We start from the raw sequence: 115,343 nt of genomic DNA, 5'->3' as shown, positions 1-115,343 counted from the left end.
GGAGGACGACGACGGTGAGGGCAGTGTCGGCGGGGGCCGGACGTTCTTCACCGAGCTGAAGGCGGACCCCGGCGCTTTGGGCCTGGACAGTCTGCTGACGGAGGTGAAACAAGCTCCAGCGGGTTCGTCAGTTGGAGCTGCCGCCGGAGCTTTTCACAGAGTTCTCGGAGAAGCTGGTGTCCGCGTGGCGGGCGCGGGCGGCCAAGGAATACCCGTCGGACCTCGTGGCCGCGCCCGCGCCGGCGAGGTACACGTCGCCGGCGGCGCTCTGCCATGTGCGGGAGACCGAGATCACGGACTCGCTGGTGGACCTGTTCATCCAGCTGGTGCAGAAGATCAACACGCGGGCGGAGAAGAAGGTCGAGGGCGAGTTCGTCAAGGAGCTGAAGAAGGTCCGCGGCAAGGAGGCGATGATGCTGCGGGTCGCGGAGGCGGCGCCGGCCGAGCCGTCGGGCACGGTCCGCAAGGTGATCTACCCGGTGGTCGGCGGGGAGAGAACGCTCAAGGCGCTGGAGCTGGCCCGCGAGGTGCTGCTCGCCCGGGACCCGGCCACGCCCGTAGCCGTCCGTCAGATGCGAGCGGCGGCCTTGCGCAGGGCGTAGGCGGCGGCGCCGGCTGCGATGGCGCATCGCCACATGCGGGCGTGCGCTGGTAGCTCCGGAATTCGGTGCTGTGCGCGGGCTGTCTTTTGCGCGCTCGGCCGTGCGGGTGGTGTTCTTGCCGGACTCCTTGCCACCCGCCTGCAGGGGGGTTCACCGTGGCAACGCAGCAGGCCGTTCACTCATGTGCCAAGAGTTGTGGTAGAGAGCCCGCACCGGCCGGCGGGCTGCGGGTGTGAGCGCCGACATGGTTCTGCCATCGGGCGGTCGTGACGGCCTGACGTGCCAAAAACGAGTCGGTGCTCCCTCGGGTGGGCACCGGCCCCACATCAATGTGGCCTTCGCCCGCCCATGCGGGGCTGCTTCACGGACTACAGCGGACTTGCGCGGTGATCTGGGGCCCAGCCTTTCGATCTCGCGCGTGCCCGCGGTCCCATGGCATCGCAGCCAGGAGGCTTCACCATGCCCATCTCCCCCGACCGTGGATCCACCAGCGGCGGCACCCATGTCACCGTCACCGGTACGAATCTCGCCGGGACCACCGCGGTGAAATTCGGTGCCCGACCGGCGACCGGCGTCACCCAGGTCTCGCCGACCCAGGTCACCGCGATCTCCCCGTCCGGCACTGGCACAGTGGAAGTGACCTTGACTACCTCGGCCGGAGTCAGCGGCCCGGTCTCGTTCTTCTACGTCGACCCACCGTACCTGTGCTCCTTGAGCGTGGCCTCCGGACCGCTGGCCGGCGGTAACACCATCACCGTCCACGGCACCGATCTCTCCACCGCCACGAGCGTGCGGTTCGGTACCAATGCCGCCGTCCCGACCGTTGTCTCCGATCGCCAACTCAGTGTTACCGTGCCGACGGGGGCTGCAGCAGCCGCGGCCGCGGTGAGCGTCATCACGGCGGGCGGCACCAGCAACAGCGTGACCTACACCTATGTAGGCGTGCCCGCCGCCACCACCCTCACCCCCACCTCCGGCACCGCCTCCGGCGGAACCTCCTTCACCCTCACGGGCACGAATCTGGCGGGCGCCGCCGTCACCTTCAACGCCGTCCCGGCCACCGCGATCACCGTGAACCCCGCAGGAACCTCCCTCACCGGAACCACCCCGCCCGGCACCGCCGGCGCCGCCACCGTCCAAGTCACCACCCCGGGCGGCACCACAACAGTCCCGGGCGGATACACCTATGTAGGCGTGCCCGCCGCCACCACCCTCACCCCCACCTCCGGCACCGCCTCCGGCGGAACCTCCTTCACCCTCACGGGCACGAATCTGGCGGGCGCCGCCGTCACCTTCAACGCCGTCCCGGCCACCGCGATCACCGTGAACCCCGCAGGAACCTCCCTCACCGGAACCACCCCGCCCGGCACTCCCGGCGCCGCCACCGTCCAAGTCACCACCCCGGGCGGCACCACAACAGTCCCGGGCGGATACACCTACATCCTGCGACGCGCCTATGTCACCAACGCTTTCTCGAACACGGTGTCGGTGATCAGCACGGCCACCAACGCCGTGCTCGCCAGCATCAATGTCGGTACCAACCCGAGCGGCATGGCGGTCACCCCCAGTAGCATCCGCGCCTACGTCGCCAACTCCGGGGCGAGCACAGTGACCGTGATCAACACAACCACCAACACCTCCACCGGAACCCCCATCACCGTCGGCACCAATCCCCGCGGTGTGGCGATCACCCCGGACGGCACCCGCGCCTACGTCACCAACAACGGGGCGACCACGATGTCGGTCATCGACACGGCCACCAACACCGTTCTGACAACCATCACCGTCGGTACCAACCCGTACGGTGTGGCGATCACCCCGGACGGCACCCGCGCCTACGTCACCAACTCCGGCACAACCACTGTGTCGGTGGTCAGCACAGCCACCAACACGGTCACCGGCACCATCACCGTCGGCACCAGCCCACGTGGTGTGGCCATCACCCCGGACGGCACCCGCGCCTACGTCACCAACAACGGCTCAGGCACCGTCTCAGTGATCAACACCACCACCAACACGGTCACCGGCACCCCCATCACCGTCGGCACCAACCCGTTCGGTGTGGCCATCACCCCGGACGGCACCCGCGCCTACGTCACCAACAACGGCTCAGGCACCGTCTCAGTGATCAACACCACCACCAACACGGTCACCGGCTCCCCCATCACCGTCGGACTCACCCCGTTCGGTGTGGGCATCACCCCGGACGGCACCCGCGCCTACGTCGCCAACCAAGGCGCCAACACTGTGTCGGTGATCGACACGGCCACCAACACCGCCAGCGCCATCACCGCCGGCACCGGGCCCTTTGGCGTGGCGATCGCCTGACCTCCATGACGCAACGCGTGAGGGCCGGGGGTGGGGGCGCGATCAGGTTGCCGCGCGCCCGCGTTGTGCCCCTCTCCGCCCCTCCCGCGTCGTACACCGCGGCGGTTGAGCGGTACCTCACCGGTGCGGGCATCGCGAAGTCCTCCGCGCGGATCTACCGGATCTCGCTGACGACGTGGGGGTGGATGCTCGCCGGCGAACCGGCGCCGACCGGGCCCGCCCGCCGGGGCGCGAAGCCGCCCGTCTTCCCCATCGCCGCGATCGATGACCCGGTCCTGCCGGAGGTACTGGCCGAGCCGGCGGCGGCGCGGGCGGACGAGATGGACGCCGACACCGTCAACCGGGAGTTGTCCATCGCGCGCAAGGCGATCGGCTGGTGGCAGCGCCAGGGCTGGATCGAATGCGATCCGACGATCGGGATCGAGCGGCGGCCGGCGCCACCGGACCGCACCAAGGCCCTGGCGGAGAACCAGATCGCCGCCCTGTGGCGCCTGGACGTCGGACTCCGAGAGAAGACGCAGTGGAAGATGCTCTACGAGTCCGCCGCACGGACCGATGAGGTGCTGTGCCTGAACGTGGAAGACCTGTACCCGGCGGACAAGCGCGGCAGGATCACCGCCAAGGGCGGGGCGACCGAGTGGATTCACTGGCAGTCCGGCACCGCCCAACTGCTGCCCCGCCTGATCGCCCGCCGAACCCGCGGCCCGCTGTTCCTCACCGGCCGCAAGGCCTCGGCCGGAACACCCACGCTCGACGTGTGCCCGGAGACCGGCCGGGCCCGGCTCTCCTACCGCCGGGCCGAGGAGATCTTCGAGGAGAACACCCGGCTGCTCGCCAACCCGCTCGCCACAGCCGAGGACATCGAGGACCTGGACGGCTTCACGCCGCACCGGCTGCGGCACTCCGCGCTCACCCACGACGCGGAGGGCGGTACCTCCACCCCGATGCTGCTGGCCCGCTCCCGCCACGCCTCGGTCCGCTCACTGGAGCGGTACGCCCGCCCCGGCGTCGACGCTGTCGCCCGGCACGTCGCGGCCCAGGACCCGGCCGCCCGCCGCCACTGAACAGCACTCAGCATCCGTCGCGAGACAAAAAGTTACAGAGAGCCACTTGTCACTTCGTCGTAGCTTCGGGAGCACAGGGCCGTGTTGACGAAGGTAGGTTCGGGTGCGAGCGTGGTCAATCCGCGCATCTCAGACGGCTCCGGCCACCCCCGACATCCTCACACCCTCAGATCACCCTCAGATCACCCTCAGAGCAGCTTCAGAACAGCTTCAGGGCGCCCTCAGAGTCATTCACAGTTCGTCACGGTTCGTCCTCTCAGGAAAGCGGACTCGCATTGCGAAACGGTTTCCCTCGAACGCCGCGCCCGGTGTCCGCGACCACCCTCCTCGTCCTGGACGCCGAGCCCCTCCCCCGCCTCGGCAAACTCACCGGCCGGGTGCGGATCGAGCACGCCGACGAGTCGACGCTGGCCGAGCGGCTGCCGCGCGCGGACGTGCTGCTGGTCTGGGACTTCGCCTCGCACGCGGTGCGCCGCGTCTGGCCCGGCGAGGGCCCCCGGCCGCGCTGGGTGCACACGGCGAGCGCGGGCGTCGACCATCTGATGTGCCCCGAACTCGCCGCGTCCGACACGGTGGTGACCAACGCGCGCGGCATCTTCGACCGGCCGATCGCCGAGTACGTCGCGGCGCTGGTCCTCGCGATGGCCAAGGACCTGCCGCGGACATGGGACCTGCAGCGGCAGCGCAAGTGGCGGCACCGGGAGTCGCAGCGGGTGGCGGGCACGCGCGCGTGCGTGGTCGGCTCCGGGCCGATCGGGCGGACGATCGTCAAGACGCTCAAGGCACTTGAGGTGACGACGGCCCTGGTGGGGCGCATCCCGCGCACCGGGATCCACGGCCCCGAGGAGCTCGACCGGCTGATGGCGCGCGCCGACTGGGTGATCTCGGCGGCGCCGCTCACCGAGGCCACGTACGGCATGTTCGACGCGCGGCGCTTCGGGATGATGCAGCCCTCGGCGCGCTTCATCAACGTCGGCCGGGGGCAGCTGGTCGTCGAGGACGCGCTCGCCGAGGCGCTGTCGAAGCGGTGGATCGCGGGCGCGGCCCTCGATGTCTTCGCGCACGAGCCGCTCGGTCCGGACAGCCCGCTGTGGGGGGTCCCCGGGCTGATCGTGTCGCCGCACATGAGCGGGGACACAGTGGGCTGGCGGGACGAGCTCGGGGCGCAGTTCGTGGAGATGTACGAGACCTGGGCGGCGGGCAGACCGCTGCCGAACGTGGTCGACAAGAAGCGCGGATACGTACCGGGACAGTCAACTTGACCCGGCCCTGAAGGACCGGGCTTGGAGGTAGTGCCCAGCTGGCTGCTGGGGTGGACTCCTCCGTCCAGCACCCCTATGGGGTGGCAGGGACGCGTGACTCACGCCCCGCGTTCCACACGCTCCCGCCACGGGCGGCGATGTTGTGGGAAGCATTCCGGTCGGCGTGGGCAACGACCCCGCACCCCCGGCAGATGAAAAGCCCCTGGTCGACACGGTTTCATGCTGAAGACTCCCTCTGGAGGGGCCCATGCCGGAACTCGTCGAGCTGACCGCGCTGCAACTCCTCGACGGCTACCGCAAGGGCGAATTCAGCCCGGTGGACGCCACGCGGGCGGCGCTGCGGAGGGCCGAGGAGATCCAGCCGGCCGTGAACGCGTTCGTACGCCTTGACGCGGACGCGGCCCTCGCGCGGGCGGCTCGGGCGGCGGACCGCTGGCGGCGGGGCGAGCCCGTGGGGCTGCTGGACGGCGTTCCGGTCTCCGTCAAGGACATCCTGCTGTTGCGCGGCGGCCCGACCCTGCGCGGCTCCAGGACCGTTGACCCGCAGGGGAGTTGGGACGAGGACGCGCCGTCCGTCGCCCGGCTGCGCGAGCACGGGGCGGTGTTCCTCGGCAAGACGACGACCCCGGAGTTCGGCTGGAAAGGGGTCACGGACGGTCCGCTGTCGGGGGTGACCCGCAATCCCTACGACGTCTCACGCACGGCGGGCGGCTCCAGCGGCGGCAGCGCGGCGGCCGTCGCGCTCGGTGCGGGGCCGCTGGCGCTGGGCACGGACGGCGGCGGCAGCATCCGTATCCCGGCCGCGTTCTGCGGGACCTTCGGGCTGAAGCCGACGTACGGGAGGGTGCCGCTGTATCCCGCAAGCGCGTTCGGGACGCTCTCGCACGTGGGGCCGATGACGCGGGACGCGGCCGACGCCGCGCTGATGATGGACGTGATCAGCGGGCCGGACGCGCGGGACTGGTCGGCGCTCGGGCCGATGACCGGCTCCTCCGTGGACGCGCTGGAGGGCGGGGTGCGCGGGCTGCGGGTCGCGTACTCGCCCTCGATCCGGAGCACGAGAGGACCCGAGAATTCCTCAGCGCGGTCCTGTGACTACAAGCAGTGAACGCAACAAGGTGGGAGGTCCGGCACGGGGGGGCATGCCCCCTGAGCCATGACCTCGGCATATGTCAGCGTGCCGCGCTCCTGCTGAGCGAACCGGAGCACGCCCACAATCTCGGCAACAGCCCCTCCCCACCGACCGTTTGACAGTTATCGTGGACAAGCTCAGCTGTCCGGATCGATGGCCCAAAAAGCGCAGGGGGAAACCGTGGCGCTGATGAACGAGCCGACCGCGCCGTACCACTCGGCCCAGGACGCCCTGCGCGTCCTGGAAATGGTGTCCCGGAACTCCACCGGCGTCACCGACGTCGAGCTGGCCCGCCGGACCGGCCTCGGCGCGGAGCGGCGGACCGCGCTGCTGCGGATGCTGCGCCGGGAGGGGTACGTCGAGCAGGTCACCGACGGCGCATACGTCGCCGGGGCCGCCCTCGGCCGGCTGGGCTCCGCCCACGGCCGCGACCAGGCGTTGCGCGAGAAACTCCAGCAGACCATCGACCGGCTGCGCGACTCGGTCGGCGCCGCGATCTACCTCAGCCGCTACATCGACGGCGAGGTGCATGTCACCCAGTGCGCCGAGGGCCCGGCGACCCCCGCGGTCAACGAATGGGTGGACTTCCGTTCCTCGGCGCACGCCAGCGCCGTCGGCAAGAGCCTGCTCGGACAGCTCGACCTGAACGCCCGCCGCGACCACCTCTCCCGTCACAAGATGGCCCGCCTCACCTCGCGGACCATCACCAGCGAGCGGCTGCTGCTGTCCCGGCTCGACGCCCAGCCGGCCACGGTGCCGGTGCTCGATCTCCAGGAGTACGCGATCGGCACGGTCTGCGCGGCCGTCCCCATCACCGCCGGTTCCTCCGTCGGCTGCCTCGCCCTCTCCCTCCCGGTCGAGCACGCCCACCGACTGCGCCGGGCCGCCGACACGCTCAACCGCGAGGCCGCCCCGGTCCTGCTCTCGCTCGCCATCTAGGCCACACCCAGGCCGCCATCCAGGTGGTCCGGAGCACCCGTCCGGACCAGGTAGTATTTCTTTTGTCGCCGAACGCGAGAGCGGGAGGCGGGAGTCATGCGCCGCTAGCTCAGTTGGTTAGAGCAGCTGACTCTTAATCAGCGGGTCCGGGGTTCGAGTCCCTGGCGGCGCACATGAGAAGGCCCTTCACCATGGTGGGGGGCCTTCAGCAGTTCCCCCTCCAGTAGTTCTCAGCGCCTCGGTGAGGCCCCGGATCGTCGGGGTGGTGTACAGCAGTCGCATCTGGAGCGGGGGCAGGCCGCGTTTCCGCAGGGCGGTGCCGACACGGATCGCGTGGAGGGAGTTCCCGCCGAGCTCGAAGAAGTTGTCGTCGAGGCCGACGGGGACACCGAGGATCTCCTCCCAGACTCCGGTGAGGGCCGTCACCAGGTCTCCGGTGGACGAGGGCGCGGGCGCGGGTGCGGGTGCGGGCGCGGGCGCGGGTGCCGAAACGGGCGTCGGTCCGGGCCTCGCGGGACCCGGCGCGGGCAGCTGGTCGCGGTCCAGCTTGCCGTTCGCGGTGAGCGGCAGCTCGGCTACGGCGGTGACGGTCGTCGGCAGCATGTGGTCGGGCAGCAACCGGGCGGCCCGGCTACGTACGGCGCCGGTGTCCGTGACCGTCACCACATACGCGTCGATCCGTAACCCCGCCGCGTCCTCGAAGGCATCTCCGCTCAGCACCACCGCCGCCGCCGTGACCACCGGGTCCTCCAGCAGCACCGCCCGGATCTCGTCCAGCTCGATCCGGAACCCGCGCACCTTCACCTGGGTGTCGATCCGGCCCAGATGCTCCAGCGCCCCGTCCGCGCGCAACCGCCCCAGATCGCCGCTGCGGTAGCAGCGCCGCCCGTCGTACGGATCGCGCACGAACCGCTCGGCCGTCAGCTCCGGCCGCCCCAGATACCCGAGCGCGAGCCCGGCCCCGCCCACCCAGATCTCCCCCACCGCGCCCGCAGGCAGCACCCGCCCCCGCTCGTCGCGCACCGACACCGACCAGCCGGGCAGCGGGTGGCCCACCGAACGGGAGGCGGCCAGGGCCGCGCGCCGGGTGACCGTGGCCGCGGTGACGTGGACCGTGGTCTCCGTGATCCCGTACATGTTGACCAGCCGGCAGCGGTCCTCCGGGTAGCGGTCGAACCAGCCGAGCAGCGGCCGGGTGTCCAGCGCCTCCCCGCCGAGCACCACCAGTCGCACCGGCAGCCGTTCCTTCGTGTTCCGGTCCACCGCCCGCAGCTGGCCGAAGGCCGACGGGGTCTGGCTGAGCACGGTCACCGACTCGCGCACCAGCAGTGCGTGGAAGTCCTCCGGCGCACGAGCCACCCAGTGGTCCACGATCACCAGCCGGCCGCCGGTCAGCAGGGCGCCCCAGATCTCCCACACCGAGAAGTCGAAGGCGCAGGAGTGGAAGAACGTCCAGGTGTCGGCGGGGGTGAGGGCGAAGTCGTCACGGGTGGCCGCGAGGAGGGCGAGGACATTGACGTGCGGGACGACGACCCCCTTGGGGCGGCCGGTCGACCCTGAGGTGTGAATGACATAGGCGGGGTCCTGCGGGCTTCCGCCGCACTGCTGCCCGACGGGGCGCGCGGCACCCAGGTAGGGCGCGATGTCCCGGACGACCAGGCGTACGTCCGCCTCGCGCGCCGTGCGGTCGAGACGCTCCTCGGGGTGCGCCGGGTCCATCGGCACATAGGCCGCGCCCGCCTTCAGCACCGCCAGCATGGTCGCCACCAGGTCGGCGCCCCGCTCCAGACGGATCCCGACGCGGTCGCCGCGGCGAACCCCGGCGGCGCGCAGCCCGGCGGCCAGCCGCTCGGCACGCCCGCGCAGTTCGCCGTACGTCGTCGTGGTGCCGTCGTGTGTGAGGGCGGGGGCGTCGGGGTGGCGGTCGGCGCGGGCGTCGAAGGCGGTGTCGATGCGGGCTCGGGCGTCGAGAGCGGTGTCGAGAGCGGTGTCGACACGGGTGGGGGCGCCGGGCCGGGGTTTCCCGGCGGAGGGAGCGAGCAGGCGCTCGGCGTCCTCGCGCGGGAGCAGTTCGATCTCCGCGAGGGGGCGGTGTCCCCACTGGCCGTGCACATGGGTGAGGTGGCGGGCGAAGGCGCGGGCGGAGGCCTCGTCGATGTGCCGGAGCTGGTGGTGCAGCTCGACGGTGTCCCCGCACGGGACGAGCGTCAGCGGGAAGGGGGCAATCTGGCAGAGGAGCCGGTGGCTGAGGGCGGGGTCCGGGGGCCCCGTGCCGTCGAGGACCGTGGCGTAGGGAGGCAGCCCGTCCGCCGGGTCGCGGTGCTCGTAGCGGGCGAGGACCAGCGCCGCGGCGGCGGCGGCCCCGGCCGGTACCGGGAGGGTGACCACACCGGTGCGGTCACCGGCACGCTCGTCGCCGGTCGCCCAGCCGATACGGGGTCCGCCGCGCGGGCCTTTCGGGGGCGCGGCCGCGCCGAGCGGCACCGTGAGGCCGTCGGCCGGGCGGTGGCCGAGCAGGACGTGGGCGATGTCCCGGAGCGCGGCGGGGGCGAGTACGGCGTGGTGGGCGACCAGGACCAGCTGGGCGCCCTCGTTCCCGTCCCCGTCATCGTTCCCGTCCTCGTACCGCAGCAGGACCGCCCGGAACGCCGGGCCCGACGGGTCGAGGGGCCGGTGGAGTTCGGCCCGCAGCCGGTGCTCGGCGAACCGTGCGGGGACGGTGTCACACCACAACACCGGCCACCGGTCCGGGTGTTCGGGCCACCAGCCGCGTACGGCCGCGTCGAGGACGGATGCGGGATCGGCGGCGGTGGGAAGGCGGGCGGCGAGGGCGTGGCACGTCACGTGTGGGGCTCCAACTGTCGTGTGCGCGGGTGCCGTGGGATCAGTGGGATCAGTGGGGTCAGTGGGCCGAGAAGCCGCCGTCGACCGTGAGGACGGTGCCGGTCACCTGGCGGGACTCGTCCGAGGCGAGCCAGAGGGCGGCGGTGGCGACGTCCTCCGGTTCGACGAGGGTGTTCATGGGCTGGGCGCGGACGAAGGTCTGTTCGTGCTCGGCGACCGGGACGTCCAGGGCGCGGGCGATCTCGGCGAGCATGCGGCCCTCCACGCACGGGTCGTCGCGGACCGAGCCGGGGCAGACGGCGTTCACACGGACCCGGCGGGGCGCGTAGTCCAGGGCGACCGCCTTGGTCAGGCCGATCAGACCGTGTTTGGCGGCGACGTACCCGGCGAAGTGGCGGTAGCCGACCAGACCGGCCGTGGAGGCGATGTTGATGATCGAGCCGCTGCCCCGCGCGGTCATCAGGGCGCCCGCCGCCCGGATCGTGCGCCAGGCCCCGGAGAGGTCCACGTCCAGCATCAGCTGCCACTCGTGCTCCTCGATCTCGTGTGCGACCCGGCCCGAGGGGGCGGCGATCCCGGCGTTGTTGACGAGGACGTCGAGCTGTCCGAAGCGGGCCGTCGTCTCCTTCACCGCCGTCTCCACGGCCGCCAGGTCCCGTACGTCGACCCGGGCCGTGCGCACGCCGGCCCCCGTCTCCCGGCACAGCTCCGCCGTGTGCGCCAACTGGCTCTCGGAGCCCAGCGGGTAGGGCACGCCCGGCAGGTCGGCCGCGATGTCCACGAGCATCAGGTCGGCGCCCTCCCGGGCGAAGGCGACGGCGGTCGCCCGGCCGATACCGCGCGCGGCACCGGTGACGAGGGCGACCTTGCCGGACAGCCGCGGTCGCGGTCGCGGGGGCACGGACCCGGACTGCCCGGACTGCCCCGACTGCCCCGACTGCCCCGACTGCCCCGACTGCCCCGGGGGCGTGTTCTCGGACGGTCCGGGGCTCATACGTTCCGTCCGGCGCGGAGTTCGGCGCCGATCAGGCGGAGCAGCGCGCCCGGGTTCTCCGTCAGGTACATGTGACCGCCGTCCAGTTCCGCCGTGATGAGCCTGCCGGTGGTGGCGCGGGACCACTCGGCGGCCTCGGCCGCGCTCACCAGTTCGTCGTCGCGGCCCCGCAGGGAGAGCACCGGGACGGCGAGCGGGCGCTCGCAGGCGGGCCGGTACGTCTCGTGCATCCGTACGTCGGCCCGCAGCAGCGGAAGCAGCAGCTCACGCATCTCCGGGTGTTCCAGGGCCGGGTGCGCGTAGCCCGCGAAGTCGCGCACCCGGGCCAGGAACTCCGTGTCGGGCAGACCGCTCGCCCGCTCCGCGCGACCGGTCCACGGACCCGGCGCACCGCTGACGACGAGGGCGTCGAGGCGGACGCCGGGCTCGTCCGCCAGCCGGTGCGCCAGTTCGTGGGCGAGCACCGCGCCGAGGCTGTGCCCGAACACCGCCACCCGCGCGCCCTCCGCCAGCTCCCGGGCGACCTGCGCGTATGCCTCGGCGGCCGCCCGTACCGCGTCCGGGCAGGGCTCCTCGACGAACCGCTCCTCACGGCCCGGGAGCTGCACCGGCAGGACCCGCAGGCCTGCCGGTGCCTGGTCCTGCCAGGGCCTGAAGAAGGACGCGCCCGCCCCGGCGAAGGGCAGACAGACGAGGTGGGTCTCTTCCACGGTCTTCACTCCCACTCTCTTCACTCCCACGGTCTTCACTCCCGCGGTCTTCACTCCCGCGGTCTTCACTCCCGCGGTCTTCACTCCCGCGGTCTTCACTCCCACGGGTGAGGTCGGTGGCGCTGCTTCCTCTGTGCTTACTCCGCGCTCACTCCGTCGTGACGAACTCGGTGAGCACCCGGGCCAGCAGCCCGGGGTCGCGTGCCCCGCACAGTTCCCGCGCCGAGTGCATCGACAGCCCCGGTACGCCCACGTCGACGGTGGCGATCCCCAGCCGTGCCGCCGTGATCGGACCGATCGAGGTCCCGCACGGCATGGCGTTGTGGGACACGAACGGCTGCCACGGCACCTCGGCGCGCTCGCAGGCCGCGGAGAAGGTGGCGACTCCGGTGCCGTCGGTGGCGTACCGCTGGTTGGCGTTGGTCTTGACGACGGGCCCGCCGTTCGGGAGGGGGTGGTGACTGGGGTCGTGGCGCTCGGCGTAGTTGGGGTGCACGGCGTGCGACATGTCGGCGGAGACGCAGTAGCCGCCGGCGAGGGCCCGGTTGAAGTCCTCCCCGCTGCCGCCGCGCGCGGCGACGGAGCGGCTCAGCACCCGCTCCAGCAGCGGCCCCTGCGCGCCGGCGTGCGAGCCGCTGCCGACCTCCTCGTGGTCGAAGGCGGCGAGTACGGCGACGTGGGCGGGGGGACGCGCGGCGCCCGCGGCGGCGACCAGCGCGGTGATGCCCGCGTGCACGGAGATCTGGTTGTCCAGGCGCGGCGAGACGAGGAACTCCTCGTCCGCGCCGAGGTAGCCGGGTGGCTGGATGTCGTGCAGCATCAGGTCCCAGCCGAGGATCTCGGAGACGTCGGTGTCGGCCTCGGCGGCGACCCGGCCGAGCAGGGCGCCGGGCCGGGCGGAGCCGAGCCCCCACAGCGGGGTCATGTGCCGCTGCGGGTCGAGCGCCACGCCTTCGTTGACCCCGCGGTCGAGGTGGATGGCGAGCTGGGGCACGCGCAGCAGCGGCCGGTCCACGCAGACGAGCCGGCTGGACCCGTCGCGCATCGTCAGCCGCCCGGAGATGCCGAGGTCGCGGTCGAGCCAGCTGTTGTACGGGACGCCGCCGTAGATCTCCACGGCGATCTGCCGCCAGCCCGCCGAGCCGGTGTCGGGCTCGGGCTTGATGCGCAGGTTCGGGGAGTCGGTGTGGGCTCCGATGATCCGGAACGGCAGGTGGGCCGGGGCATCCTCGGGGACGTACCAGGCGAGCAGCGCTCCGCCGCGGACGACGTACCGGCCGCCCTCGGCACCGGCCGTCCAGTCGTCGGTCTCGCGCAGCTCCTGGAAGCCCGCCTTCTCCAGGCGCTGGGCCGCGTTCGCGACGACGTGGTAGGGCGAGGGACTGGACCGGATGAAGGACAGCAGATCGTCGCTGTGACTGCGGTCATGTGTGGGGGACATGGGCGCTCAGGCCTTTCGGAGGGGCTGGAGAGGGTTGAGGAGCGGGGCGACGGGATCGTCCGGCCGAGTGCACAGTTCGGCGAGGACGGCGAGCCAGTCGTCGAGGAGCCGCCGGGCCGTGGCGGGGTTCCACAGGTCGGCGGAGTACTCAAGGAAGGTGCGGTAGCCCTTGGCCGGGTCGCGGCGCGGGGCGAGACCGAAGGAGAGGTCACCGCGTGACACGGGTGGGGCGAGGTCGTCGACCTCGACATCGAGTCCGGGGATGGGGATCTCGATGTCCGTGTCCAGGGAGTTCTGGAAGGCGATGGTCAGGGGGAAGCGCTCGGGCACCGCGCGGGCGCCGCTGTCGCGCAGCGCCCGTACGATCCGCGCCGTCGGCAGGACGTGCGCCGTCGCCTCCAGGGCTCCGGCGCCGGTGCGCTCCACAAGGGCGCCGCGTGTCTCGTCCGGGTCGGGGGTCACCCGGACGACCACACTGGTCGAGGTGCACGCGACCAGTGACTCGAACGCGCTGCGCTCCCGGTTCGCGTACGGCGTGCCCATCGCGATGTCCGGCACGCCCGACCGCCGGGCGAGCAGCACCCCGAGTGCCGCGACCGCGACCCCGAACGGCGTGGTGTGCCGCGCCGCCGCCAACTCCTCGACGGCTCGCCGGAGTTCGCCGGAGGCGGTGCCGCGCAGGGTGTCGCCGCGCCCGCTCGGCACGGCGGGCCGGGGCCGGTCGCCGGGGATGTCGACCGCGGCCGGGATCCCGTGCAGATACCGGGTCCAGTACGCCGCCCTGAGTGCCGCTTCCCGGGGCTCGGCGTGCTCGCGCTGCCAGCGCGCGTAGTCGGTGCACTGCGCCGCCGGTTCGGGCAGGCCGTGCGGGCGGCCCGCCGCGGCGGCCGTGTAGAGCGCGGCCAGCTCGTCCAGGAGGAGGGAGAGGGACCAGCCGTCGATGCAGATGTGGTGCACGACGAACATCAGCGTCCAGCGGTCGGGCGCGACGCGCAGCAGCCGCAGGACGGGCAGGACGGGGTCGGTCAGCGCGATGGGTGTGGCCGCGGCCTCGCGGCAGGACCGGTCGGCGCGGGCGTCGCGTTCGGACTGCTCCGGCAGCCGGGTGAGGTCCTCGACGGGAAGCGGCGGGGGCGGTATGTCGAGGACTTCCTGCCGCCAGCCGGTCCCGTCGTCCGGGGCGATCCCATGGTCCGGGGCGGTCCCATGGTCCGGGGCGGTCCCATGGTCCGGGGCGATCACGTCGTCCGGGGCGGTCGTGTCCGTGCCCGGTACGAAGCGGCAGCGCAGCCCGTGGTGGCGGCCGAGAAGCTGGGCCACCGCCGTGCGCAGGGCGGCCACGTCCAGGGGACCGGTGAAACGGATCCGGGTCGGGATGTTCCACACCTCGGGGCGGGGCATGCTCAGAACGCCCGCGATCATGCGGGCCTGCTGGTCGCTGACGGGCGCCGTGTCCACGACGGTCACGTCCCGGGGTGGCGCGAGCAGGGCGGCCATCGCCCCCAGCGTGGCGTCGGCGAAGAAGTCCGCCAACGGGTACTCCACGCCGAAGGCGTCCCGGACCCGGTTGACCAACTTGATCGCGGTGATCGAATTGCCGCCGAGCTCGAAGAAGTTGGCGGTGGGGGCGAGGTCGTCGGCGACGCCGAGGGTGTGGCTCCAGAGGGTACGGAGACGGTGGGCCGCATCGGCGTCGGCGTCGGCATCGGAGGGGGCGGGGGCGGACGCCGACTCCGGAGTCGGCGTCGGAGTCGGAGTCGGAGTCAAGTCGCCGACCCTCTCGGCGACGCCCGCCGCCATCCCGGCCAGCACCCCGTCCAAGCGGCCCAGAAACCCCCGTACGGTCGCCTCGTCGAAGAGGTCGGCGTCGTAACGGATGCGCAGGCCGAGGCCCCCGTCGGCGGCCCAGGTGGCCATCAGGGCGAGTTCGAGGGGCGCGGACTCGGTACCGCCGTCGAGGGGTTCGGCGCGCAGGCCCGGCAGGTCGAGGGCCGCCAGGGGCGCGGTGTCCAGGTCGGCGGAGACGGTGACGAGGGGGCGCGGACGGCCCGGGTCGGGGTGACAGGCCGTCACCAGGGCGTCCAGATCGATGTGTTGGTGGGCGTCGGCGGCGAAGAGCGTGTCCCGGGTGGCGCGTACGGCGTCGGTCAGCGTGGTGTCGTCCCCCAGCCGCCCGCGCAGGGGCAGCAGGGAGACATGGAAGCCGACGGTGTCCCGGCTCTCGGGGGTACGGCGGCCGAAGGTGGACCCGATGACGAAGTCGTCCTGCCCGGCGTACTGGCGCAGCACGATCCGCCAGGCGGTGAGCAGCGTCGCGAACAGCGTGACCCCCTGCCGCCCGCTCCACTCCCGCAGCCGCCCCGCCCGCTCCCGGCCGAGCCGGACGCCCACCGCGCCGCCGTGCCCGGCGACGGTACGGGCACGCGGCCGGTCCGTGGGCAGCGCGGGCGCGGCCGGCGCGGCACCGAGGTGCGTGCGCCACCAGACCAGGTCGTCCGCGTTGCCCGCCACCGGCACCGCGTGGAGCGTGCTCCCGGCGGCCCGCTCGAACCGGGGCGCGCGCCCCTCCACCGCCGCCCGGTAGAACTCGCCCAGATCGGCGGCGACCAGTCCGGCGGAGTGGCCGTCGGTGACGAGGTGGTGCATACCGAGGATCAGCACGTGGTCGTCGTCGGCGAGACGCAGCAGCCGGGGCGTGAACAGCGGCCCTTCGGCGAGGTCGTACGCCCGGGTGCTCTCCTCCCGCAGGACGGCGCGGATCACCTCGTCGGCGTGCTCGGCGCCATCGCGGTGCACGGCGCCCGCGGCGCTCCGGTCCCGGGTGTCGTCGACGATCAGGCGCGGACGGTGCCGATCCTCCTGTTGGGACCCCCGTACGGCCTCCCGTACGACCTGGAAGACCCCTTCTCCCTCGGCCCGGAACACCGTCCGCAATCCGTCGTGGCGTCGGACGAGACCGTCGACGGCGGTCCGCAGCGCCTCGACGTCCAGCGGACCGCGCAGCCGTACGCCCTGGATCTCGTTGTACGCGGCCGGGTCGGCGATGAGTCCGGCGGCGAGCCAGAGCCGGCGCTGGGCGGGGGTCGCGGGAGCCCGCCGTACCGGGGTGTCCGTCGGGGGCTCGTGGTAGCGGCGGCGCAGTACGTCCAGCTGTTCCAGGCCCGCTCTCATCTCCTCGGGCGGAAGCCCGAAGTCGACCAGGGCGGCGATCTCGTCGACGCCCGCCGCCCACAGCGCGTCGACGGTGGCCGCGCAGGTGTCCGGGGAGCCGATCAGGGCCCGTTGGTCGCAGTAACGGTCGTAGGCGCGGTCGAAGAGGTGGGCGAGGTCGGCCTCGCTCACGTCGGTCACGTCCTCGGGGCGGCCGGCGAGGGCGGTCGCGGCGGAGCGCATCTGGAGGGAGGAGCGCAGATAGCGGCTCATCGGCTCGCGCGCGGCGGCCCGGGCGGTGGCGTGGTCCACGGCGAGGTGGGTGTGGACCAGGACGGTGACGCGGCCCGCGGCGGGGTCGAGGCCGCTCTCGGCGCGGATCCGGCGGTAGTGACGGATGTTCGCCGCGAGCTGCTCGACCGTCTGGCGCACGAGGTTGGTGACGATCCCGAGGTCGCGGCGGGCCGCCTGCTCGTACGAGGCGCGCCGCCCGGACGTCGCCAGACACATGGGCGGCAGCTCCTGCACGGGCCGGGGATGCACGCGTACGTCGACGGGGTGCCCCTCTCCGGTGCGGCGCGGCACGCTCTCGCCGCGCCACAACCGCCGTACCTCCTCCAGGTGCTGGAAGGCGATCTCGGTGCGGTCGGGGAAACGGTCGGGGTGGAGCGCGAAGTCACTCGCGTGCCAGCCGGTCGCGCAGCCGATGCCGACCCGGCCGCCGGAGAGGTTGTCCGCCACCGCCCACTCCTCGGCGATCCGCACGGGGTCGTGCAGCGGCAGGACCACCGAGCCCGCGTGCAGACGGATGCGGTGGGTCTCGCGGGCCAGCGCGGCGGCGAGGACGGACGGGTTGGGGAAGAGGCCGCCGAAGGAGTGGAAGTGGCGTTCGGGGAGCCAGAGCGTGCTGAAGTCGTGGGTGTCGGCGAAGCGGGCGGTCTCGATCAGCCGTTCGTAGGCCTGCGCGTTGTTCCCGACGTTCCCGACGTTCCCGGTGTTCCCGTTGCTCCCGGTGTTCCCGGCGTCCGGGTAGTCGCCGAAGAAGTAGACGCCGAAGTCGGGGGCGGGCCGCTCGGTGCGGGCCGGGGCGGCCGGGCGGCGGGTGGTCGTCGGGAAGTAGCCGCCCGCGCGCAGCTCTCGGAGCGAGTCCTTCACCGCGTCCGCGATCCGCTCGGTGTCGGTGTCGGTGTGCGCGGTGGAGAGGTAGAAGGAGCGCCACTCCCAGACGTAGATCCCGCGCAGGAGCAGGTGGTGGTAGAGCAGCTCCATGTCGGCGCGGTGGGTGAAGCGGAACATGGACCCGAAGTGGGCTGTCTCCAGGGGGAATTCCTCGGCGCGGAAGAAGTCGTCGAGGTCTGCGGCGAGGGCGTCGGTGCGGGCGTTCAGGGCTTCCTGGAGGGCCGGCCCCGCCTCCTTGAGGTGGGTGAGGACCGCGCGGGCGGCGGCCATCGACAGGGGGTGCTGGATGTACGTACCGCCGAAGAAGGTCGTGTCGCGCGGCGGGCGGCTGTCGTCCCCGTACTGCCAGAAGCCGCCGTCGACACCGTCCATGAGGTCGGCGCGGCCCGCGATCGCGCCGATCCCGTCGACACCGTCCATGAGGTCGGCGCGGCCCGCGATCGCGCCGATGGGGTGGCCGCTGCCGAGGGCCTTGCCGTAGGTGGCGAGGTCGGGGATGACGCCGTAGTGGTGCTGGGCGCCGCGGGGGTGGGGGCGCAGCCCGGTGAGCATCTCGTCGAAGAGGAGGACGATCCCGCGCCGGGCCGTCAGCTCCCGGAGCGCACGCAGGAACGCGGTGGGTCGGAGGGCCGGGTCACGGCACTGGACCGGTTCGACGAGGACCGCGGCGAGGGTGTCGCCGAGTTCGTCGATGACGTCCAGGCTCTCCTGGCTGCCGTATTCGAGGACGAGGAGGTCACGGACGGCGCTCGCGGGGATGCCGCGTGAGACGGGGACGGCGTGGCGGCCGTCGGGGCCCGGGCGGCCGAGGACCGAGTCGATGTGGCCGTGGTAGGAGCCGCGGAACATGACCACGCGGTCGCGTCCGGTGGCGGCGCGGGCGAGGCGTACGGCGGCGGAGTTGGCCTCCGTGCCGGAGTTCGCGAACGCCACCCGCTCCATGCCGGTGAGTTCCGCCAGCAGTTCGGCGGCCACGCCCGTGTCCTCGGAGCGCGGGCCGAGGCGCAGGCCGTCGGCGAGGTGCCGGCGCACGGCCTGCGTCACCGGCTCGGGCTCGTGGCCGAGCAGCAGCGCGCCGAAGCCCATGGTGATGTCGGTGTAGTCGTTCCCGTCCACGTCCGTCAGCCGGGCGCCGTGCGCCGAGCGGGCCGCGATCGGGTACTGCATCTCCTTCGTCGCCCGCCGGAAGCCGACCACCGCCCGGCTGTCCGCCAGCACCCGGCGGTGCCGCTGGGCCAGCTCCTTCGATGTCCGGGTCCGCTCGGTGAAGCGCCGGACCAGGTCGTCGGCGTGGGCCCGCTGGGCCTCGGTCGCACCGGCCCCGGACATACCGGAGTCGGCCGGGAGGATGACGTGGGGGCCGTGGTGGAGGGCCGGGGGCACGGACGCGGGTGGAGCCGGGGGCACGGGGGCGACCGGGGGCGCGGATGCGGGTGGAGCCGGGGGCACAGGGGCGACCGGGGGCGCGGGGACGACCGGGGGCGCGGGGTGGCGGGTCGTCGCCAGCAGTGTGTCGAGCCGTCCGGAGAGGGCGACGGTGCGGGCGACGGCCGCGGCGCTCGCCGCCACCTCGGGCCTGGCGCCCGACGTGGTCATCGGTCGGTCACCTCGCCTCCGCGGTACCCGGTCAGCAGCGCCACGGCTTCGGTGAGCTGGGCGAGCATACGGGTCTGGGTCTCGGCCAGCTGACCTATCTGGCGGGCGAGTTCGGCGACCTCGGCACGGGTGGCGTAGACGGGTTCCTCGTCCGGTGTCGCGTGCACCGGCTCCTCGTCCAGCCCGGCGGGGGCCCGCCCCTGCCTCGCCCGCTCGGCGATCAGCCGCGCGGCGAGCCGTGGCGTGCCCGCCTCCTCCAGGATCTCCCGCATCCCGATCTCCACCCCGAACTCGGACTCCAACTGCCGGAGCATCCCTATCAGTTGTAAGGAGTCCGCGCCGAGTCCGACGAACGTCTGCTCGGCCGAGATCGCCTCCGGCGAGTAGCCGAGGTGACGCGCGCTGAGCTTCAGCACCCGCTCCAGTACGGACTGTTCGGTCATGCCATCCTCCATGCTGCGGCCGTGGTCGCCGCGATCGTCGCGGTCGTCGGGCAAGGGCGTGGGCGGCGGTCCGGTCCAGTGGGAACGGTGCTGGAAGGGGTACGGCGGCAGCGGGATCCGGCGGCCGCCGCAGCCGTCGAGCAGGGCCGCCCAGTCGAGGGGGTGGCCCGCGCAGTGCAGCCGGGCGACCGCCGCCCAGAGGGTGCCCAGGCCGCGGTCGGCGCGACGCTGGGTGGGTACGGCGGCGGCGTCCGGCCGGGCCCGGCGGACCAGGCCCGTGAGGGGTGCGTCGGGGCCCACCTCCACGAAGACCGACCGCTCGCCCGACCGCTCGCCCGATCGCTCGCCCGACCCCTCGCCCGGCCCCTCGCCCGACCCCTCGGGCGAGCGGTCCAGCGTGCGCAGTACGGCGGGGAAGTCCACCGGCCGCCGGGTCTGCCGTACGAGGTAGTCGGCGTCCGGCAGCCAGCCCGCCGGATGCCGGACACCGTCCGGGCCGCTCACGAACTCGACCCGGGTGGGCCGCAGTCGAACCTGTGCGCAGGCGTCCCTGAAGTCCTCCAGAACCGGATCGAGCAGGGCGGTGTGGAAGGCGCGGTCCACCGGCAGGGGGTGCGCGGGCGTACCGCGTTCCGCGAGCCGGGCGCGCGCGGCGGTCACCGCGCCGGGCGGCCCGCCCACGACGTACTGCGCGGGCCCGTTGAGGACGGCGAGTTCGAGCCCGTCGACCTCGGCGACCAGCCCGCGTACGACGTCCTCGGCGGCGAACACCACGAGCATGCCCCCGGCCGCCGTGCCGTCCCGCATCAGCCGCCCCCGTCTGCAGAGCAGCCGCAGCCCGTCCTCGGGCGTCAGTGCTCCGGCCGCGCACAGGGCCGCGTACTCCCCGACGCTGTGCCCGGCCACGGCGGCCGGCTCGACGCCGAAGCGCCGCCACAGCCGTGTCTGCGCGATCTGCAGGGCGAAGAGCGCGGGCTGCGCGAAGGCGGTGTCCCATTCCTCCGCCCCGGCCCGCGCCCCGGCCCGCGCCCCGCCTCGCGCAGGGCGGCCCAGCAGCCGGTCGAGGAACCCCTCCTCCCCCGTCTCGTCCCGGTGGATCCCCGCGCACTCCGCCAAGGTGCGGGCCACCACGGGGAACCGCTCGGCGAGCGCCGCGCCCATCCCGTCGTATCCGCTGCCCTGACCGGTGAAGAGGAACACCGGGCCCGCTCCCGCCCGCTCCCCCGCGGCACCGTGCGCGTACGCCCCCGGCGCGCCCCGCACGAAGGCGTCCAGCGCGGCCGCCGTGTCAGCGGCACCCGCCGCACCGGCCCCGGCGGTGACCACCAGCCGGTGCTCATGGTGCCGTCGCCCCAGCGCTGTGGTGAGGAGCAGGTCGGCGGGGTCGGTCCCGGGGTGCTCGGCGAGGTGGTCGCGGAAGGCCCGTGCCGAGGCGAGGAGCGCCTCGGGGGTGTGGCCGGAGAGCGGCAGCAGGGCGGGCGCGGGCGTGCGCTCCGGCGGTCGGGGGGCCGGTGCCGGCGCCTCCTCCAGGACGACGTGGGCGTTCGTCCCGCCCATGCCGATGGAGTGCACCCCGGCCCGCCTCGGGCGGCCTTCCTCGGTGGGCCAGGGCAGCGCGCGGGTGGGCAGGACGAAGGGGCTCCCGGTCACGTCCAGCGCCGGGTTGGGCCGGGCGTGGTGCACCAGCGGCGGTATCTCCCCGTGCCGCAGCACCAGCACCGCCTTGATCAGCCCCGCCAGCCCGGCCGCGCTGTCCAGGTGGCCGATGGCCGGTTTCGTGGAGCCGAGCGCGCAGAAGCCGGCCCGGTCGGTGTGCAGCCGGAACGCCTCGGTGAGGGCGGCGAACTCGATCGGGTCGCCCTTGAGCGTGCCGGTGCCGTGCGCCTCCAGGTAGCCGATGGAGTCGGCGGGCACCCCTGCCGTACGCAGGGCGCCGAGCACGGCGTCCCGCTGGCCGGTGCGGCCGGGCGCGGCGAACCCGCTGCGGTCCGCGCCGTCGTTGGTGACGGCGGATCCGGCGATGACCGCGTACACGGTGTCGCCGTCGGCGAGCGCCCGCTCCAGCGGCTTGAGGACGACGGCGGCGACGCCGTTGCCGCCGACGGTGCCGTCCGCGTCCGCGTCGAAGGCGCGCACGGTTCCGGAGCGGGAGATCGTCGAGCCCCGTACGTGCCGGTGCCCGGTGACCTGGGGCAGGTGCAGCGCGGCCGAGGCGACGACCATGAGGTCCGCGTCGCCGAAGTGCAGGGCCTGGCAAGCGAGATGGACACAGACCAGCGAGGACGAGCACGCCGTCGCGACGTTGAGGGCCGGTCCCGTCAGCCCGAGCCGGAACGCGGCCCGGGGCGCCGCGAAATCGGGGTAGGTGCCGACCTGGGCCTGCTTCAGCCGCTGCCAGTCCCCCGAACCCACCTCCTCCTCCAGGTTGTTGGCGAGGTAGCTGTGCAGCGAGTACAGCCGGTACCCGGTGCTCCCGCACACCCCGATCCGCACACCGGCCCGCGGCTGTGCGTATCCGGCGTCCTCCAGGGCGTGGTGGGCGCACTCCAGGAAGAGCCGCTGCTGCGGATCGGTGACGGCGGCCTCGCGGGCGCTCATCCCGAAGAAGGCCGCGTCGAAGCCGTCGACGCCCGGCAGCGGGGCGCTCGCGGCCACGAAGTCGGGCGCGCCGTACTCCTCGGGGGCGATTCCGGCCGCCGCCAGCTCGGCGTCGGTGAACCGCCGTACGTGCGTCACACCGGCCCGGATGTCCCGCCAGTACCCGGCGGGGGTGTCAGCTCCCGGAAACCTCAGCGCCATTCCGACGACTGCCGTACGCACCGCTCGTCCCCTCCTTGCCGGTGCCGTGGACCGCGTACAACCGAAGCAGGTAGATCCCCGCGACAACGATCGCGAGGCCGTGCGACCAGGCCACGACGGTGAACGCCGAGAACGATTCGAGGGCCGCCGACACACCGATCATGCCAAGCCCGAAGCCGAGATTCTCGACGGTCGCCGTGAGTCCGAAGGCGTGTCCCCGCAGGGTCTCCGGCAGGGTCTGCAGATGCGAGGTGTACGACACCTCGGTGAGCCCGTCCGCGGCGCCCGCGACCAGGGCGATCAACACGGTCGCCAGCAGCGGGAACCCGGCGAAGCCGAGGATGAACGCGGACGACATCACGATCGTGCCGATGCCGAAGCCGAGCGCCCCGACGGCCCGTCCGGTGCGCTTGGCCCAGCGCTGGATGACCTGCTGCGCGAGCACGTTGCCCAGCGCCCAGAACAGCCAGAAGCGGCTGACGAACGCGGCCGGGTCGTCGGGGTCGAGCGCGCTGGAGTAGACGGGCAGCGCCGCGTTGTGCGAGGAGGAACCGCAGGCGTCGACCGTACGCAGCCAGACCATCAGCCCGAGCGCCGGCACCGCGGCCAGCGCGGCCGCGGCGGCCAACACGCCCTGCTTCTCCGACGATTCACCCGAGCCCGAGCCCGAGACCGAGACCGCGACAGGGACCGGATCCGGGGTCGAACCCGAATCCGTACTCGAACCCGACGCCGCACCGGGGGCCGACGCCGTACCCGGAGTCGAGGCCGCACCCGGGCCCTCGGCCGAAGCCGGCGGCTCCCGTTCCCCGTCCGGCAGCCACGCCACCGCCCCCGCGCACACCACGAAACTCGCCGCGTCCACCAGGAACGCGGCGGTGAAGCCGAGCCAGGGCACCACCACGCCGGACGAGGCGAACCCGGCGACCATGGCCAGTGAACGCCCGCCCACCATCAGCGAGTTGGCCCAGCCGCGCCGGTCCGCGCCGACGAGGTCGGGGATGGAGCTGCGCAGCGCCACCATGAACACGGTGCTGCACGCCCCCACGACCGCGGACACCACGAACAGCACCCCGGTCCGTACCCCTCCCTCCGGCGCCACCACCAGCAGGAACATGACAATCGCCTGGGCGACATTGGCCCACAGCATGACCGGCTTGGCCCCGAACCGGGCCTGGACCCGCCCCGCGACCGTCCCGGCCAGGAACCCGGCGCCGAGCCGCACCGCCATGAACAGTCCGACGGCGAGGGCACTGTGCGTGGTGGCGTAGACGAACAGGTTGAGCGCCACCAGGTTGAGGAAGGTGCCGTACGAGGAGACGGAATAGCCGGCGACCAGGACGCGATAGCGCCCCACCGCTGTCACCGGTGCCGCGCCACGAGCCGTCCCGGGTCGGCCGGTCGTCCGCACGCGCCGCGCGGCGGTGCGGCACCGGCGATGTCCACGACCCGGATGAGGTGACGCATGTTCCCTCTTTTCTCGACGCGGGTGTCCGGGTGCATCCTCCCCCCATGGGGCGGAGGGGATTCCTTTGCCCCCCAAGACCTCGCCGAGAGCCCGACCGGCCCCGGTGACGCCCGGAACTACCGCGTCGTCGGCAGCAACTCCTCCCGCCCGCGCGCCCGGTACTCGACCAGCAGTTCCTCGACGTCCGTCTCCCGCAGCCTCCGGTACGCGGGCTCCCCGGTCGGCCGCCACCACACCGGGTCGGCGCAGCGGAAGCCCTCACGCCGCAGCCCCACCCGGTGGATCTTGTTGGTGGCGGTGACCGGCATCCGCTCCACGATCCGCACGAAACGGGGCGCCATCTTGGTCCCCAGGTCGGGCTGGGCGCGGAGGAAGGCGGCGAAGGCCGACGCGTCGAAGCCGGCCCCCTCGCGCGGTGCCACCGCCGCCATCACCTGGTCCCCGGCCACCGGGTCCGGTACCGCGTACACGGCCACCGCGGCGGCGTCCCGGTAGCGGGCGAGGATGTTCTCGATCATCGCGGCGGCGAGGTTCTCGCTGTCGACGCGCAGCCGGTCGTCGGTACGCCCGGCGAAGTAGAGGAAGCCCGCGGTGTCCCGGTAGAAGAGGTCACCGGTCCAGTACCAGCCCTCGCGGCGGCGGTCGGCGTCCGCGGCCGGGTTGCGCCAGTAGCCCTCGAAGGGATTACGGCCGCGGTTCACCAACTCCCCTATCGCCGCCGCCCCGTTGAGGAGCCGTCCGTCCTCGGCGAAGACGGCGGGCGGGCATTCGCTCCGCGTCCCCGGGTCGACCACCGCGAGGTCGTCGCCGGGTGCCGCCCGCCCGATCGCGCCCGTCGGGGTGCCGGGCGTCCGCTGAATGGCGGCGCCGCCCTCCGACGAGCCGTACCCCTCCACCAGCCGTACCCCGAAGCGCTCCTCGAAGGCGGCCGCGTCCACCGCCCCGGCCTCCGTCCCGAAGCCCATCCGCAGCGGGTTGTCGCGGTCGTCGGGGCGGGCGGGCGTGGCCAGCAGGTACTGCACGGCTCGGCCCACATAGGTGAAGTACGTCGCCCCGCAGGCCCGTACGTCCGCGAGGAACCCCGACGCCGAGAAGCGCCGCCGGAGCGCGATCCGGGCGCCCGCCGCCAGCGCGGGCGCCCAGTCGGCGATCACCGCGTTGCCGTGGAACATCGGCATGCAGATGTAGTGCGTGTCGTCCGGGCGCACCCCGAAGTGGTCGACCAGCGAGCGTCCGGCGGCGGCCAGCCGGCCCTGGGTGCAGATCGCGGCCTTGGGCGCGCCGGTCGAGCCGGAGGTGAAGTAGAGGAGAAGACGGGCGTCCGCCGACACGCAGGACGCCACGACCGGCTTCGCACCCTCGTACGGCGCGAGGAGGGTGCCGTACGCCTCCGTGTCGGTGACCAGGACGCGTACGCCCGGCAGTTCGAGGCCGTCGAGGAGGGGCAGGTGGACCCGCTCGGTGACCACGACGCGGCACCCGGTGTGCAGGATGTCGCGGGCCAGTTCGGGGCCGCGCCGGGTCGGGTTGATCCCGGCGACGGCGGCACCGGCGAGGGCCGCCGCGCTCAGCCACAGGGGATATTCCGGGGTGTTGTCCAGCAGCACGCCGATGTGCGGTTCGGCGCCCGGTGGCAGCAGGTCGGCGAGCAGCGCCGCCCGCGCCGCCGCGCCCGCGGCCACCCGGTGGTGGCTCAGCACCCGCCCCTCGAACCACAGTCCCGGCCGGTGGTCGCCCCACCGTTCCTGCACGAGCTCCGCGACGGTACGCCTCATGGACCCCATGGGGGCGCACGATAATTGACGTACCGTCAGATGACGAGCCGTGCGGGGGCTAAATCCCGCCGAAGAGGGCGTCGTTCGCCTGGAACACCTCGTGGTAGGTGACCATGAAGCCGATGCAGAAGGCCACGATCACCCCGAAGAACACCAGCATGCCGATCGTGCCCGCCGCCGCCTTGACCGGACTCGGCGCGTACGCCGTCGCCTTCTCCGGGCGCCCGGCGGTGTAGTGCACGGTGACGATGTCGCCCTCGACGGTCGTCGCGGGGCCGTTCGCCTCCTCGAAGCGGACGGACCTGCCCTCGCGGGTCGTGAACTCGTAGACGTGGTGCAGGGTCGTGCTCACGGAGGTGTCACCGGCACCGCCGCTGGTCGTCGTGTACGTCCGCAGACAGCGCGCCTCCGCGGTCAGCCCGCTGTTCCAGGCGCTCCTGAGCTCCAGCGAGCGGCGCACCACCCTGGCCGCGGCCAGCAGCACGACGACGATGATCAGACCCGGTACGGCATAGAAGAAGAAGTCCATGACGTTCCCCCGTTGTTCGGTTCAGCTCCACGCACGCCGTCACGGTCATGCCGACGTGCGTGGAACCTACCCGTGGGGGGTGGACGAGCGCCTCAAGGGAGGCTCAGAACATGTCCGGACGGAGCAAGGTCAGAACGTGACGTCCGCACAGGAGTAGAACGCGTTCGCCGTGTCGGCGATCGTCCACACGCCGAGGATGACGTGATGGCCGCTCAGACCGGAGGGCAGCGTGCCCGTGTGGCTGAGCGTGGACGGCGGACGCTGTCCGTTGTAGGGGACGGTCAGGAACGGTGTGGTGTTGAGGTCGGCCCTGGTCAGTGCGTGGTTCTGGTTCCAGCCGGGTTTGGTGACGAAGTACTTGAAGTCGGTCGTGGCGTGCACGGCCGTGAACTGCCAGCGGAAGGTGTAGCTCTGCCCGCCGGTGACCTTGGTCGTCGGCCAGGCCGCCCCCGAGGGGGTCTTGGGCTGGTCGAGCTGGCTGAAGTTGGTGTGGTTCGCGGAACAGATCCGGCCGTCCGCGGGACCGGCCGCCGGGAAGCCCTTCGGGCCCTCGACGCTCTGGGGCTCCCACTGGATGTCACCGCAGTTGGTGACGCTGCCGCCGCTCGCGGCACACAACTTCTGTCGGCTCAGGGGCTGGTCGGTGTAGCCGTGGGCGTCGGCTCCGCCGGTGGAGAGCACGAACGTGCCCACCGTGGCGAGGCCCACGACAGCGGCGTACAGCTTGGCTTTCCTGGTCGTGCGGATCTCGGTCGTCCGTATGCGCATGCTGCCGCTCCTGGAGGACGTGGGGGAGGTTCTCGTGAGCTGTGCGCGCGATTTTCAGGTCTAGACCAACTCTGAGATTATTGCCAGACGTTGAACATGTCCAGACCAATCGCCAAGCTGTCGGGGCCCGTCACGACGACGCCTCCCTACGACCCGTGCAGAACGCCACCGTCAAGTCCTTCACCAGCGCCTTGCGCTCGTAGTCGTCGAGTTCGACCAGCCCGCGCATGGTCAGCCGGGTCACCGTGTCCTCGACGGAGTCGACGACCGAGGTGAGCACGGTGTCCCGGTGCTGGGCGTCCAGCGCCGCGACCCGGCGGCGCTGCATCACGGCCGCGATCTCGGGGGTGTACTCGATCCGGGTCGGCTGCGCCGAGAACACCTCCAGACCCACCGGCGCCGTGTCCGCGGCGACCAGCCGGGTCAGCGCCTCGCCGACCGCGTCCGTGTTGCGCAGGGTCGCCGCGTCCTTGATGACCGCGGGCGGCGCCTCGGCCGGCAACTGCGAGAGCACCCGTGTCAGCGCCGCCTCCACACACTCCCGCAGATACGCCTCGTGGTCGTCGACCCCGAGCGCGGCGCGCACGGTGTCCTTCACCCGCCACACCACGAGCACCACCACCCGCAGCGCGGCCCCGTTCGCGTCGACCACGGACATCGGCTCACTGCGCCAGTGCCGCAGCCGTACGTCCACCCGGCGCCGCAGCGCCAGCGGGTTGATCCACATCAGCCCGGTGCGCCGGACCGTGCCCCGGTAGCGGCCGAAGAGGTCGAGCACCCAGGCCCGCCCGGTCCGGCCCCGGGCGAGCCCGCCGAACCCGAACAGACCGAGCGCGCCCGCACCGGCGTACGCGGCCCACTGCGGGGGCCCGAGTCCGGCGCCCGGGTGCCAGGACAGCCCCAGCGCCGCCCCCGCACTCGGCGGCAGCACACCCGACCACCACGAGGTGAGTACACATCCGGCCACCCCGCAGGCCCCGCCCAGCACACCCGCCACTGCGGGCAGCACCCGCGCGGGGCACTCCACCAGCTCGGGGTCGACCTCCGGCACCGGGCGCGGGGCCCGGCCGGGCACGGGCCGCCGGATCCGGGGCTGCTCGCCCGTACCGCGCCGCCGCCCCACCACGGCGGGCGCCAGCGGCACGGACACGGGCTCGGGATCGTCCCGGAAGAGCAGATGGACGGGGATCTCGGTGGTCACCTCGTTGTGGATGAGCCGGGCGGACCGGGCGGCGGTGCCGTCCGGTGTCCCGCCGGGCTCCGGGGTGGGTGGAGTCGTCGAACTCATGGCTGCCTCCATGCCTCCGCGCGTGGAAGTGTGATCCCGGCCGTGTGACGAGCCGCGTGTCGTGTCGCGTGCCGTGTCGCGTGTCGCGTGACGCGTGACGAGCCTTGCTGCGGGCCGGGCTGCGGGCCGGGCTGCGGGCCGGGTGACCAGCCCCGTTACGAGAAGAGCCGGCGCCAGGTCTCCGGCCCCGGGAAGCCGTCCGCCGCGCCACCGCGCCAGCCCTGCGCCCGCTGGAACGCCTCGACGCCCCGCCGGCCCTCCTCGCCCCACCGCGGTCCGGGCCCCGACGTGTAGAACGTGCCGAACCCCTTCTTCACCAGCCGCTCTCCGAGCCGGACGACGAATTCGTTCTCCGCCCCCGGCCGGAACATCCCGCGCCCCGGATAGCCGGGTACGGCCGGATAACCGGGTACGGAGGGAGCAGAAGAAACAGACGGGGCCGAGAAACCCTTCGCCCCCGGACCTCCCACTCCCGGACCTCCCACTCCTGAACCTCCCACTCCTGAACCTCCCGCCCCCGGACCTCCCGCCCCCGGGATGTCCCTCCCCTTCTTCCCCACCAGGTACGACCAGGTCCGCGGCCCCGGCAGCCCGTCCGCCTCCGCGCCCCACCAGCCCTGCGCCCGCTGGAACGCCTGGGTGGCCCTGCGGTCCGCGTCCGACCACCGCGGTCCCGGCCCGGTGGCGTAGAAACGCCCCGCACCCCGCTCCACGAGGAGCCGGCCCAGCCGGGTGACGTGTGCGCCCGTTCGCACCGGGACCGAAGGCGGGCCGCCCCGGGTAACGGCCGGCCCGCGCCCCCCGCTCCGTGCCGGTGGCGCCCGCGCCGCTCGCGCCCTCGGTCAGCCCCTTGTGGCGATAGGGCACATAGCGGTCCGCGTTGCTCCAGTAGGCGTATGGCGTGGACAGCCCGCGGGTGTGCGGGCGGGTCTGTTCGTAAGCGAGGTAATTCGTGTGGGTGTAGTCCGACCAGCCGCCGAAAAGGACGACGTGCGAGCCGTTCGCGGGATCCGCCGCATTGTGGAACAGAAGCATGTCGCCGGGCTGCAACTGGTCGCGGGAAATGCGCACGCCGAACGTGCCGAGACTGCCGGTCCATTCGTTTCCCCGCAGGCTCCAGGCCATCGAGACATAGCCCGAACAGTCCTGCCGGTAACCGTCCGACGAGTACGCGGTCATGCTGTACGGCACCTGGTCGGTGACCCATTTCTTGGCCCGGTTGATGATCGTCGCCCGGGTGGTCCTGGGCACCTCACCCCCGGTCCCCGGCCGCCTGGGGGAGCCCGGACCGCCTCCCGGACCGTGCAGCGGGGCCGTGCCGCCCTGCGGGCTGTCGGTGTCGTCACCTCTGGGGTCGCCCGGCCGGGCGGGTCCGTGCGCGGCGGCCACGGCCGGCACCGAAGGGCCCGCGGCGAGGACGGTGCCCGCCGCCGCGGCCAGCAGCAGCACGCCCCGTACCGCCGGATGGCCCACGGCCCCCGACACCGGGGAACAGGGGATGACCCGCCGCCAGTGTTCACATCCGGAGCAATCGCAGTCGCTCGCGGGATCGAATTCCTCGAATACCGGAGCCTTCATGAGATTCCCCTCACACCGCAGGTCCTTATCTCCGCGTTTCTGCACAGGCGTCAGTTTCGCAACTGTGCTCCCATGTCGCATGTTGACGGTCCGAATGATGTACAGGGCGCCCGCCGGCCGGGGCGAGCCGCCCCGCGGTCCGGGGCACCCTCCCAGGTCGGGTAGAGTTCTCGGGTCAGCAGGCGCCGCTAGCTCAGTTGGTTAGAGCAGCTGACTCTTAATCAGCGGGTCCGGGGTTCGAGTCCCTGGCGGCGCACCGACACCGAAGGGCCCCTCATCACCATGAGGGGCCCTTCGTCGTGCAGGCACGGGCATGGACGGGCATAGACGCGCATAGGCGCGCACGGACGGGTACACGGACAAGGGCACGAGCGCGGGGGCGCGGACACGGCATATGCGCCCGGCGTATGGGGGAGCGACCCCATCTTCGTACACGCGTCCCAATTAGCGCGTATGACCGGTTAACACCGCGTTTCGCATCTTGCGATCATGATGAACACCGTAGAACCCTGGGCGCCAAGGGACTGTCGATACATGACAGTTGGGGGCTTGACCGGTTGCGGCCATGGGGGGTTGGGGGCCCCGTTCATGAACCGATGCCGAGGGGGGCATCATGCAACCGGAAGGTCGCGTTTCTATGTCTCTGCTGTGTGGACGATGTGGCGACGCCGACCTGCCAGTATGCGTTCGCGATGGTCAAGGGGGACTTGAGCGGACGACAAGAACCGACTGACACGCACCTGACCGTGCGTGCGGGGGGATGACTCATGACGTCGACGCCGACGGGCGCCCGGCAGAACTTCGACCCGTCAGAGACGACCCAGCTCCGTGTGCCTTCGCACCGGACCGGCAGCTTCCGCAGAATCAAGAAGACCCTGCCGAGATACGACTACGAGCACTACAGCCGACTCGCGGGTCCCCTCACACAGCCCGATCCGAACAAGCCGTACAAGGTGCAGTACCGCTCGCTGCTGTCCCAGGAGCCGCACCGCATACGAGCCGCTCTGATGCTGGGCGCCGCGCCGCTGCTGTCGCTGATCCTGCTGGGCTGGCTGCTCCAGCCGGAGCACTGGACCGAGCGCGACTACCCGGCCTACGACTTCCTGCCGGCGCTCGACATCGTGATGCTGGTCTCGATCGGTCTGATCGAGTTCTTCCGCTGCATGAACGTGCTGTCGAACGCGCACGCGACCCTGGTCGCCCGCGACCCGATCCCGGTGGTTCCGGAGACCGGCACCAGAGTCGCCTTCCTCACCTCCTTCGTGCCCGGCAAGGAGCCCCTCGCCATGGTGACGAAGACCCTGGAGGCGGCCGTCAGGCTGCGCCACCGGGGCCTTCTGCACGTCTGGCTCCTCGACGAGGGCGACGACCCGGCGGTCAAGGAGGTCTGCAAGCGCCTGGGCGTGCAGCACTTCTCCCGCAAGGGGGTCGCGAAGTGGAACCAGGCCAAGGGCGCACACCGCGCCAAGACCAAGCACGGCAACTACAACGCCTGGCTGGAGGCGCACGGCGACGAGTACGACTTCTTCGCCTCCGTCGACACCGACCACGTGCCGCTGCCCAACTACCTGGAGCGGATGCTCGGCTTCTTCCGCGACCCGGACATCGGCTTCGTCATCGGCCCGCAGGTGTACGGCAACTACGACAACCCCATCACCAAGGCCGCCGAGTCCCAGCAGTTCCTCTTCCACGCGCTGATCCAGCGGGCCGGCAACCGCTACGGCTCGCCGATGTTCGTGGGCACCTCGAACGCCGTACGCATCAGGGCGCTCAAGCAGATCGGCGGACTGTACGACTCGATCACCGAGGACATGGCGACCGGCTTCGAGATGCACCGCGCGAAGAACCCGGCGACGGGGAAGAAGTGGCGCTCGGTCTACACCCCGGACGTCCTCGCGGTCGGTGAGGGCCCGAACGCCTGGACGGACTTCTTCACCCAGCAGCTGCGCTGGTCCCGGGGTACGTACGAGACGATCCTCAAGCAGTACTGGAAGGGCTTCTTCTCGCTGCCGCCGAGCAAGCTCTTCAACTACACCATGATGATCATCTTCTATCCGATGTCCGCCCTCAACTGGATCCTCGCGGCGCTGAGCTGCGCACTCTTCCTGGGCCTGGGCGCATCCGGTGTGAACATCGACCCGACGGTCTGGCTGATGCTGTACGGCAACGCCTCCGCGCTGCAGATCGGCCTGTACGTGTGGAACCGCCGGCACAACGTCTCCCCGCACGAGCCCGAGGGCTCCGGCGGCGTGGCGGGCATGATCATGTCGGCGCTCTCCGCGCCGATCTACGCCCGCTCGCTGATGGACACGGTGCTGCGCCGCAAGAGCAAGTTCGTGGTGACCCCCAAGGGTGACTCGGCGAGCCCCGACACACTGTTCGGGACCTTCCGGATCCACCTGTTCTTCATCCTGGTCTTCGCCGGCTCGATCGTCGCCGGACTCCTGCTCGGGCACTCCCACCCCGCGATGATCACCTGGGCCTCCTTCGCCCTGCTGATCACCGCCTCGCCGATCCTCGCCTGGCGCTGGTCGCTGCGCCAGGCGAAGAAGCCTCCGGCGCCGCCCGAGGAGACCGTGCCGCTTCCCGCACCGTCCTCGGTGCCCCAGCAGGAGCAGCACGCGACGCATGCCCCGCATGCCCCGCAGCACAAGCCCAGTTGGGCCGCGGCGCAGGGCGCCGGCAGCGGAGGCGGCAACGGCGGAGGCAACGAACAGACCATGCAGATTTCCCTTGGGGGACATAAGAAATGAAAGACGGTGCCCGTCGCCGCCGTGCTCGTCGTCTTGCGATAGGCGGGGCGGTGGTGCTCGCGCTGGCCGGGATGAACGGGCCGTGGGTGTACCGCTTCAGCACGGAGAAGTACCACGACTACACGATCAACAAGCCCGAGTACAAGGCCGAGAACGGGCACTGGGACATCATCCAGTTCCCCGAGGAGTACAGACAGAACACCATCCACGCGGCGCTGCTGCACACCGGCAAGATCCTGCTGATCGCGGGCTCGGGCAACAACCAGGACAACTTCGACGCGAAGAAGTTCGACACGCGGATCTGGGACCCGGTCAAGGGCACCATCAAGAGGATCCCGACGCCCGCCGACCTGTTCTGCACGGGTCACACCCAGCTCGCCAACGGCAATCTGCTGATCGCGGGCGGCACCAAGCGGTACGAGACGCTGAAGGGTGACGTCACCAAGGCCGGCGGTCTGATGGTCGTCCACAACGAGAACCCGGACAAGCCGATCACGCTGCCCGCGGGCACCAGGTTCACCGGCAAGGAGAACGGCAAGACGTTCGTCTCCAAGGACCCGGTGCTCGTCCCGCGCGCGAAGAAGGTCTTCGACAAGGCGACCGGCACGTTCCTGCGCAACGACCCGGGCCTCGGCCGTATCTACGTCGAGGCACAGCAGAGCGGCCAGAAGTACGAGACGGGCACCCAGGACAACTACCGCATCCAGGGCCTGACCGGCGCCGACGCCCGCAACACCTACGGCATCGCGCAGAAGCTCGCCCTGGACAAGAAGGACTTCCAGGGCATCCGGGACGCGTACGAGTTCGATCCGGTCGCCGAGAAGTACATCAAGGTCGACCCGATGAACGAGGCCCGCTGGTACCCGACGCTCACCACCCTGAGCGACGGCAAGATCCTCAGCCTCTCCGGTCTGGACGAGATCGGCCAGCTGGTCCCGGGCAAGAACGAGGTGTTCGACCCGAAGACCAAGAAGTGGACGTACACCAAGGGAATCCGCCAGTTCCCGACCTACCCGGCGATCTCCCTGATGCAGAACGGCGAGATGTTCTACTCGGGCGCGAACGCGGGCTACGGACCGGACAACGTGGGCCGCGACCCGGGCATCTGGGACGTGGCCACCAACAAGTTCACCAAGCTGCCGGGCCTGAGCGACCCCAACATGATGGAGACGGCCGGCACGGTGCTGCTGCCGCCCGCGCAGGACGAGAAGTACCTGGTGATCGGCGGCGGCGGGGTCGGCGAGTCCAAGCTGTCCAGCAAGAAGACCCGGCTGATCGACCTCAAGGACAAGAACCCGAGGTTCGTGGACGGGCCCGAGCTGGGGAAGGGCACCCGCTACCCGCAGTCCTCGATCCTGCCCGACGACAGCGTCCTGGTCTCCGGCGGCTCCGAGGACTATCGCGGGCGCAGCGACTCGAACATCCTCCAGGCGCGGATCTACGACACGAAGTCGAAGACCTTCGACCGGGTCGCCGATCCGTTGGTGGGCCGCAACTACCACTCGGGCTCGATCCTGCTGCCCGACGGCCGGGTGATGTTCTTCGGCTCCAACTCGCTCTACGCGGACAAGGCCAACACCAAACCGGCCACGTTCGAGCAGCGCATCGAGATCTACAGACCGCCGTACCTCTACCGGGACTCGCAGCCCGAGCTCTCCGGCGGCCCGAAGACGATCGCGCGCGGCGACTCGGCGACGTTCGCCTCGCGGCACGCGTCGGCCATCAAGACGGCCCGTCTGATCCGGCCGAGCGCGTCCACCCATGTCACCGATGTCGACCAGCGTTCCATCGCGCTGGACTTCAAGAAGGCGAAGAACGGGATCACGGTGACCGTGCCGAAGAACCGGAATCTCGTGGAGTCCGGCTGGTACATGCTGTTCGTGACGGACGACCAGGGGACGCCGAGCAAGGCGCAGTGGGTCAAGGTTCCCTGATTGCAGTGGATCAAGGTTCCCTGATCGCAGTGGGTCAGGGTTCCCTGATTTCCGAGAGGTGTACGTGACTGCGGGCGCCCTTCTCGCGAAGGGCGCCCGCAACGTGTTCAGGGGCGCGGGGCCGTGACGTACGGCCCCGGCCCCGAGCTCAGCCGCTGGCCTTTGCGAGCTTCAACGCGTACTCCGCCCACCACTCGCCCGCCTTCGGACCCCCCTTGCACTCCCCGTCCGACTCCCCCGGCCGCTTGACCCAGAGATACGCGTCGACGAGCGGGTCGGCGGTCTTGGTCGTCGGGGTCTCCCCCAGCGCCCGCCCCGGCGGATTGCACCAGTTCTCGTCCGCCTCGCCTGCCGTGTACGGGCCGTTGCCGTTGCGGCTGGTGTCGATGACGAAGTGCTTGCCGTCGACCTTCGCGGACAACTGCTTGCCGTAGGCGATGGAGTCCTCGGTCGAGTAGAAGTTGGAGACGTTCACCGCGAAGCCGTCGGCCTGGTCGATGCCCGCCTGCTTGAGCGGCTGGAAGATCTCGTCGGGATGGCCCCAGCCGGCGTTGCCCGCGTCCAGGTACACCTTGGTGTTCTTCAGGGACTTGAGCTTGGTGATCGCGGTCTTGAGCAGGAAGTAGCGCTCCTCCTGGAACTGCTCCGGAGTGCACTGGTTGACCAGGTGCAGGATCGCGTCCGGCTCCAGGATCACCGTGGCGGGCCGGTCCTCGATGCCACGGGCGACCCCGTCGATCCAGGCCTTGTAGGCGTCGCCGTCCGCCGCGCCGCCCTGTGAGAACTGGCCGCAGTCGCGGTGCGGGATGTTGTAGAGGACCAGGATGGCGGCCCGGTCGGCCTGCTGCGCCGCCTCGGTGAAGCCGCGCGCCTCCTGCTCCGGATTCTCGGTCCCGATCCACTCGCCGGTCGGCTGCTCCGCTATCTTGCGGATCTGCTCGGCGTCGTCCTTCTTGCCCGCCTTGACGTACGTGGCGACCTGCTCGGCCGCGTTGCCCGCCGGATTGACCCAGAACGGGTCGGAGTTCTTGGGCTGTTGTGTGATCTTGGAACCGGAACCGTCGCCCTTGTCCGCGCCGCCCCCGGAGGAACACCCCGCGAGCAGCAACAACGCCCCCACCACCGCAACGGACGCCCGTGCCCCGGCCCCCCTACTGCCGTACATGCAACTCCCCCTCGGGTGCACTGTCCTAAGGGTCAATCGTGACATAGGTGTCGCCTCGCCCACGAGATCGCCCAAACCTTGTCGGTGAGCTGTTACAGCCCAGGGCCTCCCGGCGGACCGGACGTCGGGGCCGTCCCGCACACCGTCCCGCGGGCCGCCCCGTCGACCGTCCGTGAACCGTCCGGTCACGTGTGAAGCGTCGCCCGGATCCCCCGCGGAAGCGGCCGTCACCTGCGCTGATCACACAGGGCCACGGGTTGTCGACTTGGCGTCAAACAGCCCCTAGGCCGGCGCGCTCATACGTTCTAGAGTTGCCTCGAACGGCCCCAGTACCTCCCGCGCCGGTCGCCGGGTTACTCCCGCAGCCCGTGCGCGCGCGGTCGAGGACCAGCCCGGTCGGCGGCCCCGGGGGGAGCGGGTCGCCGACTGGGCCAGGTGGAACCAAGTGGACCAGGTGGAACCAGGTGGAACGGGTGAGCTGCACCCGCCCGAGTCGCCCGCTCAGCGCCCGCGGCCGGTGAGGTACGCCGATACGACCACGTTCGCCGTGTAGGTGCGGCTCACCCGGTCGAAGGTGCCGCCGCAGGTGACGAGCCGCAGCTCGGGCCGCCCCGACTGCCGTGGCCCGTAGGCCTGTCGGGCGTCGAAGCGGTCGCGCGGGAAGACCTGGACGTCGTCCACGGTGAACTCGGCGACCGTGTCGTCGTCGCGGACCACCCGGACCGTCTGGCCCGGCTGTACCGCGCTGAGCTTGTAGAAGACCGCGGGCCGGGCCTCGGTGTCGACGTGCCCCACGAACAGCGCGGTCCCGGCCGCCCCCGGCCGCACCCCGGCGGCGTACCAGCCGACCACGCCCGGCTGGTCGAAGGGCGGCGGGTCGATGGCTCCCCGCGCGTCGAGCCCACGGCCCACGACCGGGGCCTGCACTCCCATCGACGGGATGTCGATGCGCTGCGGGGCGGCGTTCGCCATCGGCTTCAGCGCGGGCGGCAGCCGCACCTCCGGCGGCCGTCCGACCGCCGCGATGTCCCCCGTCGTCGGCGCCGATATCCCCTGCCGAACGTCGGTCACCTCACGGCCCCACAGCCACAGCCCGAGCAGCAGTGCCACCCAGGCGACGCCGGTCAGCAGCCGCCCGGTACCGGAGGAACGCTCGTGTTCCGAAAGGTCGTCGGGCATGTCAGTCGCGGGTGCCGCGGCCCCGGCGCGCGCTGCGGACCGCGACCGCCACCGCCGCGACGCTCGCGAGGACGAGGCCGATCACCGTCTGCTTGGTACCGGGACCGGCCGACCTGACGTCCACGGAGGCGAAGTGCGCGGTACCGCCGCCCCCCGCGTGCACGGGGGCGACGGGCGAGGCGGGGACGGCGGAGGCACCGGGGACGGTCGGGACACCAGGAATGGCCGAGACGCCGGGGATGCTGGAGACGCCAGAGACATTACGGATGCCGGGAACACTGGGGATGCTGCCGATCCCGGGAGAGACCGCGGCGGTCGGTCCGCCCGGAGCGGAGACCGTGAAGGTCCCCTTGACCTGGTCCTGGTCCTGGTCCTGGTCCTGGTCCTTGTCCTGGTCCTGGCCCCGGTCCCGGTCCTGGTGACCGTCGCAGCTGACCGTGACGTCGTACGCGCCGGACGTGGCCGACGAGCGGACGCGGGTCTCGCCGACCAGCACCCCGCCCTGGCCCGTGAGCCGCGCGTCCGAGACGAACGCCGTGGAGACCGCGGTACCGGTCGTCCCCGCGCAGCCGGCCGCCCGAAGTTGGATGTCGCTGCCGGCGGCCGGGGACGCGGGCACGACCGAGACGCCGCTGTCGGATGCGTACGCCGTGGAAGTGAACGCCGTCGCGAGCACCGCACCGGCACAGAGAGTGAGTCGCACACAGAGAGTGCGTCGCCATGAGCCCATCGTGAACCTCCAGATATCTGGAGACTCCCCCCGCGGGCCGCCCGTCGCATCCTCAGACGCCCCGGACTGCTCCGTACGGGTCCCAAAAGGGTCCCAAACGGTTTGACGCGTCCCGTAGAAGCCCTGGAAGCCCACGGAAGCCCTGGACTCGCGTCCCCTGAAATCCCGAGCCCTGGACCCGGTCGACGAGGTCCGCGATCGAGTCCACGATCCGGGAGGGCCGGAAGGGGTACTGCTCGATCTCGTCGCGCGTGGTCAGCCCGGTGAGAACCAGGTAGGTCTCCATGCCCGCCTCCAGCCCGGCCAGCACGTCCGTGTGGTTGCGGTGAAGTCCCTGGTCAAGCCAGCGGCCTTCGACCTGATGAATGAATACCATGGCCACTCCACAGGCCAACAGGGCAGGAGTCCGCACCCATGACAGAGCGCAAGCCCATCGAATCGTGGCTCACCGACATGGACGGCGTGCTCATGCACGAGGGGGTTCCGGTGCCCGGAGCCGACGCCTTCATCAAGAAGCTGCGCGAGTCCGGCAAGCCCTTCCTCGTACTCACCAACAACTCGATCTACACAGCGCGCGACCTACAAGCCCGGCTGAACCGGATCGGCCTCGACGTGCCGGTGCAGAACATCTGGACCTCCGCTCTGGCGACCGCCAAGTTCCTGGACACCCAACACCCCGGCGGCACCGCCTACGTCATCGGTGAAGCCGGGCTGACGACCGCACTGCACGACGTCGGCTACGTGCTGAGCGATGCGGACCCAGATTTCGTGATCTTGGGTGAAACTCGGACCTATTCATTCGAGGCGCTGACGAAGGCGATCCGGCTCATCAACGACGGCGCCCGGTTCATCGCCACCAACCCGGACAACACGGGACCCTCTCCCGAGGGCGCCCTGCCCGCGACCGGTTCCGTCGCCGCACTGATCACGAAGGCGACCGGCAAGGAGCCGTACTTCGTCGGCAAGCCGAACCCGCTGATGATGCGGACCGGGCTGAACGTCATCGGAGCACATTCCGAGACCTCCGCCATGATTGGTGACCGCATGGACACAGACGTGCTGGCGGGCCTGGAGGCCGGGATGGAGACGTTCCTGGTCCTCACCGGACTCACGGGCAAGGGCGACATCGACCGCTACCCGTACCGCCCGACCAAGGTCGTGGACTCCATCGCGGATCTTGTCGACCTTGTTTGATCGTGTGACCGTCTCGCACCACTGGCCCGGGTTCGCGGCCCGGGTCTCTGGTCTCAACGGCGCCTGAACCATGCCCGGCGGGACACCGCGAGCAGGGCCGCTCCCGCCGCGAACAGCACGGCGCCCGCCGCCACGCCGAGCCCGTGGGATGCGCCCTGCCCCGTCCTGGCCAACTCGTCCGCGGACTGCTCCCCTTCCCGTTCCTTGCCTACGACGTCACCGGCAGCAGTGGCGGTGGCGGTGGCGGTGGCGGTGCCACTGCGGTCGGGAGCCGGACTCGTACCGCCGTCGACTCCGCCGCCATCGCCGCCCCCGTCGCTCCCACCACCCCCGCCGCCCCCGTCGCCCCCGTCGCCCCCGTCGCTCGCTGTACTCTCGTCCTCGATCCGAAACCGGTACGCGTTCGACTCCCCCACCCAGTCCCCGTCGTCGTTGTGCCGCTGCACCACGGCCGCGTTGGCGACGACGTCGTTCGGCACGGCGGCGTCGGAGGTCACGGAGAGCCGGATCCTCACGGTGAGCGTCCGGCCCGGTCCGATCGTGAACCCCGGGAACCCGTCGTCGAACGCCCCGATGTTCTCCTCCTCGGCGCTCTTCTCGAACTCGACCGGATGCGCGCGCTCCCCCTCGTAGAACTCCAGCTGCGCCTGCTCCGGCCGCAACACCCGCTTGCTGTCCACAAGCACGACGATCGGGTGGATGTTGCCGCAGGTGTGCGCCGTGGTGTTGGTCAGGTCGAGGTACCAGGTCCCGAAGTCACCACCCACGTCGTACGCGTCGGGGCCCCCGTGGATCCGGGTCTTGATGGGAAAGGCCCGGGTATCGGGGGCGGTGCAGGTGGGCCGGGGGTTCGCGGCGGCTCCCAGGGGGGTGATCGCGTCCGCGGCGGCGGGCGCGGGCGCGGGACCGAACCCCAGGGCGGAGGCGGCGGCGGTCAGGGCGAAGGGGCGGGTCTTGCGCAGTCGCATGTGGGGCCTTCAGGCGGTACCGGGCAACGGCCACGTGACCCTTCCACCCGGGCAGGCCCCTACCGACCCGCCACGCCCGGATACAACCCACTCGGCCCCGGAAGTCCCCTCGTTCGGCCGAGCCGAGCCGAGCTGAGCCGAGCCGAGCCGAGCCGAGCCGCTCAGCCCATCCCCGTCCGGCAGGGGTCCCGCCTCATCCTTCCCCCCGCCCGAACAGCGGCGCCAACAGCAACTGAGCCGCTCCCTCCGCGACCCCTCGCGCCCCTCCCGGCGCGACCCGTACCGGAACCGCCCCGTCGTTCAGGCCCTCCCACCGGGCCCGCTCGTCGAGAACGGCACCGACGCCCCGTACGAACGCTTCCTGATGCGCCGCGACGGTACGCCCGCCGAGCAGCACGAGGTCGATGTCCAGCAGCCCCACCAGATTCGCGGCGCCCACCCCGAGTACGCGCGCCGCCTCCTGCACAGCGCCACGGGCCACCGCCGCGAGGCACAGCGCCTCGATGCAGCCGCGGTTGCCACAACCGCACGGGGGCCCGTCCAGCTGCACGACCTGGTGTCCGAACTCCCCCGCCCCGGTACGCGCCCCCCGATGCACGGCCCCACCGATCACGAGCCCGGCCCCCAGCCCCGTACCGAGATGCAGATAGGCGAAGGAGGCGGGAGAGGCAGCGGCTCCGCCCCAGGAGTCGGCCTCACCCCCGGGGTCAGCCGTACCCCCGGAGTCGGCCGTACTCACGGAATCAGCCACACCTCCGGAGTCAGCCGTACCCACGGAATCAGCCACACCTCCGGAGTCGACCTCACCCCCGGGGCCAGCCGTACCCACGGAGTCGGCCACACCTCCGGAGTCAGCCGTACCCCCGGAGTCGGCCACACCGCCGGAGTCGACCTCACCCCCGGAGTCAGCCACGCCCGCGAAATCTGCCGTACCCGCGGATTCGCCCACACCCCCGCGGCCACCCCAGCCCCCCGCCCGAACCCCATCCCCCACCACCGCGAGCCCCAACGCGGCCGCGTTCGTGTCCTTGTCCACCACCACCGGTACCCCCAGCCGCCCCGCCAGGGCGTCCCGCAGCGGAAACCCGTCCCACTCCGGGAACCCGGTGACCCGGTGCAGTACGCCCCGCACATGATCGAGCGGCCCCGGCAGCGCGACCCCCGCCCCCAGTACGGACACCCCGGCTCCCGCGAGCAGCGCCTCGACCTCTCCCGCCGCCGACTCGACGACCGCCTCCGCTCCGGCTCCCAGGTCGAGCGGAACCCTCCGCTCGGCGACCACCGTTCCGGTGAGATCGCAGAGCACGGCCGTCAGCTCGTCCCGGTCGAGGTGCAGCCCGACGGCGTGCCCGGCCTCCGGAACGAGCCGCAGCACGGTACGCGGCTTGCCGCCGGTCGACGCGCGGCGCCCCGCCTCCGCCGCCAGCCCGTCCGCCCGCAGCCGGGCAGTGATCTTGCTGACGGCCTGCGGGGTCAGCCCGGTGCGCTCGGCGAGTTCGAGACGGCTGATGCCGGCCGCCCCGGCGGTGCGCAGCAGATCGAGCACGAGCGCCGCGTTGTGACTGCGCAGGCCCAGCAGATTCACCCCCGCCCCCTCGCCCCGCCCCGGCAGGGCCACTCCCGACTCCGCATTGGTCCTGTTCACGCAGCCCATTGTCCCCCGCGCTTGCACTTTGGCAACAGCGTTGCGAAAGTGGAGGGCATGACTGGTACTCCCCTCCGTGTGGGCCTCATCGGCTACGGCCTCGCGGGCTCCGTGTTCCATGCCCCGCTGATCGCCACGACCGAGGGCCTGGCCCTGGACACGATCGTGACCTCGAACCCGGAGCGGCAGCAGCAGGCCCGCGCCGAGTTCGGCGACGGCGTGCGGTCCGCCGCCACGCCCGACGAACTCTGGGCGCGCGCCGACGAGCTGGACCTGATCGTCATCGCCTCCCCGAACAAGACCCACGTCCCGCTCGCGACCGCCGCGCTCAAGGCGGGCCTGCCGGTCGTCGTCGACAAGCCGCTGGCCGGCACGGCGGCCGAGGCGCGCGAGCTGGCGGCCCTGGCGGACGAGCGCGGCCTGCTCCTCTCCGTCTTCCAGAACCGCCGCTGGGACAACGACTTCCTGACCCTCCGCAAGCTGCTCGCCGAGGGCGAGCTGGGCGACGTATGGCGCTTCGAGTCCCGTTTCGAGCGCTGGCGTCCGCAGCCGAAGGGCGGCTGGCGCGAGTCCGGCGACCCGGCAGAGATCGGAGGTCTCCTCTACGACCTCGGCAGCCATGTCGTCGACCAGGCCCTCGTCCTCTTCGGCCCCGCGGCCTCGGTGTACACGGAGAGGGACATCCGGCGACCCGGCGCGCAGACCGACGACGACACCTTCATCGCGATCACACACACGAACGGCGTCCGCTCCCACCTGTACGCCTCCGCGACCACCGCGCAACTCGGCCCGCGCTTCCGCGTGCTGGGCTCGCGGGCGGGTTACGTGAAGTACGGCCTCGACCCGCAGGAGGCGGACCTGCGCGAGGGCAGGCGACCGGGCGCGACGGCCGACTGGGGAGTGGAACCCGAGTCCCTGTGGGGCCGCGTCGGCTCCGGGGAGTCCCCGCTCACGGATGGCGGCCGCCCCGAGCCCACGCTCCCCGGCGCGTACCCCGCGTACTACGCGGCCATCGCCGCCGCCCTGCGCGACGGCGGCCCGAACCCGGTCACCGCGCACGAGGCCGCGGCCGCCCTCGACGTCCTGGAGGCGGCCCGCCGCTCCGCCGCCGAGGCCACGGTGGTGTCCCTGTGAGCACCGCCCAGGACCCCCAGGAACTCGCCGACCTGATCGCCGAACTGGAGGCACAGGAGAGGCAACTGGTCCTCCCCCACTTCACGTACGACGACGCGTGGACCCTCGGCTCCCTGCTGGTGGAAGCGGCCCGTGCGCAGGCCGCCCCGGTCGCCATCGACATCCGCCGCGGCGGCCAGCAGCTCTTCCACGCGGCGCTGCCCGGCTCGACCCCGGACAACGACGCCTGGATCGACCGCAAGCGCCGCGTCGTCGAACGCTACGGCTGCTCGTCCCTCCTGGTCGGCACCCGCTTCCGCGCCAAGGGCACCACCTTCGAGACCTCCTCCCGCCTCGACCCCGACACCTACGCGGCCCACGGCGGCGCGTTCCCCCTCACGGTCGAGGGCGCCGGCGTCATCGGCACGGTGGTGGTCTCGGGCCTCCCCCAACTGGAAGACCACGCCATGGTCATCAAGTCGCTCCAAAAGTTCCTACAGTCCCTGAAAAGCTAGCCCCCACACCCGCGCCCCTGTTTCTTTTCGTCTTTCTTTTCGTCTTTTCAGGGGCGCGGGGAACGGCACTTGCGTTCTTCAGGGGCGCGGGCAACGGCGCATGTTTTCAGGGGCGCGGGGAACGGCGCATGTTTTCAGGGGCGCGGGGAACTGCGCATGTTTTCAGGGGCGCGGGGAACTGCGCATGTTTTTAGGGGCGCGGGGAACTGCGCAATGGCCCGCAACACCCTACGGAACCTCGCAAGCACGGGGCACCGCAAGCCTTCCAGGGGCGCGAGGAACTGCGCGACCAGCCACAACACACCCGCACCCGACAACGCACCCCCAGCCCACCCCCACCCCCTCCGCCCAACCCAGCAGAGCGGCTACGCCGGTTTGAACTCCTGCCGCTGCCGCCCCAACCCCCCAATCTCCAACTCCACAACATCCCCGGCCCGCAAATACGGCTTCGGCTCCGGCCGCCCCATGGCAACCCCCGCCGGCGTCCCCGTATTGATGACATCCCCGGGGTAAAGCGTCATGAACTGACTGACATACCGCACCACTTCCGCCACCGAGAAGATCTGCTCGGCCGTGGTCCCGTCCTGCTTCAGCTCACCGTTCACCCACAACTTCAGCGACAGGTCCTGCGGGTCGGCGACCTCGTCCGCCGTCACCAGCCACGGCCCCAGCGGATTGAACGTCTCGCAGTTCTTCCCCTTGTCCCACGTCCCCCCGCGCTCGATCTGGAACTCGCGCTCGGAGACGTCGTGCGCCACCGCGTACCCGGCGACATGCGCGAGCGCCTCCTCGTGCGACTCCAGATAGCGGGCGGTACGCCCGATGACGACCGCGAGCTCGACCTCCCAGTCGGTCTTGACCGACGCCCGCGGCACCAGCACGGTGTCGTACGGCCCGACCACCGTGTCCGCCGCCTTGAAGAAGATCACCGGCTCGGCGGGCGGCTCGGCCCCGGTCTCGCGAGCGTGGTCGTGGTAGTTGAGCCCAATGCAGACGATCTTGCCGATGCGGGCGAGCGGCGGCCCCACCCGCAGCCCGTCCGCGTCCAGCACGGGCAGTTCCCCCGACTCGGCGGCCGCACGGATCCGCCCGAGCGCCGCGTCGTCGGCGAGCAGCGCCCCGTCGATGTCGTGAACGACACCCGACAGGTCCCGCAGGGTTCCCTCGGCGTCGAGCAGCGCGGGCCGCTCCGATCCCGCCGTACCGACTCGCAGCAGCTTCATGATCACAATCTCCCTCACTCGCGGGCAGCCACCGATGGGTGCAGCCATCGGAGGACTGGTCGATCCTCCAAGCTGGACGTCCAGTCCGCAATACCTCGTTCACGGACTGGACCGTCGCCATGTGCCCTCAGGGATACAGGATCACTCGCTCCACGGCACTCCACGCCGTACTGCTCGCCACGTACAACGCGGCGGCCAACGGCACCACCGCCACGGTGAGCAGCGTGAAGAAGGACAGGAACGGCACAAACGCGCTCACCGCACCGAGGCCGGGCACCTCCGCCCCGCCGGCCGCCGGTACCGAGGCGGCCATCGTCCGCTTCGTACGCCGGTAGTTGAAGGCAGCTACCGCGCCGACCACCACGAACAGACCCAGGTAGACAAGCCCAGCGGCACCGAACACCCCACCGTCCCCGAGCGCGTCCCACCACCGGCTGCCGAGCGGCGCGGCGAACAACCGGTGGTCCAACAACTCATTGGCATCACCGCCGACGGTGGAGCTGGAGAACAGGTGGTAGAGAAGGAAGAAGGCCGGCAGCTGGAGGAGCCCGGGCAGAAACCCGGACAGCGGCGACACCTTCTCCTTCTCGTGCAGTTCCAGCACCGCCTTCCGCAACCTCTCCGGATCCTTCCGATGCTTCTTGCGCAGCTCGGCGATCCGCGGCTGCAGCGCGGCACGCGCCCGCTGTCCGCGCGCCGCCGCCCGGGACAGGGGGTGCACCAGCAGTCGTACGAGCGCGGTGAACAGGACGATCGCGGCGGCCGCCGCGGAGGCGTGGAACAGCGGCTCAAGCAGATCGGCGAGCCGCTCGACCAGCCCGGCGAAAGCGGACATGGGTGTGGACATGAAAGCTGACATGGAGGCGGACATGGATGAGCCCTCCGGGGGTCTCGTCGTGCCGGAATAAGAAATGACGCGTCGGCATGACGACCCGCGCGGGGTACGCAGACAGGGGTTGTACGACTGGCGAGTTCCTGTTGGGATCCCTACGCGGCGGCCGTCAGGAGGGCCCGTCCGGGCGCTCGGGGCCGTGTACGCCCCGAGGCGTCGGGATCGCGTTGGGGCAGGAACGCCGTACGGTGCTCACGGTCGCGGATGGCCGTACGGACACGCGTACGGGGGACGGCGGGCGCGCAGCGCGAGCCGATGAGGGCGCAGACGGCGAGCGCGGCCCCGGCGGCGGCGGTCGCGGTGAACGTCACGGCGAGAGCGGCGGAGAGGCTGCCGGTGGCCGGCACGGCGACCGCGAGAAGGAACAGGAGCAGCGCGCCCGCAGGCCGAACGTTCGCCCAGCCACGCATCATGTCCCCTCCCTTCCCGCGGCTTCTCGCGGCTCCCCACCGCTTGTCGCCGCTTCTCGTACGCGAACCCACATCCGCCGTATCGCTACACGCGACCGGTCTCGATCGGCTGCAGCAACCGCTTCGGCTTGAGCAGCGCCCGGCTGACCGGATCCGCCGGGTCCGGATCGAGTCGGGGACCCGGCACCATTTCGACGTCCGGGACGGGTACGACGGTTCCACGGGCGGCACATTCGCCGTACGGGCCGAGTTCGGGGTCGCCCTGCAGGCGCGGCGCCTCGCGGACGGGGGGGCGTCCGTGGTCAACGGGGTCGCATCGAGGTCAGTGTGCCCCACACCGCGAGCCGATACTTGGACGTGTACTCGGGGGTGCAGGTGGTGAGGGTGATGTAGTACCCCGGCTCGCTGTACCCATAAGCGGGCCGGACGCTACTGCGCGGCACCGCGCGTATGACCCCGCCGTCACTCGCGGAGGTCCGCGGAAGCGTCTTGTCGACGACGTACGTGTAGCGGGCGGCCGCGGTCTCGACGTCGATCTTGTCACCGCGGCGCAGCCGGTTGATGTACCGGAACGGCTCCCCATGGGTGTTGCGATGCCCCGCGAGCGCGAAGTTCCCGGCCTGTCCGGCCTGTTGGGTGTGCGGGTAGTGCCCGACGTACCCCTTGTTGAGAACGTCCCGCTTACTGACACCCTCCGCGACGGGCACACGAAGACCGAGCCGGGGAATGGAGAGAACGGCGTAGGCCTGGGACCCACGGGGCACGCTCGCCGCCCGCCCGCCCGAGGCAACCGGGGCGGACCGCCCGGAACCCGCGCCGGAAGGCGCACCACCGGCGCCCGAGGGCCCCGACGTGGGCGCCGTACTTGACGTGCCCCCTCCCTGTCCCCACTCCCTCTCCAGCGCCTGAACCTTCCTCTCGGCGCCCTCCCCGGCCTGCCGATTGGTCCACCAGAGCTGATGCACGACGAGAAGCAGCAGCACGACCCCGACGGTGACGAGCACCTCGCCCGCACCCCACACCACACGCCGGTACGCGGCCCCTCGCCGCCGAGTACCGTGATCCACCACGCCGCCCGTACCCCCCATGCGTACGCCTCCTTCGCCGGGCGCGCACCGTATTCGCCGGGCGCGCACCATAAGGGCTGCGCCCCGAACTCACCAGGCCCGACAACGAAGTGATCCACCCGACCTCACGAGATCTCTCCTGATCCCAGCCTCTGGCCTGCAGGTATCTCTCCCTGGTCAGGCAACGGCAGTACGGTGTCCCCCATGCGCCCCGACACGTCTGCCGAGCACGTCGACCACAACGCCGAAGCGGCACGCCTGGAGCGGACTGCCGGCCTCTACCCCGAGGACGCCGAACACCTGCTCGTGCAGGCCGCGGCCCACCTCGAACTGGCCGGCGACCGCCCCGGCTCCACCGCGCTCTACGACCGCCTGCTGTCGTCCTCGACGCCCCTGGAGCACCCCCACCTGGTCCGCGCCCTGAAGGCGGCGAACCTGTGGGAGTACGGCCACGAGGCCGAGGCCCGCGCCATCATCGACGGCGTCCGCGCCGCGTCCCCCCGGGACCCCGCCCCGTGGGTGATCGTGGCCGAGGCCCTGGAGTCACACGACGAGCTGGAAGCGGCCCAGGAGACGTTCACCCAGGCCGCCCAGCTACTCCTCACGGAGACGTCGGAGCCCCCGTACGCCACCCACCCCGTCCTCTTCGGCCGCCACCGCGTCCGCCGCATGCTGGGCGTCGCCCACGACGACTGGGACGTACTGGCCGACACCCTGCACTCCTCCCCCGTCTCCCTGGACGAACTCCACGACCCCAAGCGCGTCTGGTCCCTGGGCTCCGACAACCCGGCGGAGCTGGAGGCGGAGATCTCCCGCCTGCGAGCAGAGCTCGGCACGTACCGGGAGGCGTTGTCCCGCCCCTTCCCCGTAGCGGTCCTCCACTGGCCGACCACCGAACTGACGGAACTCCTCACGGCGTACCCCACCCTCTCCGCCGAGTACCCGTCCCACGACGAACACCTGGCGACCATAGAGGCGTCCCTACGAGAACTCGCCACCTCCGGCACCCCGAACCTGGGCATCGTGACGGGCACAGTCCCGTCGTACGAGGCTTTCGCCGCCTCGGAGGCGTCCTCCCCGTCCGACCCGTCCCTCCTCCCCCAGTACGCGACAACGTTGGCGGCCCGGGGTCGGGCTGAGGCTTGGCCGCCGCAGCGGGGGGTTGAGTGCTGGTGTGGGTCGGGCCGGCAGTACCAGGAATGCCACGGGATCCCGCAAGCTTGAGACCGGCGGCGTCACGCCTCCTGCGGTTCGCCCCTTGAACGCATCCAGGGACATCGAGCGCATTTGTTCTGATCCCGTTACTCCTTCACAACTCGCTCACGCTAACCTCACACGCGACAAGCTGAACTGGCATGCCCGCTCGCGCCCTGGACATGTCCCGGCCCGCGAGGAACACCTGTATGCCGCCCTACCAGCCGTCTTCGGACTGGCAATTCGACGTACCCACCAGCGGAAGCAAGCGGCTTCCCCCGGCGGCCAGGTCGTTCGAATCGCTCGCGCACCAGGGCTACGGCTTCGAGGCGGCCATCGCCGACCTGATCGACAACTCGATCGACGCAGGAGCCCACAACGTCGTCGTGAGCTTCCTGCGGGACACCGGTGAGCGCGGCGGACGGGACCGCCTCGTCGGCCTGCTCGTCATCGACGACGGCCAGGGCATGGACGAGGCGAGCCTGGACACGGCGATGACCGTCGGCGGGCGCGAGAAGTACGCCGCCGGCACCCTCGGACACTTCGGCGCCGGACTGAAGGCCGCCTCCCTCTCGCACGCCGATGCGCTCACCGTGATCAGCCGGACCAAGCGCAGCCCGTCGACCGGCCGCCGCTGGCTCACCGCCCGTGCACAGGCCGACTTCACCTGCGACATCGTCGATGCGACGTACTGCCAGAACCTGGTCGACCGCTACGACGGGATCATCGACTGGCACGGCACGATCGTGCGATGGGACCAGGTCCGCGCGTTCGAGACCATCACCACCGGTCAGACCGACCGCTACCTCAATGACGCGATCGAACGGCTCGAGACCCACCTCGGTCTCTACCTCCATCGCTTTCTCGCCCGCGACGGCTTCCACGTGGACATCGTCGTCGAGGACGTCCACACCCGGGAGGAACTCGACCACCGGAGCGTGGAGCACATCGACCCGTTCGGCTATCGGGTCCCGGGCCGCCCGGGTTATCCCCGTACGTACGTCGCGCCCGTCGAGGGCGTCGGCGACGTCGCGCTCACCGCGCACATATGGACGCCCAAATCTCCGCTGGTCGCCTACCGAGGCATCGGCCCGCTCGCCGAGCGCCAGGGCTTCTACCTCTACCGCAACGACCGGCTCGTCCAGGCCGGCGGCTGGAACGACACCCGCAGCCCGGAGGGCCACCTCGCCCTCGCCAGGATCGTCGTGGATCTGCCGCCCGAGCCCAACGACGTGTTCGCCCTGACCGTCAAGAAGGACGGCGTCCAGGTCACCCCGGCGTTCGCCCGGGGGCTGGAGAAGGCAGCAGCCCCCACCACTGGCCACACCTTCACCGAATACGTCCGTGAGGCCGAGGCGACCTACCGCGAAGCCGCCAAGCGGCGCACCGAGGTCAAGCGCATGGCCGTCATCCCGCCCGGCAAGGGCATCGACCCGAAGCTGAAGCGGACGCTGCGGGACGAACTGCCGCAGCTGGAGGGCGATGACCCCATCACCTTCACCTGGGCCAGGCTCGACGTGCCGCCCGGCGTCGACTCCGCCGAACTGCTCTTCACGATCGACCACAAGGAGCGCCTGGTCGTCCTGAACAAGGACTACCGGCATGCCTTCAACGGCGGTCGGCGCGGGGGCTCCAACGACGCTCCGGTCCTCAAGAGCCTTCTCTATCTGATGCTCAACGAGATCTTCCAGAAAGAGCGGGTCTGGGCCAATCAGACCGACAAGGTCGCCCTGTGGAACAGCGTGCTCGTCACCGCGGTACGGGCCGAACTCGCCCGCGACGAGGGTTAGTCCACCCCTCGCCCCCGCATCTTCCCGTACACAAGAGAGGCCACCCCGCCGCCGTGACCGCCGAGAACACGCCCGCTCCCGACCGCCTCACCGACCTCCACGGCGAGGTCCTCGACGCGATGAGCCGGCGCGGCCCCAAGCACTTCGCCAAGCTTGCCTTCGTGCTCGCCGACACCGACGAACCGGCGGACACGGACCTGACCGGCTTCCGCGACCGCATCCTGGCCGCGTCCCCCAGCGACGAGTTGCTCGTCCTCTGGCGCCGCAAGCTCACCGCATGGGACTTCGAACAATCCCCCACGTGGTCGGCCACCGCGCCTCGCACCCCGGAGCGCCGCGCCGAGGTCTACGACAAGCTCGTGTTCGGCGCGGATCTACGCAAAGCGCTCGACGCAGCCGTCCCGGTCCACGTAGAACCGGGTCCTGTCACCATCAGCCGCGAGTTCCAGCCCTGGTACACCCGGGAGCAGGCGGCGAACCGCTCCTTCTACTGGGCTTCGTACGAGCGACTGCTGCGCCGCAAGGGCTGGAGCGACACGGCGGTCTCGAGTCTGGACGAGGCCGCCCATGCGGTCGTGGAGCGGCTTGCCGACCCCACCCGTGACGACGCTTACGGCGCACGCGGACTCGTCGTCGGCTACGTACAGTCCGGCAAGACCGCCAACTTCACCGGCGTCACCGCCAAGGCCATCGACGCGGGCTACCGCCTGGTCATCGTCCTGGGCGGCACCCTGAACCTGCTGCGCGGCCAGACCCAGCGCCGTCTCGACATGGAACTGATCGGCCAGGAGAACATCCTGGGCGCCGCAGACCCGAACGACCTGGACGCCCTGGTCGGCATCGACTATCAGGACGATGAGGACTGGCCCGCGAAGTTCGTCTCGTTCGGTGCCCGCCCCTCCGTGCTCGGCGCCTTCGACATCGAGCGTCTGACCTCTCGCGACCGTGACTACATGACGCTGGAACGAGGCATCAGCGCCCTGGAGTTCGAGAAGCCGGACCGCACCCGTCCCCTGTACGACCCGGCGAACCTGCATACGGCCCGCGCCCGCGTCATGGTCGTGAAGAAGAACAAGTCGGTGCTGGAGAAGCTTGTCAAGGACCTCAAGAAGATAGGCCCGATCCTCGGCGAGATACCGACCCTGATCATCGACGACGAGTCCGACCAGGCCTCGGTGAACACGACCGACCCGAAGAAGTGGGAGGACGGCAAGGTCACCCGCACCGCGATCAACGGCCAGATCAGCAAGCTCCTCAAGCTCCTGCCTCGCGCCCAGTACGTGGGCTACACCGCGACTCCTTTCGCCAACGTATTCATCGACCCGGGTGACGGGGAGGACCTCTTCCCGCGCGACTTCCTGATTTCCCTCCCTCGCCCCACGGACTACATGGGCGTTCAGGACTTCCACGACTTGGACCCCGTCGACGACAGCGAAGGCGAGGCCGAAAAGACGCATGTCCGAGGCATCTACGACGCCACGGGCGACCGCCTCCAGGAAGCCCTGGACGCCTTCGTCCTCACGGGCGCTCTGAAGCTCTACCGGGAGGGACACGGCGTCCCCTCCGCCCCGTTCCGGCACCACACGATGCTCGTGCACGAATCGGTCCGCATGGCCGAACACACCGCGCTCGCCCTGCGCATCAACACCATGTGGCACAACGCCGCGTACACGGGTCCGGAGGGTCACACCCGCCTGGCGTCCCTCTTCGAGAGGGACTTCCACGCTTACGCGGACGGCTCCCTGCCTACTCCCACGACGTACGCGGAGCTCAAGCCGTACGTCTCTCAGGCCCGCCGCCTCATCAACCAGGGCGGCAGCCCCGTCATGGTCATCAACGGCGAGAGCGAGCGCGACTACGCCCAGCCCGACCTGGACTTCGACCGCACGCCGAACGTCTGGAAGATCCTTGTCGGCGGCACCAAACTGTCCCGTGGTTTCACGGTCGAAGGCCTGACGATCACGTACTACCGCCGCACGACGCAGCAGGCGGACACCCTGATGCAGATGGGCCGCTGGTTCGGCTTCCGGCCCGGGTACCGGGACCTCGTGCGCCTCTACATCGGCCGCGAGGAGGCCCTCGGCCGCAGCCGCAACGCCAAGACGGTCGACCTGTACGAGGCCTTCGAGGCGATCTGCCGAGACGAGGAACTCTTCCGCGCCGAACTGGCCCGCTACGCCCCCTTGGTGGACGGCCGCCCCCAGGTCACCCCCGCCCAGATCCCGCCACTGGTGGCCCAGCACCTGCCATGGGTGAAGCCGTCGGCCCGGAACAAGATGTTCAACGCGGAGTTGGTGGAGGTGCGGTCGCCCGGGACCTGGGTGGAGCCGACCGCCTACCCGGAGACCTCGGAGGGAATGGCCCACAACACCGAGTGCTGGGAGCCGGTGCTCGCCGCGCTGAGTCAGGACCCGGTGCGCCTGTCGGTCGGGGACGGCCCCGAGTACGAAGCGCGTGTGGGGACGGTCTCGCACGACACGCTGATGAAGGTCCTATGCGACCTGCGGTGGTCGATTCCGAGCCAGTTCTCGCCGCACCTGGAGTTCCTGCTGGAGACAGGGCAGCAGGAGACGACGATCGACGACTGGCTCGTGATCACTCCGTTGCAGACCTCCGCCAGGCGCGTGGAGGCTCGCATCCTGGGGCACGGCCCGTTCACCCCGGCCCGTCGTACTCGCAGGCGAGGCTCTCTCTTCGGCGCGCTGAGTGAGCCCAAGCACCGTGCCGCCGCCCTGCGCGTCGCGGGCGCCGTCGAGACGGCCGGGAACACGACGGTCGAGCAGCACGTCCGCCCGCGCCGCGGCGCGCTGCTGCTCTACCCGGTGATCGAGTCCGAGCCGCGACTCGCCTCCGACGGGGCGATTGCGCCTGGTGATCTGGTGATGGCCTTCTCTTTCGTCGCCCCGAAGTCGTCGGTGGGGTCCGAGCGCCCGCTGGTCCGGTTCCGTGCGATCGACTCGAGCCGGCAGGATGCAGTGGTCATCGACCGAGACGACGTACGTTCTTGAGGCTCGACAGCAGTGGACAACGTAAGGCCCTCCTCTCCCGGCGTCTCCGCACGCATGTCCCGACAGGCCAGCAAGGACACGAGCGCCGAACTGGCCGTGCGGCAATTGCTGCACGCGGCGGGCCTGCGCTATCGCGTGGAGTACCCCGTGCCGGGCATGGCGCGGCGGCGCATCGACGTGGCCTTCACCCGGGCCAAGGTGGCCGTTCTGATCGACGGGTGCTTCTGGCACGGCTGCCCCGAGCACGCGACGCAGCCGAAGTCGAACGCAGAGTGGTGGCGGCACAAGCTGGACCGCAACATGGCGCGTGACGCGGAGACCACCGAGCACCTCGTGGCCGCCGGGTGGGAGGTCCTGCGGTTCTGGGAGCATGAAGCGCCGGAGGATGTGGCCCTGCGCGTCGCGGCGGCGGTGACGCAACGCAGAGCCCAACGGGGACGGGGGACGAATCGATGAGCGGACTGACCTTTGTGGACGTGTGCTCCGGGGCGGGTGGACTGGCCCTGGGACTGGAGCAGGCCGGCTTCGAGCCGACACTGCTCCTGGACGAGGACGCTGATGCCTGCCGGACCCTACGGGCCAACCGACCGCACTGGAACGTGCTTCAAGGGGACCTTCTGGACCTCGACCCGAGCGAGCACCCGGAGAGCTATGACGTGGACCTGCTGTCCGCGGGACTGCCGCGGGTGAAGTCCAATGCCACTGCCGCACGGACCGAGTCGGGAGAGGAGGAGCGGCTGCTGAAGGCCGCCGTCTACCTCGCCCACGCGGTCAAGCCTCGGGCCATGGTCGTCGAGAACGTGCCCGCCCTCGCGGACTCCGACAGGTTCCACGACTTCCGCGAGTTCGCCCGCGCCGAACTGGACCATCTCGGTTACGAGTTCAGCTGGTTCGTCCTCAACGCCGCCGACTTCGGAGTGCCGCAGGACCGCAAGCAGGGAGTGCTGGTGGCGCTCAAGAAGCGGTGGTTCCCGGCCTTTCGGCCGCCCTCTCGGACCGTGACGGATCATGTGTCGGCCGGCGAAGCCCTGGCACCCTCCATGCGGTCGCGTGGCTGGAAAGACGCCGACCGATGGGCGGCCCAGGCGGCCACCGTGGCTCCGACGCTGGTCGGCGGGTCGAAGAATCGCGGTGGGGCCGACCTGGGCCCGGCCGGAACCAAGCGGAAGTGGGAGAAAATGGGGGTGAACGGCCACTCGCTGGGCGATGAGATCCCCGGACGGGACTTCACGTGGACGCCGGAACTCGGCAAGGACCACATGGTGCGGCTCACGGTGGACCAGACAGCCCTGCTCCAGAGCTTCCCGAAGGACTGGGAGATCACCGGAAAGAAGACGGCCCGCTACCGGCAGGTCGGCCACGCCTCCCCGCCGCCGGTGGGCGAGGCACTGGGCTTGGCCATAGCCCACGCGCTCCGTTCCTGAACGAAGATTTTCCTGGTCAGGGCAGAAATGGCGGGCGCCAGAAGGTCTGCCTGATACCCGCAAACGCAGGACGCCCGGCCGGCTACACTTGCACCCCATGACCCGAGCACCACATCCGGACGCGGACGCGTTCATGAACGCGAACCAGGATCCACCCGTGATCGTCGATCTCTTCGCGGGGCCGGGTGGCCTGGACATCGCAGCCGAGATGCTCGGAGTACGCGCTATCGGTGTGGAGTGGGAGAAATCGACCCGCGCGACCCGGCACGCCGCCGGTCTACGCACCACCGAGGTGGGCGACGTGGCGAAGCTGAACCCGCTCGACCCCGAGGTTCGCTCTGCCCGCGTCCTCACCGGAGGTCCGCCCTGCCAGACCTACTCGGTGGCGGGTAACCGGGAGGGACACAAAGCCCTCGACGAGGTGCTGGACCTGGCCCAGCTCGTGGGAGACAGCACGACCGTCGGGAAGCTGGAGAAGGCATGGGCGGAGGTGGAGCGGAGAGCCGTCGACCTGGAATGGGCCGACGAGCGCACCGGACTCGTGCTCCAACCGCTTCGGTGGATCGTCGAGAAGAAGCTCAAGTCCGATCCCTATGAGGTTGTGGTACTGGAGCAGGTCCCAACCGTCCTCCCCGTATGGAAGAAGTACCGCGAGATCCTTCGCGAGCTCGGGTACGACGCGGATTGCGAGATGCTGCACACCGAGGAATACGGGGTGCCACAGACACGTCGTCGCGCGGTGCTGATCGCCCGTTACCGGGGGGCTGGCAGAGGCCGCAGTGTCGAGTTCCCGCCGCTGACGCATCAGCGCTATCGCAAGGGGGCGAAGCGCCTCTCCGCGGTGGAGGAATCCGAGGTGCAGACACCTGCCCTCCAGCTGAGCCCGCTCTTCGGTGCCCCGGCCTCCCACTCGGTGAAGCCATGGGTCTCCATGGGCGACGCGCTCAAGGACTCGCGTTCAACGGACTTCGTCGTCCGCTCCAACTACGGGTCGGGGGGTGATCCCAAGAAGCGAGGACTCCGCGCCTCCGACGCACCGGCGGCCACGGTCACCGGCAAGGTGCGCCGAAACACGGTGCACGACCTCAAGGGCTACAACGCGGACGGTGAACCCGAACTGGGTCCGGAACAGGAGCGGTTCACGTTCCGCGAGGCCGGACTGCTGCAGACCTTTCCGGCCGAGTACCCCTGGCGAGGCACCGACGTCGCGCAGCAGATCGGCAACGCGATCCCGCCGCTCCTGGCCGTGCACGTCCTGTGCACGGCACTGGAGCTGGACGAGAGCCGCAAGGAACGAGCCATCGAGGCGCTGAAGTCCTGGCGCCCTCCCCACCTGTAGGACTAGGACGAAGGGCGGATCACTCCTCCTCCGGGCCCTCCTCGCTCTCTTCCTTCCTTCGTACGGGCGCGTCCGCGAACAGCTCCGCGAAATGGTCCGCCAGGCGCTCCACCGAATCCTCGGGGGCACGCTCCTCAGCAGGCCCGACGGGAAGAGGGCGGTATACGGCCAAGCCCCTCTCGCCTGGCCGGTGTACGTGCCGGCCCCGGACCGCCAGGGCGTCAGCGAGTGAAGAAGCCTGGCACTCGACCGTCCGGTGTCCCGACGAGGGCTGCCCGGTCGAGCAGGATGTTGTTGTTCTCGCAGCTCGTCTCGGGGAGCAGCAGACAGGCATGGCAGGCGGCCAAGTTCAGGCTGTCCGCGCCGCTCGCCTCGGACTCCATGCACAGGGGGTCGTTCGAGCACCAGCTCGCTCTGTGCAGGGCAGCCCGGAGTGAGGCTTCGAGACGGTCCGGTTCGCCCTGGGCGACGACGCCGCCGAGGCTGCCGGCGGAGTCGCTGGTGGCCGTGTAGACGAGTACGCCTGCCATGTCTTCCTCGCCGTAGATCCGCTCGCGAAGGGAAGCTGCCGGGTAACCGCCGTCCAGACTCCATTCGTTGATCAATATGTGTGCCAGGGCATGCAGAAGGAGAAAACGGGGCGTGGCGGGTGAGGGCGGAACCGGCTTGTCCGAGTCGCCGATACGTGCTGCGAGCAGCCTCTCGTGATTTTCCCGGATCAGGGTGGCGCGAGCGACTTGCCCCGGTTCCTGCTCCCAGACTCGCAGCCGCTCAGGGTCGAGACGAACGAACACCCCTTCACCGCTCACTTCGAAAGCCGGCAGCCAACTCGGCCGGTCCAGTGAGATCGCGGCCTCGCGCAGTGGGGAGTCCGCCGGACTCGGTTCCTCCACGCGCCGGAACGACTGCAGTGCCCTAACCTCGCGCAGTCGCTTGATCAGCATCACCTGAGCCAAGCCATGGGACGAGAGCAGAGCGCCGATCGGGGTGGTGGGGGGCTCGCAGACGAACTCCTGCTCCTGGTCCGCGACTTCGGGGTGCGGCGTGGACAGGCTCTGGTACTCGCCCTCGTAGATCTCCTGCCGGTAGTTGCGTGCGCGCTTGGCAATCTCCGTTCCATCGGCCGGCTCCGTCGCGGCGGCCTCGGCCGCGCGCCGCCGCTCGACCTCGGCCACCACGTCGTTGCCGGTGTACTCCGGGTGGTGACGCAGCAGTTTCTGCATGCGCACGTACGCCTGGATCGAGGCGGCATCCTCATGTTTGAAGACTTCGTAGTACGGCGCGACGAGCTTGGCGATGCCCTGGCTCCACGGGGGGATGGACAGAGCCGAGTACATGACCGGGAACCACACCGAGGAGGAACCGCGCTGGAGGGTGCGCGGTGGCTCCTGGCAGCTCACGGCTGGAGCGTCCTTGAGCCAGGGGCTACGGCCGGCGCACCGGATGCCGAGGTCCTTGAGGGCCTGCCGTCGGAACGACCCCTCCATGGACACCTCCTCCACCCCGCAACTGCAACCGATCAACACGGCACGCAGCGATGCGGTCGAGCCGTCGGCCCGGAACGTCAGTTGCCCCCCGCAGGCCCCGGATGTCGTCCGGTTGCCCCTATGGAGCCACTTCCAGTAGGGGAAGTCCTCCAGATGGCCGTGCGTGCACGCGATCACGAAGCGGGACGGGACCAGGTTCTCCTGACAGGTCGAGCACTCGGCCCGGCCGGCGGGCGAGTTGAACTTGCGGAAGGACTGCAGTTGATGGCAGTTGGGGCATGAGTACATCTCCGGGAAGCGCACTGCCCGTACGCCGTCCCGGGCCTTGTCGGGATCGGGAGCCGGTGGCATCCGGAAGCCGGAGACGCCCAACTGCCAGGCCAGACGGGGCTCCGAGATGACGGGAGCCTCGGAGATGTCCCACGAGTCGATACCGCGGACGAGGAAGGACTCGTTCTCCACCGCGATCATGGCTCCGACACCGTACGTCGTGATGAGCTGGGCCCGGCGGATCTCTCCGAGCTTGCGGGCGGTACGGGCCGGGGTCGACGGGAGGCCGCGGCGACGGGTGCGAGGCGGGGCGGGGCTCATGGTTCAGCGCTCCTCGAAGAAGGTGGACGAGGCGTCGACGTCGCGCAGACTCCACAGGGTCTTCCACGGCGAGGCATCGGGCGACTCGTCGTCGTAATTGGCCAACAGAGCGGGCACGCGGGAGCCACGCGGAGCCTCGTACACGAGGTTCGGGCTGGCCAGCGCCTCGTCCTCCCACCATCCGACGAAGTCCTCGAAGGCCGCTGTGGTGGACTCGAGCTCGGCCGGCTCGACCGCCGCCACCCGGTCGAGCAGGAGGGCACCGACGGTCTCGCGGAGGTCCATCACGAAGTCCTCTACGCGTGATGCGGCGTCGTTGTCCCGTGCGGCCGGCAGCATCAACCGGGCCAGAGCCACCACCACGGCGTGCAGTCCTCGGTCGCGGGCCCGGGCGGAGAAGGGGGTCACGCTGGTGGACTCCACCTCGCGGTACAGGGCTGAGTGGAAGCTCTGGAAGTCCTCGTAGTGCGAACGGTCCCGTGAGCGAGCGGAGTTGAGCATGATCGCGACGAGACCGGGATGTTGCCGGCCGACCCGGCTCGTCGCCTGGATGTACTCCGCAGTGGTCTGCGGTTGACCCATCACTGCCATCAGCCCCAGTCGGTCCACGTCGACTCCCACGGAGATCATGTTGGTGGCGAGCAGCACGTCGAGTACGTCCGGCATCGGGAGCTGTCGTTCCACGGCCTTGAGCCGGCGGGAGATGTCGCTGGAATTCGCCCGGCTGCTCAACTCCGTGAGGGCGTCGGCGCGGCGTACCTTGACTCCGTCACGCAGTGCGAGGTGTCCCAGACGCTCCTGGACATCGTCGAGGACCTGGAGCTCCGCCGCCGAAAGCAGTCGCAGGCTGTTGAAGTAGCCGATCAGGGTCCAATACGCGTCCTTCACCTCAGGCGGAGCATCATGGGTGTGAGCCCGATGGAGCAGCGACGCGTACACCCGGATCAGCAAGGTGGCCTGGCTGGTGCTGGAGGTCAGCAGGCCGACGTAGCGGCGGGCCGCCTTCCGCTCCCGTGGCGTCTCCACGGCGAACCAGGAATCCCGGGAGTCGAGGCCCGAGGGCGGAAACTGCTCCACCGAACGGGCGAACAGTCGGGTGCCCTGCTCGTCGGCGCGTCGAATGGTCGCAGTCGAGGCGACGACCTTGGGACGATCCGCCAAGGCGTCCACGGCCGTCTCGTACAGGCCGGTCAGCGTGCCGAGCGGGCCCGAGATCAGATGGAGCTCGTCCTGGACGATGAGCTCGGGCGGTCGCACTCCGTCCACGTCCCGGTTGAACAGGGCCGCCGACGCGGGTCGCCACGGCATCGAGGCGAACTTGTCGACCGTTGCGATGACCAAGGTCGGTCGATGGGCGTAGATGGCTTCGTCGATGAGGTGTACCGGCAGCCCTCCCCAGTGGAAGTCGCACGTGCCGGAGGGGCAGTTGACGGTCATGCGTACGGCGTCCTCATCGACCGAGTAGTCCGCCGCCCGCAACGATTCGCCGCACCAAGGGCAGTTGCGCAGTTGGACCGGGTTCTCGGTCTCCAACTGGAAATTTTCGTTGCGCACGAGATCGGCCAGCTTGCTCGTGGCGACGGCCAGCGTGTTGGGGGTCGCCGAACGACCCACCCACATGCCGATGGAGATCTCCTCGTGCCCCAGGCTCGCCGGATCGGCTGCCCGCAGTAGTTCCATCGCGCAGATGAGCGCCGCTGCGCGCTCGAACTGTTGGAGGGTAAGTAGTCGGAGCGTGTACCGCATGAGCACCGTGACGCCGGCCCCGTCCTCCCCGTCCCGCAGGCGCCTCAGGAAGGTGGTGAAGGCGATCAGGCCGAGGTACGCCTCCGTCTTGCCACCACCTGTGGGGAACCACAGCAGGTCGGAGACCTTTCGGTCGTCGTGGTCCGGAGCGACGATCCCGGCCAGGCAGAGCAGGATGAAGGAGATTTGGAAGGGCCGCCACCGCCCGGCCTGGCTATCCGGTTCGCCCGACCTGCCGCCCTTGATCCACGCGGTACGTGCCCGCTGGTCGGCCATCGCGAGGTTCGCCAGCCGGAACGCGCGCAGAATGTTCGGCTGCTCCGTGTCCTCCAGCAGATCCACGCCTTCGCGCATCCGGCGCAGTGCTCGCCGGCAGAGCTGGACCTGTTCGGCCGCGATTTTGCCGTTTTCCGTGTCGTGCAACAGGCGGGCCTGACCCTCTTGGGTCTCGATCCACCGCTCGTATCCGCTCAGCAAGGTGCGAAGGGCCGAGACGACCTCGTGGGTCGGGTCGGTTCCCAGCCGGTACATGGTCAGCGCCTTGTCGTCGATCTCCGGGTTGGAGTCCGTCAGCAACACCTCCTGGGAGGGGACGAACTCGGTCCGCAGGGTGGTGACGGCCGGAGGATCGATCGATACGGATCCCACCGGAGGTGGCGGCCAGTCCCAATGCGCCGCACAGCCATGGCCGGTGGCGAAGCTCGGCGCATGGCGGTACAGGAGGCGGCTCAGCGCATGTTCCGAGTCGACCGCGTCCAGAGCGGTCGGCCGTGCCACGAACACCGGGCTGCTGCCGTCCTCAGCGGTGACGATCAGCTCCGGTTGGTAGAAGCAGTGCGCGTCCCGGAGGTCGAACTGGCCGACCTTCAGACTGTTGACGACCGTGGCCGTCACGGTCACCGTCCGGTCCGACTCGGACCGGGGGCGGACCAGCACACGCAGTTCCAGCCCGGGATGGAGGTCGAAGGGCTTGAGCAGGCCGGGCTGTGTGACGTCCACGTCGACGGGCTCGATCCGCAGGGCGGAACGGCGCCAATGTTCCCGCTGGGCCTTCGTGCTTCGGGCCTCGGTCCGCTTCGCGGACACCGGATTCCCCTCGGAGTCCTCGGGAGCATAGACGGCAGCGTGTACGGTCAACCGAATCCGCGCGGACTCGGTCGGGTCCACGGCGAATGTCAAACCGATGGACGACGGCATCCGGACGTTTGCCAGCGAGACGCCCAGATCGCCGGGGCCTTCCTCGGGGTCCCGACGGGTGCCGAGTGGCACCGCGTCGGGCCCGTCCCGCTCGGACTCCAGATCCCCCTGTTCGGCCGGACCACTCTGGGGCGAGATACCGGACCGGTCCGCCTGCGAGCGCGGGAAGAGCACACCGACCGGGTACATGGTGATCGGCGCATCGTCCGTGAGAATCTCGTCCGGACCACCCACGGGGCCGAGCAGGTCTTGCCGCAGGGCGCCGACGAGCGAGTCGCGCACCTCGTAATGTGCTTGGTGAGTCGACCTGCTCATCCTTCGTTCCCTTCCCGTCCGTCCGCGTACCACTGGAAGCGCCCCAGACCGCACAACCGGGGTGCGACCCATGCGCCGTGTGTACCCAGCCCGGCGGCCTCGGTCGCCGCAGGAATGCCCGCCACGCTCTCCACGCATTCGACCCGGAGACCGGTGATCAGCGGCGGCCAGCGATCGACCTCAGAGTGCGCGGTGCGGCGCAGCATTCGGTGCAGGTCGGTGCGGAAGCGCTCCGACACCACCGCGATCTGTCGGCCACCGACCACCACCGCGTACGGTGGGGACTGGTCGGCGGCGACGGGGACGCCGTGCAGCAGCACGAGTTCCGCCTCGGCACCGGCGGTGACGTCGGCCAGGAGGTACCGCGACACCTCCGCAGCGTCCTGGTGAATTCCCTCCGTGCCCGGAGGCTGCTCGTGGGACACGTCCGAGCCGATCAGCTCGATGCCGTTGCGGGCCCAGGTGCTGCGACCACCCAGGTACCAGCGGTCGATCCTCTTGTCCTTGCGGAGGAGCCACGAGTTGGGGGCGTCCAGGACGTACAGATCATCCCGGGCCCGGGTCATGGCCACATACAGCAGCCGGGCTTCCGCCGCCGGGTCGTAGTCGTACTTCTTCTTCCGGACTTGGGTCGGCTCCTTCAGCACGCGTGGTTCGACGATCAGGACCCGGTCGAACTCCAGGCCCTTGGCACGGTGCACGGTCGAGATCACGAGCGAGGACGATTGTGCCGCGGTGAGCTCGTCGGGCAGCCGGCCCTCGGCGAGCGCCCGGTGCAGCCCGACGACATCGAGGGTGCCGCGACCGCTGCCCCGCGCCACCTTGCGCACCGACCTCCACAGCGCCTCCGGTGTGCTGCCGACGGGGATCTGCAGGTCGACCAACAATTCTTCGAAGCGCTCCCGGCTCAGAGTGGACGCGCCGGTCGAGGCGAGGAGTTCGGCTATCCATACGGGGGCCGAGCGCTCGCGCGCCGACCGCTGCAGTGTGTGGGGGACATCGGCGTCGGCCAACATGCCGGACAACGTCAATGCCTGGCCGTTGTCGCGGCACAGGATGGTGGTGGTGTCGGGATAGTCGCGCAGTGCCGCCCGCACGAACTCGTCCTCCAGGCCCCCGAAGTTCGGTGCCGAGAGCAGCAGGGCACGCAGGTCGCCGTGGATACGCTCGGCCTCGGCGGCGGCCTCGGCCCGATCGCGGGGCAGCCGCTGCAACTGGGCACCGTAGGGCAGGGCCATTCGGGCAACCTCGCTGCGGGCCCGGAAGTTGTCGCCCAGGTGGAGTTCCACCAGGTCCTCACCGAAGGTGGCACGCACCCAGGCCAGGAAGCGGTCGGTCTCCTCGGCCCGCTGATCCGGATCGGACACCTGGAATCCGTACACTGCCTGAGCCGAATCACCCACCACGGTGAAGCCGCTGTTCTCCTGGAATCGGTCGAGCAGTGCCTCGACCATCTCCCGACGGACACCGACGAGGTCCTGAACCTCGTCGATCACCACATGGGCCGGCAGGTACTCGCCGCCCTCGACCGCACCCTTGTCGATCGCCTCGGTGGCGGCCTCGATGCGCTCGTCGAAGGTGTACGTCCCCCAGTCCGCGTCCGGGTAGGCGCGGTTGAGCAGGGCTGCGGCCCAGGCGTCGAAGGTCTGCACGCGAATCCGCTGCGCGGCGGCGGCATGCCGCTCGATCCGCTCGGTGAGTTCGCGTACGGCGGCACGGGAGAAGCTGAGCACCAGGATCTCCCCGGCCTCCAGTTCCTCGCGCTCCACCAACACGTCGAGCCGCCGCACGAGGGTGTGCGTCTTGCCGGCGCCGGCTCCGGCCGTGACCAGCACCCGGGCGTCCCAGGGCTGGTCCACGACGGCCTGCTGCGCGGCGGTGAGTCGATGCTCGGGGAGCAGGGTGACGGTCACTGGCCCTCGCTCCACAGGTACTCGAACTCGGTGAACGCGAGTTCCTCACCGAAGTTCGTGATGTTGTCCCGCACGTTCAGGATCAGGCAGCTCTCCTTGCCACCGTTCTTCGGGCCGCGCAGACCACGTCCGATCATCTGCTGGTAGATGTTCGGGCTGTACGTCGGGCGGGCCACGACCACGACGCGGGTGGCCGGTGCGTCGAAGCCCTGAGTGAGCACGCCGTAGTTGGTCAGGACCTGGATCCTGCCCTTGCGAAAGTCGTCGATCCGCTTGCGTCGTTCGTTGGGGGGCGTGGTCGAGTCGATCGCGGAGGCATTGATGTCCCGGTCACCGAGCTTGGCGGCCAGAAGTTTGGCGTGGGCCACGGACGTGGCGAACACCAGCACCGGCCAGTCCGAGGGCATGGCGGCGATCTCGTCGACGATGCGCTGACTGCGCCCGTGGTCCTCGGCCAGCCGCTGCTCGGCGCCCTTGGGCAAGGTGGAGAATTTCTCGGACTGGGCACGCTCGTCCGCCGTCAGCGCGATGTCGGCGCCCACCAGTTCTCGGTGCTTGACCTGGGCCAGGACACCGATCTGTTGCAACCCCTTGATGGCGACGGACAGATCGCCGTCGAAGACGCCGGTGTCGAGGCGGCTTCCGAACCGCTGCACCAGCAGCCGGGTCAGTTCCTCGTTGTTCCGGTACGGGGTCGCGGTGAGGCCGATCAGGTGACGACTGGTGCGGCGGTGCGTGAGGTCGAGCTGTTCGAGCAGCCGTGTGTAGCGCGGGGACATCGCGGTGTGCGCCTCGTCGATGATGACGAGCTCGGCAGCCTCCCTCAGCCAGGCGTAGTCCTCCTTCTCCAGGCAGTTGTCCAGTTTGGCGTCGGTGGCCACGACCAGGTGCGGGCGCCCGTCGACGGGGGTCGCCTCGTTCGAGGCCCAGAGCCGGCTGATGACCAGGGGAAGCTCGGGACCCACCTTCGACCAGACGAATTTCCAGCTCTGCACGGCCTGCTCGCACAGCTCTTCGGTCTGGGCGATCCACAGGACCGGACCGGGCAGATCCTCCCGATCACGGATCCACCGGATCACTCCCTCCGCTGTGACACGTGTCTTGCCGGATCCGGTCGGCAGGCTGAGCATGCCGCGCTGGGGCATCGAGTTCTCCAGCAGAGCGAGCAGCGCCTGCGCGAGTTCCTCCTGGTAGGGGTGCAGGGAAGGGAACTCGGACGGACCGTCGACCTCGAGGCGGGGCTCCAGCGAGGGCACCTGGGCGCCCGCGAAGGAGTCCGGGAACCCGAGATCGGTGACGAAGCGCAAGGCCTTCGTGTTCCCGGTGAAGGAGCTGGGGGCGCGGGTGGGGAAGTCCAGAGCGAGATCCCGGGAGTGGACCCGAAGGATTGCTTCGCCGTGGGCGTTGAAGGCCATCTCGGCGATGCGCCGAGAGTTCGGTTCGGCGCCCTGCTCCTGGATCTCGCTCTCCATGAGGCCGGGCGGAAGTTCGCCGCGCAGGGCCTCCTCGCCGATCAACAGAGCGATCTTGTCGATGACGCTCTCGCTCTCCCGCACAGCGCGCAGTCGCCCCAGCAGGGCTTGGTCCTGCTCCTGCCTGTCCTGGAGAGCCAGGGCCTGGCTGCAACCGGCCACGCCGAAACCCCACTTGAACTCCTCATCGGCGGCTTGCAGCACCTGCAGCCGGTCGAGGGAGTCCAGCACGAAAAGAGTCTGGCCCTTCTTCGCGAACCTGAGCGGCTTCCGCTTGCTGCCCATGGGCGTGCGCACCACCTGCTCAAGCTCGGAGCAGCGCTGGATCTTGTAGCTGCTGCCGGCCTGGCCGAGGCGCGCCTTGACCGTCGTGAACTCCTCGAACAGGGACACGGCCCGGCCGGTCTTGACGGGCTCGATCTCTCTGCTGATGACGTCGGAGACCTTGAGCATCCCCCATTCCTCGATCATCACCTTCGCCGTGGCCACGTCCGCCTTGTCGGTGACCAGGAGGGCGGGGAGGCGCTCACGGACGAGTTCCTTGAACTCCACCGCGTTCAGCGCGACGGCGATCTCGTTGTCCGGGCGTCCTTCCCAGGAGGATCCCACCCGGCAGCGGGTGGGAACGTCTTCCGGGAACTCGAATCCGACCCTGTGCAGGAGGGCGTACGCGCGACCGATGAACGCGTCGTCCTCGCTCTCGAGCACGAGGTCCAACAGCTTGCCCCAGCGTCGGGTGGGCACCTCGTCGGAGGTTGTGGGCATGTTGAGCCTTCGCGCCGCCTCCTCCGCGATCTCGGCGACAGGGAGCACAGCACGGAAGGCCTTGAGCTGGGGACCGACGGCCTCGGACACTCGGGTCAGTCCCAAGGAGGTCTTCACGAGGCCGTGCTTGGAGATCATCCAACGCAGCGGGGACATGACGGCCTTGCGGGTGTTGGCAGTGGCTCCGTACTGCATCTGCCAGTGCTGCGAGATGTCGGATGCCGGCAGAGCCGCCACGAAGGCAGCACGGCCCTCCTCGGACAGCGCGGGCAGCAGGTGCAGCGGTCCCAACGTCGCAGCACCCTCGACGGAGAGGCGGGAGATGCTGGGTCGAGGGGCGGTGCTCGGCAGACTGCGGAGGTGCTGATCGTGAATGACCTGCCGGAATTCCTCGAACCACGTCTCCTCGTGGGGCCGGTATCCGCCGGTGGGACGGTCGAACAGCCCGAGGTCGCGGAAGATCGGTCTGTCGCTCTCGTGGAAATCCAGGTCGACGGCGATGGCCTTGTCGCGGCTTCCGTCGCGGGGCACCACCGGTCCGGGCAGGAGGCAGTCGCGCATCAGCCTGTAACGACCGTCCATGGTACGGACGCGCAGCGTCTTCAGCGGCCTGGGCACCTTGGCACGTATGCGGTCGACGTTCGCGCTGCCGCCGGCGCTGCGCAGCAGGATCCAGAAGTTCGACCATGCGTTGTTGTCGTAGTTGTCGAATCCCTGGTCGAGGACACCCTCGAACCGTCCCTGCGCATCGGCGACCCTGATGCCGATGTTGTGCAGATGCCGGGCCATTTCGGGGCGCTCGGAGATCGACGGGTGGACGTAGACCATGTCGTCGCGGAGCGTGTCGGCGGAGGTTCGGTGGAAGATCTCACCGGCTACGGGGGCGACGACGCCGTGCTCCTCGGTCAGCACGATCCGGGCCTTGCGGGCTTCGGCGGTGAGCGGGGAGTCCCCACGCAAGCCTCCGGCCTGATCCTTGAGCACCATCAGCGACAGGATCTCGATGGCGTGGCACGAGGCCTCCGCTGTGCCGTCAGCGACGAGCGCCTCGAGCCAGTCCTTGACGTTCTCTGGCACCTTCCCGGCCGCATCCAGGATGTGCATCATCTTGCCGCGGCGGAGGGCGGTGTCGGAGGCGTCGACGGATGCGTGCACCCAGTTGGTGGGGCGGCCGCTGTACTCCGACCAGATCCGGACCCATTCCTTGTCAAGATTCGACGGCGTGATCAACAGGTCGCGAGGAACCTGAAGTTCCCCGTTCTGGTCAGGCAGGGAGGGACGCTCGGCAGCCATCTCCCAGAACTGCCGGAGAAAATATTCGTCAGCCCAGTTGGCCTTCTCCTTGGTGCGGCCCGGCAGCAGGGGAAGGTAGGCTGCAGGGTCCTCGGCGGGCACAAGCTGGGGCAGGGTATCGACCACCAACCGGGCCGCGACCTGCAGCAGTTCCCAATTGAAGGGGCTGCCGTCGAGAAGGTGCTGGCGATCCTCGTTTGTCTTCCACGGGGCGTTCAGGATGCCGGTCAGCGACACCACGTACTTCGTCGGGAAGAACGCCCAGAACGACCCCCTGCCGACGGGTGTGGTGTATAGGCCGTTGCGGACCGTGTATTCGGGAACGGCCCAGGAGATCTCGAGCACCGGCCGGTTGTGCAGCTCGCCGGCGCTGTCCGAGACCTTGTCGGTGGGGGAATGGGCGACTGAGAACACCTTCCACTGCTCGGTGGTCTGCTTGGCGCCGCGTGCCACCTCCTTGAGCGTGCGGTGGATGCCCTTGGGTTCGACCGAGATCTCCCTGCGCGCGGGGGGCATGGTGCGCTCGTCGTGCAGGAGCACCTGGCCGACGTGGGAGGAGAACAACTGGAAGTGGGCAGGGAAGGCTTCGGTTTCCCGCCCACTGCGACTCCTGTACCCGCTGATGTCCCGTCCGAGACGCTCGGCGGCACCGCGCATCAGGGGCAGGCGGACGACGGTGGTGGCCCAGCGCAAGAGCTTGTCCAGTACGTTGTCGTCGGCACGCTCCTGTTCGACATCGAGGGGCCGGGCCATGCGGAGTACCGGGGTTTCCAGTTCGAGGTCGCCCTGCCGGCCGATGGCCTTGGCGATCTCGGCAGCGGACCAGTCCCGGTCGAAGCCGAAACCGAAGGCACCGTTCCCGCTGAAGAACTGGGGCGAGTCGCTCACGGAGAGCACGGACTTGACGCCGACGCCGAAGCGGCCGATCTGCCCGCCGCGCTTGCGCGAGACGCTCATGCGCAGGATCGTCTCGGCGCCCTCCGGCGTGACCGGGGTGCCTTCGTTCGCGCAGTAGAGGTGGTTTTCGGTCAGGACGACGTGCAGCTTGCCGCCGGGCGATGCCGCGATCTCGTCCGCCGCGTTCTGGACGAGTTCGAGCAACTGCCGTTCGCCGTAACCGCCCTGGGTGATACGACGCTCGCCGTTGGCATGCTCCTGTACCAGCCCCGGGTCGACCTGATACGTCTTCAGGACGGTCGAGGACTGTCGGATCACGGTGTCGATCACGGGCGGGAGCGAAGGGTCGGCGAGCTGCCGGTCGGCCATGAGGCACCTGTCTCGAATGAGAGAAAACGAACCGAGGACGCGCGGGGGGATACGGGGGTGCCGATGCATGACGCCGGCACCCCCGGTGAAGCAAATCAGGACAGCTTACGAGAAAAGCAGAGGGGGATCAGCTGTTGATGGTGGTGACCGTGGTGACGGTCGTGACCGTGGTGAAGGTCGTCGTCGTCACGGTCACAACGGTTGCGGTTCCCTTGGTCGTGCGGATCCTCTTGGTGCGGGTGACCTTGACCTGGTAGGTGCGGGGGCCCTCGGCGCGCCGAGGGGTGGTGGGGCGGCGGGTGGCACGGGACGTGCGGGGCACGGGCGGGACGAAGGGGGTGGTCGTCTGCCCCGTGGGCTGGCTCTGCGCGCGGCGGGCGAGACGCCGCCGCTCCGACGCCAGAATCTGGGGGTGGACACGGTGACAAATCAGAAGCTCGGCGCGGAGATCAGGGTCCTCCGTGTTGTCGTACTCCTTGATGAACCACGCCATCCAGGCCTCATCGTCGCTCATGTGGGTCCCCTCCCTGTGGGCGCGTCAGCGTACGCCCGTGCTGGATAACGCATGCAAAGAAAGCTGTGCAACTGGCCTGAGGACAGGGCTCCGCCCTCGGAAGCAGGCGCATCCCCAACGGCCTTGGCCAGGTAGGGAGTTGACCCTAGGAGAACCGTAGCATGCCGCTTGTCCGCCGATCGGAAGATCGGAAGAAAATTCAATCCACCCTGCTGGCGCTCGAATCGATCGCACATGTCTACTGAAATTTGACAGTGTCGGCGGCGTCAATCGGAGTGCTACCGTGGCGCTGCCCGGAACCGATGGGGAAGTGGGGGCTATGGAGGACACCGAGGACTTCGGCCTGTGGCTTGGGCGCCAGTTGCGCCGCAGCGGGATGTCGCAGGCGGAGTTCGCCCAGCAGCTGGGCTTGACGCGCGCGGCGGTGTCAGCGTGGGTCACCGGCAGGGCACAGCCACGGGCGGAGATGATGGTCAGGATCGCCGAGATCCTGGAGACGGACGTCGCCACCCTGGTCACCAGGGACGCCGACGCCGGATCGGCCCGACCGATCGGCTGGTATCACCGGATCGCCCACCACGACGGCGGTCGGGAGTACGGCAACGCGGCCGCCTTCGCCTTCGACGCGAACCTGGCCGTACTGGCCAGGGAGGTCACACAGAACTCCCTGGACGAGCGGTTGGACCCGCGACGCCCGGTGCGGGTGCGCTTCACCCTGCACGAGCTGACCGGTGAACACCTGCACTCCTTCCTCTCCGCGTTGAAGTGGGACGAGCTGGAGCCTCACTACACGGCGGCGGCACAGTCCCGGCAGAAGGTCGGCCGGGTCCTCGCCGAGGGGCTGCGGGCGTTGCGCGAAGACTCCTCTCTTCTGCTTCTCCGGGTGGACGACTACAACGCCTCGGGGCTGACTGGACCCGAGTACGGGGACGGCCGGTACGCCGCTGTGGTCCGCCGGCAGCTCGACAGTCACAAAAGCAACGACCGGGCCGGTGGTTCGTACGGGCTGGGGAAGGCCACCCTGTGGGCAGCCAGTCGGCTCGGTCTGGTGCTGATCAACAGCACCCTGTCCGAGGCGCATGAGGGGCGGACGGCCCGCCGGGTGGTCGGGCGTCTCGACCTTCCCTGGCGAGAGGTCGACGGAGTCGCCTACGCCGGACCTGCCTGGCTCGGTGAGCCGGACACGGAGAAAGAGCACGAAGGTGTCTCCCGCTCCTGGTGGGCGGACGAGCGAGTGGTCGCGGATCTGCGACTCGATCGAGACAGCGACGATCCGGGAACTTCCTTCCTCGTCGTCGGCGCTCACGACGCGGCCGGCAACAACGACACCCTGGAGGACCTGCACGAGGCCCTCAGCCGGGCACTGGCCGACAATTTCTGGGCCGCCATGACCTCCGGCCGTTCGACGTCGGCCATGCTGGAAGCATCGGTCCGCGCTCTTCGCAATGGTGACTTCGCGGTTCCGGAGAAGCGGGTCGATCCGCTCGATCGACACCCGGCGCTGGCCCACGCACTCCGGGCGTACATCGACGGCGAGACGGTCGACGAGCTCACGGCCACCGGACAGGTCGCCGCCGCGGAGGTCGCCCTTGTCGTCCCGCCGCTGCGGACCGCCGGGCGCAGGGCCGAAGGACACAGCCACCGTGCCGTACTCCTGGTCACTCCTGCCGCCGACAAGGACGAGGAGCACAGCCGCATCACCTGTATGCGCGGCACCCGGATGACTGTCACGGCCCGGCGTCCGCGCGGCCTGCGGCCGGGAGCGGACCCATTCCAGGCTGTCCTGCTCGCCGGTTTCGCCACTGGCGACGACGGCGCGGCGACGCATGCCGCCGAGGCGTTCCTACGAGCCGCCGAGCCCCCGGAGCACGACAGATGGGGAGCGACGGAGGAACTTACCGCCGCCTATGCCAACGCGCCTCGGCGATTGACCGAATTCAACGCGGCCATGGACTCGGCGCTGCGGGGCGTGATCGGTCGGCGGACTACCGGTCAGGGTTCGACCGGACCCGAGGTCCTCCGGAAGCTGCTGCGCCTTGATGCGCCCGCCGCGGTGAGTGGTCGTCGTGGCCAGGGACACCCGCTCGTGGACCGGGTCGTCGGGAAGGTGGACAGAGACGGGGCCTGGACCTTGGACGTGACGCTGACCGTCCCGCAGCGCGACGACCGCTGGCAGCTGCTGCCGGTGGTCAAGTTCGATGTGCGATCAGGGGGGCGTCCTTCATTGGAGTGGGCGGAGCTGTCCGCGAAGGAGAACTGCGAGATCGTGGACGGCAGGCTGCTCGTCGATCCGGACGTACGGTCGGCGCGCTTCGGTGGTGTCACGGCCGTCGGTAGTCACCCGGTGGCCGCCGCCATGGCCGGTGTGATCGTGGACATCCAACAGGCACGGGAGGCTTCGGCGTGAGCACCGTGTACGCGTACCCGACCTTGGTGGGGAAGATCGAGGTCACCGTCCGAGGGGCGAGCATAGACGGGAAGCCTTTGCAGCTCTCGCTGATCTCTCAACGCGATCAGGTCGTGGCTCTCCATCAGATCGAGCGTGACGACTGGACTGAAGGCGTCCTCGATCTCGAAGTCTCCCTACCCATGGACGAATTGGCCGACGGGCCCTGGTCCGGAGTCACCTGCGTCGCCGTACTGTCCGAGGGAGCCACCAACACCCGCAGGGTGAGTCGTCTGGAACGCCGTCGTGACGACACCCACTGGCGAGGCGAGGTCCGAGTGCGCCGCTCCACTCACGTGGCGCGCGCCGTCCTCGACGTGAGCGTCGTCGGCAGTCACGGTGGAGTCGACGGGCGTGTTCTCGGTACCACTAATACGCCCTGGATCGTGGACCTGCTTGCCCGTACTCCCACGAGGCAACGCGATCTGGAGATCCTGGAGGAGGATTTCCGAGACGGGCCGCAGGAGTGGCTGCGTCCGTTCATGGATGCGCCTTGGTTGATCGACACCACCGGAGACGTGCCGGCCGTCCTGCTCAACACGTCCTTCGAGGGTCTTCCCGAGCTGCTGGCCGGTGCTCGTGGCCCATTGGAGAAGGCAACCGCGGGACTGGTGGCCGCGCAGATCGCGGGAGAGGCCTGGGCGACGATGTTCCACTCCGCGCTGAGCGACCTCGAATTCGATGAGGACGGCACCCCGCGCTTTCCTGGTGGATGGCGGGAGTCAGTGCTGCGCTCCATGCTTCCGGAGGTGTTTCCCGGGCTGCCCCTCTCCGAGGCCTTGGGCGAGGCCCACAGCCGTCGAGGCGACGGCCGAGGATGGGCAGAGGTCCAGTCGCGGATTCAGTTTGCAGCCGGAAGGCGCGGCCAGGTGCCCAAGAACCTGACGGCGGCTATCCGCGCCGTAGCCCGTCCCCAGGAAGTGAGCCGATGAGCCGACACCGCATCGAGCCTCCCGAACGGCTCGCGCTGCTACCCGCCCACCTCGCCACGGCCTTCCTCACCCATGGGGTACGCGCGGGGCAGGACGGCCTGCCGCAGGTGGCGATCCTCCGGGCGAGCACGCCGATCGAGAGCGACTCCGTCCGGTGGAGCGCCGCCCCGGTGCGGGAGATCGTCGAGGAGGCGATGCACAGGTTCGATGCGGCGCGGACCGACGCCGATGCGTGGCTGGCGCCTCGGCTGCACGCGACCCTGCGGATGACCCGAGCCGAGGCGGCGAACCCCGGTCTGTGGAACTTCCTGGCCTTGGCCGTGGCGCCGGACTTTGTCTTGTGGCGGCACATGCCGTCCGGGGAGGCCGGCGACGGCGCGCCCAGGAAGGTCAACAGCGCCAGATTCGTAGGCCCTCACTACAGCCAGGCCTTCGCCCGACTGTGGTGGGCCGCCGAGATGTTCCGCGACGGGCCCGACTACACCCCCGCGGAGATCGCCTGCCGCAATCAGGACATGACCAACACAGCGCTCCGGCTCGCTGTCATCGACCACAAGCCCACCGCACTGGCCCTGGTGCGGGTCCTCAAAGGGCTGGCCGACGAGGGAGCCACACGACTCGGGGATCGGGTCAACGCGCTCTGTACGGCAGTCAATACGGCCGGCAGCACGCTCATGTACGAGGTGATCGCTCCGGACGAGGCGCCCGACCACCACGCACTCACCGACTGGATCGACGATGCGGAATCGGCCCCGGCTGTTCCGTGGGACCGGCTTCCCGGAGGGCCGGACGACGGCACTGCCCGGCGTTCCTCCTGCGAGGTCCTGTCGCGGATGTTCGAGCGATTCGCCGCAGAGGCACCGTTGCGTGACCGGGCTCGGTCCGGGGCGGCGCACGCTTAGAAGTTGTTGTCTTTCCGGACTTGAGGACCGCGTTTTCGCTGGTCGGGCATAGGGCGAACGTTTCCGTGGGAGTGGTGGCGTGTCGTGTCGTAGCTCCCGTGGAGGTCGTGGATGTCGTCGGTCGTGGGGCTGCTGGAACAGCGCGAGGTCGCCGCGCGCCGTCGCGTGGATGGGCTGAGGGAAGAAGCCGACCGCATCCAGGCCGAGTTGGCCGTGGCCGAGCGGGAATGGCGGGAGTGGGCCATCGCCCGCTCGCGGGTCGGCGAGGTACTGGCCCCCGTGGACGAGCCCGGGCAAAGCCACGCCCAGGCCGATGGGACAGCGCCGGCCAGGGGACAGGCCGAGAAGACACCGTCAGCGCCGACCGCGGCGAAGTCGCAGTCGCAGGTGCCGGTGTGGCATGAGGGGCTGGCCTGGTCGGTGCTGTCGGTGGACTACCAGCGCATTCTGCAGGCCCTCTCGGACCGGGCCCGGCTCCATCAAGGGCCGCTGACCTGCCAGGAGATGTAGAGCAGCGCGCCGCCGACCCGAGCAGGGTCCCGCCCTCCCCGGCCTCCCCCCGCATGGTTCTGCTCCACACCCTGGCCCATGTCCTCATCAACGAATGGAGCCTCGACGCCGGCTACCCCGCCGCCGCACTTCGCGAGCGTCTCTACGCCGACGACGACATGGCGGGGATACTCGTCTACACCGCGACGAGCGACTCCGCGGGCAGCCTCGGCGGGCTCGTCGCCCAAGGGGAACCGGACCGCCTCGCCTGGACGATCCGCTCGGCCGTGCGTCGCGCCGAGTGGTGCTCCTCCGACCCACTCTGCGTCGAGTCCGAGGCATCCGGCACCGACGGCACCAACCTCGCCGCCTGCCACGCCTGCGTGATGCTCCCGGAGACGAGCTGCGAGCACAACAACATCCTGTTGGACCGCGCGCTGCTCGTCGGTACCCCGGAAGATCCTCACCTGGGCTTCTTCGCGAACGTACTGGAGCAGTGACATCCAACTGACCGTGGGACACCGACACAGATCGGCGTCTTGTACCACGACGTCTCGGTAGGGCCGGGGACTGGCGCGGTAGCTGAAGCTCCCTTCCAGTCCCCGCCGCTTCCCACTGTGCACGCAGTTCTCTCGCTCGTGGCTTTCCGCCCAGTTCACCGGCTGGCATGCGCCGTTGGCCCGTTGACGTTTCCAGTGCCTGTCCGGCGTACACACACGCCTGCTCCGGATTCCCTGAAGCGGCCTCTACCGAGGCCAGGTCGCCGAACACGACGCTGCGCTGTGTGTCTTCGCCACCAGGAATGGCGTCCAGGACGCCGAGCAAGGTGTCACGGGCCAGGGAAAATGTCCAGCAATGAGTTAGTTGCCCGTTGCGCTTCCCGCCTCGAAGTGCATCTGGGCGCGATCCAGCGCCTCGTCCACGTCGTGACCGTGTGCCTGAAACCAGTGGAGGAGGTCGGCGATGACGTTGATCGCCGACTCCTGCGCTACAGCCGCGCTCAGCGCGCCTGGGCCCGGGTTGCCAGGCGGCTTCGCTGTGCCGTAGAGCCCTAGCATCGCCCCTGCTCTTGCCACGGACGCGCCCCCACTGTGGCCATCGGGCGAGTTCAGGCCGGTGGACAGCTCGCACCAGGTGATCTTTCGATCAGGGTGGAGCTGGACACCCCAGCGGTCGGCAGTGGCATCGACGAGAGCCATACCTCGCCCGCCTTCGGAGTCGACTCCCGCCTGAATGAGGGTGGGCAGGGCACGGGTGTCGGGGTCCTGGACCTCGATGCGCAGGTGGGTGCCGTTCATGGAGACGGCGAGCGCGGTCGGGGTACCGGCGCCCACGTGCGTGATGACGTTGGAAACCAGCTCGGTCACACACAGCTGTGCCGCCTCAGTGATCTCATGCAGGCCCCAGAGCCCCAGATGAAGCCGCATGATGCGACGCAGAGCTGCCACCTCCTGCGGTTCCGCGACGAAGGGAATGTCCCACGCCTTCCTCGGCATGCAACTCGTGCACTCCATGCCCAGCTCCTTCCTTCACACATCGAGTCGCCCTATGCACTCGACTCACCACTGAGAGTTGCATTGAAACTCCCAAAATGGAACTCTCATCTCGTGACTGCGGGGAACGATCAGGAGCACGACCGTGCGCCGCACGCCCCGGCGCACGCCACCTTGCCGTCACGCTCGGGCAAGCAGCACGATCTGAGAGATCAACACGAAGGGCCTCAGACATGGCAGTTGGACCAACCACTCGCAGGCGCCAACTGGGCGCCGACCTACGTCGCCTCCGCGAGCGCAAGGGCCTGACCTTGGAGGAAGCTGGCGCACGCGTCGGCATCTCGAAGGCGACACTCAGCCGCTACGAGACCAAGGAAGGTTCAGTCAAGTGGCCAGCCGTAGACGCTCTTTGCCGGGAGTACGGCACGTCCGACGAGGAGCGTCTCGCGCTCGTCGAACTCGCGAAGGGCGCCAAGATCCAAGGCTGGTGGAGGTCGCTCGCCGACCCCATCCCCGAGTCCATGAATCTCATGCTCACGCTTGAGGACGAGGTGGTGCGCGAAGACCACTACGCCTGCATGTACATCCCCGGCCTCCTCCAGACCCGCGCCTACGCCGAGGCCGTACACCGCGCCTCGGAAATGCAGTGCCCGGAGAGGGAGGTGCAGCACATGGTCGACATCCGCATGAAGCGACAGGAGCTCCTTCAGCGCGATGAACCGCCCCACATCTGGTGCGTGATCGATGAAGCCGCAATCCGCCGCGGCGTGGGCGGACGCAAGGTCATGCACGAGCAGCTTCAGCATCTCCTCGCCATGGCCGAACTGCCTCACATCACCGTCCAGGTACTCACCTTCTCAACAGGCGCCCACGCCGCAGCCGTTGGCAGCTTCGCCGTCCTGCGGGGCCCCACTCCTGAGCTGGACGTGGTGTACGTAGACATTCTCGGCGGTGGGCTCTTCATGGAGAAGCCGCAAGAACTGGAGCGGTATAGGTTGGCGTTCCAGTACCTCAGCGCACAGGCGCTCGATCTCGAGTCCTCTGCCAGGCTGATCCACCGCATAAGCGAGGAGTCCTGATGGCCGTCCGGTCCGAACCCCGCTGGTTCACGTCCTCGTACAGCGGCGGCAGCGGCACGGAGTGCGTCGAGTGTGCGCACACGAGTGGCAGCGCCCTTGTGCGAGATTCCAAGAATGCCGGAGGTCCTGTCGTCACCATCGGGCACCACGCTTGGCAGGCCTTGATACGGGCCTTGGATCAGGGAGAGCTGATGAAGTGACGCCGCCTGACCTCGCTATCCTGCTCTCGTGATTCGCGCAGCGGTCTTCGAGGTCGGTGAACTCCTCGTAGACAAAAGGGACTTGGGCCGACTGGCTAGGAGCGCCCCGGCACACCTTCCACGGTCGTGTCCCGTCGAGTCGTTGGATCGCCCTGGATCATGAAGGAGCAGCTCGATCGACTCCTTGAAGCGAACGAGTCTCCTCACATCACGCTCCAGGTGCCGCCCTTCTCCAAGGGGGCCCACTCCGCAGCTCTCGGCAGCTTCGTGATCATCGGAGGCACGGAGCCCGCCCTCGATGTCGTGTACGTCGACTTCCACACGGGCTCCCTCTTCCTGGAGAAGGACAAGGAACTGGACTGATACAGACTTGCGTTCGAGTACCTCCGGGCGCAAGCGTTGGACATGGAGGCCTCCTACGCCGTGATCCATCGTGCCCGCAAGGAGCTGTGAATGCCCGTCGCCCCTCAGTCTGTCTCCGAGCCCGTCTGGTTCAAGTCGTCATACAGCGGCGGCAACGCAACCGAGTGCGTAGAGGCGGCCTTCGTACCCGCCGGAGTTCTGCTACGGGACTCCAAGCGGCCCGAGGGTGCTCATGTCTCGGTGTCAGCCACGGTGTGGTGCAAGTTCTTGGCCGCTTCGGTGCAATGACTTACCCCTTGCTGGTCGGTCACCGAAGGGGAAGTCATCGCCACCGGCACGAGCTCAGTCGTCGAACTCCGTGACCCCACCGCCCACGCTGAAGTCATGGCCCTGCGCAACGCCGGTACCAAACTCGGGCGTCACCTCATGGAAGACGCCGTGATGTACGCGAGTAGCGAGCCCTGCCCCATGTGCCTGGTCGCCTGCTACTGGGCCCGCGTTCCTCGCCTTGTCTACGCTGCCACCAGCCATGACGTTGCCGTCAACGGATTCGAAGACCTCCAGTTCTACCGCCAGCTCGCCCTCCCCAACGCCGAACGGACCCTCCTCACGGAGACCGCTTCCGGCGACGAAACCCGTGAGCTCGCGACCATGGCTCTCGCGAGCTGGGCAAACAAGCTCCCCTCCCCCGTCGAGCCCAAACTCTGAGCAACCGACGCAGTTCTGTCACCCCGACGCACCGGAGTGGCGCTTTTCCTCGTCCCGCCTGAGGACAGGCGGGACTCCTCGCTTTCCCCTCGCCGTGGGTCGGTCCGCCGTCGCGCTGCTCGTCGGCCGCCCAGACGATCCTCACCTGGGGCTTCTTCGCCAACGTACTGAAGCACTGACATTCGTCGGAGACTGGCTCGGTAGCTGACGCTCCGTCTCCCGGCGCCGCAGCTTCCGACCGTTGACTCCGCAACTTCGCCCCTCCATGACAAACAGGTCGTTCAGGTCCCCTTATGCCAGAGCACGACGCCGAGGTGAGCGTGGTCCCCATGCCCGGCTTCAACATGTACGAAGACGCCAGAGTCCACTACGAACTCGTCTCCGCCGGCGTGGACGTCACCGAACCGGATGAACTCGTGCTCCACGACAAGGCCTTCAACGCCTTGAGCAGCGCCACCTGTTACGGCGACGCCGCCAAGGATTTGATCACTAAAGCCCTGGTGTTCTGGAGCAACGGCTGACTGACCCGTCGCCGCGGCGACGATCACGTCGGCTCACGTCACCGTTGGCATCAAGGCGCCCAAGGCCGCCCGGTTTTGCCGAGTGTGGCGGTTCCGGGGTGAGCGTCAAGAGCGCCCTTCGGGCGTCGGCTGCGCCGATTTCGCTTCGCTCCACTCTTGACCCTCACCCCTCCACCGCGGAGTGCTGTTGGCCGGGCGGCCCGGAAGGGGGAGGCGGGGGTAGGGGCAGGGGCGATGCGTTCTCAGGCTGTGAGCCGGAGCATGGCGGCCGCGTGCTGGGGGCGTGACCGGTAGTGATCGGCTGCGGCGGCGATGTTGGTCCAGCCTGCTTGGCGCATGAGTCCGATGGCAAGGTTGCGCAGGGTGGCCATGGCGCGGGGTGTGGCGCCGGTGCGTATTCGTGAGGCGTCCTCGTCGTAGGTGACGTCTCGGATGTGGTGCAGGGCCTCAACCGACCGGTGGTTCTGAGCGAGTTCGGCGAGTTGTGGCGGGCCGGCCTGTTCGGGCGGGAGGCTGGTAATCGCGTCGACGGTCTTCGTCTCGACCTTGCCGGTCTCGTGGTGGGTGCGGCGGCGCTTGATCTGCATGGCCTGGACAGCGTGCGGGAAGAGCAGGCCGGGACGGACGGTGCAGACCTTCAGACGGCGGATCTCACGGCGGCCGTGCCCGGACCCGGCGGGGATCGGGTATCCGGCCCAACACGTCCGCCAGGCAGGTGAGCTGTGACGGTTCCGGGCAGGTGGAATCGGTGTCCGTGCAGTGGCGTTGCAGGACACCGATTGGGGAGGATGGCACGCGAACGCGACCCCTGTTCGTGATCAAAGGCTTCGAGAAGCTTGATCATCAGGGGTCGCGTCTCTCGTTGCCGAACTGGGCGAACCGACCACGGCGGCGCGTACGCAGGCGATCAGCTCATCTCGCCGAATCAGAACGCATCAGCTCTGCCCCTCGACCGCTGCCATGCGGGCCGTCTGTAGGAAGATTGGCACAGCGCCCACATGAACCACGGCGACGTCCGTACGGAACACGAGCACCACAGGATGGCGTTGAAGCAATGAAGTGTGAGGGGATCGGAGAGTGATGCACAGTACTGGAGCGGAGGTCGACGGCGCGCGCGGGGTGTTATCAGTGGACTCGACCGCCCCGGGCGCCGCACCGCTGGGACTCGACGCCTTCCGGCGCGGGTGGGAGACGCAGATCGGCGACGATGTCTTCCAACTGCCGGCCTTCAGCCCGGACACGATCGGTGACTTCCGGGTCAAGGGCCGCGTGGCCAAGGTGCACGGCGCGGCGATCGCCGATCTTCACGCCGCGTCGGCAACCCGGACCGCGGACGTCCCGGGCGGCGATCAGGATCAGGTGGCGATGTACGTAGTGCGGCGCGGCGCCTGGACTCTGGGCGGCCCGCCCGGTGGCAGCGAGCAGACCGTATCGGCCGGGCAGTTCCTCGTCCGGCACGTCGGGCGCCTGTCGGCCTTCGAGACGTCGGCGCACCTCACGGCGAAGTTCTTCGTCCTGCCCCCCGGCGAGCTCAAACCCCTGCTCGGGAACCGGGTCATCACCGGGCCGGCGGACTCGGCCGAGATACGCCTCCTGACGGCTTTCACGGACATGATCCACATAACCGTGGCCGACCTCGGCCCGGCCGGTGTGGAAGCCGCCCACGCCGCCCTGATCGAGCTGGCCAAGGCGGTGACGAAGGGCCGGTTCGACGACGTAGAACCCCGGCTGGCTCCCGCGCTCACCCAGGCAGCCAAGGACCTCGCGGACCGCCGGCTCGCTGATCCCGAACTTTCTCCGGCGATGCTTGCGCGTGAACTCAACGTCTCCGTCCGTACGCTGCACCGGGCATTCGCCGCGGTGGGAGAGCAGATCACCGCCTACATCCGCCACCGGCGACTGCACGAGGCCCGGCTCGCCCTTACCGCGCCGTCCGGTCGCCTGAGTATCTCGGAACTCGCCGCACACTGGCAGTTCGCGGACGGCAGCCACTTCACCCGGGCCTTCAAGAAGCACTACGGTCAGACTCCCACCGAGTACGCCCGTTCGACCGGAGCAGCCTCGCTCTCGCCGAACCGGCACCCGCCGGGCCACGGGCCGGCCGAAAGCGCGTGACCAAAGGTACGACCGCAGTTCAGCGGATGCCGCCTACGCGTGTCCCAAGCAAGGCAGGGCGGCGCTGTGGGCGGCCTGGGCATGTGACCGCGGCGGGATGTTGTCGAATGAGGGCGCGGGTCTGGGTGACCTCGCCGGCGGTGCCCGCGGAGCCCTCGGTCTTTAGGAACTCGGCGGTTCCCGGGCACCGCCGGCGAGCTGAGAGGTGATCCACCGCCCCGTGGCTCACCATTGGGTGGTGTTTGCTGCCCGCCTTCCGCCGGCCGACCGACGGCGGACCGGCGTCGGCTCCCCCTCTTTCGCGCGTATGTGGCGGCCGTCCACACAGGGCCTCAACCCGTCGAGCTCGCCGGCCGTCTTGAGTTCGGCAAACAGGATGCCGGCAGCTGGTCGAAGACTCCGACCAGCTGCCGGCGGTCCAGGCGTCGGGGATGAGCGCGTTGTGGAAGCGCCGTGGGCGCTGAAGAAGGCTCAGTCGAGCAGTTCGGCGGCCCGTTCGGCGATGGCGTAGACGGTCGCGTTGGTGTTGGCCGAGGGGATGGACGGCATCACCGAGGCATCGGCGACCCGCAGTCCGGCTATTCCGTGCACGCGAAGGTTCGCAGGGTCGACGACGGCATCGGCGTCGGTGCCCATGCGGCAGGTGCCGGTGAAGTGGAAGTAGGGGCCGGTGGCCTTGCGGATGAACTCGTCCACGGATTCGCCACTCGTCCCGGAGCCCGGCACCGCTTCCTGCTTGCGCCAGTCGGCGAACGCGTCGGCCTCCCCGATGCGGCGTGCCAGGGCCAGGCCCTTGCGCATGACCTCCAGGTCACGGTCGTCGCTCAGGTAGCCGGGGTCGACGACGGGAGCGCTGCCGGGATGGGCGTCCGCCAGGCGCACGGTGCCGCTGCTGTGCGGAGCCATCGCGGAGAAAGCGATGGAGTAGCCGTTGGCCGGCGGCTGGCCCCATGCCGACGGGAGCGGTGCGGCGACGATGTAGACCTGAAGGTCCGGCCGGGCCGCGGCGGGGTCGCTGTACAGCAGGCCCATCATTTCGGCCGGCGGGTTGGCAGGAACGAACGGTACGGGCTGGATGGCCTCGTACACCACGCCCGCCATCGGATGGTCCTGCAGATGGGAGCCCACTCCCGGCAGGTCGGCGACGACGTCGATGCCGTGTTCCTCAAGGTGTTGTGCCGGGCCGATCCCTGACAGCATCAGGAGGTGTGCGGAACCGATGGCTCCCGCGGTCAGTACCACCTCGGCGCTGTCGACGGACAGGTGCTCGCCACCGATGGTGTACTCGACGCCGGTGCAGCGGCCCGCGGTGGTGCGCAGCCGCTGCACGGTCGCGTCCGTGACGACGTCCAGGTTCGGCCGGTCGAGGAACGGACGGATGTAGGCGTCGGCCGCGCTCTGGCGGGCGCCGCCGGGCAGATTCATGTCACTCCACCCGAACCCGGTCTCCAGCCCGCTGCCGATGTCATCGGCGCGTGCGAACCCAGCCTCCACCGCGGCGTCGACGCCCGCCGTGGCCAGGGGATGGGGTTCCGGGACCGGGGCGACCGCGACCGGCCCGTCCGTGCCCCGCACGGAGGCATTACGGCTGTGAGTGCTCTCGCTGCGGCGGAAATAGGGCAGCAGATCGTCGAAACCCCAGCCTGGAGCACCGAGGCCGGGCCATTCGTCGTAACCGGAGCGGTGCCCCCGCAGGTGGTAGAGGCCGTTGATGCTCGACGATCCGCCGAGGGCCTTGCCGCGCAGCACGTCAGCGGCCCTGCCTGTACCGGTCTGCACGGTCGAGGCGCCCAGCCAGAGGGATGACGGGTCGAACCCCAGGAAGCCCCAAGGAGATGCCATCGTCTCGGTTGCGTCCCGGGCTCCGGCCTCCAGCAGCAACACCCGCACGCCGGGGCGTTCCGAAAGCCGGGAGGCAATCACGCATCCCGCTGTTCCCGCTCCCACCACGACATAGTCATAAGGACTCTTGCCCATCATGTCTCCGCTTTCCACGGCAGCCTTGTCCGACCACCGGATTTCAGAAAATCAGCTCCTCGACGATCAAGGAGCTGATTATGCTTATGTACTAAAGGGGTCTAAAAGTGAGGATGGTTGTCTTCGCGTCAGCCCTGTGGGTCACCCAGCCGTGTCCGGGCTCGGCGCGCAGAAGGCGTGGAACCGGCTGATCAGCAGCGAGCGGGCTCCCGTGGAGCATGGCTGTCCGGATGGAGGCCCGCCACGCGCCCCTGCTGGTGTGGGCGTTGCTGGTGCTGACGGACACCGAGGCGACCCGGTGGCAAACGATCACCTTGATCGGCCTGGGCACATCCGATCCGCACGCTGCCGGTCACCCCGTTGGGGATGTCCATGTCGGCGCCGGTACCTGCGATGACGGCCACGCGGCCGGAATTCTCTTGGTTCACGAGTTTCTCGTCTTTGGTGTGTACCCGTCCAGGAACAGCCCGGGTGTTCCCTCTGCCGTCGAAGCTTAGGAAAACCGACACAGCACGCACTTGAACCACCGCGACGTCCGTTCAGAACCTGAGCGCCATAAGACAACGTTGGAGCACATGCTTCGGTTCGTTCACGGGCGGGCAGGGTGGCGAGACAGCCGGCGTCACACAGCACTGCGGCAGGCTGCTCGTACGCGCCGACCACGTTCTTGCCCTGCCACAGGTGACGGCCTCTTCCCACCGACGGCCGCGTCAACCTGGGCCGGCAGCGCGGACGGCAGGTGGACCACCAAGACGCTCACCGGTGACAGAACGCGGCAGGGAGCCCCGCACGGTCGGCGCCCGTAGCGTCGCCGCAAGCCCAGTCGCCGACAGTACGAGGCCACACCTGACACCCCATCGGAACGATGCCAAGCAGGCGCCGCATCTCCGCCTCGGCCTCCTCGTCCGAGGGCCCGAGGCGATCGGCCTGTTCGTGATCAGGCTTCGAGAACCCTGATCATCAGGGGCCGCATCTCTCGTTGCCGAACCGGCCGAACCGACCACGGCGGCGCGTACGCAGGCCAGCATCCGGATGACCCGCTTGACCAGGCCGAGCGCGGACCGCAGCCGCTTGTTGTAGCCGGGCTGCTGAGGGAGGTACGGGAACATCCCGGTGAGGTGCTTGCCGGCGTAGCGCAGCCAGTGCGTCTCGGACGTGAAGCCGAGCAGCGACTGGGCGAGCGCGAGGCACACGAGTTCGGAGTCGGTCAACACCGGGGGCCTGCCCAGCCGTCGTGGTCCCGCCAGCCCGTCGTCGATCTTCACGTACAGGGCGGTCAGAAGGGTCTCGATGTCGTTCGTCACGCAACGATCAACGAGACCCTTCTCCTTTGCGCCCGCAGGACTTCGGACCTACTCGTCCAGCCCTACCAACCGGGGTGGGGAGGGGCCGCTCAGCATTCGTTACGGCGCGGGAGCGGCCCCCGCTCACAACCGGCGGGTGAACTCCTGGCGGTCGGCGAAGTTCTCGTAGCCTGCCCGTTCGAAAGCCGTGATCATGGCGGTGTTGGCCGCGTCGCAGTCGCCGCGGATCTCCTCGGCGCCCGCTTCGACCAGCAGCCGCGTGCCGCGGGCCACCACCGCCGTCGCGTAGCCGTTGCCGCGGCAGGCGGGAGACACAGCCACCAGGCCGATCACCGCGGTCGAGGGGTTTCGGGCGGGGAGGCTGAGGGCAGCCGGCGTGCCGTCCGGAGCGTAGCCGAGTTCCCACCACGAGGGCTCGTACGAGAACTCCTCCATGTCCGCGAAGAGGCTCTCCGCGGCACGCCGGGCGCCATGCCGGGCGACCTTGGCGGCGAGTTGGGCGTCGGCGCTGGTCGGCAGCGCCTCGGCGAGGAGAGCGATGAACGGCTCACGGCCCAGACTGGGCAGGGAATGCCAGGTCAATCGGTCATCATGCGAGGTGAGTTCTACCCCGGAGCGGCGGCGGAAGCGGCGACCGTCACGGGCCCGCTCGAAGCCCGCCAGACGGAGAAGCTCGGCGCGCCGTTCCGGCTCCGCCTGGTACTGGGGCGGCTGCGTCGGCGAGTCGGTGACGTGCTCCAGCTCCGTGGCGCCGAGCGAATCGGCCAGGGCGACGGCCTCGGCCAGCAGCGCCTGGCCGGTGGCCAGGCCGGGTTCGTCCCACGGTGTCTCAAGGAGCACCAGGGCCATCGGGACGTCGTTCCCGGGGAGGGTCCATAGCGCGGTGGCCGCGGTGAGCCGACCGGCCTCGTCCTCCGCGACCATGCACCACTCCGGCCGGGTGCACTTCTTGGCAAGTAGGTCGGTGAGGTAGGCGGCCGTCCCGGCGTTGCGCTCGGGCTGGTCGGAGTGCTGGACGAGGGCAGGTAGTTCGTCTGGGCGCGCTATACGTATAGGCATGTACTGGGATCATCCTATCTCTCGATGACGTGGCTGGCTTTGCATGAAATCGCCACCCAGTGGCACCGGCAGGCCTGGCTGTTCCTGCCCTTGTCAGACCGACCATCAGACCCGGGCCTACGGACTGGATACTGTCGGCCTCCTGCCGCAGCGGTGGATCCCACGGCCGATCGGCGGTGGTCGTGGCCCGGCACAGGGCGGTGCGGCGTAGGCATCTCATTCCACCGGGTAGCGCACCACCAACACCCCCTCCACATCCCTCCCCACCGCCTCGTACTGATGCGGTACATCCGCCGCCCACCGGGCGTGGCCGCCCGGGCCCACCTCGAGCGGGGCGGAGGCGGGACCAACCCGCGCCGTGCCGCTGAAGACCAGCAAGTGCTCCTCCGTGCCCGGCACATGAGCGGCCGAGCGCTGCACCGCGCCGCTCTGAATGCGGATGCGATACACCTCCGACACCGCAGCCGCGTCCTGCACGCGGTCCGTCAGCACCGCGTGCACCGCCGCGCCCTGCACCGGGGCGGGGCCGACGACCGTGCTCAGCGGCGCCTCGAGGGCCGTGGTCAGCGCGTACAGCGTCTCCAGGGTCGGATTGCGCTGGCCGGTCTCCAGTTCCGAGAGCGTGCCCTTGCCGACGCCGGAGCGGCGGGCCAGTTCCGACAGCGACAGGCCGCCGTCCTGGCGCAGACGGCGCAGCCGCTCGCCCACCTCCTGGGCCAGTTCCATAGCTTTCCGCCCCTACCGCGCCGGTGATGCATCGTCGTGACGCGACCAGCGTTCCACAAACAGAACGTTCTGTAAACGGAACGATCGTGGCGATGCACACGCACCGCGGCTCAGGCGGGGTTCGGACTTACTCGTCCAGGGCGACTTGCTGCTCGCCGGGCCGCGATCGCGTCGAAGCAACGGTGATCGTGTGAGAGGTCTTGACAGGAGCTTGGGCGCGCGGCCACCTTTGGCAACGTTGTCAGACACTCTGGCAACGTTGTCACGCCAACGGCTCCGGCGCCTCCGCGTGTCCGCCGGCCGCGCTGTTTTCTGATGGGACTCACGTTCATGGCAGGTCAGTCACATGCGCCGCGGGATCCTTCCGGTCCTTCCCGGCGGTCGGTGGTCACTACGGGTTCGACTCTCCTCGCGGGATTCGGTCTGAACACTCTGTTCCCGGCGACGAGTTCGGCCGCCGGGCGCGGCGACGCGCTCACCGCGCCGGCGGCGTCGTCCGGTGAACTCGCCGGTTACCGCCCCGTCGAGGTCTCCTCGACGGACTACGCGGCGACTCCGGGCGAGTTCGTCGTCGACCGTCTCGCGTCGCCCGGGGTCCGGGGTCCGGGGAAGCGGATGGCGCGCCGCGGCGGGGGACGATCCGCAGTGGATCTCGGTCGATCTTCAGGCCGACTGCCAGGTCACGCGGGTCCGCCTCACCTTCGAGGCCGACGCGAGCGATCCGGTGTTCACGCCCCCCGCCACCGGCAACAAGGCCGAGGGCACCACCGGCAAGGAGATCCTGTCCAGTTACGCGCTCGCCTTCGTCGTCGAGACGTCCAGGGACGGCAGCTCCTGGACGGGCGTGTACCGCACGACCGCCGGTACGGGCGGGGTGGTGGACATCCAGCTGACCCGGCCCGTGACGGCACGGTGGGTGCGGGAGAGCGACCGGCGCACCACCCGCTTCGGCATCCGCCAGTTCGGCTACGAGTACGACGTGCCGCTGCCCTTCACCTCGTCCGGCGACGCCTGCGCCCAGTCGCTGGAGGTCGGAAGGCAGCAGGCCCGCTATGTCCGTGTCAGGTGCCTGACCAGGGCCACGGACTGGGGCAACTCCCTGTGGACCCTGTCCGTGACCGACAGCTCCCGTCCGGGCACCGACCTCGCCCTGCACGCGGGCGCCACCTCCTCCACGACGGACGGCGACGACCACGGCCCCGGCAACGCCACCGACGGTGATCCCGGCACCCGCTGGTCCTCGGCCTACCAGGACGATCAGTGGATCCGCGTGGACCTGGGCTCCCAGCAGTCCTTCGACGGCGTCGACCTCGTGTGGGAGCAGGCCTACGCCCGGACGTATGCGATCCAGGTGTCCACGGACGACTCGACCTGGGCGGACGTGAAGTCCGTGGACAACACCGCCGTACCGCTGCCGTTCAACACCGACCGGGCAAGCCTGCAGGTGGAGGACTTCACCGCCCGTACGGCCCGCTTCGTGCGGATCGACTGCGGGGTGCGTCATACCAGTTGGGGCAACTCCCTCTGGTCCCTTTCGGTGATCGACAGCTCCCGCCCGGGTACCGACCTGGCCCTGCACCAGTCGGCCACGGCCTCCACGGAGGAGTCCGACCATCCGGCCGCGGCCGCCACCGACGGCAGCCCCGACAGCCGGTGGTCGTCGCAGTACGAGGACCACCAGTGGATCCAGGTCGACCTCGGCTCCGCCCAGAGTTTCGACCGGGTGGCCATCCTGTGGGAGCAGGCCTACCCGAAGACGTACGTCATCCAGGTGTCGGCCGACGGTGACACCTGGACGGACGTGAAGTCCGTGGACAACACCCCGGCGCCGCTGAAGATCAGCGTGAACGGCGTACGGGTGCTGGCCCGGGGCGGCAACTGGGGCTGGGACGAACTGCTGCGGCGGATGCCGGCCGAGCGGATGGACGCGGCGGTGCGCATGCACCGCGACATGAACTTCACGATGATCCGCAACTGGGTCGGCAGCGTCAACCGCGAGGAGTTCTACGCCAGTTGCGACGAACACGGCATCCTGGTGTGGAACGACTTCCCCAATGCCTGGGCCATGGACCCGCCGGACCACGACGCGTTCAACGGGATCGCGCGCGACACCGTACTGCGCTACCGCATCCACCCCTGCGTGGTGGTGTGGTGCGGCGCCAACGAGGGCGATCCGCCGGCCGCCATCGACAAGGGCATGCGCGACGCCGTCGAGCAGCAGGCCCCCGGCATCCTCTACCAGAACAACTCCGCCGGAGGCATCATCACCGGCGGCGGCCCCTACAACTGGGTGGAGCCCGAGAAGTACTACGACCCGTCGACCTACGGCAGCAAGAGCTTCGGATTCCACACCGAGATCGGCATGCCGGTCGTCTCCACCGCCGAGAGCATGCGCAACCTGGTGGGCGACGAGAAGGAGTGGCCGATCGGCGGAGCGTGGTACTACCACGACTGGAGTGAACACGGGAATCAGGCTCCGCAGCAGTACCGGGCGGCGATCGAGGCGCGCCTGGGCACCGCGACGGGCCTCGACGACTTCGCCCGCAAGGCGCAGTTCGTCAACTTCGAGAACGCGCGCAGCATGTTCGAGGCGTGGAACGCCCACCTGTGGGACGACGCCAGCGGCCTCATGCTGTGGATGTCCCACCCCGCCTGGCACAGCACCGTCTGGCAGACGTACGACTACGACTTCGACGTCAACGGCACCTACTACGGTGCCCGCACCGCCTGCGAGCCCCTGCACATCCAGGCCGACCCGGTGAAATGGCAGCTCCTCGTGGTGAACCACACGCGCGGGGCGGTCGAGGGTGCGACGGTCACCGCCCGGCTGTACGACCTCACCGGTCACCGGATCGGCGGGACCAGGAAAGCCGTGCTCGATGTCGCGTCGGCCTCCACCGCGCGCGCCTTCGCCGTGGACTGGACCGACGACCTGCCCGATCTGCACCTGCTGCGCCTGACCCTTGAGGACCACGCGGGTCGTACGCTCTCGACCAACACCTACTGGCGCCATCGGACCCCGGCCGCGATGAAGGCACTCAACGACCTCCCGCGGGTCAGGCTCTCGGCCTCGATCACGCGCGTGTCGCACTCCGGTACCGGTACCCGACGTGAACTGACCGCTGTCGTCAAGAACCGTGGTTCGGCCCTCGCCCCGATGGTCCGGATGTCGCTGCTGGACGATCACAGCGGTGAGCGCGTCCTGCCGACGCTGTACAGCGACAACTACCTCTGGCTGCTGCCCGGCGAGTCGCGGACGGTCACCCTGTCCTGGCCCGCTCACGCACTGCCGTCGAACCGTCCGGCGCTCAGCGTGTCCGCCTACAACAGCTCCCGCACGGTCGCCCGGAGGTAGGGCGGAGGTAGGGCGGTCCTCGGGCTGCCGTTCGTACGCGTTAGCCTCGGTTTGTTCGACTGACGCAGGCAGGAGCGGGAGGCAGCGATGGCGAAGGTACCGGCCGCGGCGGTGGCCGCGGGTGGGCTCATCGGCGGGTACGGCGTGGCCCGGTGGACCAAGAAACGGCAGCTCGGCGGGGTCGTACTGGCCGCTGCCGGGGCCGCTGCCGCGCGGCAGTGGCGGCAGCAGGCCGGCGGGAGGGCCGCCGGGGCGCTGACCGTCGCGTACGTCGCCGCCTTCGCCGGGTCCCACCCGCTGGCCAAGAAGGTGGGCGCCTGGCCCTCCGTGTTCGGTGTCGCCGGGGCCCTGGCCCTCACCTCGTGGGTCGTGGCCGACCGACGGTCCTGAGCCCGTACGGAGGTTGTCGGCGGTCCTGAGCCCGTACGGAGGTTGTCGGCGGTCCTGAGCCCGTACGGAGGTTGTCGGCGGTCCTGAGCCCGTACGGAGGTTGTCGGCGGTCCTGAGCCCGTACGGAGGTTGTCGGCGGTCCTGAGCCCGTACGGAGGTTGTCGGCGGTCCTGAGCCCGTACGGAGGTTGTCGGCGGTCCTGAGCCCGTACGGAGGTTGTCGGCGGCCCCGGCTCAGACGACCTCCCCGCCCACCCCCGAACGCCCCGCCGGGACCCCCACGATCAGCACGGTCACGTGCTCCCGTACGGACTCGCCGAGGACCGCGGTCACCCCTTCCGTCAGGGACCTGATCAGGCGGGCGGACGCGTCGGGGATCCCGGGGTGGGTCAGGCCCCCTTCACGCATGGTGAGCGTGACGAGCGGTGCGGGCGCCTCGCCGGGTGTGCCGCCGGTGCCCCAGCGGTGCGCGGGAACGCCGAACAACTCCACGACGGCGACCGCGCGCGCCCACTCTCCGACCACCGCGGCCACCGCGTCCGTCAGTGCCCGGACGAGCTTCGGTTCGACGTCTCCGTCGAGGGTCTCCTCGCGGATCTGCACGGTGAGGTGGGGCATGAGGGATCTCCGTTCACGTCTACGGGCAGGACGGCTCATGTCTAAGGGCAGGACGGCTCATGTCCACGGGCAGTGCGGCGGGCAGGTTGGTAGCCTGACGACAATTCCCTTTGAGGGCAAAGCATCTTTACTCTCAAAGCTAATAAGAGGGATGGACGATGTCAACGAGCGTCGACGACGCCGTCAGGGCACTGCTGCTCCTCATGCCCCGCATGGTCGGGCGGGCCAAGCGCATTCCGGTGCCCGAGGAGCTGCGGTCGCTGGCGCTCGCTCCGCGGCACCTGTCGCTGCTGTCGTATCTGCTCTTCGACGGACCCCTGACCGTCAACGACCTGGCCACCCGCCTCGAAGTCGCGCCGACCACCGTCAGCCTCATGGTCGGCGAGCTGAGCGGCAAGGGAATCCTGGAGCGGCGGGAGGATCCGAGCGACCGGCGACGGCGCATCGTCAGCATCACCGATGCCCAACGGCCGTCCATCTCCGCGTGGTTGTCGCGCGGGGCCACCGCCTGGCGCCGCGCGCTGGAACCACTGACCCCCGATCAGCGGCAGTTGGTCGTCGACACCCTGCGCGCCTACGAGGCCGCGGCGGCGGACACTGACTCCGAGCCCGGGACCGGGACCGGGACCGGGACCGACGCCGGAACCGAGGCCGAGGCCGGGGCCGGGACCGACGCCGGAACCGGGGCCGAGGCCGAGGGGCCGGTCGTCTGAAACGCGCGGCGGTACGCGTACGGGCTCGTCCCCACCACGCGCTTGAACCGCTCCCGGAACGCCGTCGGTGAGCCGAACCCCGCCTGCGCCGCGACGCGTTCGACCGGGTACGTCGTCGTCTCCAGGAGGTACTGGGCACGGCGCACCCGTGCGCGGTGCAGCCACTGGAGCGGCGTGGTGCCCGTCTGCTCGCGGAAGCGGCGGTTGAGCGTACGGGTGCTCATGCCGGCGTGGGCGGCGATGTCCTCCAGGGTCAGGTCGCGGTCCGTGCTCTCCTCCAGCCAGGCGAGGAGGGGCTCCATCGTGGTGCCGGCCGGTACCGGCGGCTGGTCGTGGACGATGAACTGGGCCTGGCCGCCCTCCCGTTCGAGCGGCATGACCGACAGCCGGGCCGCGTGCGCGGCGACGGCCGAGCCGTGGTCCTTGCGGATCATGTGCAGACACATGTCGAGGGCGGCCGCCGCGCCCGCCGAGGTGAGGAACTGGCCGTTGTCGACGTACAGGACGTTCGGGTCGACGGTCACGGCGGGATACCTGGCCGCCAGGTTCCGGGCCGCGACCCAGTGGGTGGTCGCGCGCAGCCCGTCCAGCAGGCCGGTGGCGGCGAAGAGGAAGGCGCCGACGCAGATCGAGGCGATCCGGGTGCCGTTCGCGGCCGCCGCGCGCAGCGCCTCCGCCACCCCCGGCGGAAGGGAGGCGGCCGGGTCCGCGACGCCGGGCAGGATGATCGTGTCGGCCTCGGCCAGCGCCTCCAGGCCGTAGGGGGCGCGGACCGTGAACGGGCCCGCGTTCACCTCCTCGTCCGCCGTGGCCGAGCAGACCCGGATCCGGTAGGGCTGACGGCCGTCCGGCAGCCGCGCCCGGCCGAAGGTGTCGATCGGGGCGGAGAGGTCGAACGGGATGACCTGGTCGAGCGCCAGTACGGCCACGGTGTGCATGGCAAGAGCGTAGGCATACGGCGGATTGTGGCCAAGCGCCCCTGGTCGCGTACAGGCGCCCGTGGCCAGGTACGTACAGCGGTACGGGCGGCGAAGGTGGCGAGGGCGGCGAGAATCCGTCGGGTGGCGAGAATCTGTTGAGTACTGGCAGAAGTGCCACTTCTGCCAGATCGGGACCGCCCATAGCGTCAGCCCGTGACCAAGTTCCTTCTCGCCGTGCATGTGCTCGCCGCGATCGTCGCGATCGGGCCCGTCGCGGTCGCCGCCAGCATGTTCCCGCCCAGCGCGCGCAAGGCGCTCGCCGAGCCGACGGACGCCCGGGCCCTGTCCACCGTCCAGGTGCTGCACCGCATCTGCCAGGTGTACGCGACGGTCGGCGTCGTCGTTCCCGTGTTCGGGTTCGCCACGGCCCAGAACATGGGCGTGCTCGGCGACACCTGGCTGATCGTCTCGATCGCGCTGACGGCCCTCGCCGCCGTCGTCCTCGGCGCGCTGGTCCTGCCCCGGCAGGCCGCGCTCATGGAGGGCATCGTGGACACCAAAACCAAAACCGACACCGACACCGACACCGGTGCGGGCGGGACGGCTCGGCGGGCCACGGCCCGGCTCGCGATGGTCACCGGGCTCTTCAACCTGCTCTGGGCCACCGTCACGATCCTGATGATTGTCCGACCGGGGTCCACCACGGGCGCCTAGCCCTAGGATCCGGCTCATGCATGGACAGGTGTACGGACCACACGATCCGTCGACGCCATCGGCCCCGGCGGCCTACCTCGCCACGGTGGAGGGCCGGCTGACGGCCGACGGGTGCGCCATCCGGTGGGAGGACTGGGCCGGGGTGCCCGTGCTGGTGGGGCGGCGGGCGGACTTCCGGCTGCGCTGGATGGCGACGAAGCTGCATCTGTTCGTCGTGGCCGCGGCGGTTCCGGAGATCACCGTGCCCGTCGTCGAGGGCTTCACCGAACAGGTGATGAAGTACGCCAAGGACACCAAGGGCGGCCTGCCCGCCGGCCTGCAGAACGGGGTCGGTGCCTTCCCCGTCCTGGTCAGCGGCCGCGTCGATCCCGCCGCCGTGCGCTGGGCGGAGGAGCGCCAGCGCGTCCGGTTCGCCTGTACGGCACGGCCCGTCGTGGTCGACAGCGCCCGGCCGTACGTGGGCATGTACCGGGGCAGGCCGGCCCTCGGGCGTATCTACGCCGCGTACTTCATCGACAAGGAGCCTTTCCCAGTAATGGATCATGACGTTGTGTGATCGTTCAGATGGTGCGGTCGTACTCGAGCTGGAGCAGGACGAGGGCTGCGGCGGCGATCTTCGTGATGCGGCTGGGGTCGAGGCTGACTCTGCGCAGGGCCTTGAAGGTCGTCTTCAGCAGGGAGTTGGCGCGCTCGCAGACGCCGTGGATGCCGCGGATGACCTTGTTGTAGGTCTGCTGGGCCTCGGTCAGCTCGCCTCCGGCGGGCTTTTTGACGGGGTGGCGGAACCCGTCGCCGGCGTTCTCGTAGCCGAGGTCGACCAGGGTCGGCATGTCCAGCTCGGCGGCGATCCGGTTGAGGGCGTCGGTCAGGCCGTGGTGGCGGGCGCAGGTGGTGTCGTGCTCCCTGCCCGGGCGAACCGGTGAGACCCAGATCGGCCAGCCGTCCGGGGTGGAGATGACCTGCACGTTCCCACCATGGTGCTTGTGTTTTCCGGACCACCACAGGTCCGCGCCGTTGGGGCCGGGAGCGGCGACGCGGTCCGTGCGGATGACCGTTCCGTCGAGGTTCAGATGCGTCAGCCCGGCCGCCTTCGCACGCTCCAACGCGGTCGCGAGGTCCGGTGCCCCGGCCGCCAGAACGGTCAGCCCCTCGTGGAGGTAGCGGTATGCGGTCGAGGCCGACACCCGGTTGTCGCAAGCGAGTTGGGAAAGACGGGTGCCGTCGAGGAACCAGCGCAGCACGAGCACGGCCTGCTTGAAACAGCCCAGCGCACGCCGCCCCTTGCGGGTCCCGGCCACGATGCGGTGATCGCGCAGCAGCCGGGCCAGGTGCTCGGCGGTGGACCGCTTCACATCGAGCACGGCGGTGTATGTGACACTGATCGACACGTGAGGCCCCTCGGTCGGATCTTTCCTTCGCAAGATCGTTCCTACCAGGGGCCTTACGCCTGCCCGGACTTGGGGACCACACGGGCCGCAACTCCAGCATCGCGATCACAGCGAGCGACGAGCGCTTACTGGGAAAGACTCAAGGGCTCGCGGTACTTCTCGGTCCGCTGAGCCATCGCCGGACCGGCCGTGGCGGCTCCTCGTTCATTCACCGCCACCCATGCACCACCACCCCAAGCACCACCACCGCCCTCCACGGCTCCCGCGCTCACCACCACTGCGCGAGCGTCAGCTCCTCGTCCACCGCGTCGGGCGAGTCCGACGCCGTCCCCCGTCCCGCCCTGAACCGGCGCGCCACCATCGTCGCGATCAGCACCCCCGCCGCGACCACCAGCGTGAAGAACGCCCACGCCAGCGGCCAGACCGCCGCGTCCGGGGGCTCCGGATGGGTGTGGAAGGAGAGGTACATCAGCGCGGCCGGCGGCACCGCCACCAGCAGCAGGGGCCAGGCCATCGCGTCCCGGCGGCCGAAATAGGCGGCCAGGAGCAGCAGGACCACGGCGAGGAGAACGACACCGAGGACGGTCACCGAGGACGTCTCGGTGAGCTCCCCCGTCGTCCCGGGGCGGTTGCGCAGATCCCAGGGAACGCAGAGGAGGTACGCCGCACCGGAGAGGGCGGCGCCGAGCACGCGCGTCAGCCAGCGTTCCGGCCAGGGGCGCGTTCGCAGAGGGCCTAACAGCTTCTCGGTCATGTGTACGAGAGTCCCCGCCCGGGCGGCGGGCCGACAGAGTATGCGTACTCAGGTACGCCTACTCAGTTGCTCACCTGCTCACGCCACCACCACCCGCGACACCGTATAGATCAGCAGCCCCGCCAACGACCCGACCACCGTGCCGTTGATCCGGATGAACTGCAGATCGCGGCCGATGTGGGCCTCGATCTTCTTGGTCGTGTGCTCGGCGTCCCAGCCGGCCACCGTGTCGGTGATGAGGGAGGTGATCTCCTTCCGGTACGTCGTCACGACGTACACCGCCGCGCCCTCGACCCACCCGTCGACCTTGGCCTGGAGCTTGGGATCGGTGGCCATGCGGGCGCCCAGCGAGAGCAGGGAGGCCCGCACGCGCAGCCGCAGCTCGCTGCGCTCGTCCTCGGCGGCGGACACGATCATGGAGCGTACGGCCGTCCAGGCGGAGGCGATCAGGTCCTGGACCTCGCCGCGGCCGAGCACCTCGCCCTTGAGGCGCTCCACGCGCGCGCGGGTGTCGGCGTCGGACTGGAGGTCGGCGGCGAAGTCGGTGAGGAAGCGGTCGAGGGCACCGCGGGCCGGGTGGGAGGGGGCGTCGCGCATCTCGGTGACGAAGCGGAGCAGCTCCTTGTAGACCCGCTCGCCGACCTTCTTGTCGACGAAGCGCGGGGTCCAGCCGGGCGCGCCGCCCTGGACCGCGTCCATGACCTGCTCGTCGTGGAACACCAGCCAGTCGTGGGCGCGGATGCAGATCAGGTCCACAACCCGCTTGTGGCCGCCGTCCGCGACGATCTTCTCCAGCATCTTCCCTATGCCGGGCGCGATCTCCTGGGCGTCGGCGCGGCGCGTGATCGCCTCGCCGACCACCGCCTGCACGTCGGAGTCGCGCAGCACGGTCAGGGCCCCTCTGAGCGCGGTGGCGAGCTCGGCGGTCACCCGGTCGGCGTGCTCCGGTTCGGCGAGCCAGGCGCCGAGCCGGCTGCCGATGCCCACGGCCCGCAGCCGCTGTCGTACGACGTCGGAGGAGAGGAAGTTCTCCCCCACGAACTCGCCCAGCGACACACCCAGCTGGTCCTTCTTGGTGGGGATGATCGCGGTGTGCGGGATGGGCAGGCCGAGCGGGTGGCGGAAGAGGGCCGTGACCGCGAACCAGTCGGCAAGCGCGCCGACCATGCCGGCCTCGGCCGCCGCGGCGACATAGTCGGCCCAGGGGCCCGCGCCCGCGTGGGACGCCCACTTGGCCAGGACGTACACGAGGGCGACGAAGAGCAGCAGTCCGGTCGCCATCGCCTTCATACGGCGGACACCGCGGCGTTTCTCCTCGTCGGCGGGGCTGAACGAGGTCATGGCGCGGTTCGGCGGGACGGGGGCGGCCGACGCACGGTGACCGTCGCGACCGGGGGCGGCCGGCGCGCGGCCGGAGGAGGCCACGGCGGTCGGCGCACGGTCGGCCGGAGCGACGGCGGTCGGCGCGCGGTTCGTGGGGGCGCCCGGCCGGGCATGCTGCCCTACGGCGCCCGCTTGTTCCAATTCTGTTGATTCTGTTGGTTCTGTTGGTTCTGTTGGTTCTGTTGGTTCTGTTAGTTCCGTCGGTTCCGTCGGTTCCGTCGGTTCTGTCGGTTCCATTCACTCCACCCGTTCGCCGAGCCCGGTCGAGGGCCCCGTACATATTGTCCCTTCCTGGCCGACTCCTGGAACGGAACAGGAGTTCCCCACGTATGTACGGGCGGGGGAAACCCGGGGGAATTCCGGGACACCTCGGGGGTGTCTCGGGGGCATCTCGGGGTCGCCCCGAGAGGGGCCCGGCGTTCCCCCTACCCCACCCCATGCCACATCATGTGATCATCACTTCGGAGCCCCGGGCTCCCCTCTCCCGAGGAGACGCGCACCGCATGACCAAGCGCCACGGTTATGCCCTGCTGGCCGCGATCATCGCCGTCGTCGTAGCCATTTCCGGAGCCATATACGTGGGTGTCGCCGCCGACGACGGCACCCGTAACGCCCTCGCCGACCACCCCTCACGGAGCTCGGCCGCCCCCGCCACCACCGGCACCTGGGTCGGCGCCTGGTCGGCCGCCCCCTCCGGAGGCGAGCCCGGCACCGGGACGAACGGCATGGCGGGCCGCTCCGTGCGCAACGTCGTGCACGCGGACGTCGGCGGCACCAGGGCCCGCATCACCCTGTCCAACCTCTACGGACGCAAGCCGCTGACCATCACGCACGCCTCGATCGCCGTCGCCGAGAGCGACAACGACGCGGCGGCGGCCGCCGGCACCATGCGCCGCCTCACCTTCGGCGGCAGCACCACGGTGACCGTCCCGGCCGGGTGGCAGGTGACGAGCGACGCCGCGTCCGTCCGCATCCCCGACGACTCCGACCTCCTGGTGACCACGTACTCCCCGACCCCGTCCGGTCCGGTCACCTACCACCAGTTCGCGCGGCAGATCTCCTACGCCGCCACGGGCGACCTCACCGAGGACGTGACCGGCACCCCCTACACGGCGCAGACCCAGCACTGGCGCTATCTGACCGCCCTGGACGTACTGAGCGACGAGTCGGCCGGCACCGTCGCCGTCCTCGGCGACTCGATCACCGACGGCATCACATCCACGATCGGCGCCGACCGCCGCTGGACGGACGTCCTCGCGGACCGGCTGCGCGCGGCGGCCGGATCCGGCGACGCGCCCCGCTACAGCGTCGTCAACGAGGGAATCAGCGGCAACCGCGTACTGATCGACGGCATCGGCCCGAGCGGTCTGAAGCGCTTCGACCGTGACGTACTCGGCCGTACGAACGTGAAGGCCGTCGTCATCGACCTCGGCGTCAACGACATCCTGCGCGAGCCGCAGGTCGTCGATCCGCGGACCGTCACCGACGGCCTGCGGGAGCTGGTGCGACGGGCGCACGCGCGTGGGCTGCGGGTGGTCGGGACGACCCTGATGCCCTTCGGGGGGATCCGCGGCTACACGAACGGGCGCGAGGCGGTCCGGCAGGCCATCAACGCGGAGATCCGGGCGGGGAAGGTGTTCGACGCGGTCGTCGACTTCGACAAGGAGTTGCGGGACCCGTACGATCCGCGCCGACTGCGGTCGGACTACGACTCGGGGGACCATCTGCACCCCAGCGACAAGGGGTACCGGCAGATGGCGGAGGTGTTCGACCTGGGGGATCTGAAGGGCGCGGCGCGGGCGGCTCTGTAGTCGTCGTTTGACGGTCGGCGATCGCCGTTTGACGGTCGTCGGTTGGCGGTCGTCGGTTGGCGGTCGTCGGTTGGCGGTCGTCGGTTGGCGGTCGTCGGTCGGGGGCGGGGCCGTCGTGGCTTGTCTCGGCTAGTAGTCGCCGTGCCTTCGCCGGTGACGCTCCTCCCGGCGCTCCCGGTGGCGCTCGCGGCGCTCCTCCTGGCGCTCCCTGCGCTGCTCGTGGCGTTCGCGCATCAGGTCGTGGGCCTCGTCCAGGGCATCGAACATGTCCCCCAGCCCCTCGCGGCCGTCGCCGCGCGCCCCCTCCAGCCCCTTGCGGGCCGCCTTGCGCTCCAACTTCTCCTGCCGGCGCTCCTCCTTCAGGCGCAGCCGCTCGGCCCGGGTCAGCTTGCGCTCCACACCGACGCCGCCCCAGAAGGCGAAGCCCGTGACGATCACACGCGGGGCACCGGGGTCCCCGGGACGCCCCTCCTCGCGGTGGTCGAAACCGCCCATGATGCCGATACCGCGGACGACGACCTCGACGCCGGGCGGTACGACGACATTCATGCCGCCCATGATCGCGACGCAGTTGACCACGACCTCACGGTCCGCGAAGTTCGCCTCGCGCAGGTCGATCTCGCCGCCGCCCATGAAGGAGAAGGAGTTGAAGCGCCGCGGCACGGTCCAGCGGCCCTTGCGTTCGAAGCCCGACAGGATCGCCACACCCCACGAGGACGAGCCCTCGCCGCCGACGATCCGCCCCGCCCAAGCCCCGCTCTCCACGGGCTGCTTGACCATGGAGATCGGAGCCACGGCCTCCGCCCCCGGCAGATCGCGGGTGATCGGCGCCAGCTCCTTGTACGTACGCGCCTTGAACGTCGCCTCCAGCCGCTCCTCGAACTCCTCCATGTCGAGGCGGCCCTCCGCGAGGGCGTCCCGCAACTGTTCGGCGACTCGCTCACGGTCGGCGTCGGAGGCTCGGAGCTCCGGATCGGTGGGGCCGGGGGCCCGCGGCGTCAGCCGCTGATCGTCGCTTCCCCCGGAAAACTCAGCCTCGGTCATGGGACTCAGCCTACGAGAGAGCCTTCTCCTCGTACATGCGGCTGATGACCGCCTCGATGTCCGGCTCCCGCACCGAGAGGTCCACCAGGGGGTATTCGGCCGCGATCCGCGCCACCAGGGGCGCCGCCGACGCCGCCGCGGGAAAGGCCAGCCACTGCCGGGGCCCCTCCACCTTCACCACCCGCGCCGACTCCACCTCGATGGGCGGCAGCTCCCGCTCCAGGTCGACCACCAGGGTCCGCTCGCTCTCCCCCGCCTCGTGCAGCCCGGTCAGCGGACCGTCGTACATCAGCCGCCCGTGATCGATGACCATCACCCGTCGGCACAGTTGCTCGATGTCGGTGAGGTCGTGCGTGGTGAGCAGGACGGTGGTGCCGCGTTCGGCGTTCAGGTCCCGCAGGAACTCCCGGACCCTGGCCTTGCTGATCACGTCCAGGCCGATCGTCGGCTCGTCGAGGTAGAGGACCTCGGGGTCGTGCAGCAGCGCCGCCGCGATGTCACCGCGCATCCGCTGCCCCAGGGAGAGTTGCCGCACCGGGACGTCCAGCAGGGCACCCAGGTCGAGGAGTTCGACACAGCGGTCGAGGTTCTCGCGGTAACGGGCGTCAGGAATCCGGTACATGCGGTGCATCAGCCGATAGGAGTCGATCAGCGGGAGGTCCCACCACAGGGTCGTACGCTGCCCGAAGACGACCCCGATGCGCTGCGCGAGCCGGGTCCGTTCGCGGGACGGATCGATGCCCGCGACCCGCAGCCGGCCGCCGCTCGGGGTGAGGATGCCGGTCAGCATCTTGATGGTGGTCGACTTGCCCGCGCCGTTCGGTCCGATGTAGCCGACCATCTCACCGCGCGACACCCTGAAGGAGAGGGAGTCCACGGCCCGTACCTGGCGCCGCTCGCTGCGCAGGAAGCCGGTCTTCTTGCGTACGTCGAAGACCTTCTCGACACGGTCGAGTTCGATGAACCCGTCCACCGGATCCACCGGATCCACCGGACCCACCGGACTCACCGGACTCACCGGACTCACCGGACTCACCGAATCCATCGCCAGGCCTCTCTCCACGCCGGTTCCCGTGCCTTCCACCTCTGCGCCTTCCACCTCTGCGCCTTCCGCTTCCGTGCGTTCCACTTCAGTGCGTTCCACTTCCGTGCCTTCCACGTCGGCTCAGCTCCCCGTGCTGCGATACGAACGAAGCCCCGCCCGCCAGGCGACCCCCGCCAGCGCGCAGCAGCCCGCCGCGACCAGGGGCGGGGTGAAGGCGACCCAGGTCGGCAGGTCGAGCGGATAGGGCCGCCCCAGCACGTACAGCGCCGGCAGCCAGTTCACGAAGGCCAGCGGGAGGACGAAGGTCACCCCGCGCACCAGGTCCTTGGCGAAGACGGTCGGCGGGTACTGCAGGAGCGTGCTGCCGCCGTACGTGAAGGAGTTCTGCACCTCGGAGGCGTCCTGCGCGACGAACTGGAACGCCGCGCCCGCCACGAACACGGCCGAGAAGATCGCGCCGCCGCTCAGCAGCATCAACGGAAGCATGAGCAGCCGCAGCGGTGTCCAGTCGATGTCGAGCACGGCGACGGCGTACCCGAGGACCAGCAGCCCCTGGGTGATCCGGCCGAGCCGGCGCAGTGCGAAGCGGTCCGCGGCGACCTGGGCGAGCACGGGCACGGGGCGCACGAGAAGCGTGTCGAGTGTGCCGTCGCGCACCCGGCGCCCGAGCCGGTCCATCGAACCGAGCACGAGGTCCGTGAGCCCGAAGGCGGTGGCCGAGGCGCCGTACAGGAAGGCGACCTCGGGCAGGCTGTAGCCGCCGAGCCGATCGACCTGCGAGAACATCAGCAGGATCGCGACGAAGTCGAGGGCGGTCGCCGCGAAGTTGCCGAAGGTGGTCAGCGCGAAGGAGGCGCGATAGGCCATCGTGGAGCGGATCCACATGGCGGCGATCATGCGATAGGCGCGCACTCCGTCGCGTACGCGGGCGTACGCCCCTGCCTCCAGCTCCTGTAACACCTCTGAACCGTGCGTCGGCCGTTCGTCCACCGGGCTAGCCACCCTGCACCACCACCCTGCGTGTCGCCACCGACTGGATCAGCCGCCCGAGCGCCAGCAGCCCCAGCGCCCAGGCCCCCTGGAAGGCGTACGTGCCCAGCGGATCCGCCGTGCCCAGCAGGACGTCCACGGGTGCCTGGACCAGGGACGACCAGGGCAGGGCGCGTACGACCTCGCCCAGCACGCCCGGGAAGACGTTCAGCGGCAGCATCATCCCCGAGCAGAAGACACCCGCGATCATGGACATCTGCGCCGCGCCCGCCCCGTCGAGGAGCCAGAACGCGGACAACGCCACCAGATAGCGGATCGAGTAGCTGACGACCACCCCCAGCACGACCGCGACCAGGAACGCGATCCAGGTCAGCGGGCGGGCGGGCAACGCCAGTTCGAAGCAGAGCGCACCGAACACCAGCGGGACCACTCCACGCCCCAGCAGATGGAAGAGCGCCCGGCCCGCGTCCTGGGCCAGCCACCACAACTGGAGGTCGACGGGACGGTACAGGTCGATAGCGATGTCACCCGTACGGATGCGCTCGATCAACTCGTCCTCGAAGCCTCCACCCATCGTGGCCATCACCATGAGCAGCGCCTGGGAGAGCCACACATAGGTGAGTGCCTGGGCCTGGTCATACCCGCCGAGGTGCGGTTTCTCGTCCCACAGGGCGATGAAGACGTATGCCAGGATCAGCCCGAAGACGGTGTTGGTGAAGACACCGGCCGCGGTCGCCGTCCGATAGGTGGCGTAACGCCGGAACGCACCCACCGCGACGGCCGTGTACAACCGCCCTGTCCCCACGAGGAAGTCCTCCTTGCGCCCAGAGGGCTGTTTGGGCCGAAGCGCAGGAGCCTAGCCCCCTCAAGGCATCGGCTGCCAGGCATTTTCGGGCAGGACGCGCGCCGGGAACCGGGAACGGAACGCTTGGTGCGACAGTCTTCAAGAGGGGGCGCACAAGGCGTACGAGGGCGTACGGGAACGTACGATGCGAAACAGGAGTCCGGGAACAAATGAGCGACAAGCCGCAGCCGCAGCAGAGCAGCCAGGGCTGGGCACCGAGAGAACCGGAACCGGAGCCGGTTCCTCAGGCAGCACCGAGCGAGCCGGTCACGCCCGGCAAGGCGGGCAAGACGGGCCAGACGGGTAAGCCGAACGGCCCGAGCGGTCCGGGCAAGCCGAGCGACCCGAGCGGTCAGGTCGGTGCGGTCGGCACAGTCGGTGTGGTCGGCACAGTCGGTGTGGTCGATGCGGTCGATACGACCGACGTGGCCGCTGCGGTCGACGTGGCCGCTGCGGTCGACGTGGCCGATGCGGGCAAGCCCGGTAAGAAGCCCCGGCGGAAGCGGACCGGCTGGGGGCGGCTCATTCCGACCTGGCGGATGGTGCTCGGCACGTTCGTCGGCGCGCTCCTGCTCCTGATCAGCCTCTTCGCCCTCGGCTACTACATGGTCAAGATCCCGTCCGCGAACGCCGCCGCGACCAAGCAGAGCAACGTCTACCTGTACGCGGACGGCAGCCAGCTCGCCCGCGACGGCGAGGTCAACCGCGAGAACGTGACGCTCACCCAGATCTCCAAGGACGCCCAGCACGCCGCACTCGCCGCCGAGGACCGGGACTTCTACACCGAGTCCGCCGTCGACCCGAAGGCGATGATCCGCGCCGGCTGGAACACGGCCACCGGCAAGGGCAGGCAGTCCGGCTCCACCATCACCCAGCAGTACGTGAAGAACTACTACCTGGGCCAGGAGCAGACCGCCACACGGAAGGTGAAGGAGTTCTTCATCTCCATCAAGCTCGACCGCCAGAAGAGCAAGGACGACATCCTTGAGGGCTACCTCAACACCAGCTACTTCGGGCGCAACGCCTACGGCATCCAGGCCGCCGCGCAGGCGTACTACGGCGTCGACGCCCAGGACCTGACGGTCGGCCAGGGCGCCTACCTCGCCGCGCTCCTGAACGCGCCGAGCGAGTACGACGTCGTCGCGCACCCCGAGAACAAGGCGGCCGCCGAGGCCCGCTGGGGCTACGTCCTCGACGGCATGGTCAAGAAGAAGTGGCTGACCCAGGCGGCCCGGAACAAGGTCACGTTCCCGCAGCCCAAGCAGGAGGTCGTCGCGGCCGGCATGTCGGGCCAGCGCGGTTACCTGGTGCAGGCGGTCAAGGACTACCTCGTCTCGAACAAAATCATCGACGAGGACACCCTGATCACCGGCGGCTACCGCATCACGACCACCCTGCAGAAGTCCAGGCAGGACGCCTTCGTGAAGGCCGTCAACGACCAGGTGATGTCGAACCTCGACAAGAAGAACCGCAAGGTCGACCGGTACGTCCGGGCCGGCGGCGTCTCCATCGACCCGGCCACCGGCAAGGTCGTCGCGATGTACGGCGGCATCGACTACACCAAGCAGTACGTCAACAACGCGACGCGCCGTGACTACCAGGTCGGCTCCACCTTCAAGCCGCTCGTGTTCACCTCGGCCGTGGAGAACGACTCGCAGACCCAGGACGGCCGCACGATCACCCCGAACACCGTCTACGACGGCACCGACAGGCGCCCCGTGCAGGGCTGGAACGGCGGCTCGTACGCGCCCGAGAACGAGGACAACGTCTCGTACGGGCCCATCACGGTCCGCACCGCCACCGACAAGTCGGTGAACGCCGTGTACGCGCAGATGGCCGTCGACGTCGGCCCCGGCAAGGTCAAGCAGACCGCCGTCGACCTCGGCATCCCCTCCAGCACCCCCGACCTGACCGCCACCCCGTCCATCGCGCTCGGCCCGTCCACGGCCAGCGTCCTCGACATGGCGGAGGCGTACGCGACGCTCGCCAACCACGGCAAGCACGGCACGTACACGCTCGTCGAGGAGCTCACCAAGGACGGCATGTCGGACCTGAGCCTGCCCAAGCAGACCGCCAAGCAGGTGGTGAGCCGGGAGGCCGCCGACACGACCACCGCCATCCTGCGGAGCGTCGTCGAGGGCGGCACCGGAACCGCCGCGCTGGCCGCCGACCGGCCCGCCGCGGGCAAGACCGGCACGGCGGAGGAGGACCAGGCCGCCTGGTTCGCGGGCTACACCCCCGACCTCGCCACCGTCGTCTCCGTCATGGGCCAGGACCCCGACACCGGCGCCCACAAGTCCCTCTACGGCGCCCTCGGCCAGGCCCGCATCAACGGCGGCGGCTACCCGGCGCAGATCTGGGCCCAGTACACGAAGTCCGCGCTCAAGAACTCCGGCGCGAAGGACTTCGACCTCCAGCTCCAGCCGGGCGCGGAGGAACAGCAGCTGCCGAGCACCCAGCCCACCGATGAGTTCCCCGGCACCGTCGGCCAGGACGACGGGGACCAGAGCACCGGCGGCGAGAGCGCGCAGAGTCCGCCCGCGGACCAGACCGAGGGCCAGACGCAGGGCCAGACCGACGGGCAGACCACCGACGGCACCACCACGACGGGCGGCACCACCGACGGGACGACCACCGGCGGGACCACGGACGCGGGCACCACCACGGGCGGCACGACCGACGCGGGCACCACCACCGGCACCGGTGGCACGACGGACGCGGGCACCACGACGGACGGCACCACGGACGGCGGCACGACGGGAACGACCGCGGGGGCAGGACCGCTGAGCGGGCTCACGTCACGAAAACAGTGACCCCTGGGGACACGGAAACGGCCCGCACCGGATCACATCGAACCGGTGCGGGCCGTTCCGCGCCATGGAACACCCAGAAACGTCCCGGAACCCCCAGGAAGACTCAGATCCCCAGATCCTTGATGATCTTCGCCACATGGCCGGTCGCCTTCACGTTGTACAGCGCCCGCTCGACCTTGCCGTCCTCGTCCACGACCACCGTGGAGCGGATGACGCCGACGACCGTCTTGCCGTACAGCTTCTTCTCGCCGAAGGCGCCGTACGCCTCCAGGACGGTCTTGTCGGGGTCGCCGACGAGGGTGACCTTCAAGGACTCCTTCTCACGGAACTTGGCGAGCTTCTCGGGCTTGTCCGGGGAGACGCCGATGACGTCGTAGCCGGCGCCCGCCAGCAGATCGAGGTTGTCCGTGAAATCGCAGGCCTGCTTGGTACAGCCCGGGGTCAGCGCGGCCGGGTAGAAGTAGACGATGACCTTGCGGCCCTTGTGATCGGCGAGGGAGACCTCGTTGCCGTCGGCATCGGGCAGGGTGAAGGCGGGGGCGGTGTCGCCGGGCTGGAGTCGCTCGCTCATCGGTACCTCACGTGGCCGGGGAATGATCGGGGAAACGGGAACTGCGGTACTACGGGGACCGCGGTACTACGCAACGAGCGTAATGGGGGTGCCGAGGGGTGCGTCGCGACCCGAGCTGACAGACTGTCGAAAGCACGAGTCAGAACACGACCACGGAGGCAGCGCGGTGTCGGATACGTCGAGAACGTCGGATACCAGGACTCCGGCGCAGATCGAGGCGGACATCAAGCACCGCCGCGAAACACTCGCCGAGACGCTCGACGAGATCGGCGTGCGCGTGCACCCGAAGACGATCATCGGGGACGCCAAGGCCAAGGTCGCCTCCCAGATCGACCACACGCTCGGTCGTGCCTACGTCGGCGTCCACCGTGTCGTCGGCGATGTGAAGGGGCAGCTCGTCACCGAGGAGGGCGCGCCACGGCTTGAGCGCATCGTGCCCGTGGCGCTCGTCGCCGTCGGGGTCGCGGGGCTGCTCTTCGTGGGCTCGCGGCGCCGCAAGCGCTGACCCGGCTGCGTACGGACGGCTCAAAGGCAGGTAGGTTCGGGACGTGAGCGCCAATCGGGACAAGCAGAGCCCCCATCACGACAAGTTGCCCATCCGGATGCTGCACGACCGCGTGCTGGTGCGGCAGGACGCCGCCGAGGGCGAGCGGCGTTCCGGCGGCGGCATCCTGATCCCCGCGACGGCGGCCGTCGGCCGGCGCCTCGCCTGGGCCGAGGTCGTCGCGGTCGGGCAGAACGTACGGACGGTGGAACCGGGCGACCGGGTGCTGTACGACCCGGAGGACCGGGCCGAGGTGGAGGTGCGGGGCACCGCCTACGTGCTGATGCGGGAGCGCGATCTGCACGCGGTGGCCGCGGACCGCTTCGAGGGCTCCGAGGACTCCACCGGCTTGTATTTGTAGGGCGTAGTCGGCGTGAGGGGGCTGGTGACCATGGTCACCAGCCCCTTTCGCCTTCCCTTTCGCCTTCCCTTTCGCCTTCCCTTTCGCCCGGGCTTTGCTACCTTGTGCGCCCACCGCAGCCGCGTCAGAACGAGATCCACACGTCGGGCGGCAGATCCGGCCGACCCGGTACCGGCCTGCGCTCCTCCGTCCACGCGTCACCCGCGATCTCGGCGGCGACGCGGCGCCAGAAGCACACGGCGCCCGGGTTGTCGTCCTGAAAGGCGACCTCCCACGGCCCCGGGTGCCGGGTGACGACCTCACGGACGGCCCGCAGCCCGATGCCCGACCGGCGCGCCCCGCGCACCACGAAGAAGCTGCTGAGCACGCGTGTCGGACCGTCCAGACCACGCACGAAGGCGAACCCGACAGGGTGCTCCCCGCTCGTCACCAGATACGGCGCCCGGTCGGCATCCGTGAACGCCGCCTCCAGCCGCTCGCTCCGGAACGACCCGTCCGGGTGGGGCAACACTCCCCTGAACCCGGACAGATCGTGCTGGAACAGCGGCCAGAGACGGTCGAGTACGGGACGGTCGGTGGCGTCGGCGAGGCGCACGGTCGTGTCGGACATGGTCCTCCTCCAAGGATCTCCAGGCATGAAAAAAGCCTCCCGGGCGGACATGCGTCCGAGCCCGAAAGGCCTGAGTACTGGTCAGCAGACTATCAAGCCACGTGACCATCCGATCAACGGTTCGTTACTCCGTACGAGGTCACGAACATGTGGCCGGAACGGAGGGGAATCATGCCGGTCAGCCCGTACACCAAGGAGCGCTTGGAGGAGGCGGCCCGTTCTACGCGGACGTTGTCGGAGGCGTTGGGGAGGTTGGGGGTGGATCCGAAGAGTTCGACGCGGCGGTACGTACACGAGCGCATGAAGAAGCTCGGGGTGGACATCTCACACTTCGAGCGCGAGGGGGTGCGGTGGACGAGAGAAGTCCTTGGGGCAGCGGTTGCGGCCTCGACGAACATGTGCGAGGTGCTCTGCCGACTCGGACTTGAGATCGTCGGTGGACATCACACGCACATCAGCCGTCGAATCAAGGCATACGGCATCGACACCTCGCACTTCCAGGTGCCGACCAGACGAGGGAAGCCCAAGCAACCTCGGACACCGGAGGCCGTGCTCGTCGAGCAGACGGCTGGTCATGCCCGGCGCATCCCGAGCGACCGACTCAAATGGGCTATGACAGCCCTGGGCGTGCCCGAACGTTGCGCGCGCTGTGGCACGGAGCCGACCTGGGGAGGTCACCCACTCCCCCTGGAGATCGACCACATCGATGGCAACTGGCGTGACAGCCGCATCGAGAACCTCCGGTTCCTGTGTCCCAACTGCCACTCAGCGACGGACAGTTACCGAGGTCGCGCCAAGGGACGCACCAGGAGCGGCGCCTCATGAGCAGTGGCGTGCAGTACACCCGCGAGCGGATGACGCAAGCCGCCGAACAGTGCTCCGACATCGACGGGGTCATCGCCTTCTTCGGCACCCAGCCATACGGCTACCTCCGGCGCTACCTGACGAGACGCTTCGCTCACTTCGGGATCGACATCTCGCACTTCCGCCACTGCGGCAGCCACACCAAACAGACTCGGCCCACGTCTGACGAACTGCGCGTGGCGGTGGCAGAGTCACTCTCCATCGCCGAAGCGCTTCGCCACCTCGGCCGCCCGGACAACGGCAGCCAACGCGCGTTGTTTCGCCAGTGGATCACCGAAGAATGCCTCCCGACCACTCACTTCCTGGGGCAGGCACACCAGCGGGGAAGGCCAGGTACGTCGCCTGCCAAACGACCGGAAGACATTCTGATCCAGCACAGCGGGAAGCGCCGGACAAGGACTTCGCAGTTACGCCGAGCACTCCGCCAAATCGGCATACCCGAACAATGTGCCGAGTGCGGCACTGGACCTGCGTGGCTCGGAAAACCCATGACGCTGGAAGTCGACCACATCAACGGCGACTGGAGCGACGACCGCCCGGAGAACCTCCGTTTGCTGTGCCCCAACTGTCATGCGATCACCAGCACCTGGTGCCGAGGAGGTCGTCGACACGCCAGATAGGAAATCGCCACGGGACCGGTAGCATGGCGGGGTACGCGGCCGTGGCGAAATTTGGTAGCACGCGCGGGCCTTAGGAGCCCGTGGGCGAAAGCCCGTGTGGGTTCGAGTCCCACCGGCCGCACACACAGAGGGGCCGTCCAGCAAGGCGGCCCCTCTCCGTGTCTCAGCCCAACAACTCCCGAACCACCGGCACCAGCCCCCTGAACGCCTTCCCCCGGTGGCTGATCGCGTTCTTCTCCTCGGGGGAGAGTTCGGCGCAGGTGCGGGTCTCGCCCTCCGGCTGGAGGATCGGGTCGTAGCCGAAGCCGTTGGTGCCGGTCGGGGTGTGGCGCAGGGTGCCCCGCAGTTGCCCCTCGACCACCCGCTCCGTGCCGTCCGGCAGGGCCAGCGCCGCCGCGCAGGCGAAGTGGGCGCCCCGGTGTTCGTCGGAGATGTCGGACAGCTGGGCGAGGAGGAGGTCGAGGTTCGCGCGGTCGTCGCCGTGGTGGCCGGACCAGCGGGCGGAGAAGATGCCGGGGGCGCCGTTGAGGACGTCCACGCAGAGGCCGGAGTCGTCGGCGACGGCCGGGAGGCCGGTTGCCCGAGCCAGGGCGTGGGCCTTCAGCAGGGCGTTCTCGGCGAAGGTGACGCCGGTTTCCTTGACGTCGGGGATGTGCGGGTAGGCGTCCGCGCCGACGAGGTCATGGGCGAGACCTGCGTCGGCGAGGATCGCGTTCAGCTCGGTGATCTTTCCGGCGTTGCGGGTGGCGAGGATCAGGCGGGTCATGGCCATCAGTATCCAAGGGCCCGGGGCGCCGGCGCGCCGGGGTTACGGTGTGCAGACCTTCGTCAGTTCTCCCGCCGCGTCCGTGACGGGGCTGACGTCGGGGGTGCTGTCGCCGTTCTTGATGGCCGTACGGACGTTGCCGACGGCCTTGCTCAGATCGTCGACCGCCTTGTTGACATCCGTGTTGTCCGTCTTGTCGCCGATCTTGTCGAGGTTGTTCTCGATCGCGTTGAGGGACTCGTCGGTCTGCGTCGGGTCGTTCGCCGCGTTCTCGACCGCCTGCTGGAGGTCGGTCACGCTGTCGGCGATGGAGTCGGCGGTCTGGACGCAGTCCAGGGCTTTGTTGACGGCATCGCAGCCGACGGCCGCCGGCAGGGCGACGAGTGCGGCGACGACGGCGAATGCGGCTGTGCGGCGACGGTGGCGCGCGGCCATGGAACAGTCCCTCCCCGTGGACAAGATGTGGTCGACCCCGACGGCGCGGTCGCTCGACCTGTGACGCTGGTCCGCTCGACCCCGTGGCGCGGTCGCACGACCCCGTGCGGGGGCCGGCGGGGCGCACGGCTGGACCGTACGCCCGTACCCCTAAGAACGCGAAGGGTTATTCCGTGGTTGCCTCAAGTGCCGCCCGCTGGATCTCGGCGAGCTCGTCGCAGCCCGTGACGGCGAGGTCGAGCAGGGCGTTCAGCTCCTTGCGGTCGAAGGGTTCGGCCTCCGCGGTGCCCTGGACCTCGACGAAGCGGCCGTCGCCGGTGCACACGACGTTCATGTCGGTGTCGGCCTTGACGTCCTCCTCGTAGCAGAGGTCCAGCAGCGGCACGCCGCCCACGATGCCGACCGAGACGGCGGAGACCGTGCCGGTCAGGGGCTTGCGGCCGGCCTTGACCAGCTTCTTGGCCTGCGCCCAGGCGACCGCGTCGGCGAGCGCCACGTACGCGCCGGTGATGGCCGCCGTCCGGGTGCCGCCGTCGGCCTGGAGGACGTCGCAGTCCAGGACGATGGTGTTCTCGCCGAGCGCCTTGTAGTCGATGACGGCGCGCAGGGAGCGGCCGATGAGGCGGGAGATTTCGTGGGTACGGCCGCCGATCTTGCCGCGGACCGACTCGCGGTCGCCGCGGGTGTTCGTGGCGCGCGGGAGCATGGAGTACTCGGCGGTGACCCAGCCTTCGCCGCTGCCTTTGCGCCAGCGCGGGACGCCCTCGGTGACGGAGGCGGTGCAGAACACCTTGGTGTCGCCGAAGGAGACGAGGACGGAGCCCTCGGCGTGCTTGCTCCAGCCGCGCTGGATGGTGATGGGGCGCAGTTGTTCGGGGGTGCGGCCGTCGATTCGAGACATGGCGATGAGCCTAGCCGGAGATGGTTGAGGGGCCGCCTCCGGTTGCGGAAGCGGCCCCTCAGGGGTGAGACATGGAGCCGGGCCGGGCTCCCTCGGCTCACATCATGTCTTCGATGTCCGCGGCGATCGGGTCCGCGTCGGTGCCGATGACGACCTGGATGGCGGTGCCCATCTTGACGACGCCGTGGGCGCCGGCGGCCTTGAGGGCGGCCTCGTCGACCTTGCTCGGGTCCACGACCTCGGTGCGCAGGCGGGTGATGCAGCCCTCGACCTCTTCGATGTTGTCGATGCCGCCGAGCCCGGCGACGATCTTCTCAGCCTTGGTGGCCATGTCCTACTCCCTGCTCCCTGATCGGAACCGCTTCAACCGTCGTCGACTGGTCTACACCAGTGAGTGGATGGCCGCCAACCCGGCCCCGCCGTTGTCGTTTCGGAGTGCTTTCCGGGTCTGGAGTTCAGGGGTGTTCGTCATGCCTGGAACCATTTCTTACCATTATGGAAGAGGCCGTTGAATTCATGGGTTCCTTATCCAGCCTTCACCGTGCTACAAAAGGTCTACACCACTGAGTGGTGTAGACCACGCCGTCCTTACCCCCCTCCCCTGTTCCCCGGGCGGCGCCTTGCCCACTGGAGGAAGTTGTGACCACGGCCAGCGCCGCTCCCGCGGCCGACAAGAAGAAGGGCTCCGGCGTGATGGCTGTTCTGCAGCGCATCGGCCGCAGCCTGATGCTGCCGGTCGCCGTACTGCCCGCCGCCGCGCTCCTGGTGCGTCTCGGCAATGCCGACATGCTCGGACGCCCGTCCTTCCCCACGTTCTTCACCAAGATCGCCGGCTTTATGTCGGCCGGTGGCAACGCGATCCTCGACAACATGGCGCTGCTGTTCGCCGTGGGCATCGCGATCGGCTTCGCGAAGAAGTCGGACGGTTCGACGGCGCTCGCGGCGGTGGTCGGCTATCTGGTCTTCAAGAACGTGCTGGCGACGTTCACCGACAAGAACCTGCCGAAGGTGGCCACGGCCGTCGACGGCAAGGTGGTCATGGTGGACGCCCCGGTCGACGCCAAGGTCCTGGGCGGCGTGGTGATGGGCATAGTCGTCGCCCTGCTGTACCAGAAGTTCTACCGGACCAAGCTGCCCGACTGGGCGGGCTTCTTCGGCGGCCGCCGGCTCGTCCCGATCCTGTCCGCCTTCGCGGGGCTGCTGCTCGGCATCGTCTTCGGCTACATCTGGCCGGTCCTCGGCACGGGTCTGCACAACTTCGGTGAGTGGCTGGTCGGTTCGGGCGCCGTCGGCGCGGGCATCTTCGGTGTCGCCAACCGTGCGCTCATCCCGATCGGCATGCACCACCTGCTGAACTCGTTCCCGTGGTTCCAGGCCGGCGAGTACCACGGCAAGAGCGGTGACATCGCGCGCTTCCTGGCCGGTGACCCGAGCGCGGGCCAGTTCATGACCGGCTTCTTCCCGATCATGATGTTCGGCCTTCCCGCCGCGTGTCTGGCGATCGTGCACTGTGCCCGCCCCGAGCGCCGCAAGGTCGTCGGCGGCATGATGTTCTCGATCGCGCTGACCTCGTTCGTGACGGGTGTGACCGAGCCGATCGAGTTCACGTTCATGTTCATCGCTCCGGTCCTGTACGCCATCCACGCGCTCCTCACCGGCGTGTCGATGGCGCTGACCTGGGCGCTCGGCATGAAGGACGGCTTCGGCTTCTCGGCCGGCGCGGTCGACTTCGGCCTGAACCTCGGCATCGCGTCCAACCCGTGGGGCCTGGTCCTGGTGGGTCTGTGCTTCGCGGCGGTCTACTACGTGGTCTTCCGCTTCGCGATCATCAAGTGGAACCTGCCCACGCCCGGCCGCGAGACGGACGAGGAGCTGGCGGAACTGCAGAAGGCGGAGGCCAAGTAGGCACCCGTACGGCCTCGGACGCGTACTGTCCCGGCCACACCTACCGCCTCGGCACAGCTACCGCCCAGGCACACCTACTGCCACGGCACACCTACGACGGTGAGGGCCCCCGGAGCGATCTCCGGGGGCCCTCGGCGTCGTACCGGCTCTGGATTCTCGTGCGGATCTAGATCTCGTACGCCGCCCGGGGCGTCGCCAGATCCGCGGGACCCGAGTACACCGCGCGGGCGTCGGCCAGGTTGATCCGGGGGTCCGTCCACGGTGGGATGTGGGTGAGCAGCAGACGGCGGGCGCCGGCGCGGGTGGCGGTCTCCCCTGCCTCGCGGCCGTTGAGGTGCAGGTCGGGGATGTTCTCCTTGCCGTGCGTGAACGCGGCCTCGCAGAGGAACAGGTCGGTGTCCCGGGCGAGTTCCTCCAGGGCGTCGGTGACGCCGGTGTCCCCGGAGTACGTCAGCGACCTCCCGCCGTGCTCGATACGGATGCCGTAGGCCTCCACGGGGTGGCGCACCCGCTCCGTGTGCACGGTGAACGGGCCTATGTCGAACGTGCCCGGCTTGACGGTGTGGAAGTCGAAGACCTCGCTCATCGAGGAGGCGGTGGGGGTGTCCGCGTAGGCGGTGGTCAGACGCTGTTCCGTGCCCTCGGGTCCGTAGACGGGGATCGGGTCGCAGCGGCCGCCGTCGTGGCGGTAGTAGCGCGCGACGAAGTACGCGCACATGTCAATGCAGTGGTCGGCGTGCAGATGGCTGAGGAAGATCGCGTCGAGGTCGTAGAGACCGCAGTGGCGCTGCAGCTCGCCAAGGGCACCATTGCCCATGTCGAGAAGCAGCCGGAAGCCGTCGGCCTCGACGAGGTAGCTCGAACAGGCCGATTCCGCGGACGGGAACGACCCCGAGCAGCCGACGACGGTGAGCTTCATAGGAGCTGGAACCTCCGCGCTGGCAGGAAGTGCAGAGAGTAAATGCGGGGTGCAACTACTCGGAGCAGATACGGGAACGGGGGTCGTGCGGTCCGTCGAGCGTAAGGCGCAAAAGGGCGTGTCGCTCCTCCGCCAAGGGCTGTTGTGGGCGAACTCACCTGTGGTGTCACCGGTTCGGATGGACGGCCGGACGGACGTGGGGGGCGAGGGCCGTTCGGGCAGGGGGCGGGGTGGGGTGCGCGCCGGTACCTTCTTTGGTATGGACACGTCCTGGTGGCTCGCCCTGGCGGCGGTCGTACTGCTCGCGCTGATCGCGACGCTGGTCGACGGCTGGGGGCGTCGTGGGCATCGGCCGGCCGCGCCCGCCCGGCTCCGGCCGCGGCGGCTGGGCGGGGCGCGGCGGGGGGCGCCTCGGCCGCGGCCGGCGGAGATCTGGTGGGCGAACGTTTCGTTCGAGGACGGGCCGGGGCGCAAGGACCGGCCGTGTCTGGTGCTGTCCGTGCGGGGGGACGGCGCGGTGGTCGCGAAGATCACCAGTAAGTACCACGATGAGCGGGCCGGGGTGATTCCGCTGCCGCCGGGTGCCGTCGGTGACGCCCATGGGCGGGCGAGTTTCCTGGAGACGGACGAGCTGCGGGATGTGCCGGTGTGGGAGTTCCGGCGGCGGGTGGGGGTGGTGGATCCGGTCCTGTGGGACCAGGTCAGGCATTTGGCCGACTGAGGGCCTTGCCGGCGCCCTGCCACGGGCGCGGGGAACTGCGCGACCAGCCCCCGCCCGCCCGGGCCCGGAGGCGAGGGAACGTGCCCTCGCCGTCCGCGTGGCCTACGCCCAGAGCTGGCCCTGGAGGGTTTCGATCGCTTCCTCCGTCGTCGCGGCGGTGTACACGCCCGTCGACAGGTACTTCCAGCCGCCGTCGGCCACGACGAACACGATGTCCGCGGACTCCCCGGCGGCCAGCGCCTTCTTGCCGACACCGATCGCGGCGTGGAGGGCGGCTCCGGTGGAGACGCCCGCGAAGATGCCCTCCTGCTGGAGGAGCTCACGGGTGCGGGTGACGGCGTCGGCGGAGCCGACCGAGAAACGGGTCGTCAGGACAGAGGCGTCGTACAGCTCCGGCACGAAGCCCTCGTCCAGATTGCGCAAGCCGTACACCAGGTCGTCGTAGCGCGGCTCCGCGGCCACGATCTTCACGTCCGGCTTGTGCTCGCGGAGGTAGCGGCCCACTCCCATCAGCGTGCCGGTGGTCCCGAGGCCCGCCACGAAGTGGGTGACCGACGGCAGGTCCGCGAGGATTTCCGGACCTGTCGTCGCGTAGTGGGCGCCCGCGTTGTCGGGGTTCCCGTACTGGTAGAGCATCACCCAGTCCGGGTGCTCGGCCGACAGTTCCTTCGCGACGCGTACGGCGGTGTTGGAGCCGCCGGCCGCGGGGCTGGGGATGATCTCCGCGCCCCACATGCCCAGCAGGTCCCGCCGCTCCTGCGAGGTGTTCTCCGGCATCACGCACACCATGCGGTAGCCCTTGAGCTTCGCCGCCATGGCGAGCGAGATGCCGGTGTTGCCGCTGGTGGGCTCCAGGATCGTGCAGCCGGGCGTCAACCGGCCGTCCTTCTCCGCCTGTTCGACCATGTGGAGGGCCGGGCGGTCCTTGACCGAACCCGTCGGGTTGCGGTCCTCCAGCTTCGCCCAGATGCGGACGTCCGCGGACGGCGAGAGCCGGGGCAGGCGCACGAGCGGCGTGTTGCCCACCGCGGCGAGCGGGGAGTCGTAGCGCATCAGCGGTCAGCAGCCGATCAGACCATGCCGCCGGCCACGGCCGGCAGGATCGTCACGTTGTCGCCGTCGGTGAGCGCGGTGTCGATGCCGTCGAGGAAGCGGACGTCCTCGTCGTTCAGGTACACATTGACGAAGCGGCGCAGCTGGCCGCCGTCGACGATGCGGGCCTGGATGCCCGCGTGCCGGGTCTCGAGGTCGGCGAACAGCTCGGCGAGGGTCGCGCCGCCGCCCTCGACGGCCTTCTCGCCGCCGGTGTAGGTGCGGAGGATGGTGGGGATGCGGACCTCGATGGCCATGGTTGCGGGCTCCTGTCGGAAGGAAAGTCGGTCGGTGGGCGCGCGGCAGCGCGGGTCGAGCGGTGGGCGGGGAGTGCGCCGGTTGCGTGGCCGCGCCTCACGGCCGTACGGCGGGCAGGTCAGCGCGTACAGATGGCGCTCTGCAGCCTGCACAGGTCGACGTGCAGGCGCGCCACGAGCAGCATGCCCGGCGTCTTGTCGCTCACGTCGTGGGAAACCATGGGCTCATCGTATCGATTCCCGGTCCGGGTCCCGGAATGTGATCTCAGATGGTGGATGAATTCTGCCCAAAGTTCGGAATCGGAGCGGCGTCGGCACCGGGCCAGGCCCGGTTCAGTACGCGTCGACCACCTTGACCTCCTCCTCCGTCACCTCTGCTTCGAGGATCCGGAACGAGCGGAACTGGAACGGACCCGCGTCGTCCGCGTCCGCCGTCGAGACGAGGACGTAGTGTGCGCCGGGCTCGTTCGCGTACGAGATGTCCGTGCGGGAGGGGTACGCCTCGGTCGCCGTGTGGGAGTGGTAGATGATCACCGGCTCCTCGTCGCGGTCGTCCATCTCGCGGTACAGCTTCAGCAGATCGCCGGAGTCGAACTCGTAGAACGTGGGCGAGCGGGCGGCGTTGAGCATCGGGATGAAGCGCTCGGGGCGGCCCGAGCCTGCCGGGCCCGCGACGACGCCGCACGCCTCGTCGGGGTGGTCCTGGCGCGCGTGCGCGACGATCTGGTCGACGAGGGCCTGGGTGATGGTCAGCATGTCGGTCAGGATAAGCAGAAGGGCCGCCACGTACCGGGGGGTGGTACGGGGCGGCCCATATGCCGGACGTCCTGAGCGGCGGCCCCGGGGGGGGGCGGACATCCGTGGCGGAGGTCAGCCGACCTTCTCGAACACCGGTTCGCGGCGCTCGGCGACCTGCGGATTGCGCGCCTTGAGCACGGCCCAGCCCACGCCCAGCGCGGCGGCCCAGCCGGCCATCACGTAGAGGCAGATGCGGGAGTCGGCGTCGTACGCGATGAGGCCCGTGACGAAGAGCAGGAACACGACCGCGACCCAGCTGCACTTCGCGCCGCCCGGGGCCGGGAAGGACGAGGCGGGCAGGCGTCCCGCGTCGACCGCGCGACGGTAGAGGATGTGGCTGACCAGGATCATCAGCCAGGTCCAGATACCGGCGGCGGTGGCCACCGAGGTGACGTAGCCGAAGGCCTTCTCCGGGACGACGTAGTTCAGGATCACGCCGATGCCCATGAAGAGCATGGAGACGGTGATGCCGATCGCCGGGGTCTTGGTCGAGGAGAGCTTGTTGAAGACCTTCGGGGCCTCGCCGTTGTCCGCGAGGGTGCGCAGCATGCGGCCCGTGGAGTACATGCCGGAGTTGCAGGAGGACAGGGCGGCGGTCAGGACCACGAAGTTGACGATTCCGGCGCCGGCCGGGATGCCGATCTTCGCGAAGGCCTCCACGAAGGGGCTGACGCCCGGTGCGAACTCCGTCCACTTCACGACGCAGAGGATGACCGTGAGCGCGCCGACGTAGAAGAGGGCGATGCGCCACGGGAGGGTGTTGATCGCCTTCGGGAGGGTCTTCTCCGGGTTCTCGGACTCGCCCGCCGTGACGCCGACGAGCTCGACGGCGAGGTAGGCGAACATGACGCCCTGCAGGGTCATCAGGGACGAGCCGATGCCCTTGGGGAAGA

General features: G+C 69.9%; 87 protein-coding genes, 3 tRNA genes and 14 pseudogenes (1 of these 104 cut by a window edge). 48 read left to right on the top strand and 56 right to left on the bottom strand.

Annotation, left to right across the window (positions count from 1 at the left end; genetic code table 11):
• Nucleotides 1–176 precede the first annotated feature (176 nt).
• From RV986_RS33065 to RV986_RS33035, 7 genes and pseudogenes are all read left to right on the top strand, one after another.
• Entirely contained in the window at nt 177–602 is a 426-nt protein-coding gene (locus tag RV986_RS33065; RefSeq protein ID WP_475924741.1) for a hypothetical protein, read from the top strand.
• Between the two features lie 459 nt (nt 603–1,061).
• The gene (locus tag RV986_RS33060; RefSeq protein WP_475920873.1) at nt 1,062–2,930 is read left to right on the top strand and encodes an IPT/TIG domain-containing protein; all 1,869 of its coding nucleotides are present in this window, start codon (nt 1,062–1,064) and stop codon (nt 2,928–2,930) included.
• A 5-nt stretch (nt 2,931–2,935) separates the two neighbouring features.
• Nucleotides 2,936–3,994: a tyrosine-type recombinase/integrase gene (locus tag RV986_RS33055; RefSeq protein ID WP_475920872.1), complete on the top strand. Its 1,059-nt coding sequence runs from the start codon at nt 2,936–2,938 to the stop codon at nt 3,992–3,994.
• A 308-nt stretch (nt 3,995–4,302) separates the two neighbouring features.
• Nucleotides 4,303–5,256, top strand: coding sequence for a D-2-hydroxyacid dehydrogenase (locus RV986_RS33050; protein WP_475920871.1), 954 nt, complete (start codon nt 4,303–4,305; stop codon nt 5,254–5,256).
• A 247-nt stretch (nt 5,257–5,503) separates the two neighbouring features.
• Nucleotides 5,504–6,307: pseudogene (locus RV986_RS33045) on the top strand (amidase family protein); the annotation flags it as partial.
• A 261-nt stretch (nt 6,308–6,568) separates the two neighbouring features.
• Nucleotides 6,569–7,327 carry an IclR family transcriptional regulator gene (locus tag RV986_RS33040; RefSeq protein WP_475920870.1) on the top strand — a complete coding sequence of 253 codons (759 nt, stop codon included), beginning with the start codon at nt 6,569–6,571 and terminating at the stop codon, nt 7,325–7,327.
• Nucleotides 7,328–7,425: 98 nt separating this feature from the next.
• Nucleotides 7,426–7,499: transfer RNA gene (locus RV986_RS33035), tRNA-Lys, on the top strand.
• Between the two features lie 14 nt (nt 7,500–7,513).
• On the opposite strand, the gene RV986_RS33030 is transcribed toward RV986_RS33035, so the two are convergent.
• From RV986_RS33030 to RV986_RS32975, 12 genes and pseudogenes are all read right to left on the bottom strand, one after another.
• On the bottom strand, nt 7,514–10,171 hold the full coding sequence (locus RV986_RS33030) for an amino acid adenylation domain-containing protein (protein ID WP_475920869.1): 2,658 nt from the start codon (nt 10,169–10,171) through the stop codon (nt 7,514–7,516).
• 58 nt (nt 10,172–10,229) lie between these two features.
• Nucleotides 10,230–11,165, bottom strand: a complete 936-nt coding sequence (locus tag RV986_RS33025; RefSeq protein ID WP_475920868.1) for a mycofactocin-coupled SDR family oxidoreductase — start codon at nt 11,163–11,165, stop codon at nt 10,230–10,232.
• A complete protein-coding gene (locus tag RV986_RS33020) occupies nt 11,162–11,875 on the bottom strand; it encodes a thioesterase II family protein (protein WP_475924523.1) in 714 nt (237 codons plus the stop codon). The genes RV986_RS33025 and RV986_RS33020 overlap by 4 nt, the downstream gene beginning before the upstream one ends.
• 148 nt (nt 11,876–12,023) lie before the next feature.
• Nucleotides 12,024–13,316 carry a M18 family aminopeptidase gene (locus RV986_RS33015; RefSeq protein ID WP_475920867.1) on the bottom strand — a complete coding sequence of 431 codons (1,293 nt, stop codon included), beginning with the start codon at nt 13,314–13,316 and terminating at the stop codon, nt 12,024–12,026.
• Nucleotides 13,317–13,322: 6 nt separating this feature from the next.
• Nucleotides 13,323–19,241 carry a MupA/Atu3671 family FMN-dependent luciferase-like monooxygenase gene (locus RV986_RS33010; protein ID WP_475920866.1) on the bottom strand — a complete coding sequence of 1,973 codons (5,919 nt, stop codon included), beginning with the start codon at nt 19,239–19,241 and terminating at the stop codon, nt 13,323–13,325.
• On the bottom strand, nt 19,238–22,504 hold the full coding sequence (locus RV986_RS33005) for a type I polyketide synthase (protein ID WP_475920865.1): 3,267 nt from the start codon (nt 22,502–22,504) through the stop codon (nt 19,238–19,240). Before RV986_RS33005 ends, RV986_RS33010 begins: the two co-directional genes overlap by 4 nt.
• A complete protein-coding gene (locus RV986_RS33000; RefSeq protein ID WP_475920864.1) occupies nt 22,458–23,849 on the bottom strand; it encodes an MFS transporter in 1,392 nt (463 codons plus the stop codon). Before RV986_RS33000 ends, RV986_RS33005 begins: the two co-directional genes overlap by 47 nt.
• Nucleotides 23,850–24,067: 218 nt before the next feature.
• On the bottom strand, nt 24,068–25,735 hold the full coding sequence (locus tag RV986_RS32995; protein WP_475920863.1) for a long-chain-fatty-acid--CoA ligase: 1,668 nt from the start codon (nt 25,733–25,735) through the stop codon (nt 24,068–24,070).
• Nucleotides 25,736–25,784: 49 nt separating this feature from the next.
• On the bottom strand, nt 25,785–26,255 hold the full coding sequence (locus RV986_RS32990) for a DUF3592 domain-containing protein (protein WP_475920862.1): 471 nt from the start codon (nt 26,253–26,255) through the stop codon (nt 25,785–25,787).
• Between the two features lie 129 nt (nt 26,256–26,384).
• Nucleotides 26,385–27,023: a lytic polysaccharide monooxygenase auxiliary activity family 9 protein gene (locus RV986_RS32985; protein ID WP_475920861.1), complete on the bottom strand. Its 639-nt coding sequence runs from the start codon at nt 27,021–27,023 to the stop codon at nt 26,385–26,387.
• Between the two features lie 130 nt (nt 27,024–27,153).
• A complete protein-coding gene (locus RV986_RS32980) occupies nt 27,154–28,311 on the bottom strand; it encodes an SPFH domain-containing protein (RefSeq protein ID WP_475920860.1) in 1,158 nt (385 codons plus the stop codon).
• Between the two features lie 155 nt (nt 28,312–28,466).
• A pseudogene (locus tag RV986_RS32975) lies at nt 28,467–29,889 on the bottom strand (peptidoglycan-binding protein).
• A gap of 182 nt (nt 29,890–30,071) precedes the next feature.
• On the opposite strand from RV986_RS32975, the gene RV986_RS32970 reads away from it, so the two are divergent.
• The 3 genes from RV986_RS32970 to glxA all read left to right on the top strand — a co-directional run bounded on the left by RV986_RS32970 (nt 30,072) and on the right by glxA (nt 34,576).
• Nucleotides 30,072–30,145: transfer RNA gene (locus RV986_RS32970), tRNA-Lys, on the top strand.
• 511 nt (nt 30,146–30,656) lie between these two features.
• Entirely contained in the window at nt 30,657–32,642 is a 1,986-nt protein-coding gene (locus tag RV986_RS32965; protein ID WP_475920859.1) for a glycosyltransferase family 2 protein, read from the top strand.
• Entirely contained in the window at nt 32,639–34,576 is a 1,938-nt protein-coding gene (gene glxA / locus RV986_RS32960) for a radical copper oxidase GlxA (RefSeq protein ID WP_475920858.1), read from the top strand. The genes RV986_RS32965 and glxA overlap by 4 nt, the downstream gene beginning before the upstream one ends.
• A gap of 148 nt (nt 34,577–34,724) precedes the next feature.
• Here the strand turns inward: glxA and RV986_RS32955 are convergent, their stop codons facing one another.
• The 4 genes and pseudogenes from RV986_RS32955 to RV986_RS32940 all read right to left on the bottom strand — a co-directional run.
• Nucleotides 34,725–35,741, bottom strand: coding sequence for a glycoside hydrolase family 6 protein (locus RV986_RS32955; RefSeq protein ID WP_475920857.1), 1,017 nt, complete (start codon nt 35,739–35,741; stop codon nt 34,725–34,727).
• A 501-nt stretch (nt 35,742–36,242) separates the two neighbouring features.
• Nucleotides 36,243–36,920 carry a class F sortase gene (locus tag RV986_RS32950; protein ID WP_475920856.1) on the bottom strand — a complete coding sequence of 226 codons (678 nt, stop codon included), beginning with the start codon at nt 36,918–36,920 and terminating at the stop codon, nt 36,243–36,245.
• A 1-nt stretch (nt 36,921) separates the two neighbouring features.
• On the bottom strand, nt 36,922–37,623 hold the full coding sequence (locus RV986_RS32945) for a hypothetical protein (RefSeq protein WP_475920855.1): 702 nt from the start codon (nt 37,621–37,623) through the stop codon (nt 36,922–36,924).
• Between the two features lie 202 nt (nt 37,624–37,825).
• A pseudogene (locus RV986_RS32940) lies at nt 37,826–37,975 on the bottom strand (HAD hydrolase-like protein); the annotation flags it as partial.
• Nucleotides 37,976–38,064: 89 nt separating this feature from the next.
• Here RV986_RS32940 and RV986_RS32935 point away from each other — a divergent pair.
• On the top strand, nt 38,065–38,844 hold the full coding sequence (locus RV986_RS32935) for an HAD-IIA family hydrolase (RefSeq protein ID WP_475920854.1): 780 nt from the start codon (nt 38,065–38,067) through the stop codon (nt 38,842–38,844).
• A gap of 53 nt (nt 38,845–38,897) precedes the next feature.
• On the opposite strand, the gene RV986_RS32930 is transcribed toward RV986_RS32935, so the two are convergent.
• Entirely contained in the window at nt 38,898–39,812 is a 915-nt protein-coding gene (locus RV986_RS32930; protein WP_475920853.1) for a hypothetical protein, read from the bottom strand.
• Nucleotides 39,813–40,005: 193 nt separating this feature from the next.
• Complete coding sequence (locus tag RV986_RS32925) at nt 40,006–41,457, bottom strand: ROK family transcriptional regulator (RefSeq protein WP_475920852.1); 1,452 nt, start codon at nt 41,455–41,457, stop codon at nt 40,006–40,008.
• Between the two features lie 57 nt (nt 41,458–41,514).
• Between RV986_RS32925 and RV986_RS32920 the strand changes: the two genes are divergently transcribed.
• Both RV986_RS32920 and RV986_RS32915 read left to right on the top strand, forming a co-directional pair.
• Nucleotides 41,515–42,591, top strand: a complete 1,077-nt coding sequence (locus RV986_RS32920) for a Gfo/Idh/MocA family oxidoreductase (protein WP_475920851.1) — start codon at nt 41,515–41,517, stop codon at nt 42,589–42,591.
• Nucleotides 42,588–43,085: a heme-degrading domain-containing protein gene (locus RV986_RS32915; RefSeq protein WP_475920850.1), complete on the top strand. Its 498-nt coding sequence runs from the start codon at nt 42,588–42,590 to the stop codon at nt 43,083–43,085. Before RV986_RS32920 ends, RV986_RS32915 begins: the two co-directional genes overlap by 4 nt.
• A gap of 365 nt (nt 43,086–43,450) precedes the next feature.
• Here RV986_RS32915 and RV986_RS32910 read toward each other — a convergent pair whose 3' ends face one another.
• The 5 genes and pseudogenes from RV986_RS32910 to RV986_RS32890 form a co-directional block, all read right to left on the bottom strand.
• The gene (locus RV986_RS32910; protein ID WP_475920849.1) at nt 43,451–44,308 is read right to left on the bottom strand and encodes a fumarylacetoacetate hydrolase family protein; all 858 of its coding nucleotides are present in this window, start codon (nt 44,306–44,308) and stop codon (nt 43,451–43,453) included.
• 127 nt (nt 44,309–44,435) lie between these two features.
• Nucleotides 44,436–45,143, bottom strand: a complete 708-nt coding sequence (locus tag RV986_RS32905) for a YidC/Oxa1 family membrane protein insertase (RefSeq protein WP_475924522.1) — start codon at nt 45,141–45,143, stop codon at nt 44,436–44,438.
• 152 nt (nt 45,144–45,295) lie between these two features.
• Nucleotides 45,296–45,613 carry a DUF6412 domain-containing protein gene (locus RV986_RS32900; protein WP_475920848.1) on the bottom strand — a complete coding sequence of 106 codons (318 nt, stop codon included), beginning with the start codon at nt 45,611–45,613 and terminating at the stop codon, nt 45,296–45,298.
• 82 nt (nt 45,614–45,695) lie between these two features.
• Nucleotides 45,696–45,863: pseudogene (locus RV986_RS32895) on the bottom strand (winged helix-turn-helix transcriptional regulator); the annotation flags it as partial.
• Nucleotides 45,864–45,912: 49 nt separating this feature from the next.
• On the bottom strand, nt 45,913–46,698 hold the full coding sequence (locus tag RV986_RS32890) for a class E sortase (RefSeq protein ID WP_475920847.1): 786 nt from the start codon (nt 46,696–46,698) through the stop codon (nt 45,913–45,915).
• Between the two features lie 183 nt (nt 46,699–46,881).
• Between RV986_RS32890 and RV986_RS32885 the strand changes: the two genes are divergently transcribed.
• From RV986_RS32885 to RV986_RS32860, 6 genes are all read left to right on the top strand, one after another.
• A complete protein-coding gene (locus tag RV986_RS32885; protein ID WP_475920846.1) occupies nt 46,882–47,901 on the top strand; it encodes an SEC-C metal-binding domain-containing protein in 1,020 nt (339 codons plus the stop codon).
• A 179-nt stretch (nt 47,902–48,080) separates the two neighbouring features.
• Complete coding sequence (locus tag RV986_RS32880; protein WP_475924521.1) at nt 48,081–49,661, top strand: ATP-binding protein; 1,581 nt, start codon at nt 48,081–48,083, stop codon at nt 49,659–49,661.
• A 119-nt stretch (nt 49,662–49,780) separates the two neighbouring features.
• The gene (locus tag RV986_RS32875) at nt 49,781–52,669 is read left to right on the top strand and encodes a Z1 domain-containing protein (RefSeq protein WP_475924520.1); all 2,889 of its coding nucleotides are present in this window, start codon (nt 49,781–49,783) and stop codon (nt 52,667–52,669) included.
• Between the two features lie 54 nt (nt 52,670–52,723).
• Nucleotides 52,724–53,125 carry a very short patch repair endonuclease gene (locus tag RV986_RS32870; RefSeq protein ID WP_475920845.1) on the top strand — a complete coding sequence of 134 codons (402 nt, stop codon included), beginning with the start codon at nt 52,724–52,726 and terminating at the stop codon, nt 53,123–53,125.
• Nucleotides 53,122–54,093 carry a DNA cytosine methyltransferase gene (locus RV986_RS32865; RefSeq protein ID WP_267061927.1) on the top strand — a complete coding sequence of 324 codons (972 nt, stop codon included), beginning with the start codon at nt 53,122–53,124 and terminating at the stop codon, nt 54,091–54,093. Before RV986_RS32870 ends, RV986_RS32865 begins: the two co-directional genes overlap by 4 nt.
• 97 nt (nt 54,094–54,190) lie before the next feature.
• Nucleotides 54,191–55,432, top strand: coding sequence for a DNA cytosine methyltransferase (locus RV986_RS32860; protein WP_475920844.1), 1,242 nt, complete (start codon nt 54,191–54,193; stop codon nt 55,430–55,432).
• 221 nt (nt 55,433–55,653) lie between these two features.
• On the opposite strand, the gene drmB is transcribed toward RV986_RS32860, so the two are convergent.
• The 5 genes from drmB to RV986_RS32835 all read right to left on the bottom strand — a co-directional run bounded on the left by drmB (nt 55,654) and on the right by RV986_RS32835 (nt 67,991).
• On the bottom strand, nt 55,654–57,510 hold the full coding sequence (gene drmB / locus RV986_RS32855; protein WP_475920843.1) for a DrmB family protein: 1,857 nt from the start codon (nt 57,508–57,510) through the stop codon (nt 55,654–55,656).
• A 3-nt stretch (nt 57,511–57,513) separates the two neighbouring features.
• Nucleotides 57,514–60,768, bottom strand: a complete 3,255-nt coding sequence (locus RV986_RS32850; protein WP_475920842.1) for a helicase-related protein — start codon at nt 60,766–60,768, stop codon at nt 57,514–57,516.
• Nucleotides 60,765–62,681, bottom strand: coding sequence for a UvrD-helicase domain-containing protein (locus tag RV986_RS32845; RefSeq protein WP_475920841.1), 1,917 nt, complete (start codon nt 62,679–62,681; stop codon nt 60,765–60,767). The genes RV986_RS32850 and RV986_RS32845 overlap by 4 nt, the downstream gene beginning before the upstream one ends.
• Nucleotides 62,678–67,477, bottom strand: a complete 4,800-nt coding sequence (locus RV986_RS32840) for a DEAD/DEAH box helicase (RefSeq protein WP_475920840.1) — start codon at nt 67,475–67,477, stop codon at nt 62,678–62,680. The genes RV986_RS32845 and RV986_RS32840 overlap by 4 nt, the downstream gene beginning before the upstream one ends.
• Nucleotides 67,478–67,604: 127 nt before the next feature.
• Nucleotides 67,605–67,991, bottom strand: a complete 387-nt coding sequence (locus RV986_RS32835) for a hypothetical protein (RefSeq protein WP_475920839.1) — start codon at nt 67,989–67,991, stop codon at nt 67,605–67,607.
• Nucleotides 67,992–68,310: 319 nt separating this feature from the next.
• On the opposite strand from RV986_RS32835, the gene RV986_RS32830 reads away from it, so the two are divergent.
• The 5 genes and pseudogenes from RV986_RS32830 to RV986_RS32810 form a co-directional block, all read left to right on the top strand.
• Nucleotides 68,311–70,398 carry a helix-turn-helix domain-containing protein gene (locus RV986_RS32830; protein WP_475920838.1) on the top strand — a complete coding sequence of 696 codons (2,088 nt, stop codon included), beginning with the start codon at nt 68,311–68,313 and terminating at the stop codon, nt 70,396–70,398.
• Nucleotides 70,395–71,369: a hypothetical protein gene (locus RV986_RS32825; protein WP_475920837.1), complete on the top strand. Its 975-nt coding sequence runs from the start codon at nt 70,395–70,397 to the stop codon at nt 71,367–71,369. The genes RV986_RS32830 and RV986_RS32825 overlap by 4 nt, the downstream gene beginning before the upstream one ends.
• Nucleotides 71,366–72,271, top strand: coding sequence for a DUF6339 family protein (locus RV986_RS32820; RefSeq protein WP_475920836.1), 906 nt, complete (start codon nt 71,366–71,368; stop codon nt 72,269–72,271). The genes RV986_RS32825 and RV986_RS32820 overlap by 4 nt, the downstream gene beginning before the upstream one ends.
• A 111-nt stretch (nt 72,272–72,382) precedes the next feature.
• A pseudogene (locus RV986_RS32815) lies at nt 72,383–72,778 on the top strand (hypothetical protein); the annotation flags it as partial.
• A pseudogene (locus tag RV986_RS32810) lies at nt 72,778–73,260 on the top strand (Zn-binding domain-containing protein); the annotation flags it as partial. The pseudogenes RV986_RS32815 and RV986_RS32810, both read left to right, overlap by 1 nt.
• A 360-nt stretch (nt 73,261–73,620) precedes the next feature.
• Here the strand turns inward: RV986_RS32810 and RV986_RS32805 are convergent.
• Complete coding sequence (locus RV986_RS32805; RefSeq protein WP_475920835.1) at nt 73,621–74,256, bottom strand: ATP-binding protein; 636 nt, start codon at nt 74,254–74,256, stop codon at nt 73,621–73,623.
• A gap of 230 nt (nt 74,257–74,486) precedes the next feature.
• Here RV986_RS32805 and RV986_RS32800 point away from each other — a divergent pair, with 230 nt between their 5' ends.
• The 7 genes and pseudogenes from RV986_RS32800 to RV986_RS32770 all read left to right on the top strand — a co-directional run bounded on the left by RV986_RS32800 (nt 74,487) and on the right by RV986_RS32770 (nt 77,124).
• Entirely contained in the window at nt 74,487–75,332 is an 846-nt protein-coding gene (locus RV986_RS32800) for a helix-turn-helix domain-containing protein (RefSeq protein ID WP_475920834.1), read from the top strand.
• The gene (locus RV986_RS32795; protein WP_475920833.1) at nt 75,332–75,532 is read left to right on the top strand and encodes a DUF397 domain-containing protein; all 201 of its coding nucleotides are present in this window, start codon (nt 75,332–75,334) and stop codon (nt 75,530–75,532) included. The genes RV986_RS32800 and RV986_RS32795 overlap by 1 nt, the downstream gene beginning before the upstream one ends.
• A gap of 28 nt (nt 75,533–75,560) precedes the next feature.
• Nucleotides 75,561–75,651: pseudogene (locus RV986_RS32790) on the top strand (haloacid dehalogenase); the annotation flags it as partial.
• Nucleotides 75,652–75,658: 7 nt separating this feature from the next.
• Nucleotides 75,659–75,985, top strand: a pseudogene (locus RV986_RS32785) (DUF5753 domain-containing protein); the annotation flags it as partial.
• A complete protein-coding gene (locus RV986_RS32780; protein ID WP_475920832.1) occupies nt 75,986–76,183 on the top strand; it encodes a DUF397 domain-containing protein in 198 nt (65 codons plus the stop codon). It begins immediately after the preceding pseudogene.
• A 21-nt stretch (nt 76,184–76,204) separates the two neighbouring features.
• Nucleotides 76,205–76,603, top strand: a pseudogene (locus RV986_RS32775) (nucleoside deaminase); the annotation flags it as partial.
• A gap of 293 nt (nt 76,604–76,896) precedes the next feature.
• The gene (locus RV986_RS32770; RefSeq protein WP_475920831.1) at nt 76,897–77,124 is read left to right on the top strand and encodes a hypothetical protein; all 228 of its coding nucleotides are present in this window, start codon (nt 76,897–76,899) and stop codon (nt 77,122–77,124) included.
• Between the two features lie 242 nt (nt 77,125–77,366).
• On the opposite strand, the gene RV986_RS32765 is transcribed toward RV986_RS32770, so the two are convergent.
• Nucleotides 77,367–77,711 (bottom strand): hypothetical protein, encoded by a 345-nt coding sequence (locus RV986_RS32765; protein ID WP_475920830.1) that lies wholly within the window; start codon nt 77,709–77,711, stop codon nt 77,367–77,369.
• A 493-nt stretch (nt 77,712–78,204) separates the two neighbouring features.
• On the opposite strand from RV986_RS32765, the gene RV986_RS32760 reads away from it, so the two are divergent.
• A complete protein-coding gene (locus tag RV986_RS32760) occupies nt 78,205–79,239 on the top strand; it encodes a helix-turn-helix domain-containing protein (RefSeq protein ID WP_475920829.1) in 1,035 nt (344 codons plus the stop codon).
• A 471-nt stretch (nt 79,240–79,710) separates the two neighbouring features.
• On the opposite strand, the gene RV986_RS32755 is transcribed toward RV986_RS32760, so the two are convergent.
• A complete protein-coding gene (locus RV986_RS32755) occupies nt 79,711–81,216 on the bottom strand; it encodes a GMC family oxidoreductase (protein ID WP_475924519.1) in 1,506 nt (501 codons plus the stop codon).
• A 218-nt stretch (nt 81,217–81,434) separates the two neighbouring features.
• Here RV986_RS32755 and RV986_RS32750 point away from each other — a divergent pair, with 218 nt between their 5' ends.
• Nucleotides 81,435–81,713 (top strand): hypothetical protein, encoded by a 279-nt coding sequence (locus tag RV986_RS32750; protein ID WP_475924740.1) that lies wholly within the window; start codon nt 81,435–81,437, stop codon nt 81,711–81,713.
• A 100-nt stretch (nt 81,714–81,813) separates the two neighbouring features.
• Here RV986_RS32750 and RV986_RS32745 read toward each other — a convergent pair.
• The 4 genes and pseudogenes from RV986_RS32745 to RV986_RS32730 form a co-directional block, all read right to left on the bottom strand.
• A pseudogene (locus RV986_RS32745) lies at nt 81,814–81,915 on the bottom strand (hypothetical protein); the annotation flags it as partial.
• Between the two features lie 320 nt (nt 81,916–82,235).
• Nucleotides 82,236–82,520: pseudogene (locus RV986_RS32740) on the bottom strand (IS982 family transposase); the annotation flags it as partial.
• A 123-nt stretch (nt 82,521–82,643) separates the two neighbouring features.
• The gene (locus RV986_RS32735) at nt 82,644–83,579 is read right to left on the bottom strand and encodes a GNAT family N-acetyltransferase (RefSeq protein WP_475920828.1); all 936 of its coding nucleotides are present in this window, start codon (nt 83,577–83,579) and stop codon (nt 82,644–82,646) included.
• 216 nt (nt 83,580–83,795) lie between these two features.
• Nucleotides 83,796–84,305 (bottom strand): helix-turn-helix domain-containing protein, encoded by a 510-nt coding sequence (locus tag RV986_RS32730; RefSeq protein ID WP_475920827.1) that lies wholly within the window; start codon nt 84,303–84,305, stop codon nt 83,796–83,798.
• A 499-nt stretch (nt 84,306–84,804) separates the two neighbouring features.
• On the opposite strand from RV986_RS32730, the pseudogene RV986_RS32725 reads away from it, so the two are divergent.
• The 3 genes and pseudogenes from RV986_RS32725 to RV986_RS32715 form a co-directional block, all read left to right on the top strand.
• Nucleotides 84,805–85,167, top strand: a pseudogene (locus tag RV986_RS32725) (discoidin domain-containing protein); the annotation flags it as partial.
• Between the two features lie 57 nt (nt 85,168–85,224).
• Nucleotides 85,225–87,660, top strand: a pseudogene (locus tag RV986_RS32720) (discoidin domain-containing protein); the annotation flags it as partial.
• An 87-nt stretch (nt 87,661–87,747) separates the two neighbouring features.
• Nucleotides 87,748–88,050 carry a hypothetical protein gene (locus RV986_RS32715; RefSeq protein WP_475920826.1) on the top strand — a complete coding sequence of 101 codons (303 nt, stop codon included), beginning with the start codon at nt 87,748–87,750 and terminating at the stop codon, nt 88,048–88,050.
• Nucleotides 88,051–88,283: 233 nt separating this feature from the next.
• Here the strand turns inward: RV986_RS32715 and RV986_RS32710 are convergent, their stop codons facing one another.
• A complete protein-coding gene (locus tag RV986_RS32710) occupies nt 88,284–88,667 on the bottom strand; it encodes a tautomerase family protein (protein ID WP_475920825.1) in 384 nt (127 codons plus the stop codon).
• Nucleotides 88,668–88,825: 158 nt separating this feature from the next.
• Between RV986_RS32710 and RV986_RS32705 the strand changes: the two are divergent.
• Nucleotides 88,826–89,269: pseudogene (locus RV986_RS32705) on the top strand (MarR family winged helix-turn-helix transcriptional regulator); the annotation flags it as partial.
• Here the strand turns inward: RV986_RS32705 and RV986_RS32700 are convergent.
• Entirely contained in the window at nt 89,242–90,318 is a 1,077-nt protein-coding gene (locus RV986_RS32700; RefSeq protein ID WP_475920824.1) for a GlxA family transcriptional regulator, read from the bottom strand. The pseudogene RV986_RS32705 and the gene RV986_RS32700 sit on opposite strands and share 28 nt — an antisense overlap.
• A 195-nt stretch (nt 90,319–90,513) precedes the next feature.
• On the opposite strand from RV986_RS32700, the gene RV986_RS32695 reads away from it, so the two are divergent.
• On the top strand, nt 90,514–91,014 hold the full coding sequence (locus tag RV986_RS32695; RefSeq protein ID WP_475920823.1) for a DUF2269 family protein: 501 nt from the start codon (nt 90,514–90,516) through the stop codon (nt 91,012–91,014).
• A gap of 16 nt (nt 91,015–91,030) precedes the next feature.
• Complete coding sequence (locus RV986_RS32690; RefSeq protein WP_475920822.1) at nt 91,031–91,570, top strand: levansucrase; 540 nt, start codon at nt 91,031–91,033, stop codon at nt 91,568–91,570.
• Between the two features lie 4 nt (nt 91,571–91,574).
• Here RV986_RS32690 and RV986_RS32685 read toward each other — a convergent pair whose 3' ends face one another.
• The 3 genes from RV986_RS32685 to RV986_RS32675 form a co-directional block, all read right to left on the bottom strand.
• Nucleotides 91,575–92,396, bottom strand: coding sequence for an HARBI1 family protein (locus tag RV986_RS32685; protein WP_475924183.1), 822 nt, complete (start codon nt 92,394–92,396; stop codon nt 91,575–91,577).
• Nucleotides 92,397–92,670: 274 nt separating this feature from the next.
• Nucleotides 92,671–93,156 (bottom strand): hypothetical protein, encoded by a 486-nt coding sequence (locus RV986_RS32680; protein WP_475920821.1) that lies wholly within the window; start codon nt 93,154–93,156, stop codon nt 92,671–92,673.
• A 78-nt stretch (nt 93,157–93,234) separates the two neighbouring features.
• Nucleotides 93,235–94,776: a DUF445 domain-containing protein gene (locus tag RV986_RS32675; protein WP_475920820.1), complete on the bottom strand. Its 1,542-nt coding sequence runs from the start codon at nt 94,774–94,776 to the stop codon at nt 93,235–93,237.
• A gap of 266 nt (nt 94,777–95,042) precedes the next feature.
• On the opposite strand from RV986_RS32675, the gene RV986_RS32670 reads away from it, so the two are divergent.
• On the top strand, nt 95,043–96,350 hold the full coding sequence (locus tag RV986_RS32670) for an SGNH/GDSL hydrolase family protein (RefSeq protein WP_475920819.1): 1,308 nt from the start codon (nt 95,043–95,045) through the stop codon (nt 96,348–96,350).
• 129 nt (nt 96,351–96,479) lie between these two features.
• Here RV986_RS32670 and RV986_RS32665 read toward each other — a convergent pair whose 3' ends face one another.
• The 4 genes from RV986_RS32665 to RV986_RS32650 all read right to left on the bottom strand — a co-directional run bounded on the left by RV986_RS32665 (nt 96,480) and on the right by RV986_RS32650 (nt 100,234).
• Complete coding sequence (locus RV986_RS32665; protein WP_475920818.1) at nt 96,480–97,394, bottom strand: DUF1707 SHOCT-like domain-containing protein; 915 nt, start codon at nt 97,392–97,394, stop codon at nt 96,480–96,482.
• Nucleotides 97,395–97,404: 10 nt separating this feature from the next.
• On the bottom strand, nt 97,405–98,439 hold the full coding sequence (locus tag RV986_RS32660; protein ID WP_475920817.1) for an ABC transporter ATP-binding protein: 1,035 nt from the start codon (nt 98,437–98,439) through the stop codon (nt 97,405–97,407).
• 120 nt (nt 98,440–98,559) lie between these two features.
• Nucleotides 98,560–99,399, bottom strand: coding sequence for an ABC transporter permease (locus RV986_RS32655; RefSeq protein WP_475920816.1), 840 nt, complete (start codon nt 99,397–99,399; stop codon nt 98,560–98,562).
• 34 nt (nt 99,400–99,433) lie between these two features.
• On the bottom strand, nt 99,434–100,234 hold the full coding sequence (locus RV986_RS32650) for an ABC transporter permease (RefSeq protein ID WP_475920815.1): 801 nt from the start codon (nt 100,232–100,234) through the stop codon (nt 99,434–99,436).
• 209 nt (nt 100,235–100,443) lie between these two features.
• On the opposite strand from RV986_RS32650, the gene RV986_RS32645 reads away from it, so the two are divergent.
• A complete protein-coding gene (locus tag RV986_RS32645) occupies nt 100,444–103,086 on the top strand; it encodes a transglycosylase domain-containing protein (protein WP_475920814.1) in 2,643 nt (880 codons plus the stop codon).
• Between the two features lie 103 nt (nt 103,087–103,189).
• Here the strand turns inward: RV986_RS32645 and bcp are convergent, their stop codons facing one another.
• Nucleotides 103,190–103,657 (bottom strand): thioredoxin-dependent thiol peroxidase, encoded by a 468-nt coding sequence (gene bcp, locus RV986_RS32640; RefSeq protein ID WP_475920813.1) that lies wholly within the window; start codon nt 103,655–103,657, stop codon nt 103,190–103,192.
• A gap of 166 nt (nt 103,658–103,823) precedes the next feature.
• Here bcp and RV986_RS32635 point away from each other — a divergent pair, with 166 nt between their 5' ends.
• Entirely contained in the window at nt 103,824–104,162 is a 339-nt protein-coding gene (locus tag RV986_RS32635; RefSeq protein WP_475920812.1) for a DUF3618 domain-containing protein, read from the top strand.
• Between the two features lie 97 nt (nt 104,163–104,259).
• Nucleotides 104,260–104,562, top strand: a complete 303-nt coding sequence (locus RV986_RS32630; RefSeq protein WP_052454563.1) for a GroES family chaperonin — start codon at nt 104,260–104,262, stop codon at nt 104,560–104,562.
• A 124-nt stretch (nt 104,563–104,686) separates the two neighbouring features.
• Here RV986_RS32630 and RV986_RS32625 read toward each other — a convergent pair whose 3' ends face one another.
• Nucleotides 104,687–105,172, bottom strand: coding sequence for a GNAT family N-acetyltransferase (locus RV986_RS32625; RefSeq protein ID WP_475920811.1), 486 nt, complete (start codon nt 105,170–105,172; stop codon nt 104,687–104,689).
• A 171-nt stretch (nt 105,173–105,343) separates the two neighbouring features.
• Here RV986_RS32625 and RV986_RS32620 point away from each other — a divergent pair, with 171 nt between their 5' ends.
• From RV986_RS32620 to RV986_RS32610, 3 genes are all read left to right on the top strand, one after another.
• The gene (locus RV986_RS32620; protein ID WP_475920810.1) at nt 105,344–105,997 is read left to right on the top strand and encodes an HNH endonuclease signature motif containing protein; all 654 of its coding nucleotides are present in this window, start codon (nt 105,344–105,346) and stop codon (nt 105,995–105,997) included.
• The gene (locus tag RV986_RS32615; protein WP_475920809.1) at nt 105,994–106,656 is read left to right on the top strand and encodes an HNH endonuclease; all 663 of its coding nucleotides are present in this window, start codon (nt 105,994–105,996) and stop codon (nt 106,654–106,656) included. Before RV986_RS32620 ends, RV986_RS32615 begins: the two co-directional genes overlap by 4 nt.
• Before the next feature lie 35 nt (nt 106,657–106,691).
• Nucleotides 106,692–106,777, top strand: a tRNA-Leu gene (locus tag RV986_RS32610).
• A 42-nt stretch (nt 106,778–106,819) separates the two neighbouring features.
• Here the strand turns inward: RV986_RS32610 and rdgB are convergent.
• From rdgB to RV986_RS32590, 4 genes are all read right to left on the bottom strand, one after another.
• Nucleotides 106,820–107,422: an RdgB/HAM1 family non-canonical purine NTP pyrophosphatase gene (gene rdgB / locus RV986_RS32605; RefSeq protein ID WP_475920808.1), complete on the bottom strand. Its 603-nt coding sequence runs from the start codon at nt 107,420–107,422 to the stop codon at nt 106,820–106,822.
• A gap of 42 nt (nt 107,423–107,464) precedes the next feature.
• The gene (locus RV986_RS32600; RefSeq protein WP_475920807.1) at nt 107,465–107,857 is read right to left on the bottom strand and encodes a hypothetical protein; all 393 of its coding nucleotides are present in this window, start codon (nt 107,855–107,857) and stop codon (nt 107,465–107,467) included.
• Nucleotides 107,858–108,023: 166 nt separating this feature from the next.
• Nucleotides 108,024–108,758, bottom strand: coding sequence for a ribonuclease PH (gene rph, locus RV986_RS32595; RefSeq protein ID WP_475920806.1), 735 nt, complete (start codon nt 108,756–108,758; stop codon nt 108,024–108,026).
• Nucleotides 108,759–108,855: 97 nt separating this feature from the next.
• Entirely contained in the window at nt 108,856–109,089 is a 234-nt protein-coding gene (locus RV986_RS32590; RefSeq protein ID WP_030569190.1) for a PTS sugar transporter subunit IIB, read from the bottom strand.
• 308 nt (nt 109,090–109,397) lie between these two features.
• On the opposite strand from RV986_RS32590, the gene RV986_RS32585 reads away from it, so the two are divergent.
• Complete coding sequence (locus tag RV986_RS32585; RefSeq protein ID WP_475920805.1) at nt 109,398–110,663, top strand: PTS transporter subunit EIIC; 1,266 nt, start codon at nt 109,398–109,400, stop codon at nt 110,661–110,663.
• A gap of 166 nt (nt 110,664–110,829) precedes the next feature.
• Here RV986_RS32585 and RV986_RS32580 read toward each other — a convergent pair whose 3' ends face one another.
• Complete coding sequence (locus RV986_RS32580) at nt 110,830–111,582, bottom strand: MBL fold metallo-hydrolase (protein WP_475920804.1); 753 nt, start codon at nt 111,580–111,582, stop codon at nt 110,830–110,832.
• Nucleotides 111,583–111,841: 259 nt separating this feature from the next.
• Between RV986_RS32580 and RV986_RS32575 the strand changes: the two genes are divergently transcribed.
• Complete coding sequence (locus tag RV986_RS32575; RefSeq protein ID WP_475920803.1) at nt 111,842–112,303, top strand: type II toxin-antitoxin system PemK/MazF family toxin; 462 nt, start codon at nt 111,842–111,844, stop codon at nt 112,301–112,303.
• A gap of 102 nt (nt 112,304–112,405) precedes the next feature.
• Here the strand turns inward: RV986_RS32575 and RV986_RS32570 are convergent, their stop codons facing one another.
• The 5 genes from RV986_RS32570 to RV986_RS32550 all read right to left on the bottom strand — a co-directional run.
• Nucleotides 112,406–113,356 carry a PLP-dependent cysteine synthase family protein gene (locus tag RV986_RS32570; protein ID WP_475920802.1) on the bottom strand — a complete coding sequence of 317 codons (951 nt, stop codon included), beginning with the start codon at nt 113,354–113,356 and terminating at the stop codon, nt 112,406–112,408.
• Nucleotides 113,357–113,373: 17 nt separating this feature from the next.
• A complete protein-coding gene (locus RV986_RS32565) occupies nt 113,374–113,652 on the bottom strand; it encodes a MoaD/ThiS family protein (protein WP_475920801.1) in 279 nt (92 codons plus the stop codon).
• 119 nt (nt 113,653–113,771) lie between these two features.
• Nucleotides 113,772–113,873 carry a putative leader peptide gene (locus tag RV986_RS32560; RefSeq protein WP_313904860.1) on the bottom strand — a complete coding sequence of 34 codons (102 nt, stop codon included), beginning with the start codon at nt 113,871–113,873 and terminating at the stop codon, nt 113,772–113,774.
• Between the two features lie 112 nt (nt 113,874–113,985).
• Nucleotides 113,986–114,408, bottom strand: a complete 423-nt coding sequence (locus RV986_RS32555; RefSeq protein WP_475920800.1) for a M67 family metallopeptidase — start codon at nt 114,406–114,408, stop codon at nt 113,986–113,988.
• Nucleotides 114,409–114,522: 114 nt separating this feature from the next.
• Nucleotides 114,523–115,343 carry the 3' portion of an amino acid permease gene (locus RV986_RS32550; RefSeq protein ID WP_475920799.1) on the bottom strand. It continues 640 nt past the right edge of the window, so only the last 821 of its 1,461 coding nucleotides appear in the window; its start codon lies off the right edge, out of view — the gene reads right to left on this strand; it ends in the stop codon at nt 114,523–114,525.

It is taken from the genome of Streptomyces sp. RLA012 (assembly GCF_056270325.1).
Note: the sequence above shows the minus strand (reverse complement) of the source record. Positions and strands in the feature narration are given on the sequence as shown.

Coding starts and splice junctions, on each gene's coding strand:
- RV986_RS32930 (WP_475920853.1), bottom strand. CDS start 39,812: ATGCGACTGCGCAAGACCCGCCCCTTCGCCCTGACCGCCGCCGCCTCC.
- RV986_RS32840 (WP_475920840.1), bottom strand. CDS start 67,477: ATGGCCGACCGGCAGCTCGCCGACCCTTCGCTCCCGCCCGTGATCGAC.
- RV986_RS32570 (WP_475920802.1), bottom strand. CDS start 113,356: ATGCGCTACGACTCCCCGCTCGCCGCGGTGGGCAACACGCCGCTCGTG.
- RV986_RS32935 (WP_475920854.1), top strand. CDS start 38,065: ATGACAGAGCGCAAGCCCATCGAATCGTGGCTCACCGACATGGACGGC.
- RV986_RS32555 (WP_475920800.1), bottom strand. CDS start 114,408: ATGCTGACCATCACCCAGGCCCTCGTCGACCAGATCGTCGCGCACGCG.
- RV986_RS32700 (WP_475920824.1), bottom strand. CDS start 90,318: ATGCACACCGTGGCCGTACTGGCGCTCGACCAGGTCATCCCGTTCGAC.
- RV986_RS32730 (WP_475920827.1), bottom strand. CDS start 84,305: ATGGAACTGGCCCAGGAGGTGGGCGAGCGGCTGCGCCGTCTGCGCCAG.
- RV986_RS32860 (WP_475920844.1), top strand. CDS start 54,191: ATGACCCGAGCACCACATCCGGACGCGGACGCGTTCATGAACGCGAAC.
- RV986_RS32830 (WP_475920838.1), top strand. CDS start 68,311: ATGGAGGACACCGAGGACTTCGGCCTGTGGCTTGGGCGCCAGTTGCGC.
- RV986_RS33055 (WP_475920872.1), top strand. CDS start 2,936: ATGACGCAACGCGTGAGGGCCGGGGGTGGGGGCGCGATCAGGTTGCCG.
- RV986_RS32670 (WP_475920819.1), top strand. CDS start 95,043: ATGACCAAGCGCCACGGTTATGCCCTGCTGGCCGCGATCATCGCCGTC.
- RV986_RS32875 (WP_475924520.1), top strand. CDS start 49,781: ATGAGCCGGCGCGGCCCCAAGCACTTCGCCAAGCTTGCCTTCGTGCTC.
- RV986_RS32795 (WP_475920833.1), top strand. CDS start 75,332: ATGGCCGTCCGGTCCGAACCCCGCTGGTTCACGTCCTCGTACAGCGGC.
- RV986_RS33025 (WP_475920868.1), bottom strand. CDS start 11,165: ATGAGCCCCGGACCGTCCGAGAACACGCCCCCGGGGCAGTCGGGGCAG.
- RV986_RS32645 (WP_475920814.1), top strand. CDS start 100,444: ATGAGCGACAAGCCGCAGCCGCAGCAGAGCAGCCAGGGCTGGGCACCG.
- rdgB (WP_475920808.1), bottom strand. CDS start 107,422: ATGACCCGCCTGATCCTCGCCACCCGCAACGCCGGAAAGATCACCGAG.
- RV986_RS32880 (WP_475924521.1), top strand. CDS start 48,081: ATGCCGCCCTACCAGCCGTCTTCGGACTGGCAATTCGACGTACCCACC.
- RV986_RS32600 (WP_475920807.1), bottom strand. CDS start 107,857: ATGGCCGCGCGCCACCGTCGCCGCACAGCCGCATTCGCCGTCGTCGCC.
- RV986_RS32760 (WP_475920829.1), top strand. CDS start 78,205: ATGCACAGTACTGGAGCGGAGGTCGACGGCGCGCGCGGGGTGTTATCA.
- RV986_RS32920 (WP_475920851.1), top strand. CDS start 41,515: ATGACTGGTACTCCCCTCCGTGTGGGCCTCATCGGCTACGGCCTCGCG.
- RV986_RS32990 (WP_475920862.1), bottom strand. CDS start 26,255: ATGGACTTCTTCTTCTATGCCGTACCGGGTCTGATCATCGTCGTCGTG.
- RV986_RS32750 (WP_475924740.1), top strand. CDS start 81,435: ATGGCTGTCCGGATGGAGGCCCGCCACGCGCCCCTGCTGGTGTGGGCG.
- RV986_RS32755 (WP_475924519.1), bottom strand. CDS start 81,216: ATGGGCAAGAGTCCTTATGACTATGTCGTGGTGGGAGCGGGAACAGCG.
- RV986_RS33015 (WP_475920867.1), bottom strand. CDS start 13,316: ATGTCCCCCACACATGACCGCAGTCACAGCGACGATCTGCTGTCCTTC.
- RV986_RS32780 (WP_475920832.1), top strand. CDS start 75,986: ATGCCCGTCGCCCCTCAGTCTGTCTCCGAGCCCGTCTGGTTCAAGTCG.
- RV986_RS32770 (WP_475920831.1), top strand. CDS start 76,897: ATGCCAGAGCACGACGCCGAGGTGAGCGTGGTCCCCATGCCCGGCTTC.
- RV986_RS32575 (WP_475920803.1), top strand. CDS start 111,842: ATGGACACGTCCTGGTGGCTCGCCCTGGCGGCGGTCGTACTGCTCGCG.
- RV986_RS32900 (WP_475920848.1), bottom strand. CDS start 45,613: ATGATGCGTGGCTGGGCGAACGTTCGGCCTGCGGGCGCGCTGCTCCTG.
- RV986_RS32865 (WP_267061927.1), top strand. CDS start 53,122: ATGAGCGGACTGACCTTTGTGGACGTGTGCTCCGGGGCGGGTGGACTG.
- RV986_RS33010 (WP_475920866.1), bottom strand. CDS start 19,241: ATGACCACGTCGGGCGCCAGGCCCGAGGTGGCGGCGAGCGCCGCGGCC.
- RV986_RS32955 (WP_475920857.1), bottom strand. CDS start 35,741: ATGTACGGCAGTAGGGGGGCCGGGGCACGGGCGTCCGTTGCGGTGGTG.
- RV986_RS32560 (WP_313904860.1), bottom strand. CDS start 113,873: ATGGTTTCCCACGACGTGAGCGACAAGACGCCGGGCATGCTGCTCGTG.
- RV986_RS32905 (WP_475924522.1), bottom strand. CDS start 45,143: ATGTCCGCTTTCGCCGGGCTGGTCGAGCGGCTCGCCGATCTGCTTGAG.
- RV986_RS32980 (WP_475920860.1), bottom strand. CDS start 28,311: ATGAGTTCGACGACTCCACCCACCCCGGAGCCCGGCGGGACACCGGAC.
- RV986_RS32620 (WP_475920810.1), top strand. CDS start 105,344: ATGCCGGTCAGCCCGTACACCAAGGAGCGCTTGGAGGAGGCGGCCCGT.
- RV986_RS32715 (WP_475920826.1), top strand. CDS start 87,748: ATGGCGAAGGTACCGGCCGCGGCGGTGGCCGCGGGTGGGCTCATCGGC.
- RV986_RS32835 (WP_475920839.1), bottom strand. CDS start 67,991: ATGAGCGACGATGAGGCCTGGATGGCGTGGTTCATCAAGGAGTACGAC.
- RV986_RS32690 (WP_475920822.1), top strand. CDS start 91,031: ATGCATGGACAGGTGTACGGACCACACGATCCGTCGACGCCATCGGCC.
- RV986_RS32995 (WP_475920863.1), bottom strand. CDS start 25,735: ATGGGGTCCATGAGGCGTACCGTCGCGGAGCTCGTGCAGGAACGGTGG.
- RV986_RS32660 (WP_475920817.1), bottom strand. CDS start 98,439: ATGGATTCGGTGAGTCCGGTGAGTCCGGTGAGTCCGGTGAGTCCGGTG.
- RV986_RS32820 (WP_475920836.1), top strand. CDS start 71,366: ATGAGCCGACACCGCATCGAGCCTCCCGAACGGCTCGCGCTGCTACCC.
- RV986_RS32565 (WP_475920801.1), bottom strand. CDS start 113,652: ATGGCCATCGAGGTCCGCATCCCCACCATCCTCCGCACCTACACCGGC.
- RV986_RS32765 (WP_475920830.1), bottom strand. CDS start 77,711: ATGCAGATCAAGCGCCGCCGCACCCACCACGAGACCGGCAAGGTCGAG.
- glxA (WP_475920858.1), top strand. CDS start 32,639: ATGAAAGACGGTGCCCGTCGCCGCCGTGCTCGTCGTCTTGCGATAGGC.
- RV986_RS32800 (WP_475920834.1), top strand. CDS start 74,487: ATGGCAGTTGGACCAACCACTCGCAGGCGCCAACTGGGCGCCGACCTA.
- RV986_RS32615 (WP_475920809.1), top strand. CDS start 105,994: ATGAGCAGTGGCGTGCAGTACACCCGCGAGCGGATGACGCAAGCCGCC.
- RV986_RS32625 (WP_475920811.1), bottom strand. CDS start 105,172: ATGTCCGACACGACCGTGCGCCTCGCCGACGCCACCGACCGTCCCGTA.
- RV986_RS32665 (WP_475920818.1), bottom strand. CDS start 97,394: ATGACCGAGGCTGAGTTTTCCGGGGGAAGCGACGATCAGCGGCTGACG.
- RV986_RS32910 (WP_475920849.1), bottom strand. CDS start 44,308: ATGAAGCTGCTGCGAGTCGGTACGGCGGGATCGGAGCGGCCCGCGCTG.
- RV986_RS32870 (WP_475920845.1), top strand. CDS start 52,724: ATGTCCCGACAGGCCAGCAAGGACACGAGCGCCGAACTGGCCGTGCGG.
- RV986_RS32590 (WP_030569190.1), bottom strand. CDS start 109,089: ATGGCCACCAAGGCTGAGAAGATCGTCGCCGGGCTCGGCGGCATCGAC.
- RV986_RS32805 (WP_475920835.1), bottom strand. CDS start 74,256: ATGCCGAGGAAGGCGTGGGACATTCCCTTCGTCGCGGAACCGCAGGAG.
- rph (WP_475920806.1), bottom strand. CDS start 108,758: ATGTCTCGAATCGACGGCCGCACCCCCGAACAACTGCGCCCCATCACC.
- RV986_RS32710 (WP_475920825.1), bottom strand. CDS start 88,667: ATGCCCCACCTCACCGTGCAGATCCGCGAGGAGACCCTCGACGGAGAC.
- RV986_RS32890 (WP_475920847.1), bottom strand. CDS start 46,698: ATGGGGGGTACGGGCGGCGTGGTGGATCACGGTACTCGGCGGCGAGGG.
- RV986_RS32885 (WP_475920846.1), top strand. CDS start 46,882: ATGCGCCCCGACACGTCTGCCGAGCACGTCGACCACAACGCCGAAGCG.
- RV986_RS32985 (WP_475920861.1), bottom strand. CDS start 27,023: ATGCGCATACGGACGACCGAGATCCGCACGACCAGGAAAGCCAAGCTG.
- RV986_RS32580 (WP_475920804.1), bottom strand. CDS start 111,582: ATGAAGCTCACCGTCGTCGGCTGCTCGGGGTCGTTCCCGTCCGCGGAA.
- RV986_RS32680 (WP_475920821.1), bottom strand. CDS start 93,156: ATGACCGAGAAGCTGTTAGGCCCTCTGCGAACGCGCCCCTGGCCGGAA.
- RV986_RS32630 (WP_052454563.1), top strand. CDS start 104,260: ATGCTGCACGACCGCGTGCTGGTGCGGCAGGACGCCGCCGAGGGCGAG.
- RV986_RS32735 (WP_475920828.1), bottom strand. CDS start 83,579: ATGCCTATACGTATAGCGCGCCCAGACGAACTACCTGCCCTCGTCCAG.
- drmB (WP_475920843.1), bottom strand. CDS start 57,510: ATGAGCCCCGCCCCGCCTCGCACCCGTCGCCGCGGCCTCCCGTCGACC.
- bcp (WP_475920813.1), bottom strand. CDS start 103,657: ATGAGCGAGCGACTCCAGCCCGGCGACACCGCCCCCGCCTTCACCCTG.
- RV986_RS33060 (WP_475920873.1), top strand. CDS start 1,062: ATGCCCATCTCCCCCGACCGTGGATCCACCAGCGGCGGCACCCATGTC.
- RV986_RS32950 (WP_475920856.1), bottom strand. CDS start 36,920: ATGCCCGACGACCTTTCGGAACACGAGCGTTCCTCCGGTACCGGGCGG.
- RV986_RS32850 (WP_475920842.1), bottom strand. CDS start 60,768: ATGAGCAGGTCGACTCACCAAGCACATTACGAGGTGCGCGACTCGCTC.
- RV986_RS32675 (WP_475920820.1), bottom strand. CDS start 94,776: ATGGAACCGACAGAACCGACGGAACCGACGGAACCGACGGAACTAACA.
- RV986_RS32965 (WP_475920859.1), top strand. CDS start 30,657: ATGACGTCGACGCCGACGGGCGCCCGGCAGAACTTCGACCCGTCAGAG.